This is a genomic window from Rickettsia typhi str. Wilmington, assembly GCF_000008045.1.
Lineage (GTDB): Bacteria > Pseudomonadota > Alphaproteobacteria > Rickettsiales > Rickettsiaceae > Rickettsia > Rickettsia typhi.
Genome location: NC_006142.1, coordinates 230,687 through 346,029, shown reverse-complemented (window position 1 = coordinate 346,029; position 115,343 = coordinate 230,687). Strand labels below are relative to the sequence as shown.

The following is a 115,343-nucleotide window of genomic DNA, read 5'->3' as shown; positions in this document are numbered from 1 at the left end:
GAAAAATACCACGCATTTCAACAGAAAATATTAATCTTGACCTATACCAATATATCGAAAAACTGATCTTTTTCATTGTCGATAAATATACAGAGAAATACGATAAAAAAAATGTAGAAGCACATATTAATTTAAAAGCTATTTTGGATAATATTCTAAGTAAAATATCTGCTTGGCATAATCAACAAACTGCTATATTTATAGTATTATTTTTATTAATTAGTTTTATTTTAACACTCTATTATACATCAACTTAACCGAGTTATTAAAATAAGTAATGATAATAATATCAAGTGTGCTAGTACTTCACCAAAAAAGAACAAAAACATGAAACCACCAATCGCAAATAAACAAAATTATAGTTTTGAAATCCACAAGCAAACAATAAAAGATGATTATAACTGGCTGCGTGATCCTAATTGGCCAAATGTAGAAGAAGCTAAAATTTTAGATTACTTAAAAGCTGAGAATAAATATACTGAAAATTTTTTTCTCGATCTGAAAAAAGATAAAAAAAAGATTTTTGAAGAATTAAAAGGACGTATTAAATTAGATGATGAATCAGTTTATATTAAAAAAAAAGATTATTACTATTACCATAGAGTAGAACGGGATAAAAATTATCCTATATATTGTCGTAAACATAACAGTCTCAAGGCAACTGAAGAAATAATATTAGATGTCAACTTACTTGCCACAAAAGGTGGTTTTACCGATATTGGGACAATTGCAATGTCACCTGATCAGAATTTAATGGCTTATAGCGTTAATTTTACAGGTAATGAACAATACAATATCAAAATATACAATCTTAAAAAGCAACAATACTTATCTAATGAAGTACAGGATGTCGCTCCTGTTATAATTTGGCACGCGCGACTCAACGGCTTTTTCTATATTACTATTAATGAAAATCAACGCTGGGATAGGGTCATATTTCATAGTTTAGACGGAGATATTACTCAAGACAGATTAATATTTGAGGTCAAAAACCCTATCCATTTTATTAGCTGCAAGAAATCCGCAAGTCATGAATATATTTTTATAAATTCAGGTGATCATAATGAAAATGAAATTTACGTAATTTCTATGCAGGATGATAGTTTTACACCTAAATTAGTACGTGTCGCAGAAAATAAAGTATTTTATGAAATAGAACATAATGGTAATTATTTTTATATTAAAACTAATTATAAAGCTAAAAATTTTCATATTATAAAAGTTCCAATTAATAATTTTGAAAATGCTAATTGGAATGATATTTATATCCAAGAAGAACAGGATAAATATTTAAAAAGCTTTGATGTTACACAAAATTATCTCATTTTAAATTATCGTTATAATGGATTGCCACTTATTAAAATAAAACAATTCCAAGATCAACATGAAAACATCATTCATTTCCCCGATGTAAGTTTCCAAGCAAATAGTTTTTCTACTAACTTTGAAGAAGACAACATCAGAATAGATTACTCTTCTCTAGCAAGACCAAATACCACTTATAGCTACGATTTTGATAAAAATAAATTAATAATATTAAAGAGCCAAGAAATACCTTCCGGCTTTAATCCAGACGAATATAAAGTAGAGAGAATATTTGCAGATAATGAAGGTGTAAAAGTACCTATAACATTATTTTATAAAAAATCTTTATTTAAAAAAGATGGTTCAAATCCTTTATATCTAATAGGTTACGGAGCTTATGGTATCACTATACCAGTTAATTTTAGAAACATAGCAGTAACGCTTACAAATCGTGGTTTTATTTATGCGATTGCTCATATTAGAGGTGGTGATGATTTAGGACATGATTGGTATGAAGCTGCTAAATTTTTAACAAAAAAAAGAACATTTGAAGATTTTATTGCCTGTAGTAGAACTTTAATTAAAGAAAAATATACAAATAACCATAATATAGTAATAGCGGGTGGAAGTGCTGGCGGTATGTTAATCGGTTACGTTCTAAATGAGAAACCAGAAATGTATAGAGCAGCGATAGCTCATGTACCATTTGTAGATGTACTAAATACTATGCTTGATGAAAGCTTACCACTCACTCTCTTGGAATATAATGAGTGGGGTAATCCAAAAGAGCGAGAATATTTTGATTATATTAAATCATATTCTCCTTATGATAACGTAAAAACACAAAACTACCCTGCTCTATTCATTACTTGTGGTATATCGGACCCGCGAGTTGGTTACTGGGAACCAGCTAAATGGGTAGCAAAATTACGCAAACTTAAAACTGACAATAATCCTTTATTGTTAAAAATAAATATGGATACGGGACATCAAGGTGCTGCTGGTCGTTTTGATTATTTGCAAGAGATAACTGATGAATTAGTATTTATTTTTAAAATCTTTGATGTAGAGATTTAAAGATTTGATTGTCATGACATATACTTGTATCGTGATCCAAAAACAAGGCTGAATACAGTGATAAAGCTATAGGATGACAGAATAAATTATAAAAACCATGCATAAAAATTATCTAGAACAATTACAAAAATTACCAATCACTTTAATTGTACTAATCATTGTAATTTGCTGTATTGGATTTATTGTCCTTTATTCTGCAGCGAATAGCAATTTACAACCTTGGGCTTATAAACAAATTATCAATTTTTGTATATTCTTACCATTAGCTATTATTATTGCATTAATTGATTTACGGATAATATTTAGGTTATCTTATATATTCTATTTTTGTGCACTAGCTTTACTAATAGCAGTAGAGCTTTTTGGTTCAACTGCCATGGGCGGAAAGAGATGGATCGATCTTGGTATAGTAAAACTTCAACCTTCTGAACCGATAAAAATCTCTATTGTATTAATGCTTGCTAGATATTTTCATCGATCTACAAGTGATGATCTAACAAAACTATATAAAGTTATCATACCGATTATAGGAATTTTAACACCTGCTTTTCTAATCATTAGAGAACCAGATTTAGGTACAGGTATGATTGTTTTAATTGTTGCAGCAATAATATTTTTTGCAGCAGGTTTTAGAATAAAATATTTCATAATACTTGCGCTTGCTGCACTTATTAGCATGCCTATTGCTTGGAATATGATGTATGATTATCAAAAAAAACGAGTGATGGTTTTTTTAGATCCAGAACATGATCCACTTGGTGCGAGCTATAACATTATTCAGTCTAAAATCGCTATAGGTTCAGGTAGCCTATTTGGACGTGGGTTAAACCAAGGTAGCCAAAGCCACTTAGATTTTCTACCTGAACATCAAACAGATTTTATCTTTGCAACCTTTGCTGAAGAGTTTGGTTTTATAGGCGGCATGTTTTTACTAATATTATATTTTGCACTTATCACTATTTCTTTATTAATTGGCGTAAATTGCAGAGAAATTTTTAGTAAATTAATGGTAATAGGTATCACTTCAATCTTATTTAGTCACGTATTTATTAATATAGCTATGGTGATGGGACTACTTCCAGTAGTGGGCGTACCTCTACCATTTATTTCTTACGGAGGAACAATGATTGCATCAATGCTAATAGGATTTGGACTTGTAATGAATGCGCAAATACACGGACATGCTACTTTAAACTAGTGCCATGATACTTATCGTGTAAAGTGAAAGTGCCAATTGAAAATAGAATCAATTTCTCCCAATTTAATTTTTTATCAAGAATTGATATAAGATAGAAAACGTTAACAATCAAAAAACTGTTGAAATACTATTTTTAAGTACTTAGTTTTGTGATTTACTGCTTTAATGATCCATTTTTTCTGAAAGACGGAACTAAATATTAGTTTACACGTACCTAATGATTCTATTGTTTTTTAAACAAAAAGTTAAAAATAAAGCAAATATAAAATACTTAAAAAGTATCTAATTTAACAAGAAAAAGTTCATCGCAAAACATACCGATGTTATTTTTTTATTTTTAAAATGGGGCACACTAAATTTTTTATTGTATATATAGCAATACCTTAAAAAGATTTTTCTATACTTTTTAGTAAGTTAAAATCCACAATTTTGTATCAATAATACAATTTATGTCTTATCTAGTGCTTTAATATATTTAGTTACTGCTGTACACACAGGGATTGTGAAATATGAGTGATATCGTTGCCTTTAAGCATAGTAATAGATTCGGATAAGTATAATTATCGATTCGTAATATTGAATTTTAACCAAAAAGCCAGAACGACTTTTAGTATGATTTTCTATTTATGATTCATTTTTAGTATTCCTTCAATACATACTTAATACTGTATCTGAATAGCATTGACATACGCGAGCGCCTCATGTTTTAGTATATGATGAATGCTATAAAATTAGAAGAGTTATGTTTTGTGTTGTAAATTTAACCTTTTCTCTATAATACTCTTGCCATATTGTTTTTTTCTAGTTAAAACAACTATATACTCTGTACTTCAGGTCTAAAAATTTTGATTATCATTTCATTCAATTATAAATCTATAAGTATCATCACTACTTCAGTCGTATGTTGAATGTGTGGAAACACATTAGTAAACTATGATAATTGCAAGCGTAATAGATAAATTTTTTTTCAATTCTTCTACATCAACTATATATAGCTTTTAATTCAATATTGTCAAAGAGTTTTTAGTGTAAAAGCAAGTTTTAAATTCTTCTTTTTAAAAAATCATTCATACATTGCAAATTGATGACAATTAAAGTTAAAAATTATAATAACAAGTAATTCCAAGGAAGTATGTAAATTTGCACTTTTGGGTATTTTTTGATCTTTAAGAACCGTCACTTTGTTTTATTCATTTCTTTTTGTTTATGCTGTAATTTATACGATGATGCTTTTTCTTCTATGTAATCTAAAAAGAAATAAGTAAAAGTTAAAAAACTAGTAAGAATTATAGCAAATGTTATTAATATTAATTTAAGCTCTTTCCTGGCATTTTTAGCATTTAATCTCTTATCTACCTCTTCATCAATATAAGATTCTAAGGTTAACATTTTGTCTTCTTGATTGCCCATATTTTAACTCTTTTATATTAACTTATACATGAATGATATAGATTCATTATCACCTGAGAGAAGTAATCTATAAAAGTAATTAAAATAAGTCAACTATAATTATAGATTGTAATAATTATATATTTAATAATCTTTTTTACTAAAATAGTGTATACTATATTTAATGACAATTAATGATACTTGCTAGTTTTTAACATAGCAATACATAAGCTTGATTCATTAACAAACTATATTCTAATAGTTCAGAATTTCATCTCAGAAATCATATCAAATATGAATTACAACACGTTAATTAAAATTATGACAATATAGATTATTTCCAATTTTTAGTCATAACGTAAGAAATAAACGTAATAAGATGTAAAATTATTATTTTAGCTTGCAATATAAAATTAACTTTCTATCTATTCATAATTCGATTTTTTTATATAAAGTTTATGTACTATTAGGCTTGAAATTTGCGGTACAATATTATCAAGTACTCTATTTAAATGACATATTATTTGAAAAACCTATACTTTTAGTTATGCTATTTTATTTAAATTATTTAGATCTTCTTCTGTGAAATGATATTCAGTTATCATTTTAAGTAGTAATTTATTATTCATAAACTCCTTTTTACTTCAAACAGTTCAAACTTCATTACTGTAACAGTTTTGCTATCTTTATTATATTATATAATAAAATTAAATAATGGATATTTTTATGTTCTAAAGAAGTAATACGATATATAAATTTTCTTTATCTAGAATTGAATAAAACATCAATTGTAAATTTTTTAATAATAAATATTATACAACTTTAAATTCTTAGATTATCGACAATAGGAATCATTATCTAGGAATAAGCATATGAGTGATTATACTAGGGCACAATAATATCTTTAATGTCTTAAGCAGGAACATACCACAATATAATGGTTTAAGATAAAATAGATTCAATAATATTGATAGTGATAACAGAAACTTGATTAAAGGTAATTTATATATTATAAAATAACAATTTTGTAGATATTTTATTCACCACTAATAACTCATTTGGAACAATCGCTTATCATATTAGTAACAGTATTGAAATAATCGATAAAAATTATTGAATTATAATACTGATCTATTACTTACTACATTTAATGTTTTAGCAGCAATGATTAGTATATAATTGCAAATTAAACAACTTAAGCTAATTTAAGTGGAAATATGATATTTACTTAGAACATTAGTACAGGAATATTTACTAAAAAAATTAAAATAATCAAACTAAAATGTTAATAGAAACTGATGCAAAATATTACAAAAACTTTAATACTATTTAATACGATAATATTAAAACCTATAAATTATTGCATTTTTACCACTAAATTAAAAATCAATAAGTTTAAAATTATTTAAGATTGTTAATAAAATTTGACGTATTATTTAAATAATATTAAAATTTAATTAAACACCTTATTAATATCCTTTAATGAATTGAGATATCTTTAGCACATAAATTAAATATATATATATAAGTTTTTTGATTAAATTATTAAAAATTATTCAAATGTCAGATTATAAAGACGATGCTCAGATTAAAAATACACTTGGAGCAATTAAAACTCAACTTACCGCTACCGCAAATCCATCAGAACTTGCACGTTTAGCAAGTGCTACAGCAGATTTAGCGTTAAGTACTAATAATAGTGAGCTACTAGAACAAATTAAAGGAGTACAAGCTGCAATTGCTAAAAAAGAAGAAACTGCAGAGCATAACATCTCTTCTAAAATAGCTTCTGAGAATTTTGAAAAACAGCAAATTAATAATGAAGTTTTACACACACAACACGAATCTGAAGCACGAGAAGCAAGATTAAAAGGAAATTATATTCAATATGATACAGTAGAGGAAGCATTATATTCACTTTTACAAAAAGAGGCAGATTTAATCAAGAAAGCTAATAATATCCCTGAGTCCTTAACACATGATGATCTTCGAAAATTAAAAGGTGAGAATTTAACTCCTGAAGAACAAGAGGACGAAAGGAAAAAATTGGAATATCTTAGTATACTCGGAAGTATAATTGATGATACTAAAAAATCTAATGAACATTATGATAAACGAGCTAATGAAATTGATGAACAGCTAAACAATACTATAAGAAATGAAGAGTTTAGGAAAAATTTAGAACAAGAGAAAAAAAAGATTGAGAAGAAAAAAGCTCAAACAAACGAAGCTCTCAATAAAAAACTTAAACCAATATACAAACAAATGGATGAAGAGCGAGAAGAGCTTTTTAAATTAGCTGAAACATTACCTCAGTATGCTAAAGTCAATATAGACAAGCATACGAAATTATATGCAAAGCAATATCAAACCAAGATTGAAAATGATCCTAATTATAAAGAACTAAAAAAATTACAAGAAATCGCAAATAAAATAGAATACAGAAAAAAATCCAAAACCAACGAAATACATATAACGAATAATCCTAATCCAACTGTTGTTGAAAATTTGTTGGAAGAGAAAATAGATGAAATTTCTAGTAAAGAAATTAGAGAAGCAATTAACGTAATAAAACAAGAGGTTAATGTAAACACAAAACCTTGTACAACTCCACTCACCCCATCGCGTAGTCCAAGTATGCAAAGACTTGCTAACAAAACCAAAGGTATTGAATAATAAAAATTAAGGAAAATAATTTATGCCATTTAGATATAAAAGAATTAACATAGAAAAGCATAATAAAAGCGATTTCAAATCATTAGATATGATGTTAAATCAAAATTACTTCTATCAAAATAAATTTGAAGAAATTAGAGAATCATACTTAGCAGATCGCAAGGTACAAGAAAACCCTAAATATTTATCTGATCCACAATTAAGAGCAAAAGTAGAAAAATATTTTGAAAAAACAGCTTGGGATCTATTATTAAATTATATTGTAGGAGTCAAAGAAGCAGCATTTTATTTAGCCTCAAGCTATATAAATGGTTACGGTGTAGATCAAGATGAATTTTTAAGTAATTTAACTCTAGCCGTAGGAGTTAAACTCGGTGACAAAAGATCAATTAAAATGTTAGATGGAGAAGCGCCACTGCCAACATATATTCAAAAATTTGCGGATAGATGCATAAAAGAGATAAAAAAACATAAGAAAGAAGTACAAAATCGTGATGTAAGCTGTGAAGAAATAATGGCACGTGCTAAAGCATTTGACTATTTTGTTAAAACGAATACTAAACATTCTTATTATGATACTATACATGAAAAAAATAACGCTTCAATGAAACATTTTGCTTACTATGTCGAACCAATAATAGAAAATAACAGTCAAGATCAACTCGAAGCTATTGGACAATTAACGAAATTCCACTGCGAAATATGTTAACATTACCGTATTAATATACATACATATGAAGTGCTTTAAGTTGTGCGCTATTTCTGTGTTTATCGTACAAAACAAAAGTATGTGATAGGTTTTCTGGTAATATGTGCATTTTAAACATATGATGCTGTTCATATGGTCAGTGTTTTTAAATAATTTATTTTACTGTAAAATAATTCTTTTACTTTTAAATTATTAACATTTATCTTTTGCTATACTTATCTTGTAAAGCTTATAATGGTTTAATATAGATCTAAAATAATTGTTGTGTTAACTAATTATTTAATGTCTATAAAACTTTAGAGGTTGAAATATGTATTATAGAATCATCAGTTCTTATAGTACAGTTTCAATATATGTCTATAACTCCATAATATAGAGGAGCTAAATTATACTGAATTGCAAACTAACATCATCCTATTTAATATTCATTAGCAGCTCTAATACCGTTTTTCTGAATTAAGTATAAAGTAATACTAAAAATAGCAGAACATAATAAAATGGATGATAGTTTTACTGGGGACAGGATAAAGATACTAAATTTAGTTGCCAATTTATTTTATTGAATAAAATGCAAAATGTATTCTCAAGAACTAATGAATAAATAAGTACTGTTTTATTCATGACACTAACAACTGGCTCCCCGGGCCGGACTCGAACCAGCGACCGAACGGTTAACAGCCGTTTGCTCTACCACTGAGCTACCGAGGAATATAAAATGATATAAACTTAGATACTTCCTTATAACAAATCTTTTCTAGAACGTCTATAGTTTTCTTTATATAAAAGAAAAAATTATACATAATACTACGGTCTAGTAATTTTATAATAGCATTAGTTATTAAAACCTCATTCAATAAGTTATTGAGTAAATACTAAAGACATCATCATAATACACCGTTAGCAACCATGATCATCAATTAATATAAAACTTCTGATAATCTACATAAATTTTTGGTATTCTAACTAGAACTCTTATTATATTGATATGAATTATTATATTCACTTTATAACTTCGCTATAATAAACTTTTATTTTACAATTTTATTGTTTATAACAAATAAGAGGAAAAAATTAAATAATTAAGTATAATTCTTACTATATACTAATATTTTATTCACCTCCAATTTGCAATGCTGCAATAAATGCAGATTGTGGAATTTCTATATTACCGTACTGTCTCATTTTCTTTTTACCTGCTTTTTGCTTCTCAAGTAGCTTACGTTTACGGCTTATATCACCACCATAACATTTTGATAACACATCTTTACGTAGTGCTTTAATAGTTTCACGAGCGATAATACGATTACCAACACTTGCTTGAATCGCTATATCAATTTGCTGTCTTGGTATTAAATCCTTTAATCTTACGCATAAAGCCCTACCACGCTGTTCCGCACGTGATCTGTGTACTATAGTTGACAACGCATCAACAACCTCACCGTTAACTAAAATCCTAAGATTAACAAGATCAGAAAGTTCATAAACATCCATTTGCCATTCAAAACTTGCATAACCTTTAGAACAGCTTTTTAAACGATCATAAAAATCATAAACTATCTCATTTAACGGTAATTTATAAACTATTTTAGCTCTATTTGATATATAGCTATGATCAAGTTGTATACCTCTTTTTTCTTTACAAAGCGATAATACCGTGCCTATAAACTCATCCGGCACCATTATAGTTGCCTTAATCCATGGCTCTTCCATCGATGCTATTTTTTGCAAATCAGGTAAATCGGCTGGGTTATGAATTTCTAAGCTCTCACCATCCAACATATAGATTTTATAGATCACACTTGGAGCAGTAGTGATTAAATCTAAATTGAATTCTCTACTTAAACGTTCTTGTATTATCTCTAAATGTAATAGCCCTAAAAAACCACACCTAAAACCTACCCCAAGAGCTGAAGAGCTTTCCATTTCATACTCAAAACTGGCATCATTAAGACGTAATTTAGCTAAAGAGTCCTTTAGATGTTCAAATTCTGCACTATCTGTCGGATAAAAACCACAAAACACTACGGGTATATTCGGCTTAAAGCCAGGTAGTGCTTGTTCGCAAGATTTTTTCTCATCAGTTATAGTATCACCAACTTTACAATCTGATACCCGTTTTATCGAAGCTGTAAAAAAACCAATTTCCCCTGCATATAAAACATCCGAAATATGTTTTTTCGGAGTAAAAAAACCAACATGCTCAACAGTATAAACAGAATTTGTCCCAATCATTTTAACACGCATATTTTTACGTAAAGTACCATCAATAATACGTACCAAAATAACTACACCAAGATATGGATCGTACCAACTATCAACCAGTAATGCTTTTAAGGTATCTGTGCTACTTTCTTTTGGGGAAGGTAATTTATTGATTATTGCTTCTAGAACTGAATCAATGCCTATACCGTTTTTAGCAGATATTAGGACAGCTTCACTTGCATCAATTCCAATTATATCCTCTATTTGCTTCTTAACATGCTCAGGTTCTGAAGCTGCTAAATCAATCTTGTTAAGCACTGGTACAATCTCATGATCATTCGCAATTGCTTGATAAACATTTGCAAGAGTTTGAGCCTCTACGCCTTGAGTGCTATCCACGACTAATAACGAGCCTTCACATGCAGCCAAGGACCTACTAACCTCATATGAAAAATCAACATGCCCTGGAGTATCCATTAGATTCAAATAATAAGTATTACCGTTTTTAGCTTTATATACAAGCCGTACAGTTTGGGCTTTAATAGTAATACCTCGCTCTTTCTCTATATCCATCGAATCTAACACTTGCTGACTCATTTCCCTAGCATTCAAACCTCCACAATGCTCGATTAACCTATCAGCTAACGTAGATTTACCGTGATCTATATGAGCAATTATTGAGAAATTCCTTATATATTTTTGATTATTCATAATTATTGTGATATAATTTGTATTTTATTATCCATGTCATTGTGGACTACCATAAAAAATACAACAATCTTATGCATTCTTACAAAATTTCTTTGTCAAAATTTGTAATCTTCCCTACAATGACGGCTATAATCACCATAATACAAAATTGAAATTTAGAATAGGAAAAAATAATGCGAGCCGGAATAGAAAACTATATAAAAAACATTGAGCAATCTTTAGAACTAATTTGGAGGTCACTTTGACATTGAATCATTAACTATAAGACTTACAGAATTAGAAGAATTAACAGCAGATCCAAGTTTATGGAATAATAATGCTAATGCACAAATATTACTAAGAGAAAAAACTAATATAGAAGAAAAACTAAATGTTTTTAATAACCTCAAATCAAATTTTGAAGATATTTTAGAACTTGAAGCAATGGCTGAAGTCGAAAATGATTTCGAGACTCTTAATCAAATTGAACAAGACTTTAAAAAATTAAGTATCATTGCCGCTAAACTTGAAACTGAGTGCTTATTTTCAGATGAATCAGACTACAATAACTGCTTTTTAGAAATTAATGCTGGAGCAGGAGGAACTGAAAGTCATGATTGGGCATCGATTATGATGCGTATGTATTTACGTTTTGCTGAACGACTTGGTTTTAAAACACAAATAATAAATATGATTAATGGCGAAGAAGTAGGCATTAAATCATGTACGATTAGAATAATAGGTAAACGAGCTTACGGCTGGTTTAAAACAGAAGCAGGAGTGCATAGGCTAGTGCGCATTTCTCCATTTAATGCAGCAGGCAAAAGGATGACTAGCTTTGCAAGTAGCTGGGTATATCCAGAAATTGATGATGATATAGCAATCACTATTGAAGATAAAGATTTAAGAATCGATACTTTTAGAGCATCAGGTGCAGGCGGACAACACGTTAATACAACAGATTCTGCAGTACGTATCACGCATATACCAACAAATACGGTAACACAATGTCAAAGTGACAGATCACAACATAAGAATAAAGCTCAAGCAATGAAGATGCTTCAAGCAAAACTCTATAAGCTTGAAATGCAGAAACGTACTGACAGTGTTGATAAACAGAATGCTAATAAAACCGATAATAGTTGGGGGCATCAAATTAGATCATATGTTTTGCAACCTTATCAAATTGTAAAAGATCTACGTACTGATTACGAAACTTCCGATACTAAAGGAGTACTTGACGGTAACCTTGAAAATTTTGTCTCCGCAAGCCTTGCTATGAATGCTAGTGGTAATAAAAAATAAAATATTTCACCTTCCTGCTGAGCCTTTCCTTGTTTTTTCTGTATTTTGATAATATATCGTTTTGCCAAAATTTGCATTTATTGCATAACACTACACCTCAGAATTTCCGTCCTTTGTCATATCTTTATCTATATTACATCTATATTTACTTCTCTAAATTAGATTGTTTACGGCATAAAAATATAAAAAATAAAATCCCATCAAAAGAATCACATATATGATTCGATCTCATTAGCTTATAACTTTCGTCTATTTCTTGCGTTGTAAATTAAATGCAATAAATACATCTTGTGATTAAATTTTAATTAATCGTGATCTCTTTTGCATCTTGTTCTTTAACTTCAATACGAGGTAAAATAATAGTAAGTATACCATTCTTTAAGCGCGCAGAGATATTTGTTTGATCTACATCTTCATATAATGATATGACATAATTAAAATTTTTATTCATATAATTATCTGAATCATTGGCTTTATTTTTTTCTTCTATATTCCCGGCAATAAATAATTTCTTGCCATTTAATTTAACCTTAATTTGGTTTTTATCAAAACCTGGCACTTCCATAATAATAACATATTGTTTATCTTTGGTAATAAATTTACTTTTTATGCTACTAGATTCATAAAACATTAATCTATTATTAAATAAATGATCAATATTTGTAATGTGACTATCTATCAAATCTGCTACCTGACGCAGCGGCGTCGCATTAATGTAATCATAATTCTTACTAGCTATTGCAATATTACTAGATAAAATAATAGCAAATATAGCTGGAATATATTTTAACATAGTACTATCTCCATATTTATTAGTTATATTTTAATATATAAAATTATCTATATTAAAATTCAAGTCTTAATATTGATATAATTTGCTAAAAGCAAAAAAAATAAAAACTAATAATCCAACAAAATAGTTTACTATCCTATACTACATAATTATGTATAAATTATAGTACGAATAATACACGACTTTGCAAATATTTTTAAACCTTGGAAAAGGTTATACTATTGCTATTTCTATTGTGCTAGTTTATCGTAAGCAATATGACAATCTAAAATATTTCTAGGATTTTAAAACTAATCGCACTAATATATCATGTTATTGATTTAAGTAAGTAATAATAAATAGCTATCTATAGATAGTATAATAGTTATGATACTAAGATTGTCATGCTATTGTAATAGTTATTTTTTTAAGAAAAAATGTTAATAAAAATAATTCTTTTAAAGAGTTTTTTAATGCTTTTCTAGATTGCAACATTACTGCGTACTTTGGCCATAACTATTTTTTGACTACTTTAAATTAGACCAAATGCGATTTTTGGCAATATAGAATAATATAGTAAATACTATCAAAAACATCATTACTTTAAGACCTATAGATTTACGGTGTTCCATTTCCGGCTCAGCTGCCCATTGCAAGAATACTGTAACGTCTCGGCTCATCTGCTCTACACTTGCGTTAGTACCATCCATATAAGTTACTTGCCCGTCTGTAAGCGGTGGCGGCATTACGATTTGTGCACCTGGAAAATACGGATTATAATGAGCTCCATGCATCATCTTAAAATATGCAGGTGGGTCAGTGTAGCTGGTAAGGAGCGAATATATATAATTAGCTCCATCATAACGAGCTTTTATGATTAATGATAAATCAGGAGGATTGGCTCCATTATTAGCTTTCCTTGCAGCTTGCTCATTAGGATAAGGTTGGACAAAACGATCATATGGAAGAGCTGGACGCTCAAACATTTCACCGTCATCATTTGGACCATCTTTTACAGTATAACCTTTTGCAATCTCTTTTATTTCATCATCTGAAAAACCAATATCTTTAAGGTTACGGTAATATAGATTATTTAAACTATGGCAAACACTACACACTTCTTTATAAACCTGGAAACCTCTTTGTGCAGCTTCACGATTAACTGTTCCAAATATCCCGTCAAATGACCATTTCATCTTTTTGAGATGTAATGCCTCTGTATTTGCAATACTCAAGCTAGAAGTTACGAATAGGATAATAAAGATCAGTAGTTTTGTGTTCATAAAATTTTTGAATCATCATTGTATTATTGTATGGAAAATTAAACTTTTTGACTAAGCAATAATATAATTATCATCTTTAGATGACATCTTCCTACACAAGGATATTTGAATTACAAGATAATTTCACTATACAAGCCCAATTTATTTTATTTTAGTTTAATATTCTCTTAAGTTGACTTTAATTTGTCTTTCTCTATTGATTACTTAATGTATAATTTGATGAATTGCATAAAATGCTTAAATTTAATAATTAAACTTTTATTAAACAAATTATATAATTCTTGTATTGATATATACTATTTATTAAATTAGTAGTATAAAGTATACTATTTTTCTTACTGGTTACTTATTAGTATATACTAAGTTCAAAATACTAAGCTCAGTAATCTTACCTGAGATTACTTAGTCTAATTACTGCATAACTCGCCTTAGATTAACAACTCGTATAATAGTATTATAATTCATTTGGTAAAGGCAAAGGTTTTTCATATTTACCTATTAGCGGTAGAACTACTAAGAAATGACAGAAGTAGTAACAAGCAGAAAAACGGCTAATTATAATATAAGGCTCGGCTGGTGGTTTACTGCCTAAATAACCAAGAAACAAACAATCTGCCATAAATATCCAAAAAGCAATTCGGTATATTGGTCTATAATTACCACTTCTAATCTTTGAAGTATCAAGCCAAGGTAATAAAAATAATACAAAAATACTTCCAAACATTAAGAATACTCCAGCAAGTTTAGATGGTACAGCTCTAAGAATTGCATAAAACGGTCGAAAATACCATTCAGGTACGATATGCGCAGGAGTAACTAACGGATTTGCTGGAATATAATTATCTGGATGCCCTAAATAATTAGGTTCGTAAAAAATAAAATAAGCGAATATTATGAAATAAACTCCAAAACCAACAAAATCCTTTACGGTATAATAAGGATGAAATGGAATAGTATCTTTAGTGCTTTTCACATCTATTCCTTTTGGATTATTTGAACCATGCTGATGTAATGCTAATAAATGCAGGATAACTAAAGCAACAATAATAAACGGAAATAAATAATGCAATGAAAAGAATCTATTTAATGTCGGATTATCAACAGAAAAACCGCCACACAACCATATAACTATTGGCTCACCTATTAGCGGAATAGCTGAAAATAAATTAGTAATTACCGTTGCACTCCAATAGCTCATTTGCCCCCATGGCAATACATATCCCATAAAAGCAGTAGCCATCATGATTAAAAAAATTATAATTCCGATATGCCAAAGCAGTTCTCTAGGGGTTTTATAAGAACCGTAATATAATCCACGTGCAATGTGTAAGTATATGGTAGCAAAAAACATTGATGCACCTACAGTATGAGTATAACGCAGCAACCAACCGTAATTTACATTACGCATAATTCGCTCAACACTCTCAAAAGCATGATCAACATGTGGTGTATAGTGCATAGCAAGTATTACACCAGTGATGATCTGGATCACTAATGCAATACCGGCAATAGAACCTAAAGTCCATAAATAATTAAGATTTTTTGGAGTTTGATAATAACTAAAATGTTTAAAGAAAGAGAAAATAGGCAAGCGATAATCTATCCACTCAATAATACCATTAGACTTTTTATGGGTCATCTCTTTATTCATAAATAATCACCCGATTCTAATTTTTGTATCGCTAATAAAAATGTAAGGAGGTACAACTAAATTTAAAGAAGCGGGACCTTTTCTCACTCTGCCTGAAGAATCATATTGTGAACCATGACACGGACAAAACCATCCATTATATTCACCTTGATTAGAAAGCGGAACACAACCTAAATGAGTACAGATGCCGATTGTTACAAGCCAATTATCATGGCCTGCTTTTACACGTACTTCATCTTTTTCCGGATCAATAAGCTCTGACATCTTAACAGCTCGTGCAGAAGCTATTCCATCAGGGGTACGATTAGTGATAAAAATCGGCTTACCTTGCCATTTAACAGTAACTGTTTGCCCTATTGCAATACTTGATAAATCAACCTCAATTGAGGATAAGGCTAACACATCTGTGGAAGGATTAAGAGAATCAATAATAGGCCAAAAAGCACATGCCGCCCCAACAGCTGCAACACTACTAGCCGTTAGAACTATAAAATCACGACGTGTTGTTTGTTTATTTCTATTATCTTCAGTATCTGACATATAAAAATAACATGAATTAGCGATTATTATCGTTTAGTGCATTATTAAGATTATTTTGATTTTCTAGTTTTTCATAAGGATTAATTATAGGAGGCACAGTATCTGAAATACTATCTGCTTGTTTTTGCATGAACTTATTTATTTCATCTTCTAACACTTTTGCACCTGTGACTTCTTCATGCTGATATTCTCCAGGATCACTTAAGCAATTCCAAAATTCACGCAGTGGTAATTTACCATTCACAAGTTTCAGTTTAGGAATACAATTTTGAGCAACTGCTTTACTTTGTGATAATATATCCTCCGTTTCACGACCAAAATAATCTATAAATCCGATTTTTTTTAAGCCTAATACTGTATAATATAAAGTAATTAATGACGCAACCGCTATAATTAAATACCATTTAGTGATAATAGACCACAAAAAGAACCCCATAGGATTTGCTGCAATCAACCTTCGTAAAGCACGCCACATATATTGTCTCAAAAAAAATAATACTCATCTTATTTTATATCACTACATTAATAAAAATAAAGCGAAATCATGTAATATTGTAAATATTTTTAATTAAATATGCACTTAAGCAAAACGAAACAGGTAAAAATATCAAATTAATTCCTATTATAATAAAAATTAATTGTAAATTATGATCTTGTAATATTAAACCAGTCATTATAATATTCGGAATTAATAACGGCATAATAAATGTACCAACAAAATTAGTATTCTTCTTAAAATAACATTGCATACTACCTGATAATACTACTAAACTACTTGATAAAATGAATATCATCCACACACTAATAAAGAAAAGTGCTATATCAAACAAAATTTGATCAAAAAAAATATAAATAATTGGTAAAACAAAAAGAAGACCTACTGTAGTACAGCTAAATATAGCAATAAATTTAGCAAAAATAATTTTTTCACAACTAACAATTGATAATAACAACTCTAAGCTTCCATCTTCTACATCAGATTTAAATATCACAGTAGAAAAACTGATTAATGAAATTAATAAACAAATTACCGAAAAAATTAAACCAAATTTGCTAATATCCCTTTCACTGTTAATTAAAACAGTACTAATTATGTAAAATAGAAAAAATATAACTATATATTTAATGATATTATTAATGCGATGCTGCAATATAAATTCATGTTTAATTAGTACAAATAAATTATTCATAATTAAACACATTATATATTAAAGACATAATCGCTGCAACAGTTAAACCTATACCAATTTCCACAATAAATATAGCGATATGTTGAGCTACTAATTTATCATCAATAAAATGTGTGAGAGAATAATAATCCAAATAATTATCATTTAAAAATAGAGATATTATTCCTACAATTGCATATATTGCTACACCTAAAACGGCAACAGTAATCAATATATTTTCTTGAAAAAATTGCTCCCCATAAATCATATTATAAGCGACAAGACCAGAAGCAAATATAACACCTGCTTGAAACCCACCACCAGGTGAAAACTCACCATTAATCTGAATATATATACTATATAAAATTATATAAGGTATGATAAAGTTAGTAACGTATTTGATTATTGGATATAATTTGAGATGTATCATACCATGGCGTGAGAACTGAATCTTGTATTGCGTATTGGAATATGAGCTATAATGATCAAATAGTGGTATGCTATCATTAGACTTTTTTGAAAATACTAATAACACAGCAATTCCTGCGATTAAAATTACACTAGTTTCACATAAAGTATCATAGCCACGGTAGCTAGCTAAAATTGCAGCTACAAAAGACGGTATACCTATATCTCTAGAGGTATTTTCTACATAATACTTACTAGAATACATATGAATAGGAGTATTATTATCACCGTAACTCGGTAACTCTAATCCTAAATAAGTCAGAGTTACTACAAACAATATACATATTACACTTGATGGAATAATATTTGTTATTTTGATATTTTTTAAATTGGCAGGTAATTTACGTAATAAATTTAAATATACACATGTTGATAAACAAGCACCAAGTGCCGCTTCGGTCATTGCAACATCAGGAGCATCCATAATAAGTTCAGATACACAGATTAATATACTAAACACAGAAGAAGAAATTATTGCATTTAATAAATCTTTAGCAAAAATTATTTTTATAGATACTAAAACTAATAAAAAAACAATTAAGTTAAGTAGATAATTACCTAGATCAAAATTTAAAGCTGTTTTTACTGCCATATTATTGTTTAAATTTAACTTAACGTCATTGCGAAAAGAAAGATAATTTCTAGTTTTGACATAAGAATCTTATCAAACATCTTAAGATTGCTTAGTCAATTACTTTCTAATTTTCTTCAAAAGAACTGTATGATAAGTTCTGTTTTTCATAAGCAAAGATGCTTTGCCTAGTGCATGAGTTGCTACCGGATTTAGTAGCAAAATAAGTAATGCAGCTAAAATTAATTTAATAGAGTTGACAATATCTGACTCAATTAATGCAAAACCTATTAAGCAAATAGGCACACCAAAACTCTCAATAACACTTGCCGCATGTAATTTAGTATAAAAATCAGGAAATCTAAAAAAACCTATTATCCCTGAAAATATCGCAAATACTCCAATAATGATGACTAATATCCCTATATAATATAATATCATTTTTTTATTTTTTATAATGTTATTAATGTAATCTAGTGGTCGCAAACTACAAGAGAAACTTGAATTGTTGTGCGACTTACGCTGTGATAATACTATCTATTCACCTTGTGCAAGGCTATAACATGCAACTCCATCAAACTCAAATAAATTTTCTACTTTAATAAAATCAATATTTGCTTTGCTTAAAGCTTGAAGCAATATTATGATATCTAAATGCTTTATTTCTGTACCGTCTTTATTCATAAAGCGACAACACCAATGATCAGAAATAATTTCAAACCTTAAATCATGAGGCCACAATTTTAATCCTTTTGACGAAATGGTTTTGAGCTCAAAATTACCAATATCAAGCTTATTAATTTTATCTGCTATATCATGAGCAGAAAATACATGAATATTAATAAAAATATCTGTACCGACCAACTTCTTAACTTCTGTAGTATCAATTTTATACTCTATCTTACTCTCTTGCTTCTTAACAATTAAAGGATAAGATGCTTTAGGTAATGTCATCGGCAACTGCCCTAATCTTTTAATTACTTCTTCAGCAAATTCTTTTGTACATACTTTTTTACTAGAACTATGCTCACTATATATATCGAATGTATGTACTCCATCCTCTATGGTTTTCTTCCAAGCGTTTTCGATTAAACTAGCAATATCACCTTGTCCTATATGAACTAGCATCATTATAGCGGCATTTAAAAGTCCTGAAGGATTAGCAATACCTTTACCAGCAATATCTGGAGCACTGCCGTGTACTGCTTCAAACATGGCATAATGCTGACCGATATTTGCAGAACCTGCAAGACCAACTGAACCAGAAATTTCAGCAGCTACATCAGAAATAATATCACCATATAAATTAGAAGTTACGATTATGTCAAATATTTCCGGCGTTGTAGCAAGCTTTGCCGTGCCGATATCGATAATATAATGCTCATTATCAATTTGTGGATATTCTTTAGCGATTTCATTAAATACTCTATGAAAAATTCCATCAGAAAATTTCATAATATTATCTTTACTTAAACACGTAACTTTTTTACGGTTATTTTTTACTGCATATTCAAAAGCATATCTAATAATTTTTTTACATCCTGTATGACTTATCAACTTCAGTGACTCATACATATTATGCGTTTGACGGTACTCTATACCTGAATATAAATCTTCTTCATTCTCACGTATAATAGTTAGGTTTAAATTTGGATGTAGAGTTCTAGTAAAAGGATGAAATGAAACAGCAGGACGAATATTAGCAAAAAGCTGTAATGTTTTACGAATCGTAACGTTTAAACTTTTATATCCTCCACTTTGCGGAGTAGTAATCGGTGCTTTAAGTATAATCCCTGTACGTTGTATTACATTCCAACTTTCCTCACTTATGCCTGAAGTATAATGCTTCTTATAAAGTTTTTCACCTACTTCAATTGTTTCTAAACTAATCCTAGCTTCAGCTTGACGTAATATATAAAGTACTGCATCCATGATTTCAGGGCCTATACCGTCCCCATATGCTATTGTAATCGGTGTAAATTCTGCCATATTAAAATACTCTCGTGTTTTATTCCTACGTGGATCAATTTTAAATTCAATCCTTTCTTTTTTGCATAGCTTACTTAGACAATAAACTTGATGACAAACGGCAAACTATCAATAATTGATTGAGACTTCTTTTAACCTTTCATTCAACATGAAAGTCACTTCAGAAGTAATATTCAAGTTATTTTTAGCATATAAGACTTGAGCACTTGGAATTACCAAATTCAGGTTATATTTCTCAGCGAGTTCACTAATTATTGTAATAGTTGTTTCATGAACTCTACTCATAGCCTCAGCGTGTGCTTGTTCAAGCTTTGTTTTCCTAATCTGAATTTCTTTTCTAACGTAACTAACTTTTGCATTAAATTCGTTTACTCTATTCTCAAATTCATCATTACTTAAATTAGAACGCTCATTTAGCAGTTTCTCTTCTAGAGGTTTAAATTCTGCTTCTTTTGCAGCAATATCTTCCTGAATTTTATGATTCAGTTTTTCAATTTTATTACGTAAATCTTTTATAGCTATCGAACCCTCCAATATAGATTGGACATCCGCAACAGCTACTCGAACTTTGAAATTATCTCCTTTAATTGCTACATTTTGTGCCTCAGTTATCATTGAGAAACTTATTATGCATATACATAAACAGAGTATTCGATACATCATCTTTGGTCCTTATAGAGATTAAACAACGTCTTTTACCTTCATTATTGCAAAAAAAAGTACAATAGTAAATGTACTAAACAATCTTAAAAAGCACATTTTTTATTATTTTTGTGTACTGCCAAATCACTTCGATCCTTATAATGACATCTCTTAATAATCTAAGATAAATAACATTAAGTAATTTGTCTATAATTAAAAACTGAACCTTTACCATTACCGCACATGAGATATTAGTACCTTCAGTACATCTATAAATAGAATCAATCTTCTTGATATAAATTGTATGCAAAAAAATTTAACAAAATATAAAATAAAAAGCGTTATTATTTGTTCTGAACCAAAACTATTGTAATAACCATACTCTTTTTATTTTTTTTTATTTATTATATTTTAAGTAAATTTAATATTGCTCGGACATTATCAAAAGTTAAACATCTTTTATATTAATCCTTTTGGATGCTAGTAAGTATTTCTAATTTTACATCATTACAATAATCATTAAGTTATGTGCTACATCTTTTATGACAAATTCTTTAAAAGAGATACTATTTAGTTTTTATTATCATTATATTATACACATCTTCCTTATAACTAAAGTAAGTATGATAAAATTAAACACAAATAGTACTATGATTAGCGTTCGTTAGTCTCTATTTTTACTAAGTTGTAAAATTCTTAGTAATTTTACTTCGTACAGTTTAATCAATTAATTTTTTAAGAACTTAATATTCCAATTTTGATATTTTAGTGTATAATATTGCAAATTATTATAAACTTGTAAAAATTTCTAAAGATGACATCTATTCGTAATATAGCAATTATTGCACACGTTGATCACGGAAAAACTACACTTGTAGATAATATGCTGAAACAAAGCGGAACATTTAGAGCTAATCAGACAGTTGCCGAGCGTGCCATGGATTCTAACGAGCTTGAACGCGAACGTGGAATTACAATACTTGCTAAATGTACAGCTCTTATGTGGAATGAGATTCGTATCAATATAGTAGATACACCAGGACACGCTGATTTTGGTGGTGAAGTAGAACGCATACTTAGCATGGTTGATGGTGTTGTGTTACTTGTTGACGCATCAGAAGGACCAATGCCACAAACAAAATTCGTACTATCTAAAGCTTTAAATCTTGGCTTAAAACCTATTGTAGTTATTAATAAAATCGATAGAGATGACCAAAGAATTAAGGAAGTTATAGATGAAGTGTTTGAACTATTTGTGGCACTTGAAGCAAATAATGATCAACTTGACTTCCCTATAGTCTATGCATCAGGTAGAGCAGGTACAGCATCTTTAAACTTTGATAATAAAATAAATCCTTTAGATAATTTATCTCCACTTTTTAACCTAATAGTAACACACGTACCTACGCCTTCAGCTGATAATAAAGCACCGTTTTCTATGCTTGTGACAACACGAGAATATAATCCTTTCTTCGGTAGGGTTTTAACAGGGCGTATACAAAGCGGAACTGTTAAAATCAACCAAAACGTAAAAGTATTAAATCATGAGAATAAAGTACTTGAAACTGGTCGTATTACTAAAATATTAGCCTTTAGAGGTTTAGAGCGAATTGCTATAGACCATGCTACAGCAGGCGATATTATTGCCCTAGCAGGCGTTGAAAATGCTAACGTTGCTGATACTATCTGTGCACCTGAAGTAACCGAGGCTATACCTTCTCTACCTATAGATCCACCAACTTTATCCATGACTTTTAGTATTAATGACTCACCACTTGCAGGAAGTGAAGGTACTAAAATTACATCAAGCTTAATCGGAGCTAGATTAATGCGTGAGCTTGAGAGTAACGTCGCTCTTAAAGTAACAGAAACCGCTAATAAAAATGCTTTTCAAGTCGCAGGACGAGGTGAGTTACAGCTTGGTATATTAATCGAAACTATGCGTCGTGAAGGGTTTGAGTTGTCTATCAGTAGACCAGAAGTATTATACCATACTGATAAGACAGGTAATAAGCAAGAACCTATTGAAGAAATCCAAGTTGATGTTGATGACGATTATATTGGAGTAGTTGTAAAATCTTTAGCACTTAGAAAAGCTGAAATGACTAATATGAGACCATCAGGTGGCGGCAAAAGCCGTATTACATTCATTGGCCCATCTAGAGGATTAATTGGCTATTACAATCAATTTTTAACAGAAACACGAGGAACAGGGATTATAAATCGTATTTTCTACGGATATACTGATTATAAAGGTCCTATCGAGGGAAGACGTAAAGGCGTACTTATCTCTAACTGTGATGGAGCAGCAGTTGCATATGCTCTATGGAATCTAGAAGAAAGGGGGAAAATGTTTATAAACCCCGGCGATAAAGTATATAGAGGTATGATTATTGGTGAACATAATCGCGATAATGATTTAGATGTAAACCCACTAAAAGCAAAACAACTAAGCAATGTTAGAGCAGTTGGTAAAGACGAAGCAATAAGACTTACTCCACCTATGCTTTTAACACTTGAGCAGGCCATAAGCTATATACAGGATGACGAACTAGTTGAAGTAACGCCAAAATCTATTCGTTTACGTAAAGTTCTCCTTAACCCAAACGATCGTAAAAGAGCTGCACAATGATTTATTGTTATTCCTATTTTAGTTTTATTAAGTAAATTGGTCTTTCGCAACCTATAGCTTAACGGTATTGTATATAAAATATTAATTACATCTATCAAGTAAATGTATAATGCATGTAATAATCTAAAACGAAAATAAAATTATTTAATTCAAAAAATTATCTTAGAATTAGTAAAAATACAGGTTTCCAATATTACTAAATTATGTAAGTATCAAAAAATAAACTACTAAAATAGTTAGAAAAATTTTAAGATCAGTATAAAGTTGTAGACAAATTAAAATTATATGAAGAAATATAAATGAATATAAACTACAAGATATATTTAATTAAAAAATAAAACAGAAACTTAATGGCTGTTTTGATAAAAAATAGTTTTAGAAAACTAATTAACTTATGTGTACAAATACAAGCCACAACAGTATGACAATTTACTATTTTGTGCACTATACTCAGTTATAGTATACATGGTTGAACCAAAAACCTAAATAGTATAATAACACACTTTCTTTACGGCCTCTATTAAATCATTGGCACTTGGCATAGCTAATTTTTCTAAATTAACGGCATAAGGTAATGGTACATCTTTACCACTGACAATCTCTATTGGTGCATCTAAATAATCGAATGCTTCTTTCATAACAATAGACGCAATACTTGCTCCAACACCAGCAAAAAACCACCCTTCTTCTACTATAACTAAACGATTAGTTTTTTTTACTGATTCTATGATCATATTAGTATCAAGAGGCTTAATAGTACGCAGATCAATTAACTCACAATCAATATTATCATTCTGTAAAATATTTACCACATCTAGTGCAAGCTTTACTTGAATTGAAAAAGTTACTATAGTTACATTACTACCTTCTTTTAAAATTTTTGCCTTACTAAAAGGTATAGGCTCAATTATGTCTGGTACATCAAAACTATGACCATATAAAATCTCATTTTCTAAAAAAATAACCGGATTATCATCCCTAATAGCTGTCAGCATTAGCCCTTTATGATCTTCAGCACTATAAGGTGCCACTACTTTTAACCCTGGAATATGAGAATAACAAGCTGTATAATTTTGGCTATGCTGAGCTGCAACTCTACTTGCTGCTCCATTTGGCCCTCTAAACACTATAGGACATTTTACTTGCCCGCCTGACATATAATGAGTTTTTGCAGCTGAATTAACTATATGATCAAATGCTTGCATAGCAAAGTTAAAGGTCATAAACTCCACAATAGGACGCAGTCCTGCAAACGCTGCTCCGACTGCAAGCCCTGCAAATCCATATTCCGTTATTGGTGTATCAATTACCCTCTTAGAACCAAATTGCTCTAGTAACCCTTGAGTAACCTTATAAGCTCCTTGATATTCTGCAACTTCCTCGCCTATGACAAAAACTTTGTCATCTCTTAACATCTCTTCTTGCATTGCATCACGCAATGCTTCACGTACAGTTATTTGCATTATCCCTTTTTATTTAAATTAAATATTTTCATTTACTTATCATGTAATCACATAAATTAACAATATAATCTAGCTAAAAATACTAATAATAGTAGTTCATATTTATTTTACTGGATACAGTCTGTACAAGAGATGGAGTGATACAGTATAATAAATAAGCTGTGCAAATTTTAAACATATATATCTGTATATAATTCATCTTCAGAGGGTAACGGTGAATTTTCTGAAAATTCTACTGCCACTTTTATTACTTCTTGTACAGACCGTTCTATTGCTTTTAAGTCTTCTTCAGTTGCATATTTATTATCAAGTATTATTTGCCTTATTCTGACTAACGTATCACGCTCTTTATATTTCGCTACTTCTTCTTTACTGCGATATTTTGCTGGGTCTGACATAGAATGCCCACGATAACGATAAGTTTTTACCTCTAATATCACCGGAAAACTGTTTTCTCTCACATATTCAGCTACTTGTTTAGTCCCATTATACATTTCTTCAAAATCCATACCATCTAACTGAAAGCCTCTAATACCAAATGATTCCCCTTTCTTATATAAATCACGCATAAAGGTAGAACGTGATACAGAAGTACCCATCGAATATTCGTTATTTTCAATAATATAAACTACAGGTAACCCCCATAAAGAAGCCATATTAAAAGCTTCATACACCTGACCTTGATTAACAGCTCCATCACCTAAAAAAGTAAAACAGATATTATTGGTACCATTATATTTCTCTGCGAAAGCAAGCCCTGTACCTATAGGTACTTGAGCTCCAACTATACCATGTCCACCGTAAAATTTGTTCGGTATATCAAATAAATGCATCGAACCACCCTTACCTTTTGAGCAACCTGTAGCACGCCCCATAAGTTCAGCGAGTACATATTTAGGCTCAGTCCCAGCTAAAATAATATGAGCATGATCACGATAACTAGTAATAGTACTATCACCTTTTTTCTTAATCAACTCTACTGCAGAAATTACTGCTTCTTGCCCTATATATAAATGACAAAAACCTCCAATTTCGCCCATTCCATATAACTGCCCACATTTTTCTTCAAAACGACGTAGTAAGAGCATATCTTTAAAGCTTTTTATATACTCTTCCTTTATCGGCTTATATTTTTTCGGTTTTATATTCACTAATTACTCCTTAAGAATATTGTCATCACATTGTAAAATTACTGCATGACATTTGTTTCTGGATTCCTGCTTATACTGAAATAACATAACACTAAAAATGCAAAGTTACAAAATACGGAACATGATCCGAAGGCCGCAACCAATCTCGTGCTTCTGATAGTACATTCATAGAAAATAATGCATCTTTTAAATTATCACTAACCCAAATATGGTCTAGTCTTCTACCTCTGTTAGATTTTTTCCAATCTACATTTCTATAACTCCACCAAGTATAACATTTTTTGTCAAGTGATATGAAATATCTATTACTGTCAATAAAACCTAACGAGTTTTGTAGCTCTACCAATAATGAGCGTTCAATATCGGTATGACTAATAACATTTCGCATCTGCTTACTAGACCATACATCATGTTCATGTGGAGCAATATTTAAATCCCCAACAATAATAATTTTGTCATTTTTAGTACGGTTAGTAGTAAACCATTCCTTCATTAACCTTACATATTCGAGCTTATGTTTAAATTTTAAGTTTACTTCTATATCAGGTATGTCACCACCTGCTGGAACGTAAAAATTATGTATCTCTAAACCATGAACTATAGCTGCTATATGCCTTTTATCGTCATTATATAATTCCAGTGAAAAAACATTATTCAAAGGCAATTTTGAAATAATAGCAACACCATTATATGATTTCTGCCCTGAATATATTACATGTTCATATCCTATATTTTTAATAACTTCAAGTGGAAATAATGAATTAGCTACTTTTGTTTCTTGAAGTAAAATAATATCTGGCTGATATTCATATGCTAATTTCCTTAATAACTCAATACGTAGACGCAATGAATTAATATTCCAAGTAACTATTTTCATTGAATGTTTTAATCCTTTTTTATAGCTGCACCTATTATTGCATCTCTGAAATAAATTATTCCAAGTTGATTAAAAGGATTTTTCATATCAATTTTCTCTTTTTCTTCTTCAGGAATTTTAATCATAGTATTACTTAATATAGCATAATAAAGGTTATTAGGCAAAATATACCCTGCTGCACTTTGTATTCCAAGTGCTTTTCCAGTATGATGAATCATTAAATGTTTAGAATCAAGATCAGTCAGAAAAATACCGTAACCCGTATAAGACTTACGGCTTTCTATACCTTGTGCTACAAAATACTTAGTAGTCATAAGTTTATACGACTTCTTAGAAAGAATTTTTCCTTCATTTAATGCCCTATACCATTTCACTAGATCGTTTGGTGTTGATATTATCCCTCCATCTGCACAAGGTACTGCTAAAAAATCTGCAGTTACAGGAGTAAATATAGGCTTATTGCTATTATTAGGGGTTACAAAATACCTTACCGGATAATTAGAACTAACAACATTTTTCTGAATTCTAGCAGCTTCACTATATGAAGCAAAACTAGTAGATTTCATGTTTAGAGGTTTAAAAAATTCGTCATAAAAAAAGTTAGCTAAATCTTTTTTAGCAACCTTTTCGATAATCATACCGAGTATGACAAAATTAGTATTACTATATTTAAATTTTTTTCCTATAGATATTTCTAAAGGCTTAGAAGATACAAATTGTAATATTTTCTTGTGCACCTCTTGCTTAGACATATTTAAATCAAGTTTAACAAAACTAAAATATTCTGCAATGCCACTACTATGTGTTAACAAATTATGAATCGATATTTTATATGCCCAATCTGGCACCTTGCCACCCCACATTTCTGGATCAAGGTATTTACAGATTTTATCGTTAATATTCAATAATTCCTGTTCTTGTAATTTTAAGATTCCTGCGGCTGTAAAAGGCTTTGTAGCAGAAGCAATAGGCATCATTTCATTTGCTTTTAATTGTTCACCATTTAAAGCAAAAATGCCTTTAGCACCAGTTAATAAAGGTTTATAATCATCAGCAAACATAAAAACGGTATTTAAAAATCTATTATTTAGATATTCTTTTTCTACTTCATGCATTCTTTGCTGTATATCTGCAAAACAATAAAAACAATTAGTAATTAAAAAAAATAGCAATAAAAAACATCTAGACATCATAAATTCAAGACTCCACAAACTTATCAGAATACAATTTACAAAAGTTCGATAATAAAGAAAAATTTTCATGATATACAGAAAAAGTACACTAGTACCTGATGATACGAATACCGGAGCGACATACAACTTAATTTTAAGAGACAAGTTATGTAAGACGTCTAGTAAAATAAAATGGTAATTTTGCCTCTAACTTAATCTCTTTACCAACAATCGATTCCGATAAATATATATTATTAGCATGCAAGAACATATATTTACTATATGGCATTACTTCTTTATTACCATATTTATCATCTCCAAGTATTGGACAACCTAGCAATTGAGCATGCAACCTTAATTGATGCATTCTACCTGTAACTGGCATAAATTCAATCAAAAATAAATTATTATTAAGTGATTTAAGTAATTTATAATAAGTAATGGCAAGTTTACCATTGTCACTATCAATATCAGTAATTTTAAACATTCTTCCTTTACTTTTTCCTATATTACTTTTAACTATGCCTACATTTTTAACTGGCCTCCCATAGGTTATAGCAAAATATTTTTTGATAACCAATTTTTCTTTAAAAGCATCATGAAGTTTTACACTACTTAAATAATTTTTTGCTATTAAGAGTAAACCACTTGTTTCTTTATCTAATCTATGTACTAACTTAAAATCAGCACCTTGATAATTCAAATATTTTAATGCAGAGTCAATAGATAAATTGATTTTACTTCCTCCTTGAGTAGCGAGACTTGCAGGCTTATTTATAGCGATTAAATGATCATCTTCATATATCAAATAATCAGTCAAAATTTTCTTCGCCAACTTAATTTCAGCATCAGCAAAAACTAATGTTTCATGTTGTGTAACAGGTAAATTAAAGTAATCGTTAATAAAAATTGTATCCCCTTCTTTTACTCTTAAATTCGCTTCTGCTTTTTGAAAATTAACAGTGACTTGTTTTTGACGCAATGCTTTCTCTATTACTCCTTGAGTCAATGATGGATATAAACGCTTGAGATATTTATCTAGCCTGAAAGGAATAGGAGTATTGACATCAATTATCATTTAGAACTTTTTATTATTTTGTTATTATTTTATTGTATGTATTGATTACGCCACTTTGAACACACGCTCAAACAATAAATAATACACAATTCATTTCTCGAACTATGTGAACAATACAAACAAAAATAGCACCAAATTATTATAGATAAAAGGATTATAGCAATAAACTGATGTATAAAAGCAATGATTATAGGTATAGAGTATAAAATAATCATTACTCCAGTAGCTATCTATATCAATAATACAATTATGCGAAAATATACTATCTTTGTTAATTGAAGATGTTTTACTTTAAATAAAAAATTGCACCAACTACAAATACAATAAAACCACCTAAACGATGTATGAATTGTATAAAAACTGGCTAATACACATTAGCAAGATTAAAGAAATTATCTTGTATCTCAATCGAAATAAAATTATCACTCATTAGCGAAAAATTATTATATACTATATACTTGCCATGCAACTAAAGTACCTAAAAAATTTGTATATATATATTAATAAATAGCAATACAAAAAAATATTAGTGCTAATTTAAAATCTGTCTTTGATGATATTAACAAAATACCATAATAATTTTTTATTAATTGATAAATAAAAGTATATGCTAAATAATCACAGCAATAATTCAATGAAAGGCAAGCCAAAAATGACTAACAAAGTGACTATTCAATAAACCGCGTTCAAGCATATACCATCCCATAAAACCTTGTATACAAAATAACAACAAAGCAATAATATAAGGTAGCATTATACACCTTTTTATAACACCTTGAAAATAAAAATATATTAAAAGTACAATATATATTAAAACTGTAATTTTACCGAGTAATCGATGAAACTCCAACAATCAACTTAAACTGTGATAAAATCATTCCGCAATTAACTAAGTGATATCCAGGAAAAGCTTGATATTTATCAAATGCCACTTACCAATTTTTAAAACTAAAAGGAGGAAAAATACCTGCTACAGAAGACCATGCGACTTATAGATAAACCAGAACCAGTAAGCCTAGTTGTACCGCCACTATAATAATCATAGATATAACAATGATACAGCTTATAAATAACAATCTTGTAATTAAGTTTTGATACATTTTTCTTATGTTTTTCATGATATTAATGGAAACTAAATAATTTAAAATACTTAACATAATTTCATAATCACAACTAAAGTGTCCTTAATTCTTATATTTACTTAAGTATTTATGTTATATTCGCATGTTCATAACTATTTTATCTTCGTAAGCAAAAAAACTTATATATTTTAGATATAGCTTGTCATAATTTTACGATAAAAAATAACAAGATAACTTAATCAGTATTAGGTACACAAACTAAAACTTCACCTAAAATACATTATTCAATAAAACTTATATAGATTAAATTACTGCTAAAGAATTTTTAAAAAGAATTTAATAAGATGCACGTGTGAGCTAAGAACACAAAAATGACTGCAATAATTTCTATACTATTAGAATTCTAATTCTTTTTTGACACTAAAAAATGAATCAGTGTTGTAGAACTAACATTATACGTACGCAACAAACACAATTTTTTTAAATTTTAAGGTAATTGCATTGCTAGTAAACAATTGTTCATATTACTATGAAAGTAGTAATGCTTTACTGTAATACCGTGATTTATGGACGTGACACAGTTATAAAAATTAGTTATTCTCTAAATATCGTGTCCAAAGCATTATATGATATAATATTCAAATCAAGACTCAGCACCATTTTCTCCATCCACGATGCTATCCGCAAGACGTTTTTTATTTAAATTTTTATTACGGTACTTACGTTTCGCATTTTTTGGAGTGACTTGTGTTTCTTCTAAGGATATACCATTATTTTCTATAACCTTCATCTCTTCCACAATGTTTACAGTTTGCTCTACACTCTGATCTTTTACTGCATTAACAATGTTATTATTAGCTGTTTTCCATTTATGTTTATTTTTTCGTAATTGTTCTTTTTTTGGTTCTTCTTCAGTATAATCAGCACTATGATTCTGAATTACCGGCTTAACAGTATTAACACTATTGTTCTGTTTCTTAAATAATTTAACTTTTTCAATTGAATAACTATCTGATGTAGCATTAGGATCGGAATAAAAATTAAGCTTTATATTGTATTTTTCTTCAATAAATTTTATCTCAGCACGTTTATTATTAAGTAAATAAATCACTGAAACGATATTGGTAAAAACATTTATTATATCAATTCTTTCTTCAAAAATTTCATTCTCTATAGTACGTAAAATTAACATAGCATTAGCATCACTCGCTCTAATAACTCCTTTACCATTGCAATGGAAACAAACTTCCGAATTAGTTTCTAAGAAAGAGGAACGTAATCGCTGCCTTGAAAATTCAAGTAGTCCAAACTGACTAATATTACCGGTTTGTATACGAGCACGATCACGACTTAAAAATTCTTTAAAAGATCGTTCAATGATTTTACGATTCTTAGCTTCGCTCATGTCTATAAAATCAACGACTATTAAACCTGATAAATCTCTAAGTTTTACTTGCTTTGCTACTTCTTTTGCTGCTTCTAAATTAGTTTTTAGCGCAGTTTCTTCAATATTTTTTTCAGAAGTTGATTTACCAGAATTGACATCAATTGAAATCAACGCTTCTGTAGGATTAATAACTATATACCCACCTGAAGGTAGTGTAACGATAGGCTGATATAATTTCACTAATTGCTCTTCTACTTGAAATTGAGTAAATATAGGTGTTTTATTTTTATGCTCTTTCAGCTTTGTAAGTTCTGAAGGTAATAAATCTTGCATAAATTTTGAAGCATCTTCATATGCTTCCTGTCCTTGAATCACTACTTCTTTAACATTGTGATCACACATATCACGTATAGTTTTACGTATTATACTATCTTCTTCATGAATAAAACACGGTGCTGAAAATTTAATAGTACTTTTACGAATTTTATTCCATAATCTTGCTAAGTAATTATAGTCTTTCTTCAAGTCTAAGGTACTACTGCCTCTACCTGCAGTTCTAACAATTACGCTATAAGTATTTTTTTGAATACTTACTATTTTATTTAAAATATCTTTCAGTCTTTTTCTTTCTTCGCCGTTTGATATTTTACGCGATATACCGTTTTGTGAACTTTTATTAGGCATTAAAACACAATATTTACCAGCCAAAGATATATAAGTAGTAAATGCAGCACACTTATTTCCTCGCTCTTCCTTAGTAACTTGCACTAATAATACTTGGTTTTTTCTTATTACATCTTGCACTTTATATGGTTTATATTGTGGAATATTTAACTCAGTGGTACAACTTTGAATAATTTCAATATCATCAGCTGACTCTAAATTAAACTCTGACTGAAATTTACTATCTACTAAATCTTCTATTGTTTTGAGATCAATTTCTTCACTATCAATCAAAGAATCATATATAACAGGTGGCTTCTCTTGATCATCCTCAATCGTGATATTGGCAAGAGCTATTTCAGGAAAAGCATTAACTGGGAAAGTACTCTCAGTAATAGACAAATTATAATAGTTAGGATGGATTTCACTAAACGGTAAAAACCCACTTTTATCCATTCCATACTCTATAAACACAGCTTGTAGCGACGGTTCTATTCTTGTCACTTTTGCTAAATAAATGTTACCTTTATTTTGTTGTCTTACGGTTGTTTGAAACTCAATATCTTCTATATTGTTACTTTGTCCTAATAAAACCACTCTTGTTTCACTTGGGAAATTAGCATCAATTATAATCTTTTTATGCATTTATCTTGCTCACTAACTTGAAGAACATATAATTAATATAATGCTTGTATCTTAAGACAAATCATTGCTTATCTTGTATTAATTTCTTAACAAAATCATTTTATCCATAAAAATTTATCCATAATTAAAAAATGAAATTTTAGATAAACTTTAAATAACACCTCTTTAAAATACTAAAAAATATATTATTACTTTCTTACATTAAAATATTTTTATATTATTTAATTCATTATTTTTAAATTAAATAATAATTTACATATAAAAAGACTACCATACTGGATTAAAAGCTGATAATCTAATAACTAATTATTATATACCTAAATTGTATTACGAATCTCTTTATTTAATTTTTAAGATAATAATCTTAATTATTATAATTATGAGTTATATACCATGTACCTATGTTTAGCAAACACTTAATTTATGACTTTAAAAAACGATTATAAAACTATTTTTTTTTCACTTTTTGGAATATTTATTTTTTCCTGTATCAATGCTATAAATTTTTATAATTTTAAAATTTTTTTACTGATTAAAAATTTAGGTGGAGAACAAATAAATAATATAAATCAAACTAAATTTATAGGTTCAATAATAGCAGGCTTTTCCTTAACGCAGTTAATTAATAAATTAAGTAATAAGATAATTATTTTAATTAGCTTATCTTTATTAATTATATGTACAATAAACCTCATTATATTAAATAATTATACTTTAATTAAAATTAATTTTATTTTAATTAATTTTGGAATCTTTTCATATTTCACTTCTATAACATTAGACATTATCGAGATTAGCAAAGACAAAAAATATCTTTTTCTAGCTTGTATAATATTGTTATGGGCGTGTGGAAACTTAATGATAGATTTATTAAATCCATTTATAAAACTCACAAATAATACTATGGTAATTTGTGCATTATTATACTGTATCAATATACTAACCGAATTTCGGCATGATAATCACACATCTAATAAATTACATTTAAATTTTAAATTTTCATCTTTAATAAAAAATATTGAATTACAATTATTAACAGGCTTTATAGTTTCTTATATCACCTTAAATATATTATGGTATTATGAAGCTTTTGCATTAAAAAAACAATTAGCATTAATTAATTTAAAACTCATACTAAAATATATTTTTTTAGCAATATGTTTTTCTATAATTCCTATATGTTACATATTAAACAAAATAAATAAATATTTTGCTAATTTAGCACTAAATACCATTTTACTTATCTGCTTTATTTTACTACCAATTCATGGGACTAATAAAAACCTTAATATATTATATATAATACTAATTGGTAATTGTTTAGGAGCCATTTTTATTTGTAATATTTTAATACTAATTGCTAAATTCCGAGATTACGAACTCAGGACAGCTTTATTGTCATATTTTTCAATGTGCAGCATCGGCATATATGCTGGAGCTTTATCATCACATATACCTTACGGCACTATTAATGGAAGTGATGTTTTATTCTCAGTTTTTTCTATAATTGGTAGTTTTGTAACTTATCATTTTTGGTATTTTATTAAGTATAAATTATATAGGTTCTAATTCCATCCTGTTACTTGCCTACTAAAATAGACACAGTATAACATAAGTTAGACTTCTTAAACCATACAACACAACCTATTGCTCCGCCACATGGCTATTATGTAATATTTTGTAACAAAATATTATTTGTATAATTTGAAATTAAATATTAACATTAAAATAAACAACCTCATATGCAACAAAGTACATTATTAAAACCAGTTAGTTGTTACGGTATTGGGGTGCACACAGGAAAACGCACACAGTTAACCATAGAACCCGCTAAAGAGAATACTGGAATTATATTCATTAGAACTGATATTTCTTCTGAAAATAATTATATTGAAGCTAGCTATTATAATGTATCCGATACTTTGTTATCGACGACTATAAGTAATAATCATAAAATTCAAGTTTCAACAATTGAACATTTAATGGCGGCACTTTGGGGATGCAGCATTGATAATGCAGTCATTAAAATTGATGGTCCTGAAGTGCCAATTATGGACGGTAGTAGTAAACCTTTTGTGTTTATGATTGAATGTGCAGGTAAAAAATTACAAAATGCTCCTAAAAAATATCTAAAAATTTTAAAAGAGATTAAAGTAGTTAATAAAGACTGTGAATTATATTGTACCCCTTCCGAACACATTACTGTAGATTTAACTATTGATTTTAGTAGTAAAGCTATAGGGAAGCAAAATCTAAATTTTGGAGTTCAAGAATCATTTACTAAAAATATTGCTGATGCTAGAACTTTTGGTTTTATAAAAGATGTTGAGTATCTGAAAAGCAAAGGACTCGCACAAGGTGCCTCATTTGAGAATGCTATAGGAATAGACGAGCATGATAAAGTATTAAACCCAAGTGGCTTACGTTATGCAGATGAGTTTGTGCGTCATAAACTATTAGATTTATTCGGCGATTTATATACAAGCGGCATTAGCATTGTAAGTGCAATTAAAGGGTATAAAACCAGCCATGCTTTTAATAACGAATTATTGCATAAAATATTTAGCGATACTACATCTTATAAATTTGTAACCAGTAACGAGTTATCATAATTATCTCATATTGATAAATTTCATTTTCTTTTTTGCATCCTTTTTAAATCTTTACATTTTTATTTCAACAGTATTAACTTTTATCTATAGCTTTTAATTTGACTATAATTTTTATAAAATAAATGTATCTTGAAGATAACTTACTTGGCTATATTAACTATTTTTTCTAAAAAAATTCTTTGAAACTGTGTATTTCAAAATTTGTATTATCTCGTATGCCGGAACCACTCTTATACATACTCCAATAATCCTTATCCTTTATTATTTTTGTAAAAGCTAATGTTTCTCTTATCACAGTCTAATTGCTCTAAATATTTTATATAGGAGTTTCTTTTATTAATATTACTTTTATCTTTTATTACTATTTTTTTGTTGTCAATAAGACAATCAATCATTAATGATGAAGTCATCATTACAACGTAATCCATAACTATTAATATATAAAGCACATTATCACTACTAATATAAGAGTTCAAATTTTGACCTAAATTATTTTCAAATACTCAGAAGCATTATAATTCATATATTATAAGATTGCTTCTTATTATCAAGATTAACTAACTTTGTATTATATAATTTTATGAATTTGACACAAACTACGAACTTGAAAAGTATAATTTGAATCATGAATTTTCACGCTCACTCCTAAAACAACAGCTCTACAGCTATCATGATCAGCAATATTAGGAATAAAAAGTACTGAAACTACATCAGTGATACTATTATTTAGTGAACTTGACTTTGTCTAAAACTAAATTAATAAGATTTAGCTTTGTTCAATATTTCACTAACACATGATTTTAAAAATCAAAAATTTATTTTTTCTCATATTTTTATAAATTTTACTTTTATTGTATTTATTATTTTAATTAATTTACAACTTGAGTTATATTATAAATTCTAATCAACAAACAAAATAAATGACTGGAAAAGAATTAAATAAAATTGTTGCAGCCATCTTATTTGCTAGTTTAATTGCTATGATTGTTAGATTTGTTGCAAATATATTATATAAACCGAACTTACAAGTGTTAAATCGCGGTTATAGCATTGCAATTCAGGAATCATCAGTAAACACAAATGCTACAGTAATCGTGCAAGAACCGGTAAATATACCGGAAGTGATGAAAACTGCTAACGCAAATCATGGTCGTGAAATAGTAAAAAAATGTTTAATGTGTCATTCTCTTGACAAAGATGGTCCAAATAAACTAGGACCACATCTTTGGAATATAGTAGGAAGATCCAAAGCAAGCATAACAGACTATAAATACTCCTTTGCTATATCAAAGCTTGGAGGCGTATGGGATGATGAAAATTTATTTGCTTTCTTACACAAACCAAGTAGCTATGCCCCAGGAACTAAAATGTCCTTTGCAGGTATATCAAAACCACAAGACATAGCTGATGTAATATTATTTTTAAAAAACTATGTTCATGATAAATAATTCTCTCAACGAGATATGGTTAATAATTGGTATAATTTGTATACTTGTTGAATGCTATATAGTTCAAAATATAGGTTTCTTATTCTTAGGACTTGGAGCATTATCAAACAGTCTTGTTGTATATAACAATCCTCTAGTTACTTTAATAAATCAAATAACATTCTTTGGTGTATTTTCACTTTTATGGTTTTGTATCTTATATTTTCCTCTTAAAAAATATATTTATAATAAAACTAATAGAACACAAAATTACTCGGATATGATAGGAAAAACAGTAGAGGTTTATAGCCCTACTGTTTCTGCTAATACTATAGGACAAGTCAAATGGTCTGGCACTATTATGAATGCTTATCTTGCTCCGAATGAAATCGATGCAAAAGCAGGAGAACAACTTTTTATCACCAGAGTAAAGGGGAATATACTAATTTGTTCTAAGCATAGACTTAATAATAATTCTTATAACAACATAAATGCTAATTTGTATAAAAAATTATAATTATATGAAGAAAGTACTAAGTACTTTACTATCATTTAAAATACTCACTTTATAGCATTTTTTGTTTTTCTTAGATGACCACGTATTCTACAGTTTCTTACAATGATGGTGCAGATAAGATCTAGACATTTTCTTTAAACCAATCAAAAGCTTTTTTAAAGAAATTAATATTTTCATCAAGTCTAATATGAGATAAAGCTTTTTGCTGCTTTAATGCATGAATTTTTAACATTCCTATAGCTGCAGAATACATAGCAGGATTATAGTCTTCTGTAAAACCAGCAATAATCTCTGGTTTACCAATTCTAATCTGTTTTTCAAAAATTTTATTTGAAAGCTCTTTAAGCCCTCTAAGCTGAGATCCACCTCCAGTAATTACAACTCTAAAAACTTCCAACTGACCTTTTGTTGCTTTATCATATTCTGCTTTTACCATTGATAATATTTCTTCAGCTCTTGCACTTATTACCTCAGCTAATCTATAAATCGTTAATGAAATATTTAAATTATTAGGAGTATCAACCTGAAAATCATCAATATTTATAATACTATCTTTCTCAAATAAAGGTATAATTGCATTACCGTATAAAATTTTTAACTTCTCCGCGGTAACAAAATCGATTCCGAATACTTTAGCAATATCCAAACTAATATGGAAACTACCTATATTTAAATACCATGTATATATTAATTTATCGGCAAAAAAAATGCCACAAGAAGTTGTTTTATCTCCCATATCTATAATAAGCGCACCTAAATTTTTTTCATCATTTGTAAGACAGCTAATAGCAGAAGCATAAATTGCTAGAGTAATGTTTGTAACTTCAACATGACATTTAGCAAAACATTGTACAATATTTGATAATAAATTTGAACTAGCAGCAATAATATGTAATTCACAACTAAGTGCTCTACCGTACATACCGATAGGATTCTCGACTGAATTATTATCAAGTGTAAATTCAAGAGGAAAATAATGAATAATTTCCTGATTTTTAAATTTAAATTCAACTAATGCTTTTTGTAGTAACTTTTTAATATCCTGCTGTGTTACGGTTTGCCCGTTAATTTTAATGGTATAATTAATATAATAAGATTTAGTCTCAGCTCCCGACAACGATAATATAACTTTTTTTATGTTTTTACCGCAATCTTTTTCAAGTGCATAAATTGCTGTAAGAATACTAGTTTCAGCATTTTTTAAATCTAATATCACTCCTGACTTAATCCCTTTAGAATGATGTAAATTTTGGCCAGCTACTTTAATTTCACCCTTTTTACTAATATAGGCAGCAATTACGGCAATCTTACTACTACCGAAATCAAGTGTTACAAAATTTGATATTTTCTCTTTCATTTTTATGCTTCTTATTATAAAAATTTCATTGCAAAGAGTGCAACCAACGTTGCAATTCAGAAAAAGATTTTAAAAAATTATGTAAATCAGAATTTTTAACTTGATTGCTTCATTGAATTACTACTTAATTCTAGTCATAACTACAGGAAACTGTAAAATGCAAACAAGCTTGCTTGGCAATGATTATTCTCAATATTTCTGTATATAATATTTATTTCTATCTCTTAAATCCAAAGCCTTATAATTTTGATTAAAAAGCCTATTATTCTTATTGAGTGCATCGATATACTTTAATGCTGCTTCAAATTCTTTTTCAGGTAATTTTATACTTATATTCCCTTTAAGATTTAAATCCCATCTTCTATCTCCAACTCTTATAGCAACTAAAGTTTTATTTAGTAATGCAGGATATTTCTTCAGCTCTAATACTAATTGACTTGCATAGATGTTCGCACCTTCACCTACAACATGTAATAAGTGAGAAAAAGGTTGGATATCTTTACTAATTTTGTAACCTTCTTCATCAACTAGGAAAAGTTGATTATTAATTTGCCAAATAGCAATAGGTTCTCGTTCAAATAATTTTATATATACTGTATTTGGTAATCTTCTACTTACATATACTTCCTTAATCCATTTACTTTTCTTTAAATTATTGCTAATTTCATCTAATTTAAGAGCAAAAATAGAACTGCGCTTATTCGCATTTAAAACCTTTAATATTGTAAGCTCATCAACATTTTGCTGCCCTTCAATAATCACATTCTCAAGTCTAAATCCAAGTTTTGTTGTAATTTGATATATATTTGTTATTAGGTATGTTTTTATGCTAGTAAAATATTTGGTAAAAACAAATAGACATACAAAGATCATTAAAACAATCTTAAGCCCTAATATTGCTTTTTTGTACATTAAGCCCAATTTTCTGCGTAATGAAATATTATTAGTATTTTTTTGTTTTTTTTTATTTGAGCTTGTTTTTTGTCTCATGATTCAAAACTTGCCATCTTTATAATTTCTTCAATTAAGTTAGTAAAACTTATCCCTGCATAAGCTGCAATTTCTGGCACTATTGATAAAGGCGTCATCCCAGGGTGTGTATTGATCTCCAAAACATATAATTTGTTTGTCTGCTCTTCTAAAATGAACTCTGCTCTAACAGGACCTTTACAATTTATTGTTTTATAAATTTTTTCTGATTCTATCAGTAATTTTTTATATAAATTAGCAGGCAGCTGGGCAGGACACACATGCTTAGCAAATCCTTTATTATATTTAGTTTCATAATCATAAAAACGATTTTTTAGTAATTTAATTTCTAAAACACCTAAAGCTTTACCATTTAATAATGCTACTTGCAATTCTTGCCCTTGTATATACTGCTCTATTATTATATCTTCACCATAAGGAAAATCATAATCTATAAAGTGAAAATCATCTTCCTCAAATATTACTTCAACACCAATACTTGATCCTTGCTTAAGAGGTTTTATTACATATGGTCGCTTCATAGGATCAGTGTTTATATGATCGCTTTTACTAACAACAATGCTGTCTGCCATGTTAATATTATTTTTTAAGAAACAGCTTCTAGAGTGTATTTTATCGAATGCTAACGCTGAAGATAATACACCACTATGAGTATAAGGAATACGCATTATATTAAGTAATCCTGGTAAACAACCATCTTCACCATATGTACCATGTAAACAGTTAAAAACAATATCAGGGTTTATTTCTTGTAATTTAACCGCAATATCTGCCCCCATATCAATAAATGTAACTTTATATCCTAATTCAATTAAAGCTTTACTAACTCCAACACTTGATATTAAAGATACCTCACGCTCGGCAGACATACCACCAGCTACTAATGCTATATGCTTTTTACCGGTACCACTTAATATTTTTACTACAGAGTGTTCTAGCAAATGTGTTTGATATTTGTTCATATTTTTACTTTTTTATTAGTATTACTAAAATATAAGTTGCAATAAATATCAGTATACTTGAAAAGATTTTTTCTCAATCATCTGCTAAGCACATCTTCGTAATAACGGTTTTTAAACATATTTTCCAATTCTTTTTATTTCCCAATTCAACTCCACTCCACTATCTTCAAATACTTTTTGCCGTACAAAATTACCTAAATCTTCTAAATCTTTAGCAGTAGCATTGCCATTATTAATCATAAAATTACAATGAAGTTCTGACATTGAAGCACCGCCTATTCTATAGCCTCTAAGTCCTGCTTTGTCAATAAGTTCCCAAGATTTACACCCTACAGGATTTTTAAAAGTACTTCCACCTGTACGCTCTTTAATAGGCTGTGTTGATGATCTTGTAGTATTTATTTTATTCATCTTTAATAAGATATTCTGACTATCACCTTTATTTGCTTTAAAAATAGCTTTGAGAAGGATTAAATCTTTTGGTAAATTGTTACCACGGTATTTAAAACCGATCTCTTTATTCGTAAATGTTAAAAAGTTTCCTAAAAAATCAAGTGCTTCAATCTGCACTATAATATCTTGAAATGCAGAGCCATAAGCACCAGCATTCATCACTACTCCGCCACCGATAGTCCCTGGAATACCCACTAAAAACTCAAAACCGGAAATAGCATTTGCTTGACAAAATTTTGCTAAATTATAATTAAGGCAACTGCTCCCTACTATCAAATGATTATCTAAAAACTCAATATTGTTAAAATTCTTACCAAGCTTTATAACTACCCCTTCTATTCCACCGTCTCTTATAATAATATTTGAGCCCGATCCAAAAGTAGTGATAGGTAATTTTTTATTATTTTGTATTAAGAAACTTTTTAAATCTGCAGAATCGAAAGGTTTAAAGAAAATTTCAGCATTACCACCTACTTTAAACCATGTCAAATGTTTTAAATTATAATCTTTTTTATACTCACCTTTGATTATCGGTAAAATTGACATATTTTTACTTTCATCGAATAACTTTATCATAAGAGCTTGTATCGAAGTCTGTATTTTGAGAGCTCGCTAAAATCTCTTGTGATAACAATCTCCTATCTAATTCATTAGCAAAACTTGAAATATTACCTGCTCCCATCATAATTATCATATCACCGGAAGCTGCATGATCTATAATAACACTAACAACATCATCTAGCTCTGCTAGAAAATTTGCCTTATCGTGATACTTATTCTGCGTCATCTTATCAACTAAACTTTGTCCTGTAATTCCTTCTATAGGCTTTTCACCTGCAGCATATATATTGGTAATATAGAGTATATCCGCATCCGCAAAGCAAAGCATGAAATCATCAAATAAATACTTTATTCTTGAATATCTGTGAGGTTGGAAAATAGCAATAACTTTACCGTTTTGTTGATTTGCTATATTTTTAGCCGTTGCAAGCGTTGCCTTTATTTCCTCAGGGTGATGAGCGTAGTCATCAATAATCACAGCTTGATTATATTCAGCTACTTTAGTAAATCTCCTTTTTACTCCTTTAAAATTATTAAAGCCATTTTTAATAGCTTTAATACCGAAATCTAATTCTATTCCGACTGCAATTGCGGCAAGACTATTTAAAATATTATGTCTTCCAGGCGTTGGAATAGTAATTTTTTCAATAATAGTTGTGCCTAATACATTTGGTAGACTAATTTTTACGTCAAAAGTAGAGGAAGCAATATCAGTATTAATATTAAACGCTATAATATGAGCATCTTCTGCATCAATTCCATAAGTAATAATTTTCCTTTCAGTAATATCATCTACTAACTTACGCACTATTTTATGATCGATACAACAAACAGCAAAACCATAAAAAGGTAGATTTGTAATAAAACTTCTAAAAGCACCAATTAATATTTCAAAATCTTGATAATAATCTAAATGTTCAGGGTCAATATTAGTTATTATTGCAATAGTTGACGGAATGTGAATAAACGTTGCATCAGATTCATCAGCTTCAGCAATTAAATAATTACTTGAACCAAGATATGCATTAGTAGATTTATTATTTATAATTCCGCCATTAATAACCGTAGGATATAAGCCAGCTGCTTCAAATAAACAAGCAATTAAAGAAGTAGTAGTTGTTTTACCGTGCGATCCAGAAACTGCTACTGAACATTTTAATCTCATAAGTTCAGCAAGCATTTCAGCACGCCTAATAATCGGAATTTTACGTTCTAATGCCTCTTTTATTTCAGGATTATTTTGGTGAATAGCTGATGAGATAACAACATACGAAACATTTTTAATGTTCTGCTTAGCATGTCCTAAAAATATTTTAATACCATATGACTCAAGTCTTTTAGTATTATAATTTTCTACTAAATCGGAACCTTGTACTTTATAACCTAGATTATGTAATATCTCAGCAATACCGCTCATTCCAACACCACCGATACCTATAAAATGTATAGTTCCTAAAGTTTGATTAGTTTTTTTTAATTCAAGTAATAGCATTGAAGTTTAATCATTTAAAGTTGAATTTAGCATAAAGATCATTACCTATGTATATCATCCTATAATTAAAGTGTTGCTCACTATATTAAGTTATACGTACTATTCCTTAGCTTATGGATTCTTGAATATTTTCAAAATTGATTTTGGTATAATTATAACATTTTTACACTTCATCTACCCTATCAAATTTTGCTTCAGAATAGAAATTTCCTTGCAGCCCACTCACTTTTAGATCAATTAAAAATTGAGCTATTTCTCCATTTTCTACAAATTCAGCGACAGTTGCAATACCTAAATCTTCTGAAATTCTAATTAATCTTTCTACAAAATACCTACTTTGTACATCACTTGTAATACTACGCACATATTTACCATCAATTTTAATAATATCAATTGGTAAGCTTTGAAGTTGTTTAAAAGAAGTGAAACCAGAACCAAAATCATCTAATGCAAATTTACATCCATACTTACGTAGTTTATTAATAAATAAAGTGATTTTATCATAATTTTCATTGAAAGAAGTTTCTGTAATTTCAATAATTAAACGATCTCGCACATTATGAACTTTCAATAAGTTTTCTGCTATTTCACATAAAGCTTCATCACTAGTTCCTATATTTGAAATATTAACTGCTAACATTAAGTTAGGATTACGTGCCAGTTCATTAATAGTCATTTCTAAAACGATTTGATCAATTATAAAAATTAATCCTTTATTTTCAGCAATAGGTATTATCTGTCCTACAGAAATATAAACACCGTTTTCGTCAGGTATACGAAGAAGACATTCATAATAATGAATTTTCATAGTATTACGATTTATTATAGGCTGATAAGCAAAGCGCATAGTCTTTTTTACTAAGGCTTTTCGTAATAAGTTCAGCTGAAGATTAGATTTTCTGATATTTTCCAAATCATGTGCTGTACTACTATATTCACGATAATAATAATTATTATTTTGTGAAAGTAACATATTTAATGCTTTTGCAATTGATTCCGCATTATTCATTACTGTTGTAAATTTAATACTTGCTATATAACAATTCATATAAATTGCTGGCCTCTCTTCATTAATATAAAGCTGCGACAATAAATATAATTTTCTAGCAAAATTTTTAATTAGGTCAGAATCAGTAGTATTGAGTATAAATAATATTCTATCTTCATTTATTATCTTAAATGTAGCGAAAATATTAAGTTCTTTGCTTACATTTTTAATGATTTGATCTAAATCCTGAATAATAAAATGCTTATCTTGCTCTATAAATTCTATTTCATCATAATTAATTAATCTACAAGCGAAACATACACCTTTTTGCAATTTATCTATCTCATATTGTAAATTTTTATAATCCGTTATTAATTCTGACATTGCAATTTTTATCATAAAATTATATATTTAAGAATATTAAGACATTTTTACTTTAAATGAAATAAAAATATGAGCCGCATAAAAAGGATGCAAGAAAAATTAAGTGTGTTAAAACCATATTTTCAAGAAATAATAGATGAAAGTTATAAGCATGCTAGTCATTATGATGGAATTCATAGTCATATAAAAATAAGAATTTCTGCAGAAACATTACAAGAGCAGAGCTTGATTTCATATCATCGCACTATTAATAACTTACTCGCGGATGAATTTAATAATGGCTTGCATGCGTTATCGATAGAGGTATTATGAAAACAAATAATATTTTAAAAGTAGCAGTTGGAGCCAGTAGCGTAGCACAAAAAGCTCTAAATAGTATAGCAAATAAAAGCTATAGCATCATTGAAGATAAAATACTTAAAGGTCATTACATTACTCGCGCAGAATTTGAAAAATTACAAACTTTAGTAATAAAACTAAAAAAAGAATTAACAGAGTTAAGTGGCAAATAATTAATTAACTATCTTTAGAATTTTTACTTTCAGATTTTTTATTGCTCACTTAATATTATTTTTATTAATTTAAAAACTGCTGTTTTATCACAACATTTATTTCAAGTGCTTTCTTTAGCATCTTTAATTTCATATATAGGATTCATATGCGGAGGATGTAAGATTCTATTACAATTGCGCATATTGCACTTTTGTACTTTTTATATTTTCAGTAGTACTCACTGCTTTGCTATACACTAAATCTGTAGTATAACAAAGTTATCTTTATACTCTTTCATTAGATAAGGAAATCAATTGAATATTACTTATTTGCTTCAGTTTCTAGCATTTTATTAAGATTTCTTAAAACACTAATTTGTCAAATATTTTACTCTTTATAAGAGAAAAAACTAGTAATAACGCTTTTACTTACTGTATAAGTTCCTGTAATAATGAATGAGAATCATTTATACTCTTTTTAAATAATCGATTTTATACCAACGACCAGATTTATCTAAAAACCTTACATCAAACATACTTTGCTCATATAAATTATTATAATGTATAACTCTTTAAGTAATAAGTAAATAATATGATCAATATTTACTTTAATAGAATAATTATTGCTATTAAAAACATTATGTGCTTTGATCAGTTCGGATTGATACTCTTGCCGACATGCCTGGGACTAGAGTATCATTTGTGGGTGCAAAATCTATTAAAACAGGTACACGTTGTACAATTTTAGTAAAATTACCAGTCGCATTATCTGGTGGAATTAAACTAAATTTAGCTCCGGTAGCAGGTGCAATATTACGAATCTTCCCGTAAATTACCTTGGCAGGCAAAGCATCAAATACAATTTTGACTTTCATTCCGGACTTAAAATTCTTAATTTGGGTTTCTTTAAAATTAGCCTTAATATACATAGTATTATCTTGCACTATAGAAAATAATACCTTGCCCTTTACTATATAATTCCCGATTGCTAAATTACTATTACTAAATATGCCTGGTACCATAGCAATAATTTTAGTATTTTGTAAACTTCTTAAGGTTACTTTTTTATTTTCTATTAGTTCTTTAAGTTTTTCCTGTGCTGCTGCTTTTTCAAGTTCAAGAAGTTGTAAATTGTGCTTAGATATATCTAAATCTAATTGTGCTTGCTTATACTCCGTTTTAACTTTTTGATATCCGTTTTTAGAATCATCTAACGTTTTAGAGCTAACAAATTTAGCATTACTTAATGCCTGTACTCTAGTCAAATCTATTGAAATAATATCAAAGCTTATTTTAGTCAGCTTTAATTTTTCAGTCACTTGTTCTAGACGCATCTGTCCTATTGAAATTTTTTTTTCTATAATTTCTATATTTTTTATGCAAGCTTGAATCGATGCATCAAGTGCTGCAAGCCTTGCCTTATAATCTCGATCATCAATTTCACCTATAAGATCACCTTTATTAACTCTAGTATTATTGGTAACGAACAACTTTGTTAAAACACCGCTAACTTCGGTACTAACATTCGAAATATCTGCATCTATATAAGCATTATCAGTAGATTGCGTATTGGCCCAAACATAAATTCTATATCCAAAATAAGTAAATACTATTAAGACTATAATAATTACATACTTAATAAATGAATGATATTTATATTTGTAGATAACTTGTTGTAATACACTGAACATAATGCACTTTATCAATCTACTCTATGTTTTAAAAAATAACAAATTGGTATAGAAAGAACATATATCATTGCAATTAATGGCAATGAATACCATGGATATATAATAAGATTTATAATCACAATAGCGACTAAAATCATTGCAAGAGATAAATATTCAGGTTTAATACTTAAATTTTTTGTTGAGATTGTAGGAAGCCTACTAGCAAGTAGAAAAGCTACAATAGCTAAATATATATTAATTGTTATAGTATGAGTACGTGTATTGATATTTAATAACGTACCAATTTCAAAATCTATCATTACAGGCGTTAAAGCAAGTAAAGCACCACATGGAGCAGGTACACCAGTAAAAAAATCTTCAGTTTTTTTATCGTGTTTCAATTGATAAATCCCAACGTTAAAGCGAGCTAAACGTAGTGCCATACACACTATAAATAACAGCATTACCGCTGATGAAAACACCTTATACTCATATTGTTGAAAAGACCATAAATATATTAAATAAGCAGGAGCTATACCGAAATTAGCAAAATCACATAATGAATCAAGCTCTGCACCAAATGGACTAGCTGCATTTAGTATCCTGGCTATTCTACCATCGATACCGTCAATAATTGCTGCGACTATAATACAATATACTGCAAGCTCCCATCTACTATCCAAAGCAAATTTTATAGAACTCATACCAATTACTAAACCAAGCAACGTAATAAAGTTTGGAATTAGTTTTATTAGAGGTACAGGCTTAGTGATTATAGATCTACGAATTTTTAACAATTTTAATACTCAAAAATACTTAATAAAGAACATCATGAGTTAAGCTAATGCAAGGAACGTTGGGAAACTTATAGACGAATTTTGAAATTCCTGCATAATAATTAGTGTGTAATTCTACTGTACAATAACTAGTAGTTACTTCCGCTCAAACTTAAATTCTTCTGTCTTTTTACGTCCAAAATCAGCAATGATAGTTTCACCGCCGATAGCAGTCTGTCCTTTACTCACTAATAAAGCTGTTTTTAACGGTAGATAAACATCTACTCTGCTACCGAAACGAATGATACCGTATCGCTCACCCATTTTTACTTCATTATCCTCTTCTAAATCACAAACTATACGCCTTGCTATAAGTCCAGCTATTTGAACAAAAACAATTTTCTGTCCTTGATCAGTTTCCATTAATACTGACTGGCGTTCATTATAAAGACTCGCTTTATCAAGTGAAGCATTAAAAAACTTGCCTGGATTATAATGAAGTGCTAAAATTTTCCCATTTGCTGGTATTCTATTAACATGGATATTAAAAATATTTAGAAAAATACTAACTCTAATCATTTCTAAATCACCAAGCCCTAATTCCGGAGGTGGTGATGCTTCCTTAATTTCTTGAATTATTCCATCTGCAGGACTGATTACTAAATCATCACTTATAGGTACAAAACGATCAGGATTACGGAAAAAATAAATACACCAAATAGTAGCAATAAATCCAATACAACCAAGTTTTTCATTAAACGATGCTAATAAAAAACTTACTAATGCAAAGCTAGCGATAAATATATATCCTTCACGATGAATAATTTTAAATAAATCATTATATTGTTTCATTTTAATCTCTATAAATCTCCTTATTATTTTAAACTATACCGGCTCTGCATTATCATCTTGGTTCTCAAGATCGTCTGCATCCTCTTCGTGAGTGCTAGCTTTTGCTTCTTGAGCAGAACCAAGAGCATACACGCATAAATCTGGCAGTGGGACAGAGTTCTTTTTTGCAAGATCATTTAGCTGCGATATTGCTTTCATCACTTCATCAGGAATAGTACCGCCTCTTTCATCAGATAACCATTTTGCTTGAAATTGCAGCGGATGATGCCCTTCTTGTGGTGTGCCTATATAAAACTTAAATTTTGCTCTTTGTCCACCAAAATCGCAATCAAATTCAAACTCTTTATAAGATGCCATAACTTTATGTAAGTATTAATTATATAATAATATTCTAACAATAAAAATTCGAATCTTAAATAATTTCTATCCAAGCTGTCACGATATCAGATCTTTTAAAACTTATGGAATGCTTTTTTACTACAGATATAGTTATAAAATATTATTTCGCTAAAAAACATCTTTCTAATTATCAATTAAAATAACTGATACAGATAACCTTTAATATTTTTAAAGTTTCTTAGCAAGATAACGATTTGCACATATAAATTTATCGCTAGAATCTATAATTATCCCACCTGCTTCCTTAATAAGAAGCTCAAATGCATAATATAATGTAAAATTTAATAATGATAAGCATATTAAATCCACTTTACCTAAAGATACAAGAGCAGCTCCATAGCAAGGAGACCCAAAAGATCTAATATTATCTCGCTTTATTTCTTCAAAATTATCATAACTTAAACCTTCAACAATTGCTAAACAATTCTTTAAATCTGCATTATCAGACACTCTCAGTCTTAATCCATGATAATTAGAGTTAAAATTATTTTTTTCTATCCAAGCTCCTTTACCCTTTTCAGCATAATAAATTTCATTAAGAACAGGAAAATATATTACAGTAGAAGCAGTAGTCAAAGCATCTTGATTCCTTTTTAAATAAGTTACGGATATAGCAAAAAAAGGTATACTCCTGCAAAAATTATTTGTGCTATCTATAGGATTAATTAAAATGATACTCTCATAATTATCATTTAAATCAAATATATCTTCTGGAAAGAATAAATATTGTGTATGTCTTTGTAATTCTTTACATAATAAAGTTTTTAATTTTAAATAAGATCGTTGACAAAATTCTTCATTTCTTACAGAATTTTTCTGTAGCATCTCTAGTTCTAAAAAATCTCTATTTAAAAACTTAACTGCTTTACGCATCGCATTCATTAATAAATTAGTTATAGGTTGCATAATGAAAATTTATTTAGCACGCTCTACATATGTCATATCATCAGTTTTAACAACAATTTTTTCTCCTATTGCTAAATATTGCGGCACCTTAACTTTAATACCGTTTTCTAAAATTGCAGGTTTATAAGAAGAGGTAACTGTTGCTCCTTTTATTACTGGATCAGTTTCACTAATTGCTAATATAACAGTTGGAGGAAGCACAATAGTTAAAGGCTTGTCATTATAAAATTCTACTTTAACAATCATATTTTCAGTTAAAAAAGGTAGTTTTGCTTCTAAAATTTCCTTAGGAACATTTATTTGATCAAAATGCTTAGTATCCATTAATACTAAATTATTACCTTCAAAATATAAAAATTGACAATCTTTTTGTTCAAGTTCAGCTTTTTCTAAATAATCAGAAGAGCTAAATCGACCATTACGCTTTGTACCTGTTTTTAAATTTTTCATCTCAACTTGCACATAAGCACCGCCTTTCCCAGGCTGTGTATGTTCAGGCGTTTTGCTTACAACCCATAAATCATTATTATAAACTAGTATATTACCTGTTCTAATTGAATTTGCTGAAATTTTCATATATTATAAATTTTAAGACTTTTAATTAATATAAATATACAAATTATTTCCTTTAAATACAAGAATTTAATCTTATGACCACAATATTAGTAGTAGACGATATAGAAACCAACATTAAGTTACTAACAGCAAAACTTTTAAAAGAGTACTATACAGTTCTTACTGCAAATAGCGGAAAAGAAGCATTATCAATTCTTAAAAAGGAGAAAATCGATACTATACTCCTTGATGTTATGATGCCGGAAATGGATGGATTTGAGGTATGTAAAATAATCAAAACAGATCCAGGCACTACTCATATACCTGTTGTAATGATCACTGCACTTTCTGATATTGATGATCGAGTAAAAGGTCTTGAAGCAGGAGCTGATGAATTTTTAATAAAGCCTATTAATGATACTGCTTTATTTGTAAGACTGAAATCACTATCTAGAATGAAAAGCTTAATTGATGAGTTAAAACTTCGTAATAGTACTAATGCATTATTAGGCGTAACAAATATCGAAATTCATGACAATTTGACAGATAAAAAAATATTACTCATTAATGATGATGTAGTACAAGCTAAAAATATAAAACAAATTCTAGTTAAACTTACCAAGTACGTAAAGGTAATAAGTAATTCAGATGAATTAGATATTATAAATGAATATACACCAGATTTAGTCATTATCAGCAGTACACTTGAAAATGAAGATCCTTTAAGAATCAGTGTTATTTTAAGAGGTAAAGCAGAAATAAGTGGCGTGGTAATAATTTTACAAATTGATGAAGATGGAATGCCTTTAGTTGTAAAAGGTATTGAACTCGGCATTAATGATTATTTCATTTATCCTATAGAAGAAAATGAATTACTGGCTAGGATTAGAACACAATTAAGGCGTAAACAATATCAAGATAATTTACGTAATGATCTTGAACAAAGTGTTAATTTAGCAGCTAAAGATGGTCTAACAGGTTTATTTAATCGTCGTTATTTTGATATACATCTCAAACAAATGATTGAGAAAGCTAATAAAGAAAATATTAAATTATATTTACTGATGTGTGATATAGACAATTTTAAACATGTAAACGATACTTACGGTCATCAAGCAGGAGATAAGGTTTTAACAATTGTATCACGTATTTTGAAAAATACTCTCAGAGTAACAGACTTAATAGCAAGGTTCGGTGGTGAAGAATTTACTATACTTTTAACAGATATAGATATTTCTAAAGCAATTGAAACTGCGGAAAGAATTAGAGTAAAAATAGAATATATGGATTTTTATATTGAAGGTCAAATTGAACCGTTAAAAAAAACTATTTCAATAGGAGTAACGGAATATAAAAAAGAAGAATCGATAGAATCGATCATTAAACGTGCTGACAAAGCAATGTATAAAGCTAAAACAACTGGAAAAAATAAAGTAGTACAATTATAAATTTTCTTTGATTTTTAAAAGTAAAAATAATGAAGAATTCTTCTAATAAATATCTTGATTTACCATATAGACCAGGTGTAGGCATGATGATATTAAATGCTGATAACCAAATATTTGTCGGGAAAAGAATAGATACAAAAATATCTGCATGGCAAATGCCTCAAGGTGGGATAGTTCCAGGTGAAACACCGAGTATTGCAGCAATGCGTGAAATGTTAGAAGAAATAGGAAGCAATAAAGGCTATATTATTGCGGAAAGCAAATGCTGGTATAGTTATGATGTACCAAGCTTTTTAATACCTAAATTATGGAACGGTAATTTTCGTGGACAAAAACAACGCTGGTTTTTAATTAGGTTTACAGGAAATAATAAAGATATTAATATACATACATCTAATCCAGAATTTGATCAATGGCGTTGGACATCACTTGACGAGCTATTATCTATTATAATTCCTTTCAAACGCAAACTTTATCAAGCAGTTGTAAAAGAATTTGAATCATTAATTCAGTAAAAACTGATATATGCAATAAAATTGAATTAGGTTTAATTTACTATATTTAATCGCCTTTTAATTATCTATTTGACCTAGCTAGATATATGTTTAGTGCTACATATTATTAATATTCGTGATATCTCTTATGCCTAAGATAATTATTGTTAAAATTATAATACTTGCAGCAACAATGTTTTATTCAATTAATTCATTGATAGCATTAAATAAACAGTTGAGGTATTCCGCTAAACAATAAACTAATATCACAACTAGATGAATGATATGTACTAACATACTTTATTATGTTGTAATTATTTTTACCTATTATATAGGCAGTAAATGCATATTATAGATATATCAATAGAATCTCTTTTGATGAAACAAGTTTATAATACAATAATAGGATTTGTTTTTGTTACACAATAACTTTATCAATGTGAGCTCTTACTGCATTAAAAATCATGATTTTAATCTTTAAATATAACACCAATCTAGATTTATTAACAATATGTATCAAAGTATTATCAGATTATAAAACATTTTTAAATATCAAGAATATACCTGATTTATACAATCACAATGCTTTGTTATTGCTAAGATTAAATTTTTGATAAAATTTAATATGCTAATTTAGCATAACATTATGTGTATATCATATATCTTATTATCAATATAATTGTTATAATTTAGTTCATTGAAGCAATATGATCATTGTGTGATTTGTGCTATTATTATACTTAATATCTAATATTAAAGTTGCTTTCTTTGAGATTATTAATTGCATCCCCACAGCACTTACTACAACAAAGAATGAATGATTACACTATCCTACTTTATAGTTGCAAATTCTATAGCTTCATTTTATCTAAAATGATTTCAGATAATACTTCAAGCAACTACAGTCAAGCAGCTCACATTTTCTCACTTATTTATTATTATCAATTTATTCACTATTATAATGTTCATCTAAATATGATATAACAACTAGTCCCTAAAATTTCTCCTAATAATTTTGAGACTATTCTTCACTTTTTTGTGAAATTGATATTAACAAGTCTATAGTATTATGAGTTTATTAAAGACTTCTTGCATAACATCTTTCTAAATGTAATGCAGCACTTGAATCCTTATATAGATTTGAATACACTGCATTTCTATGTCTAATAGATTTAATATTGTGAAATTAAAGAGATATTGTAACTTATCCTCAAATACCTAAAATGCTAGTATTTTAATTGTTTTACTATGACTAAATACTGAAAATAAACAATAGCATATCATCGTGATTTAGCGAATAACCGCTAAAAACCCTATAATATGGATATATTCTTTTAAAACTATTCAAGTGTACTAATTATAGAATTGACAAAAAGACGAATGCATGGTAGCGGGAGAGGGATTTGAACCCACGACACACGGATTATGATTCCGTTGCTCTAACCAGCTGAGCTACCCCGCCATAGAATGTTGATATTTTGTTTTAAAATAGTAATTTTAACGTTTAGAGAATTGTGTTTTCTTACGTGCTTTACGTTGTCCGTATTTCTTACGCTCTACTACCCTGGAATCACGTGTTAAAAGACCACCTTTACGCAAAATAGCATGAAAACATGGAGCAGATTTATCCAAAGCTTTAGAAATTCCATGTAAAATAGCACCTTTTTGTCCTGAAATACCTCCACCTCTAACAGTACAAATTACATCATACTGATCAATAGTTTTTGTTAAAAGAAATGGTTGTAATATAGTTTTTATATAAGTTTCAGAAGGAAAATACTGATTTAGTATTTTATTATTAACAACTATTTTTCCTTTGCCTACTTTAAGCCATACTCGTGCTATAGCATTTTTCCTTTTACCTGTTGCATAAAACTGACTTGCATTATCTATTTTTGCTTTAGGAACTTTTAACACTGGTTTTAAAGATTCTTTAGTTAACTGCTTGACTACTTTTTCTGTTTTAATTTTCAACTCGGTCATACTCTATTACTTTTTATTTTTTGGATTTTTGCTAGCAAAATCATAAACAGTGGGCTGCTGTGCCATATGTGGATGTTCACAATTTGCATAAACATATAAATTACTCATTTGCTTCGCACCTAAAACATTTCTTGTAATCATTCTTTTTACAGCCATTTTAATAACTCTCTCAGGATATTTACCACTTAAGATTTTACCTGCTGTAGTATCTTTTATTCCACCTGGAAATCCTGTATGTCGATAATATACTTTCCCATCTTTATGATTCAGTTTTTTACCTGTTAATTTTATATGTTCTGCATTTATTATAATTATATTATCACCACAATCTAAATGAGGTGTAAAGCTAGGTTTATGTTTGCCTCGTAGCATAATAGCAACTCTGCTAGCAAGGCGCCCTAGTACAATATTTTTTGCATCAATGACCCACCATTTCTTTTCAATTTCCGATGGTTTTGCTGAATAAGTTTTCACAACAGTCTCTATTTAATTAAAAATTAAAGAATTAAAAAACACTTAAATAGCATTAATACCAGCTATTTGTCAAGTTAAATATCTCGTTTATTTGAAATTTACTATCTCATACTACAAATACTCTAGGCGTATGTGTATGTATTCATCCATACTCACCACTCATATTCTAAGCTAACGCTTTTTTAAATTAAACTGCATCTACCGATGCATATTTATTTTACTGCCGAATATTACTTTTCTATCGGTAGAAAAATATAAAGTATTATTTGATCTTAGTCCATAATAACGAATATTTTTCATAATTTGGATAATATTGGGATTCATTTTTAATACATTATTATCAATGTTGAAACTATATAAAATACCATTAACAGAAATGACATTTAAACTTTGCTGATTATTATTATCAACTCCTACAAAAGGCACTAAAAAAGTAGTAGGTTTTAGTCTCTTATCATCTTTCTCATAGTTTAAATCAGCTACAAACTGTACTTGCCCTGTTTCAGGATTCAATGCTGCTATTTGTCTAGCATTATTTATTATAAATAAGTTATTACCAATTAAAGCCATTGATTGAATATCATCAGCATTTATCTGCCACAACACACTACCTGTTAGTAAATTAAGCTTAATAAGCTTACCAAGACCGGTTGCTATATACAGGTTCATATTATCATGAACAGGGGCACATAAAATACTTGCTGCATCAAAATTCGGTATAGCTGTATGATCATTAAGATTTGTAAATTCAAAACTCCATCTTACTTCACCGTTTTTGATATTTAATGCAATTACTTGACCTGTGTTATAAGTTACTATTACATTGTCATGCTGTACTATCGGAATCATAGAATAACTAGCCGATAAAATTTCTGCAATGCTTTCATGATCCCATAACGTTTTTAAAGTTGCTGAATCTAAAGCAATAGTTTGATTACTGATAGTTTGCACTAAAATAGTATTATTATTTAGCGCAATAGGCTTAATTCTAATAATATCTGGAAGTTCTTTTCTAATAATTTCATAACCTGATTTTGCATCTAGTACTATTAATAACCTTGCACCGTATGTTATGTACAATTTACCATTATGGTATAAAATTCCTCCACCTATATAATTATCTTTTTTATGTTTACTTAAATTATAAGACCAAATAACCTTATTTTTCTCTATAGAAAATGCAGAAATATTAGATCTAATATCCAATACATAAATCATATCGCCTATAAAAACTGGCTCAGTAATTATTTTACTTTTAGCGAAACTATATTGTTTATTCTTCAGCATATTTACATTAAATTGATATACCTTTGCATTAGAATCTAAATATATAGGTTCATTAGTCTGAATTTCTAATTTAGGAGTCAACTCAACAATATTTTTTACCCTTTTCGATCCAAGCCCGTTACACGAAATTAAAATAAACGGTAATAATAGAAGTACTATTTTTTTTTCCATATTTGTCTGTCCTGAAGTGCAAATCATTATTTACTTAAATTTACAAGCAATGCTTTAGCTTGATCTTTTAACAAATCCGATACATTATTCGAAGCTAATAAATTTTTTAGATTTTTCTCTGCTTGCGTTTTCATATTATGCTTAATATCCAAAATAGATTTTATAATAGTTGCTGTAGCCCAAAACGGTTTTTTCTCATCATCAAAATAGTCTAAATATTTTTGCAATTTTTCCTTATCTTGAATATCAAGATTTTGATCATCAAGAACAATACAGCACCATGAAATTCGTGCATAAGAAGTAGAAATTTCGGAATATTCTTTATTTTCAATAATTTTATTAAGAAGCTCTTTTGCTTCTAAATATTTTTTTTCTGATATCTTTAGCGCTACTTGTTCTAATGCAGCTATTTCTTTTATTTTAGTATTACTACTAGTAACTAAATTCTCTAAAGTATTAAAAGCTAATTCGTTATTAGCTTTTGTTGTGTCCAAACCAATAGTCTTAACAAGGATATCGCCATTTTTTTTATTATTTTTAATTCTGTTATCTTTATTATTATTAATAATAACCATTATAGTAATAGCTACTATAGAAATGATTATTATAATCAGTACAAGCTTTTTGAAAAAAATTAACCTTTTTTCTTCATTTTGATCACTCAGTACTTCATCTAAAATATCTGTCATATTTTATTATTTTTATTTATTTTTACAGCCAAATTTGATCTTGGCATCTTCTGCCATTTTTTTAGATACAGAAGTTCTATGAATTGGAAATTCCTTATCAAGCGTAACAAGCACATTACATGCTTCCTGCATTTTTTTTAGCTCACCTAAGGACAGTGCTAACTTCAATAACCCATCAGAAGATTTTGCACCTTTCGGTGACTCTTGATAACATTTTAAATAGTTAATTGCTGCTCCATTATAGTCTTTTTGTTTAAAAAAACATTCCGCATACCAAAAATACGCATTACTAATTAGCGGACTATTAGGATATTTTTGGATAAAATTTTTAAATTTATCTTTTGCTTCAGTCAGTTTATTATCTTTATAAGCAGCAAGCGCTAAATCATAAGCTTGTTTATATGGAGCGATATCCTTATTCACGTCAAAGTTTTTTTTAGGTGTATTGTCATGAATATCTTTAAGTAAAGCTATATCAAAAATATCTTGTTTGTTTAAATTATGCGTTTCTAAAACTTCAATATTTTCTTCTTGATTCGGCATATTTAAGTTCTGCTTTAGCAGATCAATTTTATGTTGTAAAATCTCAACTTCACTGATTAGCTTTCTTATTGCTTGTTCTTGTTCATCTAGTCTATTTTCAAAATCATTATTTACTGCATATTTTAAAGGCCTTCCTTGAAGGATTTCACTTTTTCCTAAAGAAAATAAAAAAGTTAGTAATAAAATGATAAACTTCATATTTTGTAAAAATTTATAACTTTTTTATAATAGTGAAAATTTTTTAATATTCCACACAATTTTTTATATTTCCATAATCTGGAATAAATCGTCATGAACTACACAGACATATTGTTACATACTGCTAAACTACGATATGTAAAATTTACATACTCAATAATACATTAAAATGTATACTTAATTATATACAAGAATTCTATCATGAACAATTAATACTACCGTCATATACAAAAGTTATTGTGACTGTGGTACCTTTATTTATCTGACTTTGCAAATCAAATTTACCATTCATAAGTTCAACTAGCTTTTTAGTAAGCGGCAACCCAAGACCAGTACCCTCATATTTTCGACTAAGTTCACTATCAATTTGACCAAACTCTGATAAAGTTTTTGGAATATCTTTTTCCTCAATACCAATGCCGGTATCTATAACTTTTATATATACTAATTTTGCTAACTCGTCTTTTTCAAGTGCAATAGTAACACTACCGCCGGTATTTGTAAATTTCACAGCATTTGATAAAAGATTTAATAACACTTGTTTTAGTCTTTTTGGATCAGCATTTATAACAATATGCTCTTTCGGCAATCTACTAATTAGCTCTACTTCCGCTTGATCTGCACGAGGTTTAATCAGTATTAGCGAAGAACTAATTAATTTATTTAAATCAAGATCTATATTATCTACTTTTAATTTATCAGCAGAAGCTTTAGAAAGATCTAAAATATCATTAATCATACTAAGCAAATGTTTACCAGCATCATGTATATCTTTAATATAATTTTTACTTTTTTCTGTATCTCGTTCAGACATCAGAATCTCTGAAAAACCTATTATAGCATTAAGTGGCGTACGTAATTCATGACTAATATTAGCAAAAAACTTTGTGTTGGATGAGCTAGTTTTTTCTACTTTTACTATTTGAGCTTTTAAATTGCGATTTGTTGCAAGCTGCTCCTCGATAATTTGTCTAGCATAGTTAGTATTACTAATAATTATAGTACAAAATATTATAAAAATAATTATAAATGTTATAAAAACCTTTTGTTCAAGAGATGTTATATTTTTCCACTGACTAGTAATATTAGTATTAATCTCAAATACTGCATCTACAGAAAAATCTAAATTATGATCTATAACAGGGATATAACTAGTAATAAAAGAAGCGTGTTCTATTGTTAAATCACTTTCATTTTCTATTACTACCTTTGGTAGTAATATATGACTTGTAATACCTCTAAAAGCATCGCGCAGTGGAGCTTCTGAAGTAAAAGATTTTAAAAAAATTTTATCGATTTTTGCTATTACTATCTCAATTAAACTATCATTTTTATAATTGTCAACACTATACATATGTAACATATTACTAGTAATAAATTTATTACCTTTGAGATCGTAGAGAGAAATATTAATATTAAGATTGGTAAACCATTGAGCAGTAATCTTTACAAAATTAATAAAATCTTGATCTTGTAATAATTTTAAATAATCGAATTGATGTAATTTACTGATGACGTTTTTATGAATATTCCAAATATTATCAGTGTACAGTTCTACAATTTTAGTATGTTCCAAAGCTACTTGTTTCATTATCATTTCTTTTATCATAAAATAACGATAAAACAGCATATTTATAATAATATTAAGAAACAATATAATGAATGACAATCTTACTATATACTTATTATGGTTCATTACGAGCCCTAGTATTAATTTTTAGCTTAACTGATATCATAACTGCGCATTGGATTGTGTACATATTAAATCGTTATTTCAAACGAATAAAAGAATTGTTGCAATCATAAAGTATGATTCGAGAGATTACATATATCAGTTTTCTAAGCGCTTATGACTACAATCTATCAATGTATTAAAGCCGAGAATAATATTATTATCTCCACTTATCTCATTCCACTTATCTCATTGTTTAGCGTTCTCTTGTGTCTCAAGATTCATATTAATAATTAACCCTGTAATTACATCATAAGCACGAGCAAATTGATAATCTTTTTTATATAATTCCGATAATTCACTCTCTTCTTGCTTATTATTTTTGGCTTTTGTTTCTTTTTTACTATCTTTATTTTTTTCATTATCATTCTTTAAGTAATTTTTTAAAGAACTTTCTGAAAAACGCTTATCTATTTTTTTAACTTCTGGATACTCAACTTTTGCCGGCTCAATTAAAATATCAGGCTCTATTCCTTCTGCTTGAATAGAACGACCGCTTGGGGTATAATATTTAGATATAGTTAGTTTTACAGCAGCCCTAGAATTAATTTGTGTTAAAGCCTGAACTGAGCCTTTACCAAAAGATTTAGTACCAAGTATTATTGCTCTTTTATGATCTTGCAAAGCTCCAGCAACTATTTCTGACGCAGATGCAGAATTACCATTTATCAAAACAATCATCGGTACTCTTGGTGCTTTTAACGAAAACTCATTCGCTTTAGTTTCGCTATTACTTGACGTAGTTCTACCTTTTGTTGTAACAATGACACCAGAATCAATAAAATAATCACTAACGGCAATAGCTTGATCAAGTATACCACCAGCATTATTACGTAAATCGAGAATTATACCTTTAAGATTATCTTTGCTTTCAGTTTTTAACTTCTTTACTGCTGCCTTCAATTCAGAAATTGTTGACTCATTAAAAGTCGTGATACGTATATATGCGATATTATTTTTTTCTAGATGTGCTTTTATCGGTTTGATTTTTACTATTTCACGAGTAAGTTCTAGCTCTTGTGGTTTTGCTTCTTCTTCCTTGATTATCAACAATCTCACCTTAGTACCAGGTGTACCACGCATTTCTTTTATAGCTTTATTAGGACCAAGTGTAGAGACTAATTCGTCATTCACTCCTACTATATAATCACCACCTTTAAGCCCTGCTTTAAAAGCTGGCAAATCGTCAATAGACGATATTATCTTAATTGCACCACTATCATACATTATTTCCACACCGATACCACCAAATTCACCTTTTGTAAAAGTAAAAATATCTTCTAAATCTTCATCGGTGTAATAGTTTGAATGAGGATCAAGTGAGTTTAACATACCGTTAATTGCTTCATCTATCATTTTTTGCCTATCAGGTACCTGCACGTAATCCTTTTCGATACGTTCAAATACATCTTGAAATTGCTTATAAGCTTCTTGATTTGATATTTTATTTTCAGTTTCTTTTCCTTCTACTACACAATTTATACTAAAAAATAGTGCTATAATAAAACGTAATAACATAATACTCCAAATATATGTGTTTTATCACATCCTAGCTACTCCACAGAATCTTATAGTACAGGTTATACCATGAAATGAAGTGGTCAAGCAACGGTGTAACATTTTTCTTTAAATATCCAACTTGTTAATAATTTGATCCATTTTAACTAAAGCCTGTTCATAAATAAATTGAAATCTTTTTTCTGGCTTTTTACCCATCAAATCATCTACTATTTTATCAACATTCTGGACATCTTCTAAAGTAACCTTTAAAAGTGATCTTTTTTCTGGATGCATAGTAGTTTCCTTTAATTGTGCCGGCATCATTTCACCGAGACCTTTAAACCTACCTACTTCAATTTTAGCTTTACTAGTTTTCGATAATTTATACGTTAACTTAATTTTTTCCTCTTCATCACATGCATAATAAATTTTATTAGACTGCGTTAAACGATAAAGTGGAGGCTTAGCTAAATATAAATGCCCTTCTTTTACTAATTGCGGCATTCGTAAAAAAAAGAAAGTCATTAATAACGAAGCTATATGAGCACCGTCAACATCTGCATCAGTCATAATAATTATTTTTTCATAACGCAAATTTTCTTTTTTATAATTCTTTAAACTACCACAGGCAAGAGCTATTTCTAAATCTTGTATTGCTTGATTATTAATGATTTTTTCAAGTGTAGAACTCGCAACATTTAGCACTTTACCCCATAAAGGTAATACTGCTTGTGTTTCTCTATTACGTGCTTGTTTTGCAGAACCTCCTGCTGAATCACCTTCTACAATAAATAGTTCCGTCCCTTCAGCTGAAGTACGCGTACAATCAGCAAGCTTACCAGGTAAACGTAATTTTTGAGTGGCATTTTTACGCGAAATATTTCTTTCGTTTTTCTTGTTTCTTCTAAACTCAGAAATAGCAATTACATGCTCGAGTAAATGAGTTGCTAAAACTTTATCACTACTAAGGAAGTGATCAAAATGATCTTTTATTATATTCTCAACAAGTTTACTTACACCGTTTGATACTAATTTTTCCTTAGTTTGACCTTGAAAAGATGGCTCAACTATAAAAACTGAAAGAACAACACTCGCTGTTTCAAAAATATCCTCAATAGTGAGATTAGCAGATTTTTTATTACCTATCATTTCACTGTATGCTTTAAGCCCACGTAAAATAGCTGACTTAAGTCCTTGCTCATGTGTGCCTCCTTGAGGAGTAGGTACAGTGTTACAATATGATTTCATAAATGCTGATGTATCATTATTTTGCCAACAAATAGCCCATTCAAGTTTTATAGCGTCCATCGTAGACTCTATATTACCTGAAAAAATTTCTGGAATAACTAAATTATCTAAAGATATTTTTGAACTTAAATAATCTTTTAAACCGTTCGGAAAATTTATTAATGCTTTTTTAGGTATATCTGATGGCACTTCTACTTCACATTCCCATTCTATAGAAACACCACGATATAAATAAGCTTTTGACCTTGCAATCTCATAAATCTTTTTAGGATTAAAATGTAATGTTTCACTAAAAATTTCTGGATCGGGAGTAAAATTTATTGATGTACCTCTTAGCCTTTTAGATACTTCTGTAGATATTAAATCAGTTAATTTTTCTCCTTTAGAATAACTTTGGCTATATAATTTACCTTGTTGATAAACCTCTATTTTTAAATGTTTAGATAAAGCATTTACTACCGATATTCCTACACCGTGTAGTCCACCTGCAGTATGATAAACATTATTTGAGAATTTACTACCTGAATGAAGAGTAGTTAAAATTACTTCTAAAGCAGATTTATTAGGAAATTTAGGATGATTATCAATAGGGATACCACGACCATTATCAAATATAGTAATACTATGATCTTGATGCATTTTTATCATGATAATACTTGCAAAGCCGGCTACTGCTTCATCCATAGCATTATCAAGGACCTCAGATACTAAATGATGCATAGCATTTGAATCAGTACCTCCAATATACATACCAGGTCTTTTACGCACAGGCTCAAGACCATCTAATACTTCAATATCTTTTGCACTATAATTAGTATAGATTATCTTATTTTTCTTTTCTTTATTATTAAAGCTGAATAAATCACTCATATATTTAGAGTTAATTAATTAACGCTCCTAAACTAAACTATTTGACATAGAAAAGCAATTAAGCTTTAAAGTAATTATTAGTATTATTGTATTCTGACCATGTATCATTACAACATGATCCAAAAACAATTGTGTAAGACTTATTGCTAAGAATCAAGTTAACTAGGATGAAAATTTATCGTTAATTATACCCCTTAGCTTTCATTAACATGCAAACTATGTTAGTATTTCCTTGAGAGGATGCAATATCTAATGGATATTTACACTCATCCTTTTTTAGAACAGAAGTTTTAATACCTCGTATAACCAAAAATTTAGCTAAATAATAATTATCGTTATAAATAGCAGCAGTGAGTAATGTCTCACCGGTACTATTTTTCTCTTGCAATATCGGATAAACATCAAGTAATGCACGTAACTCAAAAAGGTTGTTTCTTGCAACTGCTCTAAATGCATTATCTACTGCACTATAATAAGATAGATTAGAATAAATATCTTTATTTTTATTGATATCAATATCATATTTAATAAAACTCTCTACAAGTTTTCTTTTTCCCATACTTGCAATCCACCCTTCTTTTTTTTGAAACAACTTGATATATCCATACATATCCATCTGCTCTAAAGTCGCGTGCTCTGTTAGTTTACCCAGCACTATATCATCATCAGGTAAAAATAACATTTGCGTTTCATTTTTTACGAATTCTTTTGCTAATTCTGAGGTCTCATTGTTTACCTTATCATTTTGTTTTTGAAGTGTAACATTTGAAGAACTGACAGGATACGATTTCGCTTGATTATTGATAATTTGATCATTATCAATTTTTTTCTCTAAAGCTAAAGAATTAGGTCGAGATTTATTGGGATCAACTACAAGAACTGGTATAATCGGAGTATACCAATCTTGTTTTTTTGTAGCCTCTGAAGTAGAAACAAATCTTTCTTGCGAGTTATTTATTGCCATAGAAGACTCTGTTGCGGTCACTACTGTAGACGAAGTATCAACAGGTGTATTTATGCTAATCGTCGTTATAGGCTGTGTAGAATGATTATTTGAATGCATCATTGTAGATGATGGTACATTAACATGCGTTTCTGTAGTAGGAGTAGTAGGAACTGTTATATTTAGAGTAGTTGGTATAGTATCTTGTGTTGTAGGAACACTTAGCATATTTGGAGAAATAGTAGTCATATTAGACATAGTCGATTCTAAGTTTTTTTCTACGTTATTAAGATTAGTATCGTGATTAAATAGCTTAGGAATAGATGTCAAATTAGTAGGTTTATATATTTGCACTGGTTGCTGCAAAGGTACTACATCCATCATGTCTTGAGATGTAGGGATGACAGGCTTCAGTACGTTAAGAGTGATAATATTAAAATCTAAATTCGTCTTTTTATAATCATTAGGTAAAACTGCTTCCTTATACATTTCATTATTTGTTGCACTAATGAACTTTGTATTACCAATATCTATAAAAGATTCAGACGCTTCTGTTGAATTAAGCTCTTGTTGTGTAACTTGCATATCTTGTGTATTATAATTTGAAGCTAAATTTGTACTATTTTCATACTCAAACTTACTATGAATATTTGCAACACTAGGCAATATTACACTCCCAACATCGATAAATGGCTCGGATTGTTCATTTTCATTAAGCTCTCTGGGATCGATCTGTTGTGATTCTTTATGTATTGCTTTAGTTTGTCCCTTTTCCTGTTGAGATGATATATTTGTCTTTTTTTGTTTACTAAAAAATTGCTTCAATTTCTCAAAAAAAGAAATATTGAAATTAGTACTAACATCCTTATCTTCCTTATCTGGAGTATCTATAGCAACAATAGGTAATGATTGTGGTAATGGCGGAGGCGAAGCATAACCTTGCCCTGTCACCAATAATAGATTGATCAAAAATAATATCTCACATAATTTATTTAACATATCATGCCTAAATAATAATCCTTAAACCTAATTACAAGAAAAATTACAAAGTAATTTCATAAAACAATCTTAGTTGTTACACCATTTAAGGCTGCTCGCAATCATTGTTTAAGATATATGGGTGCAATGATGTTAGTAATTACTACCATCTCTCTTACTATACTGCACCAATTTCTTTATTTCAATTTCTACTAACTCTTTGACAAGTATAGGTAGATTTTTATCAAGCCACACTTTAAGTTCAGGTTTTAACATCTCAATGACTAATTCTTCAAGTGCATTTTTAGATGAAAAATTATTATTTAGCTTTTTATCTTTAATAGTATCAGTAAAATTTTTAAAAATTTCCTCTACCTCTGAAGCAGATTTAGTGGATATTAACTTTTCTTCTTCATCTTGATTAACTATGTCCGTTAACTCTAATATATCTTCATCTGCACTATAATTTTCATAAACAGGATTTTTATGTTCATTAATTATTCCTTTAATCGATTTTAATATTTCTTCTATAGACATGTCTTGGTTCTTTTTATTTTCTTTACTCACTTTAGAAACCTATAAACATTTTCTTTTTAAGACTGTTAAACTCTTCTTCAGGACTAAAATATTTTACTTTAAGTTTTAAACTTTTAGCAGTTAACTCACCAGCTAATAATTTCATTTGATATGAAGCAAGTACTGAATTCTTATAAGCATCAACACGCGTTATTTTTGCTTCATACAATTTTTGTTCAGCATCTAAAACATCAAGTATAGTTTTAGAACCAACTATTTCCTCTTGCACTATACCGTTATATGATATTTGTGCAGCTTCCACTCCTTGATTAGCAGCAACGATACGAGATTTTGCTGTTTCAAATCCTTCCCACACGCTAACAACGCCCGCTTTTATCTGCTTTATTGCACTATCAAGCTGGACTACACTATTCCTTGTTTGATTTTTAGCTGATCTTATTCTTGAATATTGCGCTCCTCCTTCAGGATAAATAGGTATATTTACTGCAAGAGTAGTAGTATAGATCCTATTGTTTATATTTTGAATAACTGGCTCTTGCGGATTATAATTCGTCCTACCTGATAGCAGCTTTACACTTACTTGCGGTAATAATTTTCCTTTCTGCACCATTTCTAAAGCTTTTGCAACAGATACGTTATGTCTTGCTGAATTAATATCAGGATTTAATTTAGCAGCTTTTCTTGTGAACTCATCTAACGAAGTAGGTAACCTATCAGGTAAATCAGGCATAGTTATATCATTTGCCTCTATTCCAAACACTTTAATAAAATTTGCTTTTTTCCCTTGAAAATCTGCATAAGCAGCTAGTTTATTTGTTTCTGCTGCTGCAAGCCCTGCCCTTGCAGCAGCTATATCTATTGCCGTTGCTTCACCTAGTCTTAATTTCTCTTCAACAGTCTTAACTTGCTGTATATTAGTACGTACCCTACTTTCAGAGATATCATATTTTTCCTTACTCTCAAAACAATCAAGATACGCAGTTATTAAATTTAATAATATTTTTTGCTCGCATGCATAGTATTCGGACCGTGACGCTCTAAATCCTGATTGAGCAGCTTTAAGAGCAGCAATACTAGCCCCACCACTAAATAATGATTGTTCAATTGTTAATATCCCTTGGGTGCTATCTGTATCACGTGAAGTAATACCAAGCCTATTAGCATATTTTTTATTATATCTAGTTTTACTATTTTGTCTATTAATCTGCAAACCGACATTAGGCATAAACCCTGAGAAAGCTTGAGGCAACTGTTCAATTGCGTTCAAAAACTTAATTCTAGCAGCTTTTAGCTCCTCATTATTCTTATATCCTTCAGTTAAAGCTTGTTCCAAATCAACAGCGATAACAGAACCAGTGAGCAATAATGTAGTAATAAATGTAGTTAATTTACTCATAAATTTTTTGAATAATTGATACGATGTTAGTGCGATTAATTTAATCTTTCAATAAGATACCTAATATCACAACAAAATATTGTGCATTGTTGTAGCAATGTTAGCACGTAATATAACAAAAATTAATTTCAAGGGCAATGATAACTATTTTACATTTTATTTTATAGTTATAAATCTTTAAGCTTAATTTATCTCGTAATAAAATATCTCGTAATAAAAAATAAATTTTATGTATATAATTAATTTTTCCAGTTTTCATAGATTCAATATAGCACAACAGGCAACACTAAAAAGACTCTTAATAAAATTAGGAGTCTTTACAAAATCTTTAAAAAAAAATGTAACAGATTTAGAAAATAATTTATTTTATATTTTACAAAATTCTTTAGATGAATTATTGCATACTGAAAATATCGATACAGAGAAAATAATAACACTTTTTAATATAACACTACAAGAATCTCTAACTATTTTATCTAAAGAACTAGAGAGAACATATCAAGCACATTTGGAAACAAGAGATATCTTTTTATTTAATGTGATTATTATAGAAAAATGTTTGAACGTTTTAGCACAAGTGCTAAAATTTCAAAAAGAATTAGATACACTCTATCCTAGAGCTTCTCAAAAAATTATCAACGCATTAGAAAGTATTATAGTCATGATTATAGCGAGTCAAATACCGGTGCTTGGAATATTTATACAAATAAGCGAAACACTTAAAAAAGTAAATAATCTTATCGATTATAAAAAATTATTGCCTAAAATAACAAGATTGCATAATGAAATAACAGAAATAATTAGAGATGTTACATATAATAAGCAACTTAAAAATTGCTTTGAAAAAGCCACGACAGTTGCTACAATTTTAGAAATATCAAAGGAATCAGCTCGCAAAATTATTGAAATAGCAAATAAAAACCCTAATAATAGAGTATCATTAGAAAATATTGTAAAAGCTGCTAAAACTATACCAAAAACTAAAGATGAAGTAGAAGAGAAAATAGCAAAATTAAAAAGTAATATTGAAAGTGCAATTCCAAAAAATATAAACATTGACAAATTAAACTCTATAAATAATACTATTTCGTATAATATAAATGGAGCTAAAACAGAATTATTAAAAATATTAGATCCAGAAGCTTCTTTTGGTGACAAAATAGAATCATTATGTAAAGCAGCAAAAAAAGCTACAACAATTACAAGCGACATAAAAAAAATATTAGGTGTAGTACCAGGAGGTAAACAACTTGCAACAGTTATAAGTCTAGCAATCAAAAGTAACTTATTACCACCTCAAGTCTTTGCAATTATAAAACTAGCTCCTGATATAACTAAGTTAGTTAATATAGGTAAAGCAGTGATTATAATGCTATCTAAAACACACAACTTAACTCAACAACATGGAAGAGCAAACAGTGTCTAATACTAATATTTTAATTGCAATATGTTGCTTAGCATTATTATTAATATTGTTAATGTATACAAAAATAGTAGCACATAAAAAAAACATATTACCTGCTAAAGGGAATAATATTGATGATTCACAGAATGTTGCTCTTAATAGTCAAAAACCAGAAAATAAAAAGCTTACATTACAGGAAAAGATAGAATTATCTTGGAAATTCCTTTATGACATCACAGAAATTATTTTAAATAAATTCTCTAAAGAGGATGTTGCACAAGTTAATAAATGTGGTCAAATTTTATTTGAAAATGGGGTGAGATATGGACATGTAGTTGATATTGTAATACCTCACGTGAGATCTCATACCCAATCAGTTGAACAAGAACAATCTAAAAGCAAAAAAGCTTTAAGGATGTGATTCTGTTCTTTATAAAAAAGTATTTAGTCTAAGGTAAGTTTAAAATAAATAATTATATACTAATCTCCCTATTTAGGTTTAAAATATTATTCCTAAATGTATAGATCTTATCGGTAGAAACTTTTATTAACTTAGATTATCTAAGGCATTATTCTTAGCTAAATAATAAGAAATTATTTAATGTTTCATGCATATTGTTTTACTGTATCATTTAATAAAAAAATTCTTATTAAAAGATTAATGCAAAATTAAACATATACTTTGTAGTTTTATCGGCGCCTTTATATCAAACAATACTATAATTCCAAAGATACTATGGATACTCCATATTTTTTATGCAGTGACATGTAAAGATGATCGAGCGATTTGTCGTATTATTTATAACAGCAGATTATGTAGTGAAGGAAATATTAAGATAGAAGAAAATATTAAAAATGTACAATTTCTTGATTTGATCACAGGCTGATGAAGAATAGAGTGATAAAAATATTTACTAATTTTATATAAAATAAATAATCAAGACTAATACTAGGAACAATTAAGTTTATCTATATGCACTGCATTGCGCAGATTATTGTATTCAACCTATATCAAGAAATTCTATATAGAACCATTAATAAAAAATAATGAGCAGAATATAGTTATAACTCTGTAGAATAGGAAAAATTAATAAATAAAAAATGTTTTTAGTAGAACCGATATTAAAAAACTTGTACGTGCTCTTAGCTACCTTGTGCAAAAGATTTGTAATTAACAATAACATTTCATTTGTTTTATGAATTTATAATGCGCTGTGTTTTTAAAAAAACCATATATATTCAATAATACATCTAAATAAAACAATGAACTTGATGTTCGTACCGAATCTTACATTCACCATTTTCCTTATATAACAGTTCATGAAAAGTACCATCTTATATTATACTCTTAATATGTACTTCATTCTTTTTGTAACTATCAATACGAAGTTACTTTAACTAAAACCAAGACTAGAACCTTTTAAACACAAGAAATTGCTATGCATTGTCTATACATTCAACTTATCACAATAATGTGTGTTATATTTGCGATAAATTCATGAATACTTATATCTGAATTTGCTATTCAATTTGCTAAAGAATTTGCTGTTGCAGAATACATATTATAATATACTGGTCGATGACAAAACATAATATCTTAAGCATTAATTATTATATCCTCTCTCAGAGTGAGTATAATCAATGTTTCAGTTATCGATGATAACTATTCCAATTTTAAAATTTTTTAACAAAAAGGTAATTAAATTTATAAGAATAAAACAGTAATATTTGCCTTTAGAAATTTCTAATTTCACTATAATCTACTTATATATATAATATTACATGATTAACATAATTGCAAAGCACGAGACACATCTTCTAAAAATATTGAAGATCTCCATTGTAAGATATAAGAAATTGTCTATAAGACATAATAAACTCTCATCAATGCTAATTCAGACACATAAAATATACAGCTGAGATATACTCCAAAAGTATACTGAGGTGAATATCTGATGTTTAAGGATTAACCACATTGAGATAATAATGATATATTATCGTTTGTTGTAGCAATAGTCAAGATTATTTGACATACAATCAGCAACTAATATCAAATAAATTATACGAAGACTCCCTTCTCAATTTTAGCAAACTTATTAACAAATATAATGCAAGTCATAAATAAATAAACATAAAAGAAACAAACCATGATTGCAATACTAGTAAGTATAATTAACAACGGTTGAGTTATTGATACTCAATCCATAGGTGCTAATAATTATTGCCTATATTATAGAACCATTCGTAGTTATAGATCCAGAAAGATTATTTTTTGAAAAATTATACGCTAAATTAAAATAGTGATTACATATTTTAACAAAAGATATTATATTGCTTTGAAAAATTATGAATATGTAATCATACATCAAATATCGCTTGTACTAATTACACACTATAATTATAGGTTTATAACTTTGAACGAAGATAATCTGTTTATTTTTAAGTAAATGAATCAAACAAAAGCTTTACAGAATAATGATATATAGGATTAGTTTTGATTTTCATAAGTTTATAAAAAAACTATTTCGTATTTGCTAAGCTGTCATTGCATTACTTAACTATATGACACAGTATGACATAATATATTTTACTGATCTACGAACAATAATACCATGCTGGTATGAGAACAAAGCATTGAAATATCTCAAATAATTATTTTTAACAATGAAAAATGCTATATACATTACAAATAATTACTATTCTCTTTTTTAATCATAGCTATTAACTGTTCTATCGATAATATTTCCTGTCCAGTAGTACCAAATTTTCTTATCGTTACTTGTTTATTTGCTTGTTCTTTCTTACCAATTACAGCAATCATCGGTATCTTTTGATTAGAAAACTCTCGAATCTTATAGTTAATCTTATCAGGAGAAATATTAATATCCGTTCTTATATTGTTATCAATTAAGGTTTTTTGTACTTCTAAAGCGTAATCGTTTAAATCATTAGTAATGGTTGCAATGGCAACTTGTACTGGTGCAAGCCAAATAGGGAACTTACCTGCATATTCTTCGATCAAGATACCAATAAAACGCTCAAGTGAACCAAGGATTGCCCTATGTAACATTACAGGTCTTTTTTTCTCACCACTTGCAGCAATATAATTAGCATCTAACCGCTCCGGTAATACAAAATCCATCTGCAGTGTACCACATTGCCATTGCCGCCCTATCGCATCTGTTAATACAAACTCAAGCTTCGGGCCATAAAATGCACCATCACCTGGGTTTAGCGTATAAATAAACCCTACTTTTTCTACCGCTGTTTTCAAAGCATGCTCAGCCTTATCCCACACTTCATCATTACCTGCACGAATTTCAGGACGATCGGAAAATTTTACCTTGATATCAGTAAACCCAAAATCCTTATAAACCTCTGTCAGTAACTTACAGAAACGTACTGTTTCATCTGTAATTTGCTCCTCAGCACAAAATATATGAGCATCATCTTGTACTAAACTACGCACCCTCATTAAACCGTGCAATGCACCAGACGCTTCATTACGATGACATAACCCAAACTCTGACATACGCAAAGGTAAATCACGATAACTCTTAATACCTTGCTTGAAAATCTGAACATGACAAGGACAGTTCATAGGCTTTAAAGCTAATATCTTATCATCTGTTTCTAATGTGAACATATCACAACGAAACTTTGCCCAATGTCCTGAAGCTTCCCAAAGGCTTTTGTCAACTAAAACGGGAGTTTTAACTTCAATATATCCATTTTTACGATTTTTTTTTCTTATATATTGCTCAATGGTATTATATATACTCCAGCCTTTATCATGCCAAAATACCATACCTTGTGCTTCCTCTTGAAAATGGAATAAGTCAAGTTCTTTCCCTATCTTCCTATGATCGCGTTTTTCTGCTTCTTCAAGCATAAAAAGGTAATTATCAAGCTGTTCTTTAGTAGCCCATGCTGTACCATATATACGCTGTAACATTTCATTACGACTATTGCCTCGCCAATAAGCTCCTGCAACTTTCATCAGTTTAAAATACTTAACAAACCCTGTAGAAGGAGCATGAGGCCCTCGACACAAATCAATAAAATTACCTTGTCTGTATAAAGTAATTTGTTCACCTGCCGGGATTGAAGCAATAATTTTGGCTTTATAATGCTCTCCTATAGATAAAAAAAACTCTATAGCTTTATCCCTATCCCATAATTCTCGTGTTATTTTCTCATTCTTTTTTACAAGTTCTTGCATTTTAGCTTCTATAGTAGCTAAATCATCTCGCGAAAAAGGTTTATCACGAGCAAAATCATAATAATAACCATTTTCAATTGCAGGACCAATCGCTACCTGAGTTTCAGGGAAAAGTTCTTTTACTGCTGCTGCTGTTAAATGTGCTGCATCGTGCCTTATTATCTCAAGACATTCATAATCTTTCGCAGTTAAAATACGAAGCTTACAATCATGCTCAATTACAGTACTTAAATCTTTAAATTCACCGTTTATTTCAACAACCATTGCTGCCTTAGCAAGTGACATTGAAATTGCATTTGCTATTTCAAAAGCGGTAATATTTTGTGCAAATTGTTTTACACTACCGTCAGGAAAAGATATATTAATCATTTTTATTCTAATTTCTTTATGTTTTATCTACCGTGACCTATCCACGTCACACAGAATACAACTAAAAATATTAATATTTGGAATATTTTTAACTGTTATTTACCAACAAGTTATTTTCTTTGTTAGTGTATTTGAGTTATGGCATTCATAAATTTTAATACTCTTGTATCACTAAAAATCTGATCCATAACTTGATAATTAAAGTTTAGTACATTAACTTTAGTTTTTACATCAATTACTAAAGAATTACCACCTTTTAATTCAGAATTTTTACTAAAAGCTTTTATTACTTGAAAATGAAAATCGTATTTTTTATGACTAAAGATTGTTTTTTTAGATTGAAAACAAATATTATACAAATCTTCTATCTTTTAAGCACAGGTAGAATTATCAATATAATTCACAAAATTCTTTAACCGTACTCGGATCTGAAATTTTATTACACTTTCTAAATTAGGTATCCCAATATGTACTAACTCATTACTATATTTTAGTTTTAATTTAGAACTGTAAGAAATAAGTAAATTTAATATATCTACTGTGTCAAACCATAATCAAAAGCAACAGTATCAAAGTTATTAGCTATTTTATCCACAAAAAATTCAAATTTTATCATATAAATTCCTTCTGTAACGTTTCAAGAAACAAAAGAAATTGCATACATCCAAAATTAACAAATTAAGCTTATCCGATGTTGTAGTATTTAGTAATTACAGCATTACTAATATAAATCTCTGCTAATTTTTCTGTATCTAAACAACTATAAAGAGTAGATTTATTATCAAACAAGCTTCCAAGAATCATGTTCTGTATTAAATAAAGTTCTTAAACCAGATTGGTGTATGATGACAATGTGAGTAAAAAATATATCTGACTCAGTATTAATTTCTATATTATTGCCGTAAGACTCAATTTTTGTAATACTTAACATGATACATTGGTCATAACTATTTCATTAAAATAAAAATCTGAGAGGTGATAGGTTTTATTATATTTAAAGTAACACTAAAGCTATAGTTATTTATTGTAAGTTATATATTCCATGTACTAATCAAGAATAGAGCGAATATTCTCTTCACTTTTATTTTTTTGATAAGTAGTATACCCCAACACTACTAAAATCAAAGATATAAAGATTACGATAAAATCGTATTTTGATTAAAAACTAAAATGTTGTTATTACTTAAATACACTTTTAGACGCTAGCACATTGCTTAACTATAATGAGTCCAGTTCTTATGGAATTCTGAATACCGTGATCAAACCATTCACATACGTTTTTTAAGTCCACAATAACATATACCATTTTAAAACATCATCATTTTTCTTTTAAACGATTAGCGATTAACTGATATGATTCAAAAGCTTTATTAGGCTCGTTTTCAATCAATTCAAACCCTAATTTTTCATTACTGTTAATATGCCATAATCTACAATTATCAGGACTAATTTCATCAGTTAACATAATGATAGATTCTTCACCATTAAAAACACGCCCAAATTCTAATTTACACTCAACAAGACGAATCCCAATACCAATAAATAAGCCGCTTAAAAAATCATATATACGTAAAGTCTGAGCTTGTACTGTTCTAATTTCATCCATAGTTAACCACCCAAAATTGAATATTTGATACTCATTAACTATTGGGTAGTTAAATTCACGGCTTCGGACCTTAAAATCAATAATAGGTTTATCAAATACATATCCTTCATCCATTCCAAACTCTTTTACAAATCTACCACATGCTACCGATGATATGATTACTTGTATTGGAAAAACCTCAACATATTGAATTAATTGCTCCCTCATATTTATTTTTTCGATCAGATGATTTTCAATTCCAATCATTTCAAGTTTACCCATTAAAAAAGAAGAAATACTATTATTAAGTACTCCTTTACCTGATATATCAACAGTCTCACCGGTTTCTAATACAGCTTTATCGGAAAAAGCCATAATAAGTAAAAAATCTTCTTCAGCAGAATATAAAATTTTACTTGAACCTTCATATAATTTTTTTTTCATTTATTTGTCTCAAAATTCATTTAAGCATCCTATGTAGTGCACTTGACCACTAGATCTCAAGATACAGTCTGAAAACCAAGATCCTATGATTAAGCGATGTAACAAAAAACTAGAAATGAAATTAAAATCCATTAAGATCATTCGGACCGATAATTGCCAACGCAGTAGTACCACTAAATATTTTATTTGCCGTATTAATAATGTCATCGGCTTTTATATTCGTAATAATTTCTATAATCTCTTCAGGAAGAATATATTTACCGAAAACAGAATAATTTTTACCTATTTCTTCTGACTTATAGGAATTTTGCTCTTGAGCCATTTGTAAATTACTACGAAGTTGTATTTTAGCTCTCATAAGCTCTTCTGTACTTACTGTTTCAGTTATTTTTATTATTTCGTTTTTAATCTCGCTATATAATAATTCTAATTTTTCATGTGCAGTAGATGCATAAATTGTAAACACTCCACTATCAAAATAAGCACTATTATAACTACCTACTACATATGCTAAACCTAATTTCTCACGAATACTTTGGAATAAACGTGATGACACACCACCACCAAATATTATAGAAAGTAGATAGGTTTGATAAAGCTTTTCTAAATTAATATATGATGTACACTCAAACCCTAGTACTAAACTAGTTTGCTCTAACTCCTTATGAATAAACCCCTTTCCACCTATGTATTTTGCTGGAATAAAGCTACTTGTTACTCCTTGCTTCAAAGAAGCAAATAATTCTTCTGCTATAATTACTATTTTATTATGTTCAATATTACCGGCAATTGATAAATAAAGATTTTCAGCATTATAATGTTTACCGATAAAATTAAGAAAATGTTCTTGCGTGAACTTAACAAGAGTTTTAGCTGTACCTAAAATTGACTTACCTAACGGTTGATCTTTATAAACTGTATTATAAAATGTTTCATATATTAGGTCATCAGGATTATCATGATGATGTGCAATTTCTTGCATGATTATCTGATATTCCTTAGATATTTCTTCATCAGCAAAAATAGAATTTTGAATTATATCAGCAAGTATATTAAGTGCTTTATGACAATTTTCAGACAAAACTCGTACATAATATACTGTATTCTCATAACCAGTATATGCATTAAAATATCCTCCTATAGAATCAAACTCTTCTGCTATCTGTTGTGCTGTCCTAGTTTTTGTGCCTTTAAAAGCCATATGTTCAAGGAAGTGAGATATGCCTTCCTCTTCTTCATTCTCATAACGTGCTCCAACTTTAGCAATTAAATTTATTGCAACCGAATGAACATAAGGCATATTATATGTTAAAATTGTCAAACCGTTTTTTAATTTACTAATATTAAAATTTTCTTTCATAATTTATTTTTATTTTCTAAATAATCATTTTTCAGAAAAATGAAAGGCGTAGATCAGTTTTCCGACATTGCGATAGCAATTATCTAGTAATTCGACGAAGCAATCTAGTAAAAAATTATGTAAATAAGAATTTACAAATTATTTTTTTGGATAGCGACTTCTCTTCTTTTTTTGCAATAACGACTTAATATCCATGCAATAATTAATATAATTATCGCTCGCAATAACATTGCGTGATTTAAGCGATAACTCTCTTAACTTAGCAAGCCTTAAAAATCTTGCAAAAGCAAAAATTATTGAATCTACAAAACCATCAAAACCAAATACAAAATAGCGTCTAATAAAAAAAGCTTTTAAAAACCACCATATCATCTCAGTTGCCAAACGGAAATTTGAAAACTTTTTTCCTTGTTTTACTAAATCTTTTGCTTGCTCACTAGAATAAAAATTGGCTTTATTTACTAACTGCTCAATTGAGGTACCAGAATAATGATAAGCAATGCCATTTAATAGATAAATTTTGCCTATAAAATCAACATCTTTATTAAATACCACGGAATCATGAGTAGTACTATTGATCGTATTTGCAAAACTGGCAAATTTTTTATTATATAATCTAATACATTTATTCAATGGAGCAAACATGCGTGATTTTTGATCACCACGATACATTATTAATAGCTTGATTTGATAAGCTAAATAACGATCTTGATTATGAGAAGCAAAAATATACTCTATTTCATCTTGTAACTCTTGAGACAACTCTTCATCAGCATCAATATTTAGAACCCAATCATTTACACACATACTTTCGGCAAAAGATTTCTGCCCTACATAACCAAGCCAAGGCTTTACTATTACCTTAGCGCCTAATGTTTTAGCTATATGCACTGTATCATCAGTACTTTCATTATCTACTACTATCACTTCATCAGTAATATTTTTTACACTATTTATAGCTCTTGCTATCCTTGCTTCTTCATTTTTGGTAATAATAAATGTTGAGATTTTTTTCATATATTTATATATTGCAATTGCAAGAAAAAATTAAAAACTCTTGTGTTACATAATCTCATGTCACACTTCCGAAGTCGTCCTGCTGCTTGCTTTTATGTGCAAATTTTACTGCTTTAAAATATCATTCTAAACACTAGTTTAACTATATAAGTTAAAAGTAGCGTAGATAATAATCCACTCAGCCATAGAATAATAAACCATTGCCACACTTTTAGACAAGCAGTTATTTTTTTAAATTTTTTAGAAATTTTCACAGAACCTAATACAGAGGTTGAGGAGATGATTTGCCACGGAATATATAATAACAATAGAATGTATATCCAAGTATTATAGGTAGAAAGATTACAGCCCCTATCAATAGTAAAGACTGTGACTCAGGTGCTGCTGCTGCGTTTTCAAGCGTAATTTTATGTGGAACGATATATGGCCATATACTTATTGCAAGCACTAAATATCCTAATAAAAATAATAAGATTGTATAAACAAACGGTGTTACTTCTTTTTTCTGTTTAATAGCCTTGATTAACTTGATAAATATTAAAACAATTACAATAAGTATAATCGATAAATAGTAAATATTAGGAATATTAAACCAACGATGATTTATGTAATTATTTAAGAAAGGTGTACATAAACTAACAAGCCCAATAAAAAGGGCAACATAAAATAAAATGTATAAAGCAGATTTATAAGCCCAATCTTGTGTTTTCTTTTCTGTTTTTAGAATAAGCCAAGTAGCACCCAAGAGTGCATAACAAAATATTAATGCTATCCCTGTCATAACAGAAAATGAAGTAAGAAAATCAAAACTTCCACCTGCAAATTGCCGCCCATCTATCACTATTCCTTGGACAAATGCACCAAGCATTAACCCTTGACAAAAAACAGCAAGCATAGAACCAAAATGAAAAGCATAATCCCAAATATAACGATGACCTATATGAGCCTTAAAACGAAACTCAAAAGCTACGCCACGAAATATTAACCCAAGTAACATTAATATGATAGGGATATATAAGGCAGACATTAATATCGAATAGGCTAAAGGAAAAGCTGCAAATAAACCACCACCTCCAAGTACTAACCAAGTTTCATTACCATCCCAAAAAGGTGCTATAGAATTAATCATTTTATGACGACAATCATCGGTAGGTGCAAACGGAAATAAGATTCCTACACCTAAATCAAAACCATCTAGTAAAACATATAAACAAATAGCGGTAGCTATAAGTCCACCACAAACAAGTGGTAAATCTATATAATGTCCAAAATTTAACATAAACTGCCTACATTGTTATAAATTATCTACATTGTCATAATGCAATTTGCATAAAATATCTTTTGAGTGATATGTTTAGTATATACAGCAAGCAAGTTTCTGTGTGATACAAATCACAAACGATTACTTAACTAATGTTCCACGTAAGTTTCGTTATTATCTATCGATTCTATACCTTTCTTTATTAAATGTATAATATAATATATACCAGCTCCAAAAATAATCAAATACACTACTACAAAAGAAATTAGAGAAATCAATACATATTTACCGAGTAATGGTGACACCGTATCCGCGGTTTTTAAAATATTATATACTATATAAGGTTGTCTGCCTACTTCAGTTACTAACCAACCTGCAAGTACTGCAATAAAACCTAAAGGGGACATTAATATATACAAATATTGAAACCAATGCGTAGTATATAATCTCTTGTTTAAGTAAAGATATAAACCAGCAATACCTGTAAATACCATTAAGCAACCAATTCCTAGCATAATACGAAAGCTAAAAAATACTACTGCAACCGGCGGACGTTCTTCTTTTGTCCATTCTTTTAAGCCTTTCACTTCACCGTCTAAACTATGCGTTAAGATTAAACTACTCGCATAAGGTATTTCTATAGCATATTTTGTTGTTTCTTCTTCTTTATCAGGCAAGCCTATAAGATTAAATGATGCTCCTTTTTTTGTATTCCAAATACCTTCGATAGCTGAGACTTTGACAGGCTGATATTTAAGAGTATTTAAACCATGTAGATCACCGATAAATATTTGAATAGGTGAAACAATTAACGCCATTAACACAGCCATAAAAAGCATAATTTTAGCATGCTGTTTACAACGATTATTGAGTAAATAAAAGCTAGCTACACCACCGATCACAAAAGAAGTAGTTAAATAAGATGCAGTAACCATATGCAAAAAGCGATAAGGAAAAGATGGATTAAAGATAATTGCTAACCAATTTAAAGGATAAAAGAATCCTTCACCTCGCAGTTCAAAACCAGCAGGTGTATGCATCCAACTATTAGCAGCAAGGATCCAAAAAGCTGAGATTATGGTACCAATTGCAACAATTAACGTAGAAATAAAATGTACTTTTTTAGTGACTTTATTAAACCCGAATAACATTATGCCTAGAAAAGAAGATTCAAGAAAAAAAGCAGTAAATACTTCAAAACCTAGAAGCGGACCTATAACATTTCCAACCTTATCTGAAAAATTCGACCAATTAGTACCGAACTGGTAAGACATTACAACACCAGAAACTACTCCCATACCAAAAGTAACGGCAAAAATCTTTACCCAAAATTTGTATATTTCTTGATAAACTGGATTTTTTGTTTTTAACCACAACCCTTCAATTACTGCTAAAAAGCTTGCAAGTCCTATAGTAAAAGTAGGAAATATTATATGGAAACTTATGGTAAAAGCAAATTGAATCCTCGATAATAATACTTGATCAAATTCCATATGATTCTATCGTTCCTGATCCTGAATAGGTGATATCCATAAAAATAACTGTAATATGATTAAACAATTATATGCCTAACAAAAATATATAAAAAGCAAATTTTTATATTTTTTGCTTCCTGAAAAAATGACACACAATAACATCAAGACAGTATTTGATTTAATTATACACCTTTGTTATTATTAAATTCTATCTGATTAGTTTTAACAAATTTTCCTTTTTCGGAGTTCCAATTATAATGAACATTTACTATTCTTATTTCTCTAACATTAATATCACCATTGGAAAATTGAGTTACATCATACCCTTTTCTAATAGAATCTGTAATTAATAAGCTTGCTTGACAAATATATTTTATATCAGAGAACGGAGAATTATCTTCCTTAGACTTGTTTTCTTCTAAAAAATTATTAGATAATTCTTTTTCTTGCATTTCTTATGATTTTGAAGTTATTTTCTGAATTTTGTAGCATTATTTAATGTAAGAAGCAAGGCTTGTTTATTATTTTTCAATAGATTTAATATTTAAAGGTATATTTTTGCAAAATAATTAAATTTAATAAACTAACAACAACACAAATTAATATTTAAGAATTGAGGTACCTTATCGTGATCAAATACCATGCTTTATCTAAATCTACATTTAGCTTAGGTATTTATTTTTTAAAATTTGATAAAATTAAAATTACGTTATTGACTGTAATTTGTATTTTATTTGGCATTATTCCAGCAATGGATAGTATATTACTTCAAAAAATCATTGATCTAATTGAATCTTTTAGTGATGAAAATGCTCATAACTTATTGTCTTCAATGATTTACTGGGCAATATTTTATGCTCTTTGGTGGGAGAGTATTAATATAGCATATCGTGCATATGATTATTTGTATCTCAAAACTATGCCAGTAATAAAAGGGAAAATACTAAATGAACTTTACAATTATACACAATATCATAGCCATAAATTCTTTCAGGAGAATCTAGCAGGACATATTAGCAATCGTATTACCGAAACTGCAAGGTCATTTGAGATGATTATTTCTATATTCGGTGAAAAACTTCTACGTAAACTTGCTATTATTGTGTTTGCATTAATTGCTTTATATTTAGTACATTACGCTTTTGCTACAATATTTATTTTATGGATTACAGTTTTTATAGGCCTTAGTATTCTTTTCTCAGATAAAATGAATCAATACTCATTAAACTATGCTCGAAGCCAATCCTTTGTTGCCGGCAGTATTGTAGATGCAATTAGCAATATTAATGCTGTAAGGATGTTTACAGCACATAAATTTGAACGTCAACATTTAGAAACAAGAGTAGAAAATGCCGTAGCCGATGAACAAACTATGCAATTCTTTATGTTTAAATTACGTTACTCTCTTGGCATGTCGTGTTCAATAATGATTTTTATCATGATTTATTATTTGTCACGACTTCGTAGTGAATTATCTATAAGCATAGGTGATTGTGTGTTAGTGCTAACATTATGTATAAATGTAGCAGATGATATTTGGGATTTAACTCAGGAAATTGGTGATATGTTCGAGCAGATCGGAGCATTTAATCAGGGTTTGTCTTTAATGGCACCACATATTATAACGGATATTGAAAACGCTACTCCCTTACATATCGAAGCAGGGATTATTGAATTTAGAAACGTCACATTTAAGTATTACAATAATAATAATCTATTTTATAATAAATCAGTATTAATACCTAGTAAACAAAAAGTCGGGCTAGTAGGCTTTTCAGGTTCAGGGAAAACTACTTTTATTAGTTTACTCACTAGATTGCATGATATAGAAGACGGAATGATTTTAATAGATAATCAAAATATTAAAAACGTAACTCAAGATTCTTTAAGAAAAGCAATTAGCCTAATACCTCAAGAACCAGTTCTTTTTCATCGCACCATTTTAGATAACATCAGATACGGAAAAAAAGACGCTACTCTTGATGAAATTATAGAAGCAGCTAAAGCAGCACATATCCACGATGTTATCGATAATCTACCAGATGGTTACGATACTATGTGTGGAGAGCGTGGAAATAATTTATCTGGCGGTCAGCGTCAAAGAATTATCATAGCAAGAGCCATCTTAAAAAATGCTCCTATTTTAATTCTTGATGAAGCAACAAGTAGTTTAGATAGTGAGACTGAAAGCATGATTCAAGATTCAATGGATTATTTAATGAAAAATAAAACTGTGATAGTAATTGCACATAGATTATCTACTTTACTCAATATGGATAGAATTTTAGTTTTTGAAGCAGGCAGCATAATTGATGATGGTAGCCACACAGAATTATTAAAAAATAGTAAACTATATAAAAAGTTATGGAACTCTCAAATAAAAGGATTGATAGTGTAAGTTAATGATAACATTACCTTACTATTTTTTCACCGTTATACAGTATCTTGTCAACATTATTGCATTGTTCATGCATACATTACATAATACCGGCCTCAATCTTTAAGAGGAATCATTATAAATTAATATTTCTTATGTAACTTTTACAATATAACTAAATCATTGTAACCTTGGAGATAAATATACGCAGAAATATACGCAGTGTTATTAGTATGTTCATACATATAGTACCTTTAATTAAATTGTTTGCTGATTCAAAAGAATTACTACTTAAAAAGTCATATCTTGTATTTTCAAATCCAATAATGTCCTGTTATATCTTTACATAACCAAATTATCTAGCTTTCATTAGTTATTCAATTAATAGTATTTATTAATCAAACATAATAGTTGAATTATTAGTAATAAATAAACTAAAATCTTATATTAAATATCTTAACATTCTATTATAATCACTTTTTAGAAATTAAAAAGTAATATTTAAACAATGAAACTATCTGATTTTGACTTTAATGTACCAAATGCTCTTATTGCACAATATCCATCTAGCGAGCGTGACAACTCAGATTTACTAATTGCCGGTACAAAGCATATTAAAACTAAATTTTACAATATAATAGATTACTTAAAAGAAGGTGATTTATTAGTATTTAATAATAGTAAAGTTATTAAAGCAAAGTTACATTTAGGGAAAAATATAACTATTAACTTAAATAAAAAATTATCGGATAATTGTTGGGGTGCTTTTGCTAAACCTGCACGTAAATTAAATATTGGTGATGAATTTTACTTTGATACACACAAAATAATTATTACCGAAAAACTTGCAATGGGTGAGATTAAAGTCAAGTTCATACTTAATAATATTTCTATGATTAAATTCTTAGATAAATATGGTGAGATGCCACTACCGTTTTATATTAAACGCACAAGTTCAGTATGTTGTTCCAATATGGCATTGTTCTGTGACCATGACAACACACTAAAGATCACATCGATATCACACAATAGTAATACTGTTAATTTCCGTTCAACTGACAGTATGATAGATAGTACAAACGATAATGATCGCTATCAAACAATCTATAGTCAAATAGAAGGTTCAGTTGCAGCACCAACTGCAGGATTACATTTTACAAAGGATATACTTGATAAACTAAAGACAAAAGGTATAAATACTGCTTTTGTAACTTTACATGTTGGAGCTGGCACTTTTTTACCTGTAAAAACTGAAAATATTCATAAGCATAAAATGCATACAGAATATTGTTCTATTACTGCCGAAACTGCTGAAATCATCAATAAAACAAAACAAAAAGGAAGAGACATTATTGCAGTCGGTACCACAACACTTAGAACACTTGAGAGTTCTTGTAATAACGGTATTGTAAAAGCAGGTAATTTTGAAACTGATATTTTTATAACTCCGGGTTTTAATTTTCAAATAGTCGATATGCTGCTGACCAATTTTCATTTTCCTAAATCTACTTTATTTATTCTTATATGTGCTTTTGCAGGATTTAAAGAAATGCATGCGTTATATAAATATGCTATAAAAGAAAAAATGCGTTTCTTTAGCTATGGCGATGCAACGCTTTTGTATAGGAAAGTATGAAAGGTACCAATCTAGCCAAATTATATATTAGGGAAATTTTGCTTTTTTGATCACACGTACTGGGAGTAATAATTATTAAAGAGCTTTTGATATTACAAATTCTTGGTATGAATGAAAATGAAAATCATTTAAATCAAATTTGAGACATAAAATCTTATGCAGATACACTTTTAAAAATATATTGTATCCAATTCAATACAGTTAATGATTATTAAGAACTGAAACAATCAATAATTTTTAAAAATTCTTTATAAAAAAGGGAAAGTACTAATAAAAATATTTTAAAATACTAGGATAAGCTATAAAACATTTGCATGAAGTTATAGAGTGATCTAAAGTAGATAAAGATTATATAGGTGAAACTACTCAAATTTGAATATATAATAAAACTATTTTGTTGTTTTAAAATACTTAGTGATGAAATAATGAACATTATTACTACAAAAGTTAAGTAAAGCTTCTCAATTTAGTATTATTGATGATAAAAAATGTTGCTTGAAATTGAAGATAATTGTAGTATCAATCTCATCTTTATAAATAAGAAAATGCAAAACAAATTTGTGTACAAATATTAAATTATACCTACCAATTTTAGAGCAAAACTATAATAGTACTAGATAAAAATATTTTTGGATGATTAAATGCTTGAATTCATTCATACTAAATTCAAAACAAATTGCTTTATTAAAAGAATTAAAAACACTAGCAAAAGAAGTTAATAAATCAAACAGTTTATTTCAATTCTTTAATAAACATCATTTAAAAAATGGAATTTATTTATACGGCCCAGTGGGCAGCGGTAAAACTTTGCTAATGAAGTCTTTTTTTGAAGTAATAAACATATCTAAAACCATTCTGCACTATCAGAACTTTATACATGCAATTCATAAATCTATGCATAAATTACAAACAGAAAAGCAAAAAGATATCATACCTAAAATTGCTAAAAACTATGCTAAACAAACTAAGGTATTATGTATAGATGAGTTTGAAATTAAAGATATTACTGATGCAATGATAATAAGTAGATTATTTAATGAATTAATAAAGCAAAATATTTTTATTTTTATAACCTCTAACACTCTTCCAAATAATCTTTACAAAGACGGATTACAAAGAGAATCTTTTTTACCTTTTATAAAGATCATCAATAATACATTTTACATAAAATATTTAGATAATCAGCATGATTATCGATTTGATAATAAAGCATTAGGAGCTAAATGCTCAAGGATAATTTACCCTTTAACTTTAGAAAATAAAAACAAATTTAAAGAAATCATCATAAAAATTAGTGATAATAATTTCGTTGCTCAAAATATACAGGTTTTAGGTAGGTCAATACCCTTCCAAAAAGTATATAAACGAATATTAGTAACAGATTATAATGAATTATTTATAAGAGAATTAAGCTATATAGATTATGTTAATATTTGCCAAAATTTTAACATTATTATAGTGGAAAACATTAATACCATTGATGCTAACGATACAAATACAGCCGTTAGATTTATCAATTTTATTGATAATGCCTATTTCTACAAAGTACTTTTATTTATGAGCTTAGAAGATAATCCAAATAAAATATACCAGGGTCTAGCACGAGCAGACGAATTCAAACGTACTATATCAAGATTAAATGAAATGAATAGCGAAGCTTATTTATTAAATAATAATTTAAGACATTCATTATCTGAAATCAATTAAATTAGATGCTTTAGCACAATTTTAAATCTTATTGTTGCTAAAAATCTTTTTAAGTGACTAAAATACTTATTACTGTACTGTTACTGTGTTGATATATATTCTTGAACATATAATTTAATTATTGTTATAGAATACAATAAGAGAAAACAAGATAATTAAAATTTGCATTGCAAGCTTGGCAGTGACTTACTCTCCCATGACTTATGACATAGTACCATTAGCGCTATGAGGTTTCACGTTCGAGTTCGGGATGGGATCGTGTGTTTCACTCATGCTATGACCACCAAGCCAGCAATACAAACTTTATAAGTTTGTATTATAATACGCGATTAATGCTGTTATATTATTCTTAAACAAAAATAATATCAATTTATTGATCTTACGGTCAAATCGTGACATAAAACGATAGAATAACATTTTTATTTATTGATAAAGCTAATTTAGCATTAAATAATTTGCGAATCGATGCTTAAATATTAATATAATTAACACTATATGCATATACAATCTCACAGCAAAGTAAATCAATCGAGCTATTAGTATCGGTTAGCTACACACATTACTGTGCTTCCACACCCGACCTATCAACGTGGTAGTCTTCCACGGCTCTAATGGGGAAGTCTAGTTTTGAGGTAGGTTTCCTGCTTAGATGCATTCAGCAGTTATCCCTTCCGTACTTAGCTACCCAGCTGTGCCGTTGGCACGACAACTGGTCCACCAGGGGTACGTCCACCTCGGTCCTCTCGTACTAAAGGCAGATCCTCTCAAACTTCCTACACCCACGGCAGATAGGGACCGAACTGTCTCACGACGTTCTAAACCCAGCTCACGTACCACTTTAATCGGCGAACAGCCGAACCCTTGGGACCTTCTCCAGCCCCAGGATGTGATGAGCCGACATCGAGGTGCCAAACGATTTCGTCGCTATGGACGCTTGGAAATCATCAGCCTGTTATCCCCGGAGTACCTTTTATTCGTTGAGCGATGGCCCTTCCACTCGGGACCACCGGATCACTATGACCGACTTTCGTCTCTGCTCGTCTTGTCAGACTCGCAGTCAGGCTAGCTTATGCCATTGCACTCTAAAAGTTGATTTCCGACCAACCTGAGCTAACCATCGCGCGCCTCCGTTACTCTTTGGGAGGCGACCGCCCCAGTCAAACTACCCACCATGCATTGTCTCGGACCCTGATTCAAGGATCTCGGTTAGATATCAAAAACCAAAAGGGTGGTATCTCAAGAGTGACTCCACAAAGGCTAACGCCTCTGCTTCGCAGTCTCCCACCTATCCTGCACATTTGACTTCTAACACCAGTGCAAAGCTATAGTAAAGGTTCACGGGGTCTTTCCGTCTGACCGCGGGAACTCCGCATCTTCACGGAGAATTCAATTTCGCTGAGTCGATACTGGAGACAGTGGGGAAATCGTTACGCCATTCGTGCGGGTCGGAACTTACCCGACAAGGAATTTCGCTACCTTAGGACCGTCATAGTTACGGCCGCCGTTCACTGGGACTTCAATTTAGAGCTTGCACCCCTCCTTTTAATCTTCCAGCACTGGGCAGGCGTCAGACCCTATACGTCGTCTATTGACTTTGCAGAGCCCTGTGTTTTTAATAAACAGTCGCTACCCCCTAACTTGTGCCACCTGCACATGGTTGCCCACACACAGGTCATCTTTCTTCCGAAGTTACAGATGCAATTTGCCTAGTTCCTTCAGCATCGTTCTCTCAAGCGCCTTGGTATACTCTACCTGTCCACCTGTGTCGGTTTTGGGTACGGTCTATAATAAAGGTGCTATTTCCTGGAAAATATTCACTGCATAATCAATCCAATAAGACTATACAATTTACTATTTTCGTCACATCCTTTAGGTTCAGGAATATTAACCTGATTCCCATCGATTACGCCTTTCAGCCTCACCTTAGGGGCCGACTAACCTTGCGCAGATTAACTTTACGCAAGAACCCTTGGACTTTCGGCGAGAATGTTTCTCACATTCTTTATCGCTACTCATGTCAGCATTCTCACTTCCGATACCTCCAGCAAACCTTACAGTTTACCTTCACAGGCTTACGGAACGCTCCGCTACCATTTATGCCAAATGCATAAATCCGCATCTTCGGTACATGACTTGAGCCCCGTTACATTGTTGGCGCAAGAAAACTTATTTAGACTAGTGAGCTATTACGCTTTCTTTAAATGATGGCTGCTTCTAAGCCAACATCCTAGTTGTTTTGGTCTTCTCACATCCTTTAACACTTAGTCATGATTTAGGGACCTTAGATGGCGATCTGGGCTTTTTCCCTCTCGACTATGGACCTTAGCACCCATAGTCTGTCTGCTATGCTGTACTCATCGACATTCGGAGTTTGATTGAGTTTGGTAAGTCTGTAGGACCCCCTAGCTCATTCAGTGCTCTACCTTCGATGGTAATCGCTATAACGCTCTACCTAAATAGATTTCGCGGAGAACCAGCTATATCCGAGTTTGATTGGCCTTTCACCCCTAACCACAGCTCATCCCCTACTTTTTCAACAGTAGTGGGTTCGGTCCTTCAGCGGATTTTACTCCACTTTCAACCTGGCCATGGCTAGATCACCCGGTTTCGGGTCTAATTCATCTAACTAAACGCCCTATTCAGACTCGCTTTCGCTACGCCTACACCTAACGGCTTAAGCTTGCTAGATAAACTAAGTCGCTGACCCATTATACAAAAGGTACGCCGTCACAAGACATAATAAATATGCATGCTCCGACTGCTTGTAAGCATTTGGTTTCAGATACTATTTCACTCCCCTTGTCGGGGTACTTTTCACCTTTCCCTCACGGTACTTGTTCACTATCGGTCACTAGAGAGTACTTAGGCTTAGAGGGTGGTCCCCCTATGTTCAAACAGGATTTCACGTGTCCCGCCTTACTCAAGGACTTCAAACTTTTTACCTATACGGGACTATCACCCTCTATGGTCAATCTTTCCATATTGTTTTAGTTATTTTTTTGAAGCCACTGGCCTGGTCCGCGTTCGCTCGTCACTACTAACGGAGTCTCGGTTGATGTCCTTTCCTCCAGCTACTTAGATATTTCAGTTCGCTGGGTTCGCCTCATATAGCTATGTATTTACTATATAATACCTAACAAATTAGGTGGGTTTCCCCATTCGGAAATCTTCGGATCAAAGTTTATTCGCAACTCCCCGAAGCTTATCGCAGCGTATTACGTCCTTCATCGCCTTCTAGTGCCAAGGCATCCACCAAATGCTCTTATTACATTTACTAATGCTTTTAACTTGAGATTATACTATGCATACAGAATTAATTTTACAATTATTTTCAGTATCTACTCACGACATATTATTATCGCGGTGTATTTAGTTTTAGCTTTATCAACTTTTAAAACAGCTACAAAGTGTTAAATTTAAAACTTTGTGTGATGAATCTTATATCTATATTTTGCAAGCTTGTCAAACACTAATTTCAAATAATTTTAATTTTATTTTTATGCAGTATCTTAAAGTCATTTTAACATCTTGTAAAAGCAAAATTATGTTGTTAGATTACGGTACACGATTTTTAATCTTCAAAAAGACTCTACTCCTTTACTGATTCCAGTATACAAGCTTTAGATTTTAAGCTTTTCTAAATACTAGATTTCATAAATTTGAATTATTAATTATTAAATAACCATTCTTATTAAATTTATCTAAAATATTTGAATTAGCAGATTTAACAGATTTGCCATAAGTATAAGTATATAATTTTAAAATTGCTTTTGTTTGTTTTAAGTTGCTCAATGTTTACTAACAACAAGCTGCTAATTTCATACTTTAGCATGTAAAATTTTCTTACAAAAATTGGATTTCTGTAAAAAAACTTAGTTTAAACTTCTACCTCATCATCTAATATCTAATGACTCTTTTACAAAAAACATTCTTATTCTTTTCAAGAGTTGATGTAAACTCTAAATTACTATTAAACTTAACTTCTTTTTTAGCTTTAGCACTAATAATACTCTTACTTTAAGATTGTATCTTTTAAAATATTTGTACCACGTAAAAATGCTTCTATATTCAAAGCTTTTTTACTCTCTTGCTGAAGTTTTGTTACACGTAATATGCCACTTCCACAAGCGATTTCTAGTTTATTGCTAATAACAGTACCAGGAATAAAATGATGATTGTAATTTAAATATTCTGCTTCAAGGATTTTAATTATTTTATCATTATAACTAAAATATGCTCCGGGCCATGGATTCATACCCCTTATTTTACAGTCAATAGAATAAGCGGATTCATACCAATTAATTTTGCCTTCTGCTTTAGTTAATTTATGAGCATAAGTAACACCGTTACTTGATTGTTTTACTGGCACTATATTATCAATATTTGCAAGTGTTTGGATGAGTAATTCAGCTCCTAAATGAGCACATCTATTAGACAATTCATCCAATGTTATTCTTTTTTCTAAATTCAAATCTTCTTTCAGCAATATATCACCAGTATCAAGCCCTGAATCCATACGCATAATACATACACTACTTTTTAAGTCACCCTCTATAATAGTACGTTGCAGAGGAGCCGCGCCTCTGTGACGAGGTAAATCGGATGGATGGATATTAAGACAGCCGTATTTTTTCGCTTCTAATATAGCTTTTGGCACAATAAAACCATACGCAATAACAACTATAATATCTGCATCAACTTTATTAATGAGATTTATTGTTTCATCATTACGAAGAGTAGAAGGGCTATAAACAGGAATTTGATGTTCAAATGCTAATTGATGTATTGGGGATTTAGCTAAGTATAGTCCTCTACCTTTAGCTTTAGGTTGCTGTGTAAAAACAGCTTTCACTTCGTGATGAATTATAAGTTTTTTAAGAGTTGGGACAGCGAATTCTGGCGTGCCCATAAAGATTACTTTCACACTATATTATTTTTAAGTTTTTTAAGCTTACGAAGTACTACATCCCGTTTTAAATTACTTAAATAATCAACCATAAGCTTACCTTCCAAATGATCATACTCATGCTGAATAACTCTTGCAAGCCAATCATTTGCTTTCAGCTCTTGCGATTTACCATGATAATCTAAATATCTTATCTTTACAGACTCCGGTCGCATCACCTCAATACGTTGTTCTGGTAATGAGATACAACCTTCATTAGCAGTAACTAACTCTGTTGATTGTTCAATTATTTCAGGATTCACTATAAAAAGTGGATAAAAATCTTTCGGTCTTTCTACTGGATCATGTGCTTTTATATCAATTACTAAAATACGTTGCAAGACACCTACTTGTACTGCTGCAAGCCCTGCACCATTTGCATTGTACATAGTTTCAAGCATATCATGCATAAATTTTCGTGTTTGATCGGTACATTCTAAAACAGGCTTAGATTTTTGCTTTAATCTTTCATCAGGTGCGGTTACTATCGAGTATATTGACATACACAATTAAATTTTAATCTTTTACTTAAAAAGTATACCATAAAATTAAATACAAAGAAAGTAAAATTCAGTTGTATAATACACTCACCTACTTTCAATAATTTATTTGTATGATTATAAAAATATCAGTATAGTATAATATAATAACTTGTATAAATAAGGAAGATTAATAATTAGGGTGAAATGCAAAAATTTGTGAATAACTCAAAACACATTATAATCAGTATTATGGAAAAAGTTGCATTATCAATACTAGAAACATTGATTAAAATTTAAAAAGTTCTTAAGATGAAGTAGAAGAAGTTATTATAAGAAAATTCTAGACAAATTGAAAAAATGACTTGTAGAGATGATAAAAATAAATTAAGTAGTTATTGACATGAAGTGATATTAAACAGTTTTGGTTATATAAAATTTATACATTATTTTTTATTCAGTAAATAGCTTAGGAGGTTACTATGACATTACTAAAAAACAAAATTCGCCTATAAAAATAGATCATTTCACTTATTTTAGTATAAAAAATGAACTTAATAAAAATATATGGCAACTACCTGAAAACACACTCTCAAAGTCATTAGTTTTAAGCTCAATTGCTTATCAAGTTTTCCTCATATATCCATAAACACTATACCTAATAATAAGAACTGTAACGATCAAACCAATAGCGATTAATAACCACATCATTATAATTTAGACTAAAAATATCATTTACTACACAAGATTATATGCTTTAGTGCTTTTAAAAGCAATTATCTAATTAATATGAAGTGCCAATTCAAAAATTTTCGCTATACAAAAAATAATGCAGGGAACAAATATTTAATTTATCTAATATAGATATAATGCAATACTTAATTATAAAAGAAAAATATAGAGATATCACATTACTTGCTTAAACCTGTTTTAGTAGTAAAAAGATTAAAAAGTAATTGAATTTCAATTTCATGAAAAAAATTAGTGTTACACAATAATTGGCTAGAGCTTTATATGAGATATTGCTAAACGCAAACAGATCAATGATTAATTAACATCATGATGAAAGTAATTGGACAATATCATCGCATAAATTTGTTCTTATTTAATAAGATTATAATATAAGACATTTTTATTAATGTAATAACCACTCAGACTAAAATACTAATATTAGTATTGAGTATTGATTTATTATTTTTATGTACTATATTATCAAGTCATGTGATGCAAAAGAGTCATTTTAATTATAAATATCACAATATCATATGTTAAATGAAATCAGCATATACTCATACTACTACATATTTTCAGCACTCTCTAATCCATCTTCCACTAATTCACTATCTTCTCCGCTTTCAGAAGTTTCAGCTATTAAAGAAACAGATACTACTTTTTCATCATCATCTAATTTAAACAGAATTACACCACTAGTGTTACGACCCGTAATACGTACCGACTCAAGTTTACAGCGAATTAACTTACCACTATTTGTGATCAGCATTAACTCATCATCCATTTTAACTGGCATCACACCAACGACTAAACCTGTTTTATCGTTAATATCCATATTTATTATACCACTACCACCACGATCAGTAATTCTATAACCATATGCCGAGCTTCTTTTACCAAAACCGTTCTCTGTAACTGTCAAGATGAATTCTTCCGAATTGGCCATTTCTAAAATCGAATCTGCATTCAAATGTACACCTAATGCTTCAAGGTTAAACTCCTCACCTTTAGCGATCTTAAGCCTTTTTTCCCATGGTACTGTTAAATAAGCATCTCTATCCTCTTTTGTACTGTTAATGCCTTTAAGTACAGTCATAGAAATTACAGAATCCTCTTTAGCAAGCTTCATACCGCGCACCCCATCAGAAATACGACTCTTAATAATACGCAAAGATTCAACAGGAAATCTTAAAGCTTTACCTGCTTTGGTAGCAAGTAAAATATGCTCATCTTCTTTACATGGTTTTACGTCTATTAATTTATCGTCTTCATCAAGCCTAATAGCAATTTTACCATTTAACTGAATCTTTTTAAAATCTAATAAGTCACTTCTTCTGATATTACCTTTTGCAGTTGCGAACATAATATTTAAATGATCCCACTCATCCTGATTTTCTGGTAACGGCATGATATTTGTAATATGTTCATTTTCTTGCAATGGTAATATATTAACCATTGGTCTACCCTTACCTTGCGGATTACTTAAAGGTAATTTATAAAGCTTCAAGCTATAAACCTTACCTATATTTGAGAAAAATAACATTGGCGTATGAGTACTACCGACAAAAACTTGCATGGTAATATCCTCATCTCGCATTGAAAGACCAGATCTACCCTTACCTCCACGTTTTTGTGAACGATAGCTACTTAAAGGTACACGTTTGATATAACCACCAAGCGTTACTGTTACGACCATTTCTTCACGCTGAATTAAATCTTCTATATCTTGATCAAACTCACCGAATTCAATCGCAGTAAGACGAGGAACTGCAAATTCTTCTTTAACTTTAATTAGCTCTTCTTTTAAAATTTCAAGTAACCTTGTACGAGAGTCGAGTATATTAAGATATTCGGCAATCTCCGTAGCGAGGTGTTTTAAATCTTGTTCAAGCTTGTTTTTCTCCATAGCAGTTAGACGTTGCAGCTTCATTTCTAAGATTGCTTTAGCTTGTACCTCAGTAAAACTCAATTTACCTCGCTCATTTAACATTACTTTATCATCAACCAATTTTATAAGAGGTAAGATATCTAATACTTCCCACTGTCTATCCATTAATTCTTGTTTAGCTAAATTCGTATCATTTGAAGCTTTAATAATATATATTATTTCATCTATATTACTAATGGCAATAGCCAACCCTAGTAAAATATGTGCTCTATCTCTTGCTTTATTTAGCAAATATATAGTACGATTAGTAATTACCACTTCTCTAAAACTAACAAAAGCTGCAATTACTTCTTTTAAATTCATCACTTTCGGTAACCCGTCTTTAAGAGCGAGCATAATAACACCAAAGTTAGTTTGTAGCTGAGTACATGCATATATTTGATTTAAGACTACTTCTGCAACTACGTCTTTCTTTAACTCAATAAAAATCCTTACACCATTTTTATTCGATTCATCGCGTAAATCACTTATACCTTCTATACGTTTTTCCTTAACCATTTCAGCAATTTTTTCAACAAGCCTTGCTTTATTGACCATATACGGTATTTCAGTAATAATAATTGCTTGACGGCTATTACCGATGTTCTCAATCTCAGCTTTACCGCGCATAATGATACTACCTCTACCAGTAAGATATGCAGATCTAATACCACTAATGCCTAAAATCATTGATCCTGTAGGGAAATCTGGTCCTTTAACAACTTCTAGTAAATCTAATATTTCTATATCATTATTATCTATATATAAACAGCACGCATCAATAATCTCACCAAGATTATGAGGCGGAATGTTAGTTGCCATACCAACTGCAATACCTCCACTACCATTAACCAATAAATTGGGAAACATTGCAGGTAGTACGGATGGCTCTTCTTCAGAACCGTCATAATTAATGTTAAAACTGACAGTTCCTTTATCAATATCCTCTACAAGCTTATGTGCAACTTTAGACATGCGAGATTCAGTATATCTCATCGCAGCCGCTGCATCACCATCCATTGAGCCGAAATTACCTTGTCCATCTACAAGCGGCAGACGCAAAGAAAAATCTTGAGTCATACGTACTAACGAATCATAAATAGCACTATCACCATGAGGATGGTATTTACCCATAACGTCACCAACTATTCGTGCAGATTTTCTATAAGGTTTGCTAGCATGATTACCGGCTTCATACATGGAATAGATAATTCTGCGATGCACAGGCTTTAAACCATCACGAACATCTGGTATAGCTCTACTTACTATAACGCTCATAGCATAATCAAGATAAGATGCTTTCATCTCATCTTCGATATTTACCGGTACTAAATTAGAAGAATATTTATCAGTCACTATATACTAGCCTTAAATTGAATGAATTACATTTAATTATAGAGACATAATAAATTTCTTTCAAGAATTGCGTGTATTTATAATCATGCATTATTTCTAAGTGATTGATCTCTCATACATGTAAAAGCAGGAATCTAATTTTAGCTTTCTTACCACTATCGTTTGTGTTGACATGAGATAAATATACAAAGTCTTTACACAGTTTATACAATCACGACACCAACTGTTTTTAGGCAATTGTATAATTACAAACTTCATTTCCAATATAATGTATAATGCAATACTTCTAACCTGTGCGTAAACTTAGATCATAGCTTTTCTTAATCTTTGTTCTCTTAGAAATCTGTAATACGTTTAGAGAATAATTTTTGTTAAACATATCTCTCAATCCATTAAACTTAAGTTTTGTAAGTCTTAATCACAAAAGTTGTACCTCTGGTTGTTGAATCGTTCAAAATATAGATACAGAATAGTTATTATAGCTTGTATCTGTAAAGTTGATACCTTAAAGACTAGACATTAAATATTATTGCCTTAATCCTAATAAAGTGCAGTTTCAATCAATTTCTGTTGAAATGTCAATTGGCTGATCGATACGATAAACGATAGACTTATATTAAATTAAACTAATAAATTTAGTGTATACACTAAATCAATATCCTAAAATATTCAGATACATTATTACTAAAATAATTATAATTGAAATTGACACACATAACACTTCTTATCTATCCTAAGCAATTTTGACCCACCCAATAATCTTATATTTTATAATTTTTTACTTTTTATTAATTGAGTTAAAACATCTTTAACAAAAGTAAGATCTAATAAAAATGCCTCGTCATTTACAAAAAGATATAGTTGCTAGATTTACCATCTATTACCATACTGCTTTGTACTCATCTTGAAGCAACTATGTATTTGTAATCAAGAAAGAAATATATTCTACAGTGAAGCTACTACAATATAATTATTATAATTACTAAGACAATATAGTACACTACCACGATATCTTCATCATTAAATGTGAATATTAGTTATGCCTAATTCACAATTGCATACAAAATTATAAATTAATGAGTGAATATATTTGAGAGGCTAAAAATGTTATAACTCTAGACTAGTTGTAAATACATTATTAAAGTGAGATAAATATTAGAAAGCTTTACAGGAATTGATTCACGCATCTGCTAATATAGCCTAGAATTGATTTTATAATACATGAAACAGAACACCATTTTACGTTAAGCATCACATATTATTTACTTATAATTCTGTATCTTGTTTACATTCCTCCTGCTGTTTATACCATAATTCAGCGTAATAGCCTTGATATTTTAACAATGTTTTATGATTGCCTCGTTCAACTATATAACCATTATCTAAAACTATAATCTCATCTGCATCAACAATAGTCGATAATCTATGAGCGATGATAAGAGTAGTATGGTTAGCTGAAATCTCTTTAAGACTTGCTTGAATTAGCTTTTCAGTTTTAGTATCAAGTGAACTTGTTGCTTCATCAAAAACATATATTGATGGATTTTTTAAGATAGTTCTTGCAATCGCAATACGTTGTTTTTCACCACCTGAAAGTTTTAAACCTCTCTCGCCTACCTGTGTTGCATAACCTTCAGGTAACACACTAATAAATTCATGAATATGAGCATTTTTTGATGCGGCTATAACTTCATCGTAACTAGCTGCATTATTACCATATGCGATGTTATAATATATCGTATCATTAAACAATACCGTATCTTGTGGAACAATCCCAATAGATTCACGAAGTGAGCGTTGCTTAACTTTTCTTATATCTTGATTATCTATAATAATACTACCACTATTAATATCGTAAAACCTAAAAAGCAATCGTGATATCGTTGATTTACCTGCACCGCTACTACCTACCACTGCAATTGTTTTACCGCTCTCAATCGTAAAAGTGATATTATGCAAAATAGTACGTTCCTTATTATAAGCAAAGCTAACATTATTAAAACTGACCTCACATTTTGAGATAATTAACTCCTTAGCATCTACTGAATCTTGTATTTCTGCCGGTATATCAAGTAACTTAAACATATCTTCCATATTAACTAGAGCATTTTTAATTTCTCTATAAGCGAAACCAAGTATTGAAAGTGGAATTGATAACTGAAATAGATAAGCATTAACCATTATTAAATCGCCGATCATCATTTTATTTTGATTAATAGCATTTACTGAAAGTATCATTAAAGAAATAAGCCCTAATGATATTATGACATCCTGTCCAATATTCAAAATTGATAGACTGTTAGTAGTTTTAGTAGCTGATTTTTCATAAGTTTGCAAAGCATCATTAAACTTCATCGCCTCATATTCTTCATTATTAAAATATTTAACTGTTTCAAAATTCAATAAACTATCGATCGCTCTATTATTTGCAGTGTTATCGCTTTTGTTCATTTCCCTTGCAAATGCAATACGCCAAGTACTGATTAATAAAGTATAACACACATAAACTATCATTGTTATTAAGACAGTTACTGCAAACCATACACCATGAAGATACCATAATATTCCGATGACCAATATAATTTCTAAGCTTGTCGGGAAAATATTAAATAATGAATACCGTAGCACTGCTTCAATACCTTTAGTACCACGTTCTATTGACCTACTTAAACCACCTGTTTTTCTAGTAATATGGAAACGCATACTTAAACTATGCATGTGTTTAAAGACATTTAAAGCTACTAAGCGTGTTGCTTGATATCCAACTTTTGAAAAAATTATATTTCGCAATTCACTAAAAATTTGGACAAGTATTTTTGTCACACCATATCCAATAATAACACCAATAATAACTGAGAGAGGTAAATTTTGATTTAGTCCGTCTATTATATATTTATAAACAATTGGAACAAAAATATTTATTACTTTAGCTATAACTAAACAAATAAGAGACGTAACAATACGTAATCTGATATCAAAATCCTTCAACCATAAATATGTAAGAAGTATATAAAACGCATTTTTGTGATTGTTATTTTTAGGCATAAAATTGCCACACCGTTGCTTAATCACAGGATCCAATTAAAATATTATTAGTTTTTATATTCTAGATATCGTTTTCAAGCCAAGATAATGACAGTTACGCCCCAGAAACGGTCAAAGAATTCTTATTCTTAGGCTGAGTTTCTAACAATTTATCTAACCTCCCATCTTGTTCAAGATTAAATAAATCATCACACCCGCCAACATGCATATTATCTATAAAGATCTGTGGAACAGTATTTTTTCCACCGGATTTCTTAATAAATGCTTCTTTCTCTTCTTGCGTAAAATTACTTACTTCAATTTCCTCATAAATAACATTTTTCTTATCAAGCAACGCTTTAGCTTTTATGCAATAAGGACAACTAGCTAGAGTATAAATAATAATTGTGTGTAATATAGATTTATTCATAATGTTATATTTTTTATTTTTTTATATTATATATTATCTTAAACTAGAGTTTTTAAAGCAAGTAAAAATATAATACATGAATAATTTTTCTATTATCTCAGCATATAAACCAGCAGGCGGTCAACCAAAAGCAATAGATGAAATTATAGCAGGGTTAAATAGTAAAAAACGCTCACAAATGTTGCTTGGTATTACAGGATCAGGTAAAACTTTTACTATGGCAAATATTATAGAAAGAACTAATAGACCTACTCTTATTATGGCTCATAATAAAACTTTAGCTGCACAAATCTATTTAGAAATGAAATCAATTTTTCCAAAGAATGCAGTTGAATATTTTGTCTCATATTATGATTATTATCAGCCAGAAGCTTATATAGTACGCACTGATACTTTCATCGAAAAAGATTCATCAATTAATGAACAGATTGATTTAATGCGTCATTCTGCTACAAGATCGTTATTAGAACGTCGTGATGTGATAGTAATTGCGTCTGTTTCGTGTATTTATGGACTTGGCGCTCCTGATTTATATTATCAGATGACTGTGCATTTAGAACTTGGTCAAAGCTATCCTCGTGATAAGTTACTAAATGATTTAATAAATCTGCAATATAAACGTAATGATATCGGATTTGAGCGTGGCTGTTTTAGGGTTAAAGGCGACCACATTGATATTTTTCCCTCACATTATAGCGATAAAGCTTGGCGTTTATCATTTTTCGGTAATGAACTCGAATATATTCATGAATTTGACCCATTAACAGGTGAGAAACTTACTCAGCTTGATAAAGCTATGGTTTTTGGTAATTCACACTTTGTTATGCCACAAAAAACAATAAATAATGCAATATCAAGCATTGAGGTAGAGTTGCAAAAACACTTAGATGTCTTAAAGTCACAAGATAAACTAATTGAAGCGAAAAGACTAAACCAGCGTACTCAATATGATCTTGAAATGTTAACAGAAACAGGTAGCTGTAAAGGAATTGAAAACTACTCTCGCTTTTTCACAGGACGTAATGCCGGTGAGCCTCCTCCTACATTATTCGAGTATTTACCTAAAGATGCTTTATTGTTTCTTGATGAAAGCCATGTATCAATACCACAAATTAGAGCGATGTATAACAGCGATCGAGCACGAAAAGAAGTGTTGGTAGAGCATGGATTTCGTTTACCTTCTGCACTTGATAACAGACCTTTAAAATTTGAAGAATGGGAAAAATTTAGACCACAAACTGTGTTTGTATCTGCAACTCCGGGACCATTCGAATTAGAAGAGACAGGTGGCACTGTAGTAGAGCTGATTATCAGACCTACAGGACTTCTAGATCCTGAATGTATTATCAAACCAGCTACTAACCAAGTTGAGGATTTAATTAGCGAAATTCAAACAACTATCACTAAAGGTTTACGTATCTTAGTCACTACATTAACAAAAAAAATGGCTGAAGATTTAACATCCTATTTGCAGGATCTGCAATATAAAACATATTATTTGCATTCCAATATACATACTCTAGAACGTATTGAAATATTAAGAGATTTAAGACAAGGTAATATCGATATTTTAGTAGGTATTAATCTATTAAGAGAGGGGATTGATATTCCTGAGTGCGGTTTAGTTGCGATACTTGATGCAGACAAAGAGGGATTTTTACGATCTGAAGTATCACTAATACAAACAATAGGAAGAGCTGCAAGAAATAGTAGAGGTAAAGTTATACTTTATGCAGATAAAATGACTAAATCTATAGATAAAGCTGTTAGTGAAACATTACGTAGAAGACAAATTCAACAGGAATATAATAAAAAATATGGTATAATTCCAAAAACTATCAATAGTGCTATTCATACTTTAGAATCACTTGAAGAAATCCATGATAATAAACTCGATAAAAAACAAACTAATACTTTATTGAATAATCCTGCTAAACTAAAATCTTACATGGATAAATTAAAAAAAGAAATGTTTAAAGCTGCAAGTAATCTTGAATTTGAACAAGCTGCAAAACTCCGTAACCAACTCAAAACTCTAGAAAAGGCAGTACTGGAGTTAAGCTAAATTCCTACTGTTACACGATTAGGAAAACTATGGTGTAACAGTGATAAAACAAATATGACAAATCTTAGCAAAACTTAAAACTCTTCCTATGATAGGATGATAATCCATGTGTATTAATAGCTTCGATATGTTCACGAGTACCGTATCCGTAATTTTTATGCCATAAATATTGTGGGTATTCAGCACTTAATTCTAGCATCAAACGATCTCTAGTCACTTTTGCAATAATAGAAGCTGCAGCAATCGATAATGATAAATTATCACCATTAATTATACTAATAAATCTTACATCACTAAATTTCATATTACCATCAACTAAAATTTTCTCTGGCTTAAGGCTAAGATTTGCCACAGCAATAGTACAAGCTTTTTTAGTTGCTTCTAATATATTAATATCATCAATTTCGGTATGCTCAATAATAGCGGTTGACCAAACATAATTACTAGTTATTTGCTCATATAGTATATCTCTCTTATTTTTAGAAAGCTTTTTAGAATCCTTAATACCAGATATAATATCTACTTTATCTATTATAACTGCACTTGCGACTACAGGACCAACTAGCGATCCTCTACCTGCTTCATCTACACCTGCTACAATATAGTTATGATATTTTTGTTCATACTGTAATAGATTTACTTCCATAATTGTATTTTTAAAATTTTTAATGTATATAATAATATCTTTCTCGCATTGATTCTGAGTAGTCATTGCATGGAGCATTATATTACATAGCAATCTCATGGAATGAGAATAAATTTCTAATCTTGTTTTGTCAAAACTTATAGTTTTGCATTGCAATGAGGAAAAACCTTGTTAATAAAAACCTAAATAATATAGAATTTTAAAGTGCAAAATTATTTTCAATTATTAGAACTACCACAAGAGTATAATATTGATTTAAAAATATTAGAAAAGCAATATTTTGCCATGCAGATAAAATATCATCCTGATAAAGCAAAAACTGTGCAAGAAAAGGAACAAAATCTAATTATTGCCACTGAATTAAATAAAGCTTACTCTACTCTGAAAGATGCTTTAAAGCGTGCTGAATACATGCTGCTTTTGCAAAACATAAATTTGAATGATGAAAAGATACGTAGTTTACTTTCTCCACTAGAATTAAGTATATTCTGGAATGAAATGGAAAGAATTGAAAATACTATTTTATTTAGTGATTTAGAAAAAATAAAGCACAAATATGAATTAATGCAACAACAAAACATTAATTCTTTAAAACAAGCGTTCGAAAAACGAAATCTATCAGATGCAACCATACACACAAGCAAACTTAAATATATTAGAACATTGCAGAACAAGCTGCAAGAAAAAATAAAATCATGCAAATAATAGAAATTACAGAACCGAAGCAAACTGATTGTCAGCAGAAACTGCAAATAGCAGTAGGTATCGATTTTGGCACTACTAATTCATTAATAGCAATTGCTACTAATAGAAAAGTTAACATTATTAAGTCTAAAGGTGATAAAGAATTAATACCAACTACTATAGATTTTATAAATGAAGATTTGATAATAGGTAATAATAAAGGACTACGTTCTATAAAAAGACTATTCGGTAAAACATTAAAAGAAATTCTAAATACCAAAACACTTTTTGCGTTAGTTAAAGATTATTTAGATATAAATAGTAGTGAGCTGAAACTAAATTTTGCTAATAAAAAGATGCGTATTGCTGAAATTGCAGCAGAAGTTTTTATTTACCTAAAAAATCAAGCAGAAAAACAATTAAAAAATAATATCACTAAAGCAGTCATAACAATACCTGCACATTTTAATGATACAGCAAGAGGTGAAATAATGCTTGCAGCTAAAATAGCAGGTTTTGAAGTATTAAGGTTAATTGCTGAACCGACGGCAGCTGCATATGCCTACGGCTTAAACAGAAATCAAACAGGTCGCTATTTAGTATATGACCTAGGAGGTGGTACTTTTGACGTATCTATTCTTAATATACAAGAAGGCATTTTCCAAGTTATTGCCACAAACGGAGATAATATGCTTGGTGGCGACGATATAGATGTAGTAATTACACAATACATTTGTAATAAATTTGATTTACCTAATTCTAGCGAGACTTTACAACTTGCAAAAAAAGCAAAAGAAACTTTAACATATAAAGAGAGTTTTAATAATGATATTATATCAATTAATAAGCAAACATTAGAACAACTAATTTTTCCTTTAGTCAAACACACTATCAATATAACACAAGAATGTTTAGAACAGTCAGGAAATCCAAATATAGACGGAGTTATTTTAGTAGGTGGGACGACTCGTATTCCTTTAATCAAGGATGAATTATATAAAGCATTTAAAATAAATATTTTATCAGATATTGATCCTGATAAAGCAGTTGTATGTGGCGCTGCATTACAAGCAGAAAACTTAATAGCACCACATACAAATTCATTACTGATTGATGTAGTACCGTTATCACTCGGCATTGAATTATATGGCGGTATAGTTGAAAAAATCATTATGCGTAATACGCCGATTCCTATTGCGGTAATAAAAGAATTTACAACGTATGCCGATAATCAAACTGGTATACAATTCCATATATTACAAGGTGAACGAGAAATGGCCGCAGATTGCCGTAGTTTAGCTCGATTTGAGTTAAAAGGTCTACCACCTATGAAAGCAGGAAATATTAGAGCTGAAGTTACTTTTGCTATTGATGCAGACGGTATATTATCTATTTCTGCTTATGAAAAAATCAGTAATATATCACATACTATAGAAGTAAAACCAAATCACGGTATTGATAAAACAGAGATTGAGATTATGTTAGAAAACGCTTATAAAAATGCTAGTATAGATTATACTACTAGATTATTACAAGAAGAAATAATTGAAACAGAGGCGTTAATCTCTAACATAGAACGTTCTATAATAGAATTAACAACCTTGTTATCAGAAAGTGAGATATCTATAATTAATGCTTTATTTGATAATATAAAATATGCTGTACAAACTAGAGATCAAACATTAATTAAGCATTCTATTAAAGAGTTTAAATCCAAAATAAAAAATATATGGATACAAAACATAATTAATATTAATGATTTGCGAAAATAGCAATCAAATAAAATAATCCAAGTTGTTATATAGAACTAATTTAGATAAGGAAAAATTAAGGAGAATGTTAAGAAAAATAAAAGTAACATTTATTATAAATGATGAAGAAGAAAAAACAGTAGAAGCGCCGATAGGGCTTTCTATTTTAGAAATTGCTCATAGTAACAATCTAGATCTTGAAGGAGCTTGCGAAGGATCACTTGCTTGTGCTACTTGTCATGTTATGCTAGAAGAAGAATTTTACAACAAATTAAAAAAACCTACGGAAGCAGAGGAAGATATGCTTGACTTAGCCTTTGGTCTTACCGATACTTCTAGATTGGGATGTCAAATTATTCTAACTGAAGAATTGGATGGAATCAAAGTGCGACTTCCTTCTGCTACTCGTAATATAAATTATAATGGATTTAAAAAGTGATACGTAAAATACTGCTTTTTGTGTTTTTAGCCTTTACTATAATATGGTTTTCAACTGCATATACTATAAAAAATAACGTTGTAAGTTTAATAAAAAATTCTGAATCAGATAATCTGAGAATATATTATAATGCTGTTAAGTTTTCGGGTTATCCTTTTAATTGGAAAATCCACATAACAGATCCTAAAGTAAAGTTAATTGATCATGTAAATTCTCAAGAATTTACATGTAAAAATATTGTCATAAATATATCTTTTAATACTAAAAGAGCTGCACTTAATTTTGGTCCTTTTATTAAAGTAGATAATTACGGCGACAAAACATTTACCTATAATGTACACAGCAATAATGATATTAATGGTATAGGCAAATTTAATAAACCTTTATATAAGGTATCACAAGATGATAGTTTAAAAGAAATATTAAAATCAATTAAGTTCAATAATAAAGCATTATCAATATTTAAAGGTCATCAAGAAATTTTTAAAATTAATGATTTAGCATTTCTTATCCAAAAACATAATCTAGCAAGTCAGGAGAATATATCCTTATTCTTAAATATGCATTACTATTCAGAAAATGATATTTTGAATTTTAAAAATGCTAATGTAGATATGGCTACTTCTTTTAAATTTGCTAAAAACGGGAAAGATGCATCTATTTTAGAAAATTTTAATATAGAAAGATTTATTTTTATTTGTGATAATGACTCTAAAGTTAATTTAAACGGTACTTTACAATTCTTTACTAATAAATTACCAAAAGGAATACTATCTTTTGAGCTAGAAAATTATAATGCTATAGTTGATAAACTATTACCGAATAATATTCTTTTTTCTAAAAAAACAATTAAAACAATTATTGCAAAAGCAATGAATAAAACTTCTGACGAGCAATTAAATACAGACAACAATAATACAAATTCAGTTTACAACAATATAAAAAATGCTAAGTTTGATATTGCGTTCTCAGATAAAGGAATAAATATTGGCTCTATAAATTTATTAGAGCTCACACTTGGTGAATATAAAGCAGAAAAAAATACCGAAAATAATCCAAATTAGTTTTATGAATAATTTAAAACTACTAACTATTATTAGTATATTTCTTATTTGCAGTAATATTTATGCTGCCACAAAAATCATTAAAATAGGTACCGGCTCTATTTTAAAAGGATATTATGCTATTGGACTTGATTTATGCAAGACGATTACAAGTGATTATAAAAATAACGAACATATTAAATGTGAGGTTGTAATAACAAATGGTAGTATAGAAAATTTAAAATTATTACAACAAGGAAAAATTGATTTAGCTTTAGTACAAGCAAATATTGCAGTAGAAGCATATGAGGGAATAGGTTATTATCGCAATCAAGAAAAAATGCAAAATTTACGTCAAGTACTTAATCTACATGATGAGTTTTTTACAGTTATTGTAAGAGATGACAATAGAATAAAAGTTTTTGCTGATATTGATGGAAAAAAAATAACTAATGGTCCAGAATTTTCTAGTAGTAATATTACTTATGATACAATACGTTCCTTATATAAATTTTCTAATGAATCTGAAGAACTCAATATTAATTATGAAGATTCTATTGAAAAATTCTGTAATAAGGAAATAGATGCTATAATCATGATGATTGGACATTTTAATCCATTAGTAAATTTAATATCTCATAAGTGTAAAATTAATTTCGTTTCAATTGAAAATGATAAAATAACAGAATTAATAAAACAAAATAGAGCTTTTAATAAAGCTATACTTAATAAGAGCTTATATCCATGGATTACCGATTATCACACTACCGTGAAAGTATCGGCGATCCTAGTAACTAGAGATGAAGTGAATAGTGATATTTTAGATAAGTTTATTGGTGCTTTTCATAGAAACGTAGCAAATTTTAAACTTTCTAATTACCTATTAAATAACCTTGACATTCACTATTTTGTAGATACTAAAAATTTTGTGCTACCAAAACATAATGCAGTAAGAAGTAAAAACTAACAATATGACTAAAAACACGATATTTAAAAATATATTGATACCTATAGATTTAAATGATAAGAAATCTATAAAAAGTATTTTTTCTAAGGCTTTAATGCTTGCAATAAATTTTCAAGCAAAATTACATTTTATGTATGTAATGCCTGAATTTGGTACTAAAATGTTTGAAGATTATTTACCTAAAAATTGGAGAACAGAAAAAAAAGAAAAATATCAAACTCAAATTAAAGACATTATCAAACAATATATTCCTGATACAATTGAAACGGATGATTATATAGGTAGCGGGGCAGTTTATGATGAAATAATTAAGCACTCTAATGAAATTAAAGCAGATTTAATAATAATCTCTGCAGTCAGACTACAATTAAAAGATTATATGCTTGGACCTAATGCTTCTAAAATCGTACGTCATTCAGACATATCAGTTTTAGTACTACGAGACGAGTAATAAGTATTATTTACTACTATTAGATCTGCAGTACCATAATCATTATGAGCATACATTCCCATTATGGTTCATGGGATACATTTCATTTTATCTAATAGATCATCCACGATATACAGAAAAGCAATAGAACATATTGTATTATAATACACGGCATATTCCTCAATCATGTTGCACATTTTCGGTAGTAATAACTATATATTGAACTTTAGAATTAATACACTGATATTACGACTGATTCAGTGTTCAAATGAGCTGCTTCTAGAATTGAAATTACCACAACTTATTTCACAACATTTTATATTTTCTCAATGCAATCTTTATTATTCTACATTAAAAGAACTACACAATATCTATGAAGATTACCTTATATTCCAAATTTAAGTTATCTCCAACAATATTTACAAAAATTCATTACTATCACATATATATTCATAATCTAGAATGTTTTCTACTTCTTAGGTATTTATTCTTCAAAAAATTTCTTTCATTACAAATACATAATCGATAATAGCTTAATCTATTTCTGATTTTCTTAATGCACGTGCTAAAGCTTGATTCACTTAAGTCTTATTGGATTAATTTCGGAATTTGTTCACAAATTATTATGAGCTGCGACTGTTTTTGCTATCTCACAATTATACTTTAAATTTTTGCACATATTTCAGATTATATTTACTGAATTACAGCAGTAACAACAATAAACTACAGTAATTAATCCTTCTGGTACTACAGTTTCCTTCATGTAAGTGTTTAAATTCTTTTGAGAACTTTTAATCTTATCTAAAGCATTTTTATATAAATTAATAATACGATTTGTCAAACTTTGTTTAGTAAATCTTAAGTATCAATTCTACTTATTAGCTAATGATAGTTTTTTATCAATTATTTCTTATAAGAAAATGTGTTTAATGCTTTGCTACAACCTGATTGTACTTAAACAGTTATTTCATTTGTTAAAATTTGTGTTGAATCAACATTTGTCTTACTATCAATTAAATTTGCTTTAGTTATTGGTAATAGCCGATACAAATTCATTAGTATATTTTTCAGTTCTTGCACAATTGTTTTAAAATTAACTAAGTTAAGAATTAATAAAAAGTGAAATAATAAAACAACTGTGTTTTAACAGTATTAAAACCATTTAAAGGTTTATTGTTCTAATTGATAAAATTTATTAAAATTAATATTATTTTTACTACTAAATTTTATCCTGAAACAAGGCAGCATTAAATTTTATCATGTAGATAGTAACCTAGGTTTTATAGGCTAGTGAATATTTGTAATAATATCTAATTAACTATTAATGAATCTATTTATGTGGTGTATTATATGATAATAATTCTATATGCGCACTATATTATTCAAATTTTCATTATTTTTAAAATTCTTTATAATGTATGTTGTTATACCGTTGCTTAACCACGGTATAACAACAATACATAAATTGTGTCTTAAATCCAAATTACTCTTGATTACAATCAATGGCATTATAATATTATATTTTGCTATTACTCCTTCTCCTTTACTTGAAGACATAAGTTTCTCTCAAAGGGTCTTTGATCGAAATAACAAGTTAATGCGTATTTCACTTTCTAAAGATGATAAATATAGAATATTTACGCCTATTAATGAAATACCGACAACTTTTATCAAAGCCGTATTATTATATGAAGACAAGCATTTTTATAAGCATTTTGGTATTAATCCTCTTTCTTTAGCTAAAGCTTTTTATTCTACTTATGTACAGAACAATCGTAAAATAGGTGGTTCTACTATAACAATGCAAATAGCACGTTTAAGATATGGAATAAACTCTTCTACTATTCTTGGCAAAATCCATCAAATCATTAAAGCTATTCATATAGAGTTACATTATTCAAAAGATCATATTTTAGAAGCTTATTTAAACCTAGTACCTTATGGCAGTAATATTGAAGGGATAGCAGCCGGCAGTTATATTTACTTCAATCGTGACCTAAAAGATTTAAATTTAATTGAGATTCTAAGCCTTGTAGTAATCTCACAAAATCCTCTTAAAAGGGGCGGAAATTATGTTAATATTTTAAAAGCACGTAAATATCTATTTAACAAGTGGATAACGACTCATCAAGAAGATATAATCTATGATAAATTAATTAGTTTGCCTATTAAATTTAATCGACATAAAGATCTTCCATTTATTGCACCGCATTTCACTTTAGAGATACTTGCAAATAATGATAATCCTATCATATATACAACCATTGATAAGAACTTACAAACAACTATAGAAAAACAAGTGAAGCTATATATTAATAATCAGAAGAAATACGGCATTTATAATGCTGCTGTAATTCTTATTGATTTTACTACTATGGAAGTGCTTACTAGTATTGGTTCAGGTGATTTTTTTAATAACGATATTTGTGGCAAGATTAACGGAACTAAAATCTATCGTTCTCCAGGCTCAGCATTAAAACCATTTGTCTATGCACTTAGTTTTGATCAATCACTAATACATCCATTAACTTTACTCAAAGATACACCTACATACTATGATTATTATAAACCGGAAAATTTTGATAGTAGGTTTGCAGGTGTGTTAAGTGCTAAAGAAGCATTAATAAAAAGCCGTAACATACCAGTAATATTTCTAGCATCTAAGTTAAAAAACCCAAATTTTTATGAATTTTTACAACAAGCAAAAATTAGTGGCTTACGAAAACCCGAAAATTACGGCTTATCTATAGTACTCGGCACAGTAGAAATGACGCTTGAAGAATTAATTACTCTTTATGCTATGCTTGCTAATTTTGGAACTTATCAACCTCTTAGAAAGAACTTGATGTCATCACGTAGCTTATCCATAGGATCTAGAAATAATAAATTTGATCACATAGACAAAATACAGGATAACATAAACAATGTATTATTATCTCCTGAAGCAAGCTATCTAACACTTGATATTTTAAAAGATACAACGCGTCCTATTACATATAATATAAGTCATAACTTACCAATTTATTGGAAAACAGGTACTTCAAGCTCATTTCGAGATGCACTTAGCGTTGGTATATTTGGGAAATATGTACTAGCTGTTTGGGTTGGTGACTTCAAAGGACAAACTTATGGAACATTTACTGGTAATATTTCTGCAGCACCTTTATTCTTTAATATTATTGAAGCAATAACTAGACCAAATAAAGATGAGGATTTAATACTTTCGAAAATTCATGAACTAAATATTACTAAAGTAAAAGTTTGTGCTGATACAGGAGATATCGATAACGATATGTGTCCTGTTAAAACAGAGACCTTATTCATTAAAGGTAAATCACCAATAAAACAATCAGATATTTATAAAAAAATATTAATAGATTTAAAGACTGGTATGCCTACTTGTCAATTTTTCAAAGGACAAACAGCATATAAAATTATAAATTTATTGCCAACAGATATCCTTTTGATTTATCAAAAAGCAGGAATACATATATTACCGAAACCTATACCTAAAAACAATTGTAATAAGTTTATAAATTGGTATTATCAAAAACCTAAAATTATATATCCTGTAAAAAATTCCTTACATTCAATTAAAGAGAGTGATACTATAACCTTTAGTGCGATTAGCAACAATAAAACCAATAAGATCTTTTGGTTTGTAGATAATAAATTAATAGCTACAGCAAAACCAAATGAACCAGTAATATGGAAAGCAAAAATCGGTGAGTTTACTATTAGCGCTATCAGTGATAGTGGCAAAAGCGATAGTATAAAAATTTATATTAAAGAATAAATTAGTGATTATATATGACACAGCACTTAATATTAAACCATAAACATCAGCAGAAACTGCTCTTAATTATTTAAAAAGCCAAACATTCTAAATACATTAACGAAGTGCATTATTCAGGAATACCAGAATAAAAAATACCAAAAGCTACATTAGTGATATAAAATTTATGTATAAACGAGACTAAGATTATTGAATACGGTAAAGGATGTACATTTGATAAATTATTTTATTTTAACACAACTCAGAAAATTAAACACAAATATGATCGCGATATATTACTGACGAAAATTTGAAATTTTAGCAAATTTCAGCAAAAGTATTATGTAAATCCTCTAACTTAGGCCTCTATATAGTTCAAAAGCAAATGTATTTTAAGTTTAAAAGTTATTTTTAAATTAAAGTAAAAAAGAAAAAATACAGTCTACTAGTATTTTTAATAAGATTAAAGAATACTTTAAAAATATTCTTCTTACAAAAGAAACATAATTTAAAAAACGGTTATATGTGTGACAACATAACGGGCGTAATCATAAGAACATTATAATCAACACCACTAACAAAGATATTATTAATATTCTCTGATATAATTTTAATATACTTTTTAATATGCTAAAATTTAAAAACCTAGAATGTAGATAAGGAACACAAAATTTCAAGGTAAAAAAGCTAAATTGATTACTAAATTAACGAAACAATCCTATAATACCATACATATTAAATACAGATAAAGGTAGAATTAATCAATCTGCAAAATAGTTTTGGAAAATTTTAATGCCACTTAATTATTCAAAATTTTTTACTAATCACTATTAGGATTATATTTATAAAATGCTCAAATATAAGCTCTGTTTATGGTTGTACAGGATTTAATTATTACAAGTCATCATATCATATTTTAAATAAGCAACTATAACCTTATATGTGTAATATTTTGAATGTTAGACTCAAATTAATACACAATAACCATGTTATTTGAACTTACAGATATTCATTAAACCTAAAAATTATCATTATGTTTTGTAGCTCTACTAAATATGGCTTCAATTCAATTATACCTATATTTCCTTAATTACAGCATGTGCGTTATACATACAAAATAACTATCTATCTTCTATAGAGAATGTAAGATTACAACACGAAACCAGTTTAAATGATAAAGAAGCAATATAGAATAAGTATAATGATAAATCAGAAGTCAAAACTATATCTAGTTATTACTCAAAATAAGCAATATATTAAGCGTAGAACAAGATTATAAAGGAGCGTTAGAGAATTAAAATACAATTTAAAATTAAAACTTTAAATATACATAGAATCGGTAATAATTTTAATTAATACATCAAGAAAGTGATCTATTTTATAGAAAATAATATAACACTAATATTATGATCACATGCTAAAAAACTTATAAAATATGTTCTATAAGATAAAGCAAAAAAGAAATTTAGCTTTTCAAGCATTACAAGAAATAGATACTATAACATCATATTGTAACTCAGCTGGTATTATTGATTATGATATACGATATTTTCTTAGGTAATATGCATACTAACCTAATTCAACAAATGTGAACAATAACCAAGAAAAGATTATCGTTGTCGACATTAATTGACCAATAATCATTAATTGGTACTTGATGTAGCTTATTATTTTCTTCTACCATACTGTACAAACTATATCTAATATAGCTTTACTTTGAAAGCAGAAATGTAAAAAAATATTAATATAAAAACTTGTTAATTGTCACCTTAATAAATCATTTATACTGACTTTAGCTCGAGTAGTTTTATCAACTTGCTTTACAATAACTACGCAATAAAGTCCAGGCTTACCTGCTTCAGGAGAAGGTAATACTCCTGGCACTACAACAGAATAAGCTGGAATTCTGCCATAAATAATTTTACCTGTATCTCTGTATACTATTTTTGTAGAGCTACCGATAAACACACCCATACTAATTACTGATCCTTCCTCTACTATTATACCTTCTGCTATTTCGGATCTTGCACCAACAAAACAATTATCTTCAATTATAACAGGCTTTGCTTGCAATGGCTCAAGCACCCCCCCTATTCCTGAACCACCGGAAATATGACAATTTTTACCTATTTGAGCACATGAGCCAATAGTAGCCCATGTATCAATCATTGTACCCTCATCTATATAAGCACCTATATTAATGAAAGAGGGCATAATTACAACATTTTTAGCGATATAAGTACCAGTTCTCACAATAGCTCCTGGAACTTTGCGTATAGCTGCTTCTTTGAATATATTCTTATCAGTATCTGCGGGAAATTTAGGAGCAACTTTATCATACCAACTATTATAATTGTTATTATAAAGCTGCGATTCCGTAGTGATAAAATACAGTAATATAGCTTTCTTTACCCATTCATTAACTTTCCACTGATTTCCTTGCTTTTCACAAACACGAATTATACCTTGATTTAAGCTTTTAATACTCTCATTAAGAATGCTCTTTAATTTTATAAGCTTTAAAGAATCATTAAGAATATTTTCCTTAATTTGCCAAGCTTCTTCAATTTCTTTAATAATATCGGACATATATTTTAACTGTTTTATTGCTAAAAATAATAAATGATATTATCATTGAGTCAAATATTATGCAAAAATAATTATAATTAATATGTATATTACTTGCCCAAATTGCAACACACAATTTATTGTTACAAGCAATCAGATAGGTATTAATGGACGACGAGTAAAATGTTCGAAATGCAAGCATTTATGGTATCAGAAATTAGACTATAATAATAGTAAATTAAATGATTTTAAAGATAAAATAAACACAGAAACTGTTACAACACCTACTAAAAATCATTATAATACTAATGTACCTGTTATTTTGCCTCGTAAGAAAGAATATAAAATATTTCCAATATTATGGTCTAGTTTTATAATTTTTTGTTTAGTAATATTACTAATAGATAGCTTTAAATTCTTAGGTAAATATGATCAACTAAAGATAGAGGCAATTAATCTAGGAGAATATCATCATATGAACGGTATGAAGATATTTTATAAATTATCTAATGAGTCTGATTATTTAATTACAAATCCTCTAATCAAAGTTAGAGTAATTGATTCTAATAATCACACGTTAGATGAATATGCATCAATTACAAAATTACGAACAAAAATCCATGCTAAACAAGCAATATATCTAGAATTAAATATTGACAAGATCCCTGTGAATGCAAAATATATTGACATTACTATATGTAATAGACTAGGACTGTTGTTTAAGTGATAATAGCTGCACATATGACTTATCACTGCATAACATATGCACTTGAACACGGGATCTAACAATACTATATTACATCAGTCAAACTATATTAGTTTAAAATTTTTACACCAAAAAATAATAAATCCTGAATTAGAATCTTTACTCTATTCAATAAGGATTTAGTATCAATATAGAGTTATTCAACAATTATATTGAAAAGCTAAAACACTTATAAGTAAAAACTTATTATCATGACTAATGATATAATAATTTGTAGTGTAGATTAAGAAACACCACAATTTGAGCTATTATTATCACTTGACACCATATTCACAATATCTGGTGCTTTAAATAATATAATTATTGCAGTAACTACTACTAAAGCTACTTCCCACTGCAATTTTCCTCTTAATGTTTGAATTCCTAAAACAATTATACCTACAACAGCTATACCTTTCGCAGTATTGCCTCTAAATACTTTAATTAACTTACATAATGCATCACCTACAGGATCGCTCACACTAGTGGCTAAACTATCAAAAGCCACCATAATAATAGCTACGCTTAGAATAGTAAATAATATACGTAATGATATATTATAATCGATTAATTCTTCGTCTAATTTACGATTATGAAAGTTCATATATTTTACCTCAAGAAAAATTAGCATTTAAAACATAATGTATAATTTATTTATATATAAATCAACTCATAAATATCACAATTTTAATTAATATGCAAAAATATCTTAAAAAGACTTATTTTAAGTAACATTATAATCACATATTAGCCTCATTTAACTTCCCAATATATAACAAACGTAAATAAAAATAACCAAACAACATCCAC

General features: G+C 29.2%; 85 protein-coding genes, 2 tRNA genes, 2 rRNA genes and 4 pseudogenes (2 of these 93 running past the window's edge). 29 read left to right on the top strand and 64 right to left on the bottom strand.

Annotated elements, in window-relative coordinates; all coding sequences use genetic code 11:
• The 3 genes from RT_RS01360 to rodA all read left to right on the top strand — a co-directional run.
• On the top strand, positions 1-257 hold the 3' end of the coding sequence (locus RT_RS01360) for a proton-conducting transporter membrane subunit (RefSeq protein WP_011190738.1). The gene continues 1,285 nt to the left of window position 1, outside the view; the window shows 257 of its 1,542 coding nt (coding positions 1,286-1,542); its start codon lies beyond the left edge, outside the window; the stop codon is at positions 255-257.
• 70 nt (positions 258-327) lie between these two features.
• On the top strand, positions 328-2,382 hold the full coding sequence (locus RT_RS01355) for a S9 family peptidase (protein WP_011190737.1): 2,055 nt from the start codon (positions 328-330) through the stop codon (positions 2,380-2,382).
• Between the two features lie 97 nt (positions 2,383-2,479).
• Complete coding sequence (gene rodA / locus RT_RS01350) at positions 2,480-3,580, top strand: rod shape-determining protein RodA (protein WP_011190736.1); 1,101 nt, start codon at positions 2,480-2,482, stop codon at positions 3,578-3,580.
• A gap of 1,176 nt (positions 3,581-4,756) precedes the next feature.
• On the opposite strand, the gene RT_RS01345 is transcribed toward rodA, so the two are convergent.
• Entirely contained in the window at positions 4,757-4,990 is a 234-nt protein-coding gene (locus RT_RS01345; protein ID WP_011190735.1) for an RC1041 family protein, read from the bottom strand.
• Between the two features lie 1,539 nt (positions 4,991-6,529).
• On the opposite strand from RT_RS01345, the gene RT_RS01340 reads away from it, so the two are divergent.
• Both RT_RS01340 and RT_RS01335 read left to right on the top strand, forming a co-directional pair.
• Positions 6,530-7,645, top strand: coding sequence for an RP278 family tick cell line-upregulated protein (locus tag RT_RS01340; protein ID WP_014419420.1), 1,116 nt, complete (start codon positions 6,530-6,532; stop codon positions 7,643-7,645).
• A 22-nt stretch (positions 7,646-7,667) separates the two neighbouring features.
• On the top strand, positions 7,668-8,354 hold the full coding sequence (locus RT_RS01335) for a hypothetical protein (protein ID WP_011190733.1): 687 nt from the start codon (positions 7,668-7,670) through the stop codon (positions 8,352-8,354).
• Positions 8,355-8,987: 633 nt separating this feature from the next.
• Here the strand turns inward: RT_RS01335 and RT_RS01330 are convergent.
• Positions 8,988-9,062, bottom strand: a tRNA-Asn gene (locus tag RT_RS01330).
• A gap of 402 nt (positions 9,063-9,464) precedes the next feature.
• On the bottom strand, positions 9,465-11,267 hold the full coding sequence (gene lepA, locus RT_RS01325) for a translation elongation factor 4 (RefSeq protein WP_011190732.1): 1,803 nt from the start codon (positions 11,265-11,267) through the stop codon (positions 9,465-9,467).
• A 173-nt stretch (positions 11,268-11,440) separates the two neighbouring features.
• On the opposite strand from lepA, the gene prfB reads away from it, so the two are divergent.
• A protein-coding gene (gene prfB, locus RT_RS01320) for a peptide chain release factor 2 (RefSeq protein ID WP_122036762.1) occupies positions 11,441-12,551 on the top strand; the annotation gives its coding sequence in 2 pieces (ribosomal slippage) (positions 11,441-11,509 and positions 11,511-12,551; 1,110 coding nt in all).
• 301 nt (positions 12,552-12,852) lie between these two features.
• Here the strand turns inward: prfB and RT_RS01315 are convergent.
• The 10 genes from RT_RS01315 to RT_RS01270 all read right to left on the bottom strand — a co-directional run bounded on the left by RT_RS01315 (position 12,853) and on the right by RT_RS01270 (position 21,657).
• On the bottom strand, positions 12,853-13,344 hold the full coding sequence (locus RT_RS01315; RefSeq protein WP_011190730.1) for an Hsp20/alpha crystallin family protein: 492 nt from the start codon (positions 13,342-13,344) through the stop codon (positions 12,853-12,855).
• Between the two features lie 506 nt (positions 13,345-13,850).
• Positions 13,851-14,606: a cytochrome c1 gene (locus RT_RS01310; RefSeq protein WP_011190729.1), complete on the bottom strand. Its 756-nt coding sequence runs from the start codon at positions 14,604-14,606 to the stop codon at positions 13,851-13,853.
• 454 nt (positions 14,607-15,060) lie between these two features.
• A complete protein-coding gene (locus RT_RS01305; RefSeq protein ID WP_011190728.1) occupies positions 15,061-16,257 on the bottom strand; it encodes a cytochrome b in 1,197 nt (398 codons plus the stop codon).
• A 6-nt stretch (positions 16,258-16,263) separates the two neighbouring features.
• Positions 16,264-16,797 (bottom strand): ubiquinol-cytochrome c reductase iron-sulfur subunit, encoded by a 534-nt coding sequence (petA, locus tag RT_RS01300; RefSeq protein ID WP_011190727.1) that lies wholly within the window; start codon positions 16,795-16,797, stop codon positions 16,264-16,266.
• Between the two features lie 16 nt (positions 16,798-16,813).
• Positions 16,814-17,272, bottom strand: coding sequence for a DUF2670 domain-containing protein (locus tag RT_RS01295; protein ID WP_011190726.1), 459 nt, complete (start codon positions 17,270-17,272; stop codon positions 16,814-16,816).
• 67 nt (positions 17,273-17,339) lie between these two features.
• Entirely contained in the window at positions 17,340-17,987 is a 648-nt protein-coding gene (locus tag RT_RS01290) for a heme exporter protein CcmB (RefSeq protein WP_014419418.1), read from the bottom strand.
• Positions 17,980-19,026, bottom strand: coding sequence for a DUF4040 domain-containing protein (locus tag RT_RS01285; protein ID WP_011190724.1), 1,047 nt, complete (start codon positions 19,024-19,026; stop codon positions 17,980-17,982). Before RT_RS01285 ends, RT_RS01290 begins: the two co-directional genes overlap by 8 nt.
• Positions 19,027-19,125: 99 nt before the next feature.
• Entirely contained in the window at positions 19,126-19,446 is a 321-nt protein-coding gene (locus RT_RS01280) for a Na+/H+ antiporter subunit G (RefSeq protein WP_011190723.1), read from the bottom strand.
• A gap of 96 nt (positions 19,447-19,542) precedes the next feature.
• Positions 19,543-20,994, bottom strand: a complete 1,452-nt coding sequence (locus RT_RS01275) for an NADP-dependent isocitrate dehydrogenase (protein WP_011190722.1) — start codon at positions 20,992-20,994, stop codon at positions 19,543-19,545.
• 108 nt (positions 20,995-21,102) lie between these two features.
• Positions 21,103-21,657, bottom strand: coding sequence for an OmpH family outer membrane protein (locus RT_RS01270; protein ID WP_044286859.1), 555 nt, complete (start codon positions 21,655-21,657; stop codon positions 21,103-21,105).
• Between the two features lie 793 nt (positions 21,658-22,450).
• Between RT_RS01270 and typA the strand changes: the two genes are divergently transcribed.
• The gene (gene typA, locus RT_RS01265; RefSeq protein ID WP_011190720.1) at positions 22,451-24,268 is read left to right on the top strand and encodes a translational GTPase TypA; all 1,818 of its coding nucleotides are present in this window, start codon (positions 22,451-22,453) and stop codon (positions 24,266-24,268) included.
• 482 nt (positions 24,269-24,750) lie between these two features.
• On the opposite strand, the gene RT_RS01260 is transcribed toward typA, so the two are convergent.
• The 7 genes and pseudogenes from RT_RS01260 to RT_RS01235 all read right to left on the bottom strand — a co-directional run bounded on the left by RT_RS01260 (position 24,751) and on the right by RT_RS01235 (position 33,786).
• A complete protein-coding gene (locus RT_RS01260; protein WP_011190719.1) occupies positions 24,751-25,731 on the bottom strand; it encodes a pyruvate dehydrogenase complex E1 component subunit beta in 981 nt (326 codons plus the stop codon).
• A gap of 170 nt (positions 25,732-25,901) precedes the next feature.
• The gene (gene pdhA, locus RT_RS01255) at positions 25,902-26,882 is read right to left on the bottom strand and encodes a pyruvate dehydrogenase (acetyl-transferring) E1 component subunit alpha (RefSeq protein WP_011190718.1); all 981 of its coding nucleotides are present in this window, start codon (positions 26,880-26,882) and stop codon (positions 25,902-25,904) included.
• A 91-nt stretch (positions 26,883-26,973) separates the two neighbouring features.
• Positions 26,974-27,759, bottom strand: a complete 786-nt coding sequence (gene xth / locus RT_RS01250; RefSeq protein WP_011190717.1) for an exodeoxyribonuclease III — start codon at positions 27,757-27,759, stop codon at positions 26,974-26,976.
• An 8-nt stretch (positions 27,760-27,767) separates the two neighbouring features.
• Positions 27,768-28,952, bottom strand: a complete 1,185-nt coding sequence (locus RT_RS01245; protein WP_014419417.1) for a serine hydrolase domain-containing protein — start codon at positions 28,950-28,952, stop codon at positions 27,768-27,770.
• A 145-nt stretch (positions 28,953-29,097) separates the two neighbouring features.
• Positions 29,098-30,009: an RluA family pseudouridine synthase gene (locus RT_RS01240; protein ID WP_011190715.1), complete on the bottom strand. Its 912-nt coding sequence runs from the start codon at positions 30,007-30,009 to the stop codon at positions 29,098-29,100.
• Between the two features lie 122 nt (positions 30,010-30,131).
• Positions 30,132-31,109: pseudogene (locus RT_RS04380) on the bottom strand (COX15/CtaA family protein); the annotation flags it as partial.
• 625 nt (positions 31,110-31,734) lie between these two features.
• Entirely contained in the window at positions 31,735-33,786 is a 2,052-nt protein-coding gene (locus RT_RS01235) for an Rne/Rng family ribonuclease (protein ID WP_011190714.1), read from the bottom strand.
• A 423-nt stretch (positions 33,787-34,209) separates the two neighbouring features.
• On the opposite strand from RT_RS01235, the gene RT_RS01230 reads away from it, so the two are divergent.
• The 4 genes from RT_RS01230 (at position 34,210) to RT_RS01215 (ending at position 38,342) form a co-directional block, all read left to right on the top strand.
• Positions 34,210-35,355, top strand: coding sequence for a hypothetical protein (locus tag RT_RS01230; RefSeq protein WP_011190713.1), 1,146 nt, complete (start codon positions 34,210-34,212; stop codon positions 35,353-35,355).
• Between the two features lie 173 nt (positions 35,356-35,528).
• Positions 35,529-36,398, top strand: coding sequence for a UDP-3-O-acyl-N-acetylglucosamine deacetylase (gene lpxC / locus RT_RS01225; protein WP_011190712.1), 870 nt, complete (start codon positions 35,529-35,531; stop codon positions 36,396-36,398).
• Between the two features lie 920 nt (positions 36,399-37,318).
• The gene (locus tag RT_RS01220) at positions 37,319-37,846 is read left to right on the top strand and encodes a c-type cytochrome (RefSeq protein WP_011190711.1); all 528 of its coding nucleotides are present in this window, start codon (positions 37,319-37,321) and stop codon (positions 37,844-37,846) included.
• Positions 37,830-38,342 (top strand): NfeD family protein, encoded by a 513-nt coding sequence (locus tag RT_RS01215; protein WP_044286857.1) that lies wholly within the window; start codon positions 37,830-37,832, stop codon positions 38,340-38,342. Before RT_RS01220 ends, RT_RS01215 begins: the two co-directional genes overlap by 17 nt.
• A 121-nt stretch (positions 38,343-38,463) precedes the next feature.
• On the opposite strand, the gene ftsA is transcribed toward RT_RS01215, so the two are convergent.
• From ftsA to RT_RS01185, 6 genes are all read right to left on the bottom strand, one after another.
• Positions 38,464-39,699 (bottom strand): cell division protein FtsA, encoded by a 1,236-nt coding sequence (gene ftsA / locus RT_RS01210; RefSeq protein ID WP_011190709.1) that lies wholly within the window; start codon positions 39,697-39,699, stop codon positions 38,464-38,466.
• Positions 39,700-39,888: 189 nt separating this feature from the next.
• Positions 39,889-40,689: a cell division protein FtsQ/DivIB gene (locus RT_RS01205; protein ID WP_011190708.1), complete on the bottom strand. Its 801-nt coding sequence runs from the start codon at positions 40,687-40,689 to the stop codon at positions 39,889-39,891.
• Positions 40,686-41,651, bottom strand: coding sequence for a D-alanine--D-alanine ligase (locus RT_RS01200; RefSeq protein WP_011190707.1), 966 nt, complete (start codon positions 41,649-41,651; stop codon positions 40,686-40,688). Before RT_RS01200 ends, RT_RS01205 begins: the two co-directional genes overlap by 4 nt.
• A 111-nt stretch (positions 41,652-41,762) precedes the next feature.
• The gene (murB, locus tag RT_RS01195; protein WP_011190706.1) at positions 41,763-42,650 is read right to left on the bottom strand and encodes a UDP-N-acetylmuramate dehydrogenase; all 888 of its coding nucleotides are present in this window, start codon (positions 42,648-42,650) and stop codon (positions 41,763-41,765) included.
• A gap of 10 nt (positions 42,651-42,660) precedes the next feature.
• Positions 42,661-44,157 carry a UDP-N-acetylmuramate--L-alanine ligase gene (gene murC, locus RT_RS01190; protein ID WP_011190705.1) on the bottom strand — a complete coding sequence of 499 codons (1,497 nt, stop codon included), beginning with the start codon at positions 44,155-44,157 and terminating at the stop codon, positions 42,661-42,663.
• A 163-nt stretch (positions 44,158-44,320) separates the two neighbouring features.
• Positions 44,321-45,544, bottom strand: coding sequence for an EAL domain-containing protein (locus RT_RS01185; protein WP_011190704.1), 1,224 nt, complete (start codon positions 45,542-45,544; stop codon positions 44,321-44,323).
• 54 nt (positions 45,545-45,598) lie between these two features.
• Here RT_RS01185 and RT_RS01180 point away from each other — a divergent pair, with 54 nt between their 5' ends.
• Both RT_RS01180 and RT_RS01175 read left to right on the top strand, forming a co-directional pair.
• Positions 45,599-45,841, top strand: coding sequence for a BolA family protein (locus RT_RS01180; RefSeq protein WP_011190703.1), 243 nt, complete (start codon positions 45,599-45,601; stop codon positions 45,839-45,841).
• Positions 45,838-46,041, top strand: a complete 204-nt coding sequence (locus RT_RS01175; RefSeq protein ID WP_011190702.1) for a hypothetical protein — start codon at positions 45,838-45,840, stop codon at positions 46,039-46,041. Before RT_RS01180 ends, RT_RS01175 begins: the two co-directional genes overlap by 4 nt.
• Before the next feature lie 617 nt (positions 46,042-46,658).
• Here RT_RS01175 and RT_RS01170 read toward each other — a convergent pair.
• From RT_RS01170 to efp, 6 genes are all read right to left on the bottom strand, one after another.
• A complete protein-coding gene (locus tag RT_RS01170; RefSeq protein WP_011190701.1) occupies positions 46,659-47,711 on the bottom strand; it encodes an HlyD family secretion protein in 1,053 nt (350 codons plus the stop codon).
• Between the two features lie 11 nt (positions 47,712-47,722).
• Entirely contained in the window at positions 47,723-48,487 is a 765-nt protein-coding gene (locus tag RT_RS01165) for a CDP-alcohol phosphatidyltransferase family protein (protein WP_011190700.1), read from the bottom strand.
• A gap of 135 nt (positions 48,488-48,622) precedes the next feature.
• Positions 48,623-49,318 carry a phosphatidylserine decarboxylase gene (locus RT_RS01160; protein WP_004598533.1) on the bottom strand — a complete coding sequence of 232 codons (696 nt, stop codon included), beginning with the start codon at positions 49,316-49,318 and terminating at the stop codon, positions 48,623-48,625.
• A 33-nt stretch (positions 49,319-49,351) separates the two neighbouring features.
• Positions 49,352-49,675: a DUF2610 domain-containing protein gene (locus RT_RS01155; protein ID WP_011190699.1), complete on the bottom strand. Its 324-nt coding sequence runs from the start codon at positions 49,673-49,675 to the stop codon at positions 49,352-49,354.
• Between the two features lie 210 nt (positions 49,676-49,885).
• Positions 49,886-50,623 (bottom strand): inositol monophosphatase family protein, encoded by a 738-nt coding sequence (locus RT_RS01150; protein WP_011190698.1) that lies wholly within the window; start codon positions 50,621-50,623, stop codon positions 49,886-49,888.
• Between the two features lie 9 nt (positions 50,624-50,632).
• Complete coding sequence (gene efp / locus RT_RS01145) at positions 50,633-51,199, bottom strand: elongation factor P (protein ID WP_011190697.1); 567 nt, start codon at positions 51,197-51,199, stop codon at positions 50,633-50,635.
• A 74-nt stretch (positions 51,200-51,273) separates the two neighbouring features.
• Between efp and RT_RS01140 the strand changes: the two genes are divergently transcribed.
• Together RT_RS01140 and RT_RS01135 are read left to right on the top strand one after the other, a co-directional pair.
• Positions 51,274-52,626, top strand: coding sequence for a PleD family two-component system response regulator (locus tag RT_RS01140; RefSeq protein ID WP_011190696.1), 1,353 nt, complete (start codon positions 51,274-51,276; stop codon positions 52,624-52,626).
• A gap of 29 nt (positions 52,627-52,655) precedes the next feature.
• Positions 52,656-53,141, top strand: a complete 486-nt coding sequence (locus tag RT_RS01135) for an RNA pyrophosphohydrolase (protein ID WP_011190695.1) — start codon at positions 52,656-52,658, stop codon at positions 53,139-53,141.
• Between the two features lie 1,364 nt (positions 53,142-54,505).
• Here the strand turns inward: RT_RS01135 and RT_RS01130 are convergent.
• The 12 genes from RT_RS01130 to RT_RS01075 all read right to left on the bottom strand — a co-directional run bounded on the left by RT_RS01130 (position 54,506) and on the right by RT_RS01075 (position 67,669).
• Positions 54,506-54,582, bottom strand: a tRNA-Met gene (locus RT_RS01130).
• 35 nt (positions 54,583-54,617) lie between these two features.
• Entirely contained in the window at positions 54,618-55,103 is a 486-nt protein-coding gene (gene rpsI / locus RT_RS01125; protein ID WP_011190694.1) for a 30S ribosomal protein S9, read from the bottom strand.
• 6 nt (positions 55,104-55,109) lie between these two features.
• Positions 55,110-55,577: a 50S ribosomal protein L13 gene (rplM, locus tag RT_RS01120; protein ID WP_011190693.1), complete on the bottom strand. Its 468-nt coding sequence runs from the start codon at positions 55,575-55,577 to the stop codon at positions 55,110-55,112.
• A gap of 198 nt (positions 55,578-55,775) precedes the next feature.
• A complete protein-coding gene (locus RT_RS01115; RefSeq protein WP_014419415.1) occupies positions 55,776-57,035 on the bottom strand; it encodes a PQQ-binding-like beta-propeller repeat protein in 1,260 nt (419 codons plus the stop codon).
• Between the two features lie 26 nt (positions 57,036-57,061).
• Positions 57,062-57,724 (bottom strand): DUF2659 family protein, encoded by a 663-nt coding sequence (locus tag RT_RS01110; RefSeq protein WP_011190691.1) that lies wholly within the window; start codon positions 57,722-57,724, stop codon positions 57,062-57,064.
• Between the two features lie 12 nt (positions 57,725-57,736).
• Entirely contained in the window at positions 57,737-58,465 is a 729-nt protein-coding gene (gene ybgF, locus RT_RS01105; RefSeq protein WP_011190690.1) for a tol-pal system protein YbgF, read from the bottom strand.
• Positions 58,466-58,664: 199 nt separating this feature from the next.
• A complete protein-coding gene (locus RT_RS01100; RefSeq protein ID WP_011190689.1) occupies positions 58,665-60,161 on the bottom strand; it encodes a sensor histidine kinase in 1,497 nt (498 codons plus the stop codon).
• A 225-nt stretch (positions 60,162-60,386) separates the two neighbouring features.
• Positions 60,387-61,715 carry a S41 family peptidase gene (locus RT_RS01095; RefSeq protein WP_011190688.1) on the bottom strand — a complete coding sequence of 443 codons (1,329 nt, stop codon included), beginning with the start codon at positions 61,713-61,715 and terminating at the stop codon, positions 60,387-60,389.
• 108 nt (positions 61,716-61,823) lie between these two features.
• Positions 61,824-63,815, bottom strand: a complete 1,992-nt coding sequence (gene parE / locus RT_RS01090) for a DNA topoisomerase IV subunit B (RefSeq protein WP_011190687.1) — start codon at positions 63,813-63,815, stop codon at positions 61,824-61,826.
• A gap of 181 nt (positions 63,816-63,996) precedes the next feature.
• Complete coding sequence (locus RT_RS01085) at positions 63,997-65,757, bottom strand: ankyrin repeat domain-containing protein (RefSeq protein ID WP_011190686.1); 1,761 nt, start codon at positions 65,755-65,757, stop codon at positions 63,997-63,999.
• A 132-nt stretch (positions 65,758-65,889) separates the two neighbouring features.
• Positions 65,890-66,303, bottom strand: a complete 414-nt coding sequence (locus tag RT_RS01080) for a DUF2497 domain-containing protein (RefSeq protein ID WP_011190685.1) — start codon at positions 66,301-66,303, stop codon at positions 65,890-65,892.
• A 1-nt stretch (position 66,304) separates the two neighbouring features.
• Complete coding sequence (locus RT_RS01075) at positions 66,305-67,669, bottom strand: TolC family protein (protein WP_011190684.1); 1,365 nt, start codon at positions 67,667-67,669, stop codon at positions 66,305-66,307.
• Between the two features lie 229 nt (positions 67,670-67,898).
• Here RT_RS01075 and RT_RS01070 point away from each other — a divergent pair, with 229 nt between their 5' ends.
• Both RT_RS01070 and RT_RS01065 read left to right on the top strand, forming a co-directional pair.
• On the top strand, positions 67,899-69,095 hold the full coding sequence (locus RT_RS01070) for a hypothetical protein (protein ID WP_011190683.1): 1,197 nt from the start codon (positions 67,899-67,901) through the stop codon (positions 69,093-69,095).
• Complete coding sequence (locus RT_RS01065) at positions 69,073-69,495, top strand: DUF2660 domain-containing protein (protein WP_014419412.1); 423 nt, start codon at positions 69,073-69,075, stop codon at positions 69,493-69,495. Before RT_RS01070 ends, RT_RS01065 begins: the two co-directional genes overlap by 23 nt.
• Positions 69,496-71,757: 2,262 nt before the next feature.
• On the opposite strand, the gene thrS is transcribed toward RT_RS01065, so the two are convergent.
• The 8 genes and pseudogenes from thrS to RT_RS01025 all read right to left on the bottom strand — a co-directional run bounded on the left by thrS (position 71,758) and on the right by RT_RS01025 (position 81,259).
• Complete coding sequence (gene thrS, locus RT_RS01060; RefSeq protein ID WP_011190680.1) at positions 71,758-73,665, bottom strand: threonine--tRNA ligase; 1,908 nt, start codon at positions 73,663-73,665, stop codon at positions 71,758-71,760.
• 461 nt (positions 73,666-74,126) lie between these two features.
• A pseudogene (locus RT_RS04545) lies at positions 74,127-74,808 on the bottom strand (phosphoribosylaminoimidazolesuccinocarboxamide synthase); the annotation flags it as partial.
• 175 nt (positions 74,809-74,983) lie between these two features.
• A complete protein-coding gene (locus RT_RS01050; protein ID WP_011190679.1) occupies positions 74,984-75,694 on the bottom strand; it encodes a phosphoribosylaminoimidazolesuccinocarboxamide synthase in 711 nt (236 codons plus the stop codon).
• Between the two features lie 121 nt (positions 75,695-75,815).
• The gene (locus tag RT_RS01045; RefSeq protein ID WP_011190678.1) at positions 75,816-77,054 is read right to left on the bottom strand and encodes a M16 family metallopeptidase; all 1,239 of its coding nucleotides are present in this window, start codon (positions 77,052-77,054) and stop codon (positions 75,816-75,818) included.
• Between the two features lie 138 nt (positions 77,055-77,192).
• Positions 77,193-78,071, bottom strand: coding sequence for a glycosyltransferase family 2 protein (locus RT_RS01040; RefSeq protein WP_011190677.1), 879 nt, complete (start codon positions 78,069-78,071; stop codon positions 77,193-77,195).
• 259 nt (positions 78,072-78,330) lie between these two features.
• Positions 78,331-79,350, bottom strand: coding sequence for a cytochrome d ubiquinol oxidase subunit II (gene cydB, locus RT_RS01035; protein WP_011190676.1), 1,020 nt, complete (start codon positions 79,348-79,350; stop codon positions 78,331-78,333).
• A gap of 131 nt (positions 79,351-79,481) precedes the next feature.
• Positions 79,482-80,825, bottom strand: a complete 1,344-nt coding sequence (locus RT_RS01030; RefSeq protein ID WP_011190675.1) for a cytochrome ubiquinol oxidase subunit I — start codon at positions 80,823-80,825, stop codon at positions 79,482-79,484.
• Positions 80,826-80,989: 164 nt separating this feature from the next.
• Positions 80,990-81,259: a DUF2671 domain-containing protein gene (locus RT_RS01025; RefSeq protein WP_011190674.1), complete on the bottom strand. Its 270-nt coding sequence runs from the start codon at positions 81,257-81,259 to the stop codon at positions 80,990-80,992.
• 176 nt (positions 81,260-81,435) lie between these two features.
• Here RT_RS01025 and RT_RS01020 point away from each other — a divergent pair, with 176 nt between their 5' ends.
• From RT_RS01020 to zapE, 3 genes are all read left to right on the top strand, one after another.
• Positions 81,436-83,205: an ABC transporter ATP-binding protein gene (locus RT_RS01020; protein ID WP_011190673.1), complete on the top strand. Its 1,770-nt coding sequence runs from the start codon at positions 81,436-81,438 to the stop codon at positions 83,203-83,205.
• Positions 83,206-83,692: 487 nt separating this feature from the next.
• Complete coding sequence (queA, locus tag RT_RS01015; RefSeq protein ID WP_011190672.1) at positions 83,693-84,820, top strand: tRNA preQ1(34) S-adenosylmethionine ribosyltransferase-isomerase QueA; 1,128 nt, start codon at positions 83,693-83,695, stop codon at positions 84,818-84,820.
• A 633-nt stretch (positions 84,821-85,453) separates the two neighbouring features.
• The gene (gene zapE, locus RT_RS01010; RefSeq protein WP_011190671.1) at positions 85,454-86,527 is read left to right on the top strand and encodes a cell division protein ZapE; all 1,074 of its coding nucleotides are present in this window, start codon (positions 85,454-85,456) and stop codon (positions 86,525-86,527) included.
• 173 nt (positions 86,528-86,700) lie between these two features.
• Here the strand turns inward: zapE and rrf are convergent.
• From rrf to grxC, 8 genes and pseudogenes are all read right to left on the bottom strand, one after another.
• Positions 86,701-86,815 (bottom strand): 5S ribosomal RNA (gene rrf, locus RT_RS01005).
• A 228-nt stretch (positions 86,816-87,043) separates the two neighbouring features.
• Positions 87,044-89,803 (bottom strand): 23S ribosomal RNA (locus tag RT_RS01000).
• Between the two features lie 736 nt (positions 89,804-90,539).
• Positions 90,540-91,451 (bottom strand): methionyl-tRNA formyltransferase, encoded by a 912-nt coding sequence (gene fmt / locus RT_RS00995; protein ID WP_011190669.1) that lies wholly within the window; start codon positions 91,449-91,451, stop codon positions 90,540-90,542.
• On the bottom strand, positions 91,448-91,975 hold the full coding sequence (def, locus tag RT_RS00990) for a peptide deformylase (RefSeq protein WP_011190668.1): 528 nt from the start codon (positions 91,973-91,975) through the stop codon (positions 91,448-91,450). The genes fmt and def overlap by 4 nt, the downstream gene beginning before the upstream one ends.
• Positions 91,976-92,505: 530 nt before the next feature.
• Positions 92,506-92,662: pseudogene (locus RT_RS04475) on the bottom strand (HIG1 domain-containing protein).
• A gap of 586 nt (positions 92,663-93,248) precedes the next feature.
• On the bottom strand, positions 93,249-95,966 hold the full coding sequence (gene gyrA, locus RT_RS00985) for a DNA topoisomerase (ATP-hydrolyzing) subunit A (protein ID WP_011190667.1): 2,718 nt from the start codon (positions 95,964-95,966) through the stop codon (positions 93,249-93,251).
• A 1,266-nt stretch (positions 95,967-97,232) separates the two neighbouring features.
• Positions 97,233-99,011: an ABCB family ABC transporter ATP-binding protein/permease gene (locus RT_RS00980; protein ID WP_011190666.1), complete on the bottom strand. Its 1,779-nt coding sequence runs from the start codon at positions 99,009-99,011 to the stop codon at positions 97,233-97,235.
• A gap of 94 nt (positions 99,012-99,105) precedes the next feature.
• Positions 99,106-99,420, bottom strand: coding sequence for a glutaredoxin 3 (grxC, locus tag RT_RS00975; RefSeq protein ID WP_011190665.1), 315 nt, complete (start codon positions 99,418-99,420; stop codon positions 99,106-99,108).
• 76 nt (positions 99,421-99,496) lie between these two features.
• Between grxC and uvrB the strand changes: the two genes are divergently transcribed.
• Entirely contained in the window at positions 99,497-101,485 is a 1,989-nt protein-coding gene (gene uvrB, locus RT_RS00970) for an excinuclease ABC subunit UvrB (protein ID WP_011190664.1), read from the top strand.
• 64 nt (positions 101,486-101,549) lie between these two features.
• Here the strand turns inward: uvrB and RT_RS00965 are convergent, their stop codons facing one another.
• Positions 101,550-102,131 carry a ribonuclease HII gene (locus tag RT_RS00965; protein ID WP_011190663.1) on the bottom strand — a complete coding sequence of 194 codons (582 nt, stop codon included), beginning with the start codon at positions 102,129-102,131 and terminating at the stop codon, positions 101,550-101,552.
• Between the two features lie 204 nt (positions 102,132-102,335).
• Between RT_RS00965 and hscB the strand changes: the two genes are divergently transcribed.
• From hscB to pbpC, 7 genes are all read left to right on the top strand, one after another.
• Positions 102,336-102,836, top strand: a complete 501-nt coding sequence (gene hscB / locus RT_RS00960) for a Fe-S protein assembly co-chaperone HscB (RefSeq protein ID WP_011190662.1) — start codon at positions 102,336-102,338, stop codon at positions 102,834-102,836.
• Entirely contained in the window at positions 102,827-104,587 is a 1,761-nt protein-coding gene (gene hscA / locus RT_RS00955) for a Fe-S protein assembly chaperone HscA (RefSeq protein ID WP_011190661.1), read from the top strand. The genes hscB and hscA overlap by 10 nt, the downstream gene beginning before the upstream one ends.
• A gap of 64 nt (positions 104,588-104,651) precedes the next feature.
• On the top strand, positions 104,652-105,005 hold the full coding sequence (locus RT_RS00950; RefSeq protein WP_011190660.1) for a ferredoxin family 2Fe-2S iron-sulfur cluster binding protein: 354 nt from the start codon (positions 104,652-104,654) through the stop codon (positions 105,003-105,005).
• A complete protein-coding gene (locus RT_RS00945) occupies positions 105,002-106,069 on the top strand; it encodes an RP198 family tick cell line-upregulated protein (protein ID WP_011190659.1) in 1,068 nt (355 codons plus the stop codon). The genes RT_RS00950 and RT_RS00945 overlap by 4 nt, the downstream gene beginning before the upstream one ends.
• A 4-nt stretch (positions 106,070-106,073) precedes the next feature.
• Positions 106,074-107,015, top strand: a complete 942-nt coding sequence (locus tag RT_RS00940; RefSeq protein WP_011190658.1) for a TAXI family TRAP transporter solute-binding subunit — start codon at positions 106,074-106,076, stop codon at positions 107,013-107,015.
• 4 nt (positions 107,016-107,019) lie between these two features.
• A complete protein-coding gene (locus RT_RS00935; RefSeq protein ID WP_011190657.1) occupies positions 107,020-107,466 on the top strand; it encodes a universal stress protein in 447 nt (148 codons plus the stop codon).
• Between the two features lie 1,444 nt (positions 107,467-108,910).
• Positions 108,911-111,241, top strand: a complete 2,331-nt coding sequence (pbpC, locus tag RT_RS00925) for a penicillin-binding protein 1C (RefSeq protein ID WP_011190656.1) — start codon at positions 108,911-108,913, stop codon at positions 111,239-111,241.
• Between the two features lie 1,743 nt (positions 111,242-112,984).
• On the opposite strand, the gene dapD is transcribed toward pbpC, so the two are convergent.
• Entirely contained in the window at positions 112,985-113,809 is an 825-nt protein-coding gene (gene dapD / locus RT_RS00920) for a 2,3,4,5-tetrahydropyridine-2,6-dicarboxylate N-succinyltransferase (RefSeq protein ID WP_011190654.1), read from the bottom strand.
• 82 nt (positions 113,810-113,891) lie between these two features.
• Between dapD and RT_RS00915 the strand changes: the two genes are divergently transcribed.
• A complete protein-coding gene (locus RT_RS00915; protein ID WP_011190653.1) occupies positions 113,892-114,515 on the top strand; it encodes an MJ0042-type zinc finger domain-containing protein in 624 nt (207 codons plus the stop codon).
• Between the two features lie 262 nt (positions 114,516-114,777).
• On the opposite strand, the gene RT_RS00910 is transcribed toward RT_RS00915, so the two are convergent.
• Together RT_RS00910 and RT_RS00905 are read right to left on the bottom strand one after the other, a co-directional pair.
• Positions 114,778-115,137: a TrbC/VirB2 family protein gene (locus tag RT_RS00910; protein ID WP_014419409.1), complete on the bottom strand. Its 360-nt coding sequence runs from the start codon at positions 115,135-115,137 to the stop codon at positions 114,778-114,780.
• 149 nt (positions 115,138-115,286) lie between these two features.
• Positions 115,287-115,343 (bottom strand): annotated as a pseudogene (locus RT_RS00905) (cytochrome c oxidase subunit 3); it runs 615 nt beyond the window's last position.

Coding starts and splice junctions, on each gene's coding strand:
- RT_RS01355 (WP_011190737.1), top strand. CDS start 328: ATGAAACCACCAATCGCAAATAAACAAAATTATAGTTTTGAAATCCAC.
- rodA (WP_011190736.1), top strand. CDS start 2,480: ATGCATAAAAATTATCTAGAACAATTACAAAAATTACCAATCACTTTA.
- RT_RS01345 (WP_011190735.1), bottom strand. CDS start 4,990: ATGGGCAATCAAGAAGACAAAATGTTAACCTTAGAATCTTATATTGAT.
- RT_RS01340 (WP_014419420.1), top strand. CDS start 6,530: ATGTCAGATTATAAAGACGATGCTCAGATTAAAAATACACTTGGAGCA.
- RT_RS01335 (WP_011190733.1), top strand. CDS start 7,668: ATGCCATTTAGATATAAAAGAATTAACATAGAAAAGCATAATAAAAGC.
- lepA (WP_011190732.1), bottom strand. CDS start 11,267: ATGAATAATCAAAAATATATAAGGAATTTCTCAATAATTGCTCATATA.
- RT_RS01315 (WP_011190730.1), bottom strand. CDS start 13,344: ATGTTAAAATATATTCCAGCTATATTTGCTATTATTTTATCTAGTAAT.
- RT_RS01310 (WP_011190729.1), bottom strand. CDS start 14,606: ATGAACACAAAACTACTGATCTTTATTATCCTATTCGTAACTTCTAGC.
- RT_RS01305 (WP_011190728.1), bottom strand. CDS start 16,257: ATGAATAAAGAGATGACCCATAAAAAGTCTAATGGTATTATTGAGTGG.
- petA (WP_011190727.1), bottom strand. CDS start 16,797: ATGTCAGATACTGAAGATAATAGAAATAAACAAACAACACGTCGTGAT.
- RT_RS01295 (WP_011190726.1), bottom strand. CDS start 17,272: ATGTGGCGTGCTTTACGAAGGTTGATTGCAGCAAATCCTATGGGGTTC.
- RT_RS01290 (WP_014419418.1), bottom strand. CDS start 17,987: ATGAATAATTTATTTGTACTAATTAAACATGAATTTATATTGCAGCAT.
- RT_RS01285 (WP_011190724.1), bottom strand. CDS start 19,026: ATGGCAGTAAAAACAGCTTTAAATTTTGATCTAGGTAATTATCTACTT.
- RT_RS01280 (WP_011190723.1), bottom strand. CDS start 19,446: ATGATATTATATTATATAGGGATATTAGTCATCATTATTGGAGTATTT.
- RT_RS01275 (WP_011190722.1), bottom strand. CDS start 20,994: ATGGCAGAATTTACACCGATTACAATAGCATATGGGGACGGTATAGGC.
- RT_RS01270 (WP_044286859.1), bottom strand. CDS start 21,657: ATGATGTATCGAATACTCTGTTTATGTATATGCATAATAAGTTTCTCA.
- typA (WP_011190720.1), top strand. CDS start 22,451: ATGACATCTATTCGTAATATAGCAATTATTGCACACGTTGATCACGGA.
- RT_RS01260 (WP_011190719.1), bottom strand. CDS start 25,731: ATGCAAATAACTGTACGTGAAGCATTGCGTGATGCAATGCAAGAAGAG.
- xth (WP_011190717.1), bottom strand. CDS start 27,759: ATGAAAATAGTTACTTGGAATATTAATTCATTGCGTCTACGTATTGAG.
- RT_RS01245 (WP_014419417.1), bottom strand. CDS start 28,952: ATGATGTCTAGATGTTTTTTATTGCTATTTTTTTTAATTACTAATTGT.
- RT_RS01240 (WP_011190715.1), bottom strand. CDS start 30,009: ATGATAATTGATGTCAATACTCCTATTCCTTTCAGGCTAGATAAATAT.
- RT_RS01235 (WP_011190714.1), bottom strand. CDS start 33,786: ATGCATAAAAAGATTATAATTGATGCTAATTTCCCAAGTGAAACAAGA.
- RT_RS01230 (WP_011190713.1), top strand. CDS start 34,210: ATGACTTTAAAAAACGATTATAAAACTATTTTTTTTTCACTTTTTGGA.
- lpxC (WP_011190712.1), top strand. CDS start 35,529: ATGCAACAAAGTACATTATTAAAACCAGTTAGTTGTTACGGTATTGGG.
- RT_RS01220 (WP_011190711.1), top strand. CDS start 37,319: ATGACTGGAAAAGAATTAAATAAAATTGTTGCAGCCATCTTATTTGCT.
- RT_RS01215 (WP_044286857.1), top strand. CDS start 37,830: ATGTTCATGATAAATAATTCTCTCAACGAGATATGGTTAATAATTGGT.
- ftsA (WP_011190709.1), bottom strand. CDS start 39,699: ATGAAAGAGAAAATATCAAATTTTGTAACACTTGATTTCGGTAGTAGT.
- RT_RS01205 (WP_011190708.1), bottom strand. CDS start 40,689: ATGAGACAAAAAACAAGCTCAAATAAAAAAAAACAAAAAAATACTAAT.
- RT_RS01200 (WP_011190707.1), bottom strand. CDS start 41,651: ATGAACAAATATCAAACACATTTGCTAGAACACTCTGTAGTAAAAATA.
- murB (WP_011190706.1), bottom strand. CDS start 42,650: ATGTCAATTTTACCGATAATCAAAGGTGAGTATAAAAAAGATTATAAT.
- murC (WP_011190705.1), bottom strand. CDS start 44,157: ATGCTATTACTTGAATTAAAAAAAACTAATCAAACTTTAGGAACTATA.
- RT_RS01185 (WP_011190704.1), bottom strand. CDS start 45,544: ATGATAAAAATTGCAATGTCAGAATTAATAACGGATTATAAAAATTTA.
- RT_RS01180 (WP_011190703.1), top strand. CDS start 45,599: ATGAGCCGCATAAAAAGGATGCAAGAAAAATTAAGTGTGTTAAAACCA.
- RT_RS01175 (WP_011190702.1), top strand. CDS start 45,838: ATGAAAACAAATAATATTTTAAAAGTAGCAGTTGGAGCCAGTAGCGTA.
- RT_RS01170 (WP_011190701.1), bottom strand. CDS start 47,711: ATGTTCAGTGTATTACAACAAGTTATCTACAAATATAAATATCATTCA.
- RT_RS01160 (WP_004598533.1), bottom strand. CDS start 49,318: ATGAAACAATATAATGATTTATTTAAAATTATTCATCGTGAAGGATAT.
- RT_RS01155 (WP_011190699.1), bottom strand. CDS start 49,675: ATGGCATCTTATAAAGAGTTTGAATTTGATTGCGATTTTGGTGGACAA.
- RT_RS01150 (WP_011190698.1), bottom strand. CDS start 50,623: ATGCAACCTATAACTAATTTATTAATGAATGCGATGCGTAAAGCAGTT.
- efp (WP_011190697.1), bottom strand. CDS start 51,199: ATGAAAATTTCAGCAAATTCAATTAGAACAGGTAATATACTAGTTTAT.
- RT_RS01140 (WP_011190696.1), top strand. CDS start 51,274: ATGACCACAATATTAGTAGTAGACGATATAGAAACCAACATTAAGTTA.
- RT_RS01135 (WP_011190695.1), top strand. CDS start 52,656: ATGAAGAATTCTTCTAATAAATATCTTGATTTACCATATAGACCAGGT.
- rpsI (WP_011190694.1), bottom strand. CDS start 55,103: ATGACCGAGTTGAAAATTAAAACAGAAAAAGTAGTCAAGCAGTTAACT.
- RT_RS01115 (WP_014419415.1), bottom strand. CDS start 57,035: ATGGAAAAAAAAATAGTACTTCTATTATTACCGTTTATTTTAATTTCG.
- RT_RS01110 (WP_011190691.1), bottom strand. CDS start 57,724: ATGACAGATATTTTAGATGAAGTACTGAGTGATCAAAATGAAGAAAAA.
- ybgF (WP_011190690.1), bottom strand. CDS start 58,465: ATGAAGTTTATCATTTTATTACTAACTTTTTTATTTTCTTTAGGAAAA.
- RT_RS01100 (WP_011190689.1), bottom strand. CDS start 60,161: ATGAACCATAATAAGTATATAGTAAGATTGTCATTCATTATATTGTTT.
- RT_RS01095 (WP_011190688.1), bottom strand. CDS start 61,715: ATGTTATTACGTTTTATTATAGCACTATTTTTTAGTATAAATTGTGTA.
- parE (WP_011190687.1), bottom strand. CDS start 63,815: ATGAGTGATTTATTCAGCTTTAATAATAAAGAAAAGAAAAATAAGATA.
- RT_RS01085 (WP_011190686.1), bottom strand. CDS start 65,757: ATGTTAAATAAATTATGTGAGATATTATTTTTGATCAATCTATTATTG.
- RT_RS01075 (WP_011190684.1), bottom strand. CDS start 67,669: ATGAGTAAATTAACTACATTTATTACTACATTATTGCTCACTGGTTCT.
- RT_RS01070 (WP_011190683.1), top strand. CDS start 67,899: ATGTATATAATTAATTTTTCCAGTTTTCATAGATTCAATATAGCACAA.
- RT_RS01065 (WP_014419412.1), top strand. CDS start 69,073: ATGGAAGAGCAAACAGTGTCTAATACTAATATTTTAATTGCAATATGT.
- thrS (WP_011190680.1), bottom strand. CDS start 73,665: ATGATTAATATATCTTTTCCTGACGGTAGTGTAAAACAATTTGCACAA.
- RT_RS01050 (WP_011190679.1), bottom strand. CDS start 75,694: ATGAAAAAAAAATTATATGAAGGTTCAAGTAAAATTTTATATTCTGCT.
- RT_RS01045 (WP_011190678.1), bottom strand. CDS start 77,054: ATGAAAGAAAATTTTAATATTAGTAAATTAAAAAACGGTTTGACAATT.
- RT_RS01040 (WP_011190677.1), bottom strand. CDS start 78,071: ATGAAAAAAATCTCAACATTTATTATTACCAAAAATGAAGAAGCAAGG.
- cydB (WP_011190676.1), bottom strand. CDS start 79,350: ATGTTAAATTTTGGACATTATATAGATTTACCACTTGTTTGTGGTGGA.
- RT_RS01030 (WP_011190675.1), bottom strand. CDS start 80,825: ATGGAATTTGATCAAGTATTATTATCGAGGATTCAATTTGCTTTTACC.
- RT_RS01025 (WP_011190674.1), bottom strand. CDS start 81,259: ATGCAAGAAAAAGAATTATCTAATAATTTTTTAGAAGAAAACAAGTCT.
- queA (WP_011190672.1), top strand. CDS start 83,693: ATGAAACTATCTGATTTTGACTTTAATGTACCAAATGCTCTTATTGCA.
- zapE (WP_011190671.1), top strand. CDS start 85,454: ATGATTAAATGCTTGAATTCATTCATACTAAATTCAAAACAAATTGCT.
- def (WP_011190668.1), bottom strand. CDS start 91,975: ATGTCAATATACTCGATAGTAACCGCACCTGATGAAAGATTAAAGCAA.
- RT_RS00980 (WP_011190666.1), bottom strand. CDS start 99,011: ATGCCTAAAAATAACAATCACAAAAATGCGTTTTATATACTTCTTACA.
- grxC (WP_011190665.1), bottom strand. CDS start 99,420: ATGAATAAATCTATATTACACACAATTATTATTTATACTCTAGCTAGT.
- uvrB (WP_011190664.1), top strand. CDS start 99,497: ATGAATAATTTTTCTATTATCTCAGCATATAAACCAGCAGGCGGTCAA.
- RT_RS00965 (WP_011190663.1), bottom strand. CDS start 102,131: ATGGAAGTAAATCTATTACAGTATGAACAAAAATATCATAACTATATT.
- hscA (WP_011190661.1), top strand. CDS start 102,827: ATGCAAATAATAGAAATTACAGAACCGAAGCAAACTGATTGTCAGCAG.
- RT_RS00950 (WP_011190660.1), top strand. CDS start 104,652: ATGTTAAGAAAAATAAAAGTAACATTTATTATAAATGATGAAGAAGAA.
- RT_RS00940 (WP_011190658.1), top strand. CDS start 106,074: ATGAATAATTTAAAACTACTAACTATTATTAGTATATTTCTTATTTGC.
- RT_RS00935 (WP_011190657.1), top strand. CDS start 107,020: ATGACTAAAAACACGATATTTAAAAATATATTGATACCTATAGATTTA.
- dapD (WP_011190654.1), bottom strand. CDS start 113,809: ATGTCCGATATTATTAAAGAAATTGAAGAAGCTTGGCAAATTAAGGAA.
- RT_RS00915 (WP_011190653.1), top strand. CDS start 113,892: ATGTATATTACTTGCCCAAATTGCAACACACAATTTATTGTTACAAGC.
- RT_RS00910 (WP_014419409.1), bottom strand. CDS start 115,137: ATGAACTTTCATAATCGTAAATTAGACGAAGAATTAATCGATTATAAT.